Annotated in this window: 102 protein-coding genes, 6 pseudogenes and 1 riboswitch (1 of these 109 only partly in view); of the genes and pseudogenes, 35 read left to right on the top strand and 73 right to left on the bottom strand. The window is 70.6% G+C overall.

Annotated features, from left to right (window positions below; genetic code table 11):
• Positions 1-319: 319 nt before the first annotated feature.
• The gene (locus ABZ865_RS25615) at positions 320-1,333 is read left to right on the top strand and encodes a LacI family DNA-binding transcriptional regulator (protein WP_361234731.1); all 1,014 of its coding nucleotides are present in this window, start codon (positions 320-322) and stop codon (positions 1,331-1,333) included.
• Between the two features lie 205 nt (positions 1,334-1,538).
• Here the strand turns inward: ABZ865_RS25615 and ABZ865_RS25620 are convergent, their stop codons facing one another.
• The 4 genes from ABZ865_RS25620 to ABZ865_RS25635 all read right to left on the bottom strand — a co-directional run bounded on the left by ABZ865_RS25620 (position 1,539) and on the right by ABZ865_RS25635 (position 7,964).
• Positions 1,539-1,955, bottom strand: a complete 417-nt coding sequence (locus ABZ865_RS25620) for a hypothetical protein (protein WP_361234734.1) — start codon at positions 1,953-1,955, stop codon at positions 1,539-1,541.
• Positions 1,956-2,232: 277 nt separating this feature from the next.
• On the bottom strand, positions 2,233-3,678 hold the full coding sequence (locus ABZ865_RS25625) for an aldehyde dehydrogenase family protein (RefSeq protein WP_361234737.1): 1,446 nt from the start codon (positions 3,676-3,678) through the stop codon (positions 2,233-2,235).
• Positions 3,679-4,083: 405 nt separating this feature from the next.
• Positions 4,084-5,661, bottom strand: coding sequence for a PucR family transcriptional regulator (locus tag ABZ865_RS25630; protein ID WP_361234740.1), 1,578 nt, complete (start codon positions 5,659-5,661; stop codon positions 4,084-4,086).
• A gap of 176 nt (positions 5,662-5,837) precedes the next feature.
• Positions 5,838-7,964 carry an ATP-binding protein gene (locus ABZ865_RS25635; RefSeq protein WP_361234743.1) on the bottom strand — a complete coding sequence of 709 codons (2,127 nt, stop codon included), beginning with the start codon at positions 7,962-7,964 and terminating at the stop codon, positions 5,838-5,840.
• A 307-nt stretch (positions 7,965-8,271) separates the two neighbouring features.
• On the opposite strand from ABZ865_RS25635, the gene gabT reads away from it, so the two are divergent.
• Together gabT and ABZ865_RS25645 are read left to right on the top strand one after the other, a co-directional pair.
• Positions 8,272-9,606 carry a 4-aminobutyrate--2-oxoglutarate transaminase gene (gene gabT, locus ABZ865_RS25640; protein WP_361234746.1) on the top strand — a complete coding sequence of 445 codons (1,335 nt, stop codon included), beginning with the start codon at positions 8,272-8,274 and terminating at the stop codon, positions 9,604-9,606.
• Positions 9,607-9,991: 385 nt separating this feature from the next.
• Positions 9,992-10,666 (top strand): annotated as a pseudogene (locus ABZ865_RS25645) (phosphatase PAP2 family protein); the annotation flags it as partial.
• Here the strand turns inward: ABZ865_RS25645 and ABZ865_RS25650 are convergent.
• The 9 genes from ABZ865_RS25650 to ABZ865_RS25690 all read right to left on the bottom strand — a co-directional run bounded on the left by ABZ865_RS25650 (position 10,608) and on the right by ABZ865_RS25690 (position 21,272).
• Entirely contained in the window at positions 10,608-12,368 is a 1,761-nt protein-coding gene (locus ABZ865_RS25650) for a glycoside hydrolase family 18 protein (protein ID WP_361235436.1), read from the bottom strand. The pseudogene ABZ865_RS25645 and the gene ABZ865_RS25650 sit on opposite strands and share 59 nt — an antisense overlap.
• Before the next feature lie 111 nt (positions 12,369-12,479).
• Positions 12,480-12,947, bottom strand: coding sequence for a hypothetical protein (locus ABZ865_RS25655; RefSeq protein WP_361234749.1), 468 nt, complete (start codon positions 12,945-12,947; stop codon positions 12,480-12,482).
• Positions 12,948-13,144: 197 nt separating this feature from the next.
• Complete coding sequence (locus ABZ865_RS25660; protein ID WP_361234752.1) at positions 13,145-13,909, bottom strand: hypothetical protein; 765 nt, start codon at positions 13,907-13,909, stop codon at positions 13,145-13,147.
• Positions 13,910-14,073: 164 nt separating this feature from the next.
• Positions 14,074-15,507: an FAD-dependent oxidoreductase gene (locus tag ABZ865_RS25665; protein WP_361234754.1), complete on the bottom strand. Its 1,434-nt coding sequence runs from the start codon at positions 15,505-15,507 to the stop codon at positions 14,074-14,076.
• 36 nt (positions 15,508-15,543) lie between these two features.
• Positions 15,544-16,344: an ABC transporter permease gene (locus ABZ865_RS25670; protein ID WP_361234757.1), complete on the bottom strand. Its 801-nt coding sequence runs from the start codon at positions 16,342-16,344 to the stop codon at positions 15,544-15,546.
• The gene (locus ABZ865_RS25675; protein WP_361234760.1) at positions 16,345-17,274 is read right to left on the bottom strand and encodes an ABC transporter permease; all 930 of its coding nucleotides are present in this window, start codon (positions 17,272-17,274) and stop codon (positions 16,345-16,347) included.
• 2 nt (positions 17,275-17,276) lie between these two features.
• A complete protein-coding gene (locus tag ABZ865_RS25680) occupies positions 17,277-18,434 on the bottom strand; it encodes an ABC transporter ATP-binding protein (RefSeq protein WP_361234763.1) in 1,158 nt (385 codons plus the stop codon).
• Positions 18,435-18,436: 2 nt separating this feature from the next.
• A complete protein-coding gene (locus ABZ865_RS25685; RefSeq protein ID WP_361234766.1) occupies positions 18,437-19,684 on the bottom strand; it encodes a spermidine/putrescine ABC transporter substrate-binding protein in 1,248 nt (415 codons plus the stop codon).
• A 52-nt stretch (positions 19,685-19,736) separates the two neighbouring features.
• Positions 19,737-21,272, bottom strand: coding sequence for a gamma-aminobutyraldehyde dehydrogenase (locus tag ABZ865_RS25690; protein WP_361234769.1), 1,536 nt, complete (start codon positions 21,270-21,272; stop codon positions 19,737-19,739).
• 210 nt (positions 21,273-21,482) lie between these two features.
• On the opposite strand from ABZ865_RS25690, the gene ABZ865_RS25695 reads away from it, so the two are divergent.
• The gene (locus tag ABZ865_RS25695) at positions 21,483-22,040 is read left to right on the top strand and encodes an NADAR family protein (RefSeq protein WP_361234772.1); all 558 of its coding nucleotides are present in this window, start codon (positions 21,483-21,485) and stop codon (positions 22,038-22,040) included.
• A gap of 63 nt (positions 22,041-22,103) precedes the next feature.
• Here the strand turns inward: ABZ865_RS25695 and ABZ865_RS25700 are convergent, their stop codons facing one another.
• Positions 22,104-22,889 (bottom strand): DUF4190 domain-containing protein, encoded by a 786-nt coding sequence (locus ABZ865_RS25700; RefSeq protein ID WP_361234775.1) that lies wholly within the window; start codon positions 22,887-22,889, stop codon positions 22,104-22,106.
• A gap of 126 nt (positions 22,890-23,015) precedes the next feature.
• On the opposite strand from ABZ865_RS25700, the pseudogene ABZ865_RS25705 reads away from it, so the two are divergent.
• Both ABZ865_RS25705 and ABZ865_RS25710 read left to right on the top strand, forming a co-directional pair.
• A pseudogene (locus tag ABZ865_RS25705) lies at positions 23,016-24,216 on the top strand (adenosine deaminase).
• Between the two features lie 35 nt (positions 24,217-24,251).
• Positions 24,252-24,935 (top strand): glycerophosphodiester phosphodiesterase family protein, encoded by a 684-nt coding sequence (locus ABZ865_RS25710; RefSeq protein ID WP_361234778.1) that lies wholly within the window; start codon positions 24,252-24,254, stop codon positions 24,933-24,935.
• Here the strand turns inward: ABZ865_RS25710 and ABZ865_RS25715 are convergent.
• From ABZ865_RS25715 to ABZ865_RS25725, 3 genes and pseudogenes are all read right to left on the bottom strand, one after another.
• A complete protein-coding gene (locus ABZ865_RS25715; protein WP_361234781.1) occupies positions 24,932-25,141 on the bottom strand; it encodes a hypothetical protein in 210 nt (69 codons plus the stop codon). The genes ABZ865_RS25710 and ABZ865_RS25715 overlap by 4 nt on opposite strands.
• A 47-nt stretch (positions 25,142-25,188) precedes the next feature.
• On the bottom strand, positions 25,189-25,716 hold the full coding sequence (locus tag ABZ865_RS25720) for a hypothetical protein (protein WP_361234784.1): 528 nt from the start codon (positions 25,714-25,716) through the stop codon (positions 25,189-25,191).
• Between the two features lie 106 nt (positions 25,717-25,822).
• Positions 25,823-25,975 (bottom strand): annotated as a pseudogene (locus ABZ865_RS25725) (acetamidase/formamidase family protein); the annotation flags it as partial.
• A gap of 35 nt (positions 25,976-26,010) precedes the next feature.
• Here ABZ865_RS25725 and ABZ865_RS25730 point away from each other — a divergent pair.
• A complete protein-coding gene (locus ABZ865_RS25730; RefSeq protein WP_361234787.1) occupies positions 26,011-26,223 on the top strand; it encodes a hypothetical protein in 213 nt (70 codons plus the stop codon).
• A gap of 9 nt (positions 26,224-26,232) precedes the next feature.
• Here the strand turns inward: ABZ865_RS25730 and ABZ865_RS25735 are convergent, their stop codons facing one another.
• From ABZ865_RS25735 to ABZ865_RS25745, 3 genes are all read right to left on the bottom strand, one after another.
• Positions 26,233-26,448, bottom strand: coding sequence for a DUF397 domain-containing protein (locus ABZ865_RS25735; RefSeq protein WP_361234790.1), 216 nt, complete (start codon positions 26,446-26,448; stop codon positions 26,233-26,235).
• Entirely contained in the window at positions 26,420-27,259 is an 840-nt protein-coding gene (locus ABZ865_RS25740) for a helix-turn-helix transcriptional regulator (protein WP_361234793.1), read from the bottom strand. The genes ABZ865_RS25735 and ABZ865_RS25740 overlap by 29 nt, the downstream gene beginning before the upstream one ends.
• 322 nt (positions 27,260-27,581) lie before the next feature.
• Positions 27,582-28,166: a TetR/AcrR family transcriptional regulator gene (locus ABZ865_RS25745; RefSeq protein WP_361234796.1), complete on the bottom strand. Its 585-nt coding sequence runs from the start codon at positions 28,164-28,166 to the stop codon at positions 27,582-27,584.
• A gap of 152 nt (positions 28,167-28,318) precedes the next feature.
• Between ABZ865_RS25745 and ABZ865_RS25750 the strand changes: the two genes are divergently transcribed.
• On the top strand, positions 28,319-29,173 hold the full coding sequence (locus ABZ865_RS25750; protein ID WP_361234799.1) for a methyltransferase domain-containing protein: 855 nt from the start codon (positions 28,319-28,321) through the stop codon (positions 29,171-29,173).
• A gap of 260 nt (positions 29,174-29,433) precedes the next feature.
• Here ABZ865_RS25750 and ABZ865_RS25755 read toward each other — a convergent pair whose 3' ends face one another.
• The gene (locus tag ABZ865_RS25755) at positions 29,434-29,889 is read right to left on the bottom strand and encodes a carboxymuconolactone decarboxylase family protein (RefSeq protein WP_361234802.1); all 456 of its coding nucleotides are present in this window, start codon (positions 29,887-29,889) and stop codon (positions 29,434-29,436) included.
• A gap of 182 nt (positions 29,890-30,071) precedes the next feature.
• Between ABZ865_RS25755 and ABZ865_RS25760 the strand changes: the two genes are divergently transcribed.
• The 6 genes from ABZ865_RS25760 (at position 30,072) to ABZ865_RS25785 (ending at position 38,213) form a co-directional block, all read left to right on the top strand.
• Positions 30,072-32,588 carry a tetratricopeptide repeat protein gene (locus ABZ865_RS25760; protein WP_361234805.1) on the top strand — a complete coding sequence of 839 codons (2,517 nt, stop codon included), beginning with the start codon at positions 30,072-30,074 and terminating at the stop codon, positions 32,586-32,588.
• A gap of 102 nt (positions 32,589-32,690) precedes the next feature.
• On the top strand, positions 32,691-33,911 hold the full coding sequence (locus ABZ865_RS25765) for a DUF1343 domain-containing protein (RefSeq protein ID WP_361234808.1): 1,221 nt from the start codon (positions 32,691-32,693) through the stop codon (positions 33,909-33,911).
• Between the two features lie 48 nt (positions 33,912-33,959).
• Positions 33,960-34,952 carry a GNAT family N-acetyltransferase gene (locus tag ABZ865_RS25770; protein WP_361234811.1) on the top strand — a complete coding sequence of 331 codons (993 nt, stop codon included), beginning with the start codon at positions 33,960-33,962 and terminating at the stop codon, positions 34,950-34,952.
• Positions 34,949-36,385: an extracellular solute-binding protein gene (locus ABZ865_RS25775; protein ID WP_361234814.1), complete on the top strand. Its 1,437-nt coding sequence runs from the start codon at positions 34,949-34,951 to the stop codon at positions 36,383-36,385. Before ABZ865_RS25770 ends, ABZ865_RS25775 begins: the two co-directional genes overlap by 4 nt.
• A complete protein-coding gene (locus ABZ865_RS25780) occupies positions 36,379-37,338 on the top strand; it encodes a sugar ABC transporter permease (RefSeq protein ID WP_361234817.1) in 960 nt (319 codons plus the stop codon). Before ABZ865_RS25775 ends, ABZ865_RS25780 begins: the two co-directional genes overlap by 7 nt.
• Entirely contained in the window at positions 37,335-38,213 is an 879-nt protein-coding gene (locus tag ABZ865_RS25785) for a carbohydrate ABC transporter permease (protein ID WP_361234820.1), read from the top strand. The genes ABZ865_RS25780 and ABZ865_RS25785 overlap by 4 nt, the downstream gene beginning before the upstream one ends.
• Before the next feature lie 9 nt (positions 38,214-38,222).
• Here the strand turns inward: ABZ865_RS25785 and ABZ865_RS25790 are convergent, their stop codons facing one another.
• On the bottom strand, positions 38,223-39,431 hold the full coding sequence (locus ABZ865_RS25790) for an ABC transporter permease (protein WP_361234823.1): 1,209 nt from the start codon (positions 39,429-39,431) through the stop codon (positions 38,223-38,225).
• A gap of 155 nt (positions 39,432-39,586) precedes the next feature.
• Here ABZ865_RS25790 and ABZ865_RS25795 point away from each other — a divergent pair, with 155 nt between their 5' ends.
• Entirely contained in the window at positions 39,587-40,189 is a 603-nt protein-coding gene (locus tag ABZ865_RS25795; RefSeq protein WP_361234826.1) for a TetR/AcrR family transcriptional regulator, read from the top strand.
• Here ABZ865_RS25795 and ABZ865_RS25800 read toward each other — a convergent pair.
• The 4 genes from ABZ865_RS25800 to ABZ865_RS25815 form a co-directional block, all read right to left on the bottom strand.
• Positions 40,088-41,200 carry a YbhN family protein gene (locus tag ABZ865_RS25800; protein ID WP_361234829.1) on the bottom strand — a complete coding sequence of 371 codons (1,113 nt, stop codon included), beginning with the start codon at positions 41,198-41,200 and terminating at the stop codon, positions 40,088-40,090. The genes ABZ865_RS25795 and ABZ865_RS25800 overlap by 102 nt on opposite strands.
• A gap of 170 nt (positions 41,201-41,370) precedes the next feature.
• Complete coding sequence (locus ABZ865_RS25805; RefSeq protein ID WP_361234832.1) at positions 41,371-42,285, bottom strand: patatin-like phospholipase family protein; 915 nt, start codon at positions 42,283-42,285, stop codon at positions 41,371-41,373.
• Positions 42,286-42,579: 294 nt separating this feature from the next.
• On the bottom strand, positions 42,580-43,476 hold the full coding sequence (locus ABZ865_RS25810) for an RNA polymerase sigma-70 factor (RefSeq protein ID WP_361234834.1): 897 nt from the start codon (positions 43,474-43,476) through the stop codon (positions 42,580-42,582).
• Positions 43,477-43,583: 107 nt separating this feature from the next.
• A complete protein-coding gene (locus ABZ865_RS25815; protein WP_361235439.1) occupies positions 43,584-44,315 on the bottom strand; it encodes an NAD(P)H-binding protein in 732 nt (243 codons plus the stop codon).
• Positions 44,316-44,475: 160 nt separating this feature from the next.
• On the opposite strand from ABZ865_RS25815, the gene ABZ865_RS25820 reads away from it, so the two are divergent.
• Positions 44,476-45,141, top strand: coding sequence for a nitroreductase (locus tag ABZ865_RS25820; RefSeq protein WP_361235442.1), 666 nt, complete (start codon positions 44,476-44,478; stop codon positions 45,139-45,141).
• Between the two features lie 410 nt (positions 45,142-45,551).
• Positions 45,552-45,914: a hypothetical protein gene (locus ABZ865_RS25825; RefSeq protein WP_361234836.1), complete on the top strand. Its 363-nt coding sequence runs from the start codon at positions 45,552-45,554 to the stop codon at positions 45,912-45,914.
• 73 nt (positions 45,915-45,987) lie between these two features.
• On the opposite strand, the gene ABZ865_RS25830 is transcribed toward ABZ865_RS25825, so the two are convergent.
• Together ABZ865_RS25830 and ABZ865_RS25835 are read right to left on the bottom strand one after the other, a co-directional pair.
• On the bottom strand, positions 45,988-46,413 hold the full coding sequence (locus ABZ865_RS25830) for a hypothetical protein (protein ID WP_361234837.1): 426 nt from the start codon (positions 46,411-46,413) through the stop codon (positions 45,988-45,990).
• Positions 46,414-46,444: 31 nt separating this feature from the next.
• Positions 46,445-47,638: an extracellular solute-binding protein gene (locus ABZ865_RS25835; protein ID WP_361234839.1), complete on the bottom strand. Its 1,194-nt coding sequence runs from the start codon at positions 47,636-47,638 to the stop codon at positions 46,445-46,447.
• A 199-nt stretch (positions 47,639-47,837) separates the two neighbouring features.
• Between ABZ865_RS25835 and ABZ865_RS25840 the strand changes: the two genes are divergently transcribed.
• Positions 47,838-48,164 (top strand): hypothetical protein, encoded by a 327-nt coding sequence (locus ABZ865_RS25840; protein WP_361234842.1) that lies wholly within the window; start codon positions 47,838-47,840, stop codon positions 48,162-48,164.
• A gap of 100 nt (positions 48,165-48,264) precedes the next feature.
• Here the strand turns inward: ABZ865_RS25840 and ABZ865_RS25845 are convergent, their stop codons facing one another.
• The gene (locus ABZ865_RS25845) at positions 48,265-49,704 is read right to left on the bottom strand and encodes a gamma-aminobutyraldehyde dehydrogenase (protein WP_361234845.1); all 1,440 of its coding nucleotides are present in this window, start codon (positions 49,702-49,704) and stop codon (positions 48,265-48,267) included.
• A gap of 205 nt (positions 49,705-49,909) precedes the next feature.
• Here ABZ865_RS25845 and ABZ865_RS25850 point away from each other — a divergent pair, with 205 nt between their 5' ends.
• The 7 genes from ABZ865_RS25850 (at position 49,910) to ABZ865_RS25880 (ending at position 56,679) form a co-directional block, all read left to right on the top strand.
• Positions 49,910-50,428 carry an Lrp/AsnC family transcriptional regulator gene (locus ABZ865_RS25850; RefSeq protein WP_361234848.1) on the top strand — a complete coding sequence of 173 codons (519 nt, stop codon included), beginning with the start codon at positions 49,910-49,912 and terminating at the stop codon, positions 50,426-50,428.
• Positions 50,429-50,430: 2 nt separating this feature from the next.
• Positions 50,431-51,795 (top strand): aspartate aminotransferase family protein, encoded by a 1,365-nt coding sequence (locus ABZ865_RS25855; RefSeq protein ID WP_361234851.1) that lies wholly within the window; start codon positions 50,431-50,433, stop codon positions 51,793-51,795.
• A gap of 198 nt (positions 51,796-51,993) precedes the next feature.
• Positions 51,994-52,734 (top strand): ATP-binding cassette domain-containing protein, encoded by a 741-nt coding sequence (locus tag ABZ865_RS25860; RefSeq protein ID WP_361234853.1) that lies wholly within the window; start codon positions 51,994-51,996, stop codon positions 52,732-52,734.
• The gene (locus ABZ865_RS25865) at positions 52,716-54,119 is read left to right on the top strand and encodes a hypothetical protein (RefSeq protein ID WP_361234856.1); all 1,404 of its coding nucleotides are present in this window, start codon (positions 52,716-52,718) and stop codon (positions 54,117-54,119) included. Before ABZ865_RS25860 ends, ABZ865_RS25865 begins: the two co-directional genes overlap by 19 nt.
• A gap of 103 nt (positions 54,120-54,222) precedes the next feature.
• Complete coding sequence (locus tag ABZ865_RS25870) at positions 54,223-54,636, top strand: VOC family protein (RefSeq protein WP_361234859.1); 414 nt, start codon at positions 54,223-54,225, stop codon at positions 54,634-54,636.
• Between the two features lie 61 nt (positions 54,637-54,697).
• Positions 54,698-55,822: an LOG family protein gene (locus ABZ865_RS25875; protein WP_361234861.1), complete on the top strand. Its 1,125-nt coding sequence runs from the start codon at positions 54,698-54,700 to the stop codon at positions 55,820-55,822.
• Positions 55,823-55,992: 170 nt separating this feature from the next.
• Entirely contained in the window at positions 55,993-56,679 is a 687-nt protein-coding gene (locus ABZ865_RS25880) for an LAETG motif-containing sortase-dependent surface protein (protein WP_361234864.1), read from the top strand.
• 95 nt (positions 56,680-56,774) lie between these two features.
• Here ABZ865_RS25880 and ABZ865_RS25885 read toward each other — a convergent pair whose 3' ends face one another.
• The 6 genes from ABZ865_RS25885 to ABZ865_RS25910 form a co-directional block, all read right to left on the bottom strand.
• Positions 56,775-57,572, bottom strand: coding sequence for a maleylpyruvate isomerase family mycothiol-dependent enzyme (locus ABZ865_RS25885; protein ID WP_361234867.1), 798 nt, complete (start codon positions 57,570-57,572; stop codon positions 56,775-56,777).
• 24 nt (positions 57,573-57,596) lie between these two features.
• Positions 57,597-58,619, bottom strand: coding sequence for an ABC transporter ATP-binding protein (locus ABZ865_RS25890; protein WP_361234870.1), 1,023 nt, complete (start codon positions 58,617-58,619; stop codon positions 57,597-57,599).
• The gene (locus ABZ865_RS25895; RefSeq protein ID WP_361234873.1) at positions 58,619-60,220 is read right to left on the bottom strand and encodes an iron ABC transporter permease; all 1,602 of its coding nucleotides are present in this window, start codon (positions 60,218-60,220) and stop codon (positions 58,619-58,621) included. Before ABZ865_RS25895 ends, ABZ865_RS25890 begins: the two co-directional genes overlap by 1 nt.
• A gap of 38 nt (positions 60,221-60,258) precedes the next feature.
• On the bottom strand, positions 60,259-61,332 hold the full coding sequence (locus ABZ865_RS25900) for a thiamine ABC transporter substrate-binding protein (RefSeq protein ID WP_361234876.1): 1,074 nt from the start codon (positions 61,330-61,332) through the stop codon (positions 60,259-60,261).
• Between the two features lie 68 nt (positions 61,333-61,400).
• Positions 61,401-61,508, bottom strand: a riboswitch (TPP riboswitch).
• Between the two features lie 25 nt (positions 61,509-61,533).
• Positions 61,534-62,640 (bottom strand): 23S rRNA (adenine(2503)-C(2))-methyltransferase RlmN, encoded by a 1,107-nt coding sequence (rlmN, locus tag ABZ865_RS25905; protein WP_361234879.1) that lies wholly within the window; start codon positions 62,638-62,640, stop codon positions 61,534-61,536.
• 125 nt (positions 62,641-62,765) lie between these two features.
• Positions 62,766-63,083, bottom strand: a complete 318-nt coding sequence (locus tag ABZ865_RS25910) for a hypothetical protein (protein ID WP_361234882.1) — start codon at positions 63,081-63,083, stop codon at positions 62,766-62,768.
• 494 nt (positions 63,084-63,577) lie between these two features.
• Here ABZ865_RS25910 and ABZ865_RS25915 point away from each other — a divergent pair, with 494 nt between their 5' ends.
• Together ABZ865_RS25915 and ABZ865_RS25920 are read left to right on the top strand one after the other, a co-directional pair.
• Positions 63,578-64,216 (top strand): hypothetical protein, encoded by a 639-nt coding sequence (locus ABZ865_RS25915; protein ID WP_361234885.1) that lies wholly within the window; start codon positions 63,578-63,580, stop codon positions 64,214-64,216.
• Between the two features lie 149 nt (positions 64,217-64,365).
• Entirely contained in the window at positions 64,366-64,782 is a 417-nt protein-coding gene (locus ABZ865_RS25920) for a hypothetical protein (RefSeq protein ID WP_361234888.1), read from the top strand.
• Between the two features lie 16 nt (positions 64,783-64,798).
• On the opposite strand, the gene ABZ865_RS25925 is transcribed toward ABZ865_RS25920, so the two are convergent.
• Together ABZ865_RS25925 and ABZ865_RS25930 are read right to left on the bottom strand one after the other, a co-directional pair.
• Positions 64,799-64,960: a hypothetical protein gene (locus ABZ865_RS25925; protein ID WP_361234890.1), complete on the bottom strand. Its 162-nt coding sequence runs from the start codon at positions 64,958-64,960 to the stop codon at positions 64,799-64,801.
• Between the two features lie 78 nt (positions 64,961-65,038).
• A pseudogene (locus tag ABZ865_RS25930) lies at positions 65,039-65,149 on the bottom strand (NUDIX hydrolase); the annotation flags it as partial.
• Position 65,150: 1 nt separating this feature from the next.
• Here ABZ865_RS25930 and ABZ865_RS25935 point away from each other — a divergent pair.
• Both ABZ865_RS25935 and ABZ865_RS25940 read left to right on the top strand, forming a co-directional pair.
• Positions 65,151-65,446, top strand: a pseudogene (locus ABZ865_RS25935) (plasmid transfer protein); the annotation flags it as partial.
• A 34-nt stretch (positions 65,447-65,480) separates the two neighbouring features.
• Positions 65,481-66,248 (top strand): annotated as a pseudogene (locus ABZ865_RS25940) (site-specific integrase); the annotation flags it as partial.
• A gap of 447 nt (positions 66,249-66,695) precedes the next feature.
• Here the strand turns inward: ABZ865_RS25940 and ABZ865_RS25945 are convergent.
• From ABZ865_RS25945 to ABZ865_RS25960, 4 genes are all read right to left on the bottom strand, one after another.
• Entirely contained in the window at positions 66,696-68,327 is a 1,632-nt protein-coding gene (locus ABZ865_RS25945) for a hypothetical protein (protein WP_361234893.1), read from the bottom strand.
• A 595-nt stretch (positions 68,328-68,922) separates the two neighbouring features.
• Positions 68,923-69,378, bottom strand: coding sequence for a hypothetical protein (locus tag ABZ865_RS25950; protein ID WP_361234896.1), 456 nt, complete (start codon positions 69,376-69,378; stop codon positions 68,923-68,925).
• A 96-nt stretch (positions 69,379-69,474) separates the two neighbouring features.
• Positions 69,475-70,503: a transposase gene (locus ABZ865_RS25955; RefSeq protein ID WP_361234899.1), complete on the bottom strand. Its 1,029-nt coding sequence runs from the start codon at positions 70,501-70,503 to the stop codon at positions 69,475-69,477.
• Between the two features lie 29 nt (positions 70,504-70,532).
• Entirely contained in the window at positions 70,533-71,066 is a 534-nt protein-coding gene (locus ABZ865_RS25960) for a transposase family protein (protein WP_361234902.1), read from the bottom strand.
• 278 nt (positions 71,067-71,344) lie between these two features.
• On the opposite strand from ABZ865_RS25960, the gene ABZ865_RS25965 reads away from it, so the two are divergent.
• Positions 71,345-71,788: a hypothetical protein gene (locus tag ABZ865_RS25965; protein WP_361234905.1), complete on the top strand. Its 444-nt coding sequence runs from the start codon at positions 71,345-71,347 to the stop codon at positions 71,786-71,788.
• 375 nt (positions 71,789-72,163) lie between these two features.
• On the opposite strand, the gene ABZ865_RS25970 is transcribed toward ABZ865_RS25965, so the two are convergent.
• The 5 genes from ABZ865_RS25970 to rpsB all read right to left on the bottom strand — a co-directional run bounded on the left by ABZ865_RS25970 (position 72,164) and on the right by rpsB (position 77,044).
• Positions 72,164-73,309 carry a phosphatidate cytidylyltransferase gene (locus ABZ865_RS25970; protein WP_361234908.1) on the bottom strand — a complete coding sequence of 382 codons (1,146 nt, stop codon included), beginning with the start codon at positions 73,307-73,309 and terminating at the stop codon, positions 72,164-72,166.
• Between the two features lie 137 nt (positions 73,310-73,446).
• On the bottom strand, positions 73,447-74,004 hold the full coding sequence (gene frr, locus ABZ865_RS25975; protein ID WP_361234911.1) for a ribosome recycling factor: 558 nt from the start codon (positions 74,002-74,004) through the stop codon (positions 73,447-73,449).
• 184 nt (positions 74,005-74,188) lie between these two features.
• Positions 74,189-74,947, bottom strand: coding sequence for a UMP kinase (gene pyrH / locus ABZ865_RS25980; protein WP_361234914.1), 759 nt, complete (start codon positions 74,945-74,947; stop codon positions 74,189-74,191).
• A gap of 191 nt (positions 74,948-75,138) precedes the next feature.
• The gene (gene tsf, locus ABZ865_RS25985) at positions 75,139-75,975 is read right to left on the bottom strand and encodes a translation elongation factor Ts (protein WP_100828492.1); all 837 of its coding nucleotides are present in this window, start codon (positions 75,973-75,975) and stop codon (positions 75,139-75,141) included.
• Positions 75,976-76,150: 175 nt separating this feature from the next.
• A complete protein-coding gene (rpsB, locus tag ABZ865_RS25990) occupies positions 76,151-77,044 on the bottom strand; it encodes a 30S ribosomal protein S2 (RefSeq protein ID WP_361234918.1) in 894 nt (297 codons plus the stop codon).
• Between the two features lie 370 nt (positions 77,045-77,414).
• Between rpsB and ABZ865_RS25995 the strand changes: the two genes are divergently transcribed.
• Positions 77,415-77,960 carry a M23 family metallopeptidase gene (locus ABZ865_RS25995; protein ID WP_361235445.1) on the top strand — a complete coding sequence of 182 codons (546 nt, stop codon included), beginning with the start codon at positions 77,415-77,417 and terminating at the stop codon, positions 77,958-77,960.
• A 46-nt stretch (positions 77,961-78,006) separates the two neighbouring features.
• Here ABZ865_RS25995 and ABZ865_RS26000 read toward each other — a convergent pair whose 3' ends face one another.
• The 17 genes from ABZ865_RS26000 to ABZ865_RS26080 all read right to left on the bottom strand — a co-directional run bounded on the left by ABZ865_RS26000 (position 78,007) and on the right by ABZ865_RS26080 (position 91,156).
• A complete protein-coding gene (locus ABZ865_RS26000; protein ID WP_361235448.1) occupies positions 78,007-78,564 on the bottom strand; it encodes a helix-turn-helix domain-containing protein in 558 nt (185 codons plus the stop codon).
• Positions 78,565-78,628: 64 nt separating this feature from the next.
• A complete protein-coding gene (gene whiG, locus ABZ865_RS26005; RefSeq protein ID WP_361234921.1) occupies positions 78,629-79,471 on the bottom strand; it encodes an RNA polymerase sigma factor WhiG in 843 nt (280 codons plus the stop codon).
• A gap of 333 nt (positions 79,472-79,804) precedes the next feature.
• Positions 79,805-80,965, bottom strand: coding sequence for a DNA-processing protein DprA (dprA, locus tag ABZ865_RS26010; RefSeq protein ID WP_361234924.1), 1,161 nt, complete (start codon positions 80,963-80,965; stop codon positions 79,805-79,807).
• Positions 80,962-82,587 carry a YifB family Mg chelatase-like AAA ATPase gene (locus ABZ865_RS26015; RefSeq protein ID WP_361234927.1) on the bottom strand — a complete coding sequence of 542 codons (1,626 nt, stop codon included), beginning with the start codon at positions 82,585-82,587 and terminating at the stop codon, positions 80,962-80,964. The genes dprA and ABZ865_RS26015 overlap by 4 nt, the downstream gene beginning before the upstream one ends.
• Position 82,588: 1 nt before the next feature.
• On the bottom strand, positions 82,589-82,954 hold the full coding sequence (locus ABZ865_RS26020; RefSeq protein ID WP_361234930.1) for a YraN family protein: 366 nt from the start codon (positions 82,952-82,954) through the stop codon (positions 82,589-82,591).
• Positions 82,955-83,042: 88 nt separating this feature from the next.
• Positions 83,043-83,351 carry a DUF2469 domain-containing protein gene (locus ABZ865_RS26025; protein ID WP_003965949.1) on the bottom strand — a complete coding sequence of 103 codons (309 nt, stop codon included), beginning with the start codon at positions 83,349-83,351 and terminating at the stop codon, positions 83,043-83,045.
• Between the two features lie 56 nt (positions 83,352-83,407).
• Positions 83,408-83,899: an NUDIX hydrolase gene (locus ABZ865_RS26030; protein ID WP_361235451.1), complete on the bottom strand. Its 492-nt coding sequence runs from the start codon at positions 83,897-83,899 to the stop codon at positions 83,408-83,410.
• Positions 83,900-83,969: 70 nt separating this feature from the next.
• Positions 83,970-84,752 (bottom strand): signal peptidase I, encoded by a 783-nt coding sequence (gene lepB / locus ABZ865_RS26035; protein ID WP_361234933.1) that lies wholly within the window; start codon positions 84,750-84,752, stop codon positions 83,970-83,972.
• A 65-nt stretch (positions 84,753-84,817) separates the two neighbouring features.
• The gene (gene lepB, locus ABZ865_RS26040; RefSeq protein ID WP_361234936.1) at positions 84,818-85,804 is read right to left on the bottom strand and encodes a signal peptidase I; all 987 of its coding nucleotides are present in this window, start codon (positions 85,802-85,804) and stop codon (positions 84,818-84,820) included.
• Positions 85,686-86,792, bottom strand: coding sequence for a signal peptidase I (lepB, locus tag ABZ865_RS26045; RefSeq protein ID WP_361234938.1), 1,107 nt, complete (start codon positions 86,790-86,792; stop codon positions 85,686-85,688). Before lepB (ABZ865_RS26045) ends, lepB (ABZ865_RS26040) begins: the two co-directional genes overlap by 119 nt.
• The gene (gene lepB / locus ABZ865_RS26050) at positions 86,785-87,516 is read right to left on the bottom strand and encodes a signal peptidase I (RefSeq protein ID WP_361234941.1); all 732 of its coding nucleotides are present in this window, start codon (positions 87,514-87,516) and stop codon (positions 86,785-86,787) included. Before lepB (ABZ865_RS26050) ends, lepB (ABZ865_RS26045) begins: the two co-directional genes overlap by 8 nt.
• A gap of 45 nt (positions 87,517-87,561) precedes the next feature.
• A complete protein-coding gene (gene rplS, locus ABZ865_RS26055) occupies positions 87,562-87,912 on the bottom strand; it encodes a 50S ribosomal protein L19 (protein WP_361234944.1) in 351 nt (116 codons plus the stop codon).
• 135 nt (positions 87,913-88,047) lie between these two features.
• Positions 88,048-88,881, bottom strand: coding sequence for a tRNA (guanosine(37)-N1)-methyltransferase TrmD (gene trmD, locus ABZ865_RS26060; protein ID WP_361234947.1), 834 nt, complete (start codon positions 88,879-88,881; stop codon positions 88,048-88,050).
• Positions 88,881-89,465 carry a ribosome maturation factor RimM gene (rimM, locus tag ABZ865_RS26065; RefSeq protein ID WP_361234950.1) on the bottom strand — a complete coding sequence of 195 codons (585 nt, stop codon included), beginning with the start codon at positions 89,463-89,465 and terminating at the stop codon, positions 88,881-88,883. The genes trmD and rimM overlap by 1 nt, the downstream gene beginning before the upstream one ends.
• A gap of 103 nt (positions 89,466-89,568) precedes the next feature.
• Positions 89,569-89,808, bottom strand: coding sequence for an RNA-binding protein (locus ABZ865_RS26070; protein WP_003973401.1), 240 nt, complete (start codon positions 89,806-89,808; stop codon positions 89,569-89,571).
• Positions 89,809-89,813: 5 nt separating this feature from the next.
• Positions 89,814-90,233 (bottom strand): 30S ribosomal protein S16, encoded by a 420-nt coding sequence (gene rpsP, locus ABZ865_RS26075; RefSeq protein WP_361234953.1) that lies wholly within the window; start codon positions 90,231-90,233, stop codon positions 89,814-89,816.
• A 320-nt stretch (positions 90,234-90,553) separates the two neighbouring features.
• Positions 90,554-91,156 carry a hypothetical protein gene (locus tag ABZ865_RS26080; RefSeq protein WP_361234956.1) on the bottom strand — a complete coding sequence of 201 codons (603 nt, stop codon included), beginning with the start codon at positions 91,154-91,156 and terminating at the stop codon, positions 90,554-90,556.
• A 511-nt stretch (positions 91,157-91,667) separates the two neighbouring features.
• Between ABZ865_RS26080 and ABZ865_RS26085 the strand changes: the two genes are divergently transcribed.
• Entirely contained in the window at positions 91,668-92,528 is an 861-nt protein-coding gene (locus ABZ865_RS26085) for an SAM-dependent methyltransferase (protein ID WP_361234959.1), read from the top strand.
• A gap of 21 nt (positions 92,529-92,549) precedes the next feature.
• On the opposite strand, the gene ftsH is transcribed toward ABZ865_RS26085, so the two are convergent.
• The 6 genes from ftsH to ABZ865_RS26115 all read right to left on the bottom strand — a co-directional run bounded on the left by ftsH (position 92,550) and on the right by ABZ865_RS26115 (position 102,283).
• Positions 92,550-94,493 carry an ATP-dependent zinc metalloprotease FtsH gene (ftsH, locus tag ABZ865_RS26090; protein ID WP_361234962.1) on the bottom strand — a complete coding sequence of 648 codons (1,944 nt, stop codon included), beginning with the start codon at positions 94,491-94,493 and terminating at the stop codon, positions 92,550-92,552.
• Positions 94,494-94,619: 126 nt separating this feature from the next.
• A complete protein-coding gene (ffh, locus tag ABZ865_RS26095) occupies positions 94,620-96,170 on the bottom strand; it encodes a signal recognition particle protein (RefSeq protein WP_361234965.1) in 1,551 nt (516 codons plus the stop codon).
• Positions 96,171-96,253: 83 nt separating this feature from the next.
• Entirely contained in the window at positions 96,254-98,704 is a 2,451-nt protein-coding gene (locus tag ABZ865_RS26100; protein WP_361234968.1) for a [protein-PII] uridylyltransferase, read from the bottom strand.
• 74 nt (positions 98,705-98,778) lie between these two features.
• Positions 98,779-99,117, bottom strand: a complete 339-nt coding sequence (locus tag ABZ865_RS26105) for a P-II family nitrogen regulator (protein WP_100828472.1) — start codon at positions 99,115-99,117, stop codon at positions 98,779-98,781.
• Entirely contained in the window at positions 99,114-100,460 is a 1,347-nt protein-coding gene (locus ABZ865_RS26110; protein ID WP_361234971.1) for an ammonium transporter, read from the bottom strand. The genes ABZ865_RS26105 and ABZ865_RS26110 overlap by 4 nt, the downstream gene beginning before the upstream one ends.
• Positions 100,461-100,804: 344 nt before the next feature.
• Positions 100,805-102,283, bottom strand: coding sequence for a hypothetical protein (locus ABZ865_RS26115; protein WP_361234974.1), 1,479 nt, complete (start codon positions 102,281-102,283; stop codon positions 100,805-100,807).
• Between the two features lie 490 nt (positions 102,284-102,773).
• On the opposite strand from ABZ865_RS26115, the gene ABZ865_RS26120 reads away from it, so the two are divergent.
• Positions 102,774-103,439: a bifunctional DNA primase/polymerase gene (locus ABZ865_RS26120; RefSeq protein WP_361234977.1), complete on the top strand. Its 666-nt coding sequence runs from the start codon at positions 102,774-102,776 to the stop codon at positions 103,437-103,439.
• Positions 103,440-103,613: 174 nt separating this feature from the next.
• Here ABZ865_RS26120 and ftsY read toward each other — a convergent pair whose 3' ends face one another.
• Complete coding sequence (gene ftsY / locus ABZ865_RS26125; protein WP_361234980.1) at positions 103,614-104,822, bottom strand: signal recognition particle-docking protein FtsY; 1,209 nt, start codon at positions 104,820-104,822, stop codon at positions 103,614-103,616.
• A gap of 216 nt (positions 104,823-105,038) precedes the next feature.
• On the opposite strand from ftsY, the gene ABZ865_RS26130 reads away from it, so the two are divergent.
• Positions 105,039-106,502: a cytosine permease gene (locus tag ABZ865_RS26130; RefSeq protein WP_361234983.1), complete on the top strand. Its 1,464-nt coding sequence runs from the start codon at positions 105,039-105,041 to the stop codon at positions 106,500-106,502.
• Positions 106,503-106,556: 54 nt separating this feature from the next.
• Positions 106,557-107,528, top strand: coding sequence for an LLM class flavin-dependent oxidoreductase (locus tag ABZ865_RS26135; RefSeq protein ID WP_361234986.1), 972 nt, complete (start codon positions 106,557-106,559; stop codon positions 107,526-107,528).
• Here the strand turns inward: ABZ865_RS26135 and ABZ865_RS26140 are convergent.
• From ABZ865_RS26140 to smc, 3 genes are all read right to left on the bottom strand, one after another.
• Complete coding sequence (locus ABZ865_RS26140) at positions 107,485-109,659, bottom strand: HEAT repeat domain-containing protein (protein ID WP_361234989.1); 2,175 nt, start codon at positions 109,657-109,659, stop codon at positions 107,485-107,487. The two genes, ABZ865_RS26135 and ABZ865_RS26140, sit on opposite strands and share 44 nt — an antisense overlap.
• 163 nt (positions 109,660-109,822) lie before the next feature.
• A complete protein-coding gene (locus tag ABZ865_RS26145; protein ID WP_361234992.1) occupies positions 109,823-111,241 on the bottom strand; it encodes a sugar porter family MFS transporter in 1,419 nt (472 codons plus the stop codon).
• A gap of 213 nt (positions 111,242-111,454) precedes the next feature.
• A protein-coding gene (gene smc, locus ABZ865_RS26150; RefSeq protein ID WP_361234995.1) for a chromosome segregation protein SMC crosses the window boundary here: on the bottom strand, positions 111,455-112,883 show its final stretch. It continues 2,192 nt past the right edge of the window; only the last 1,429 of its 3,621 coding nucleotides appear in the window; the start codon falls outside the window, past its right edge — the gene reads right to left on this strand; the stop codon is at positions 111,455-111,457.

Consider the following 112,883-nt stretch of genomic DNA (forward strand, 5'->3'; position numbering starts at 1 on the left):
CGCACGATCGGTCGATGTCCGGCCGGTACGACGTCGATGTCCGGCCAGCACGACGGGGTGCCGACATGGTGGCGACGTGGCGCCGGCGGGCGCGGTCCGCGACGCCGCGGCGGGGGTCCATTCGGGTGACGCCGTGTCCGCCGCCGCCCTGCGGTCACCGCCTCCCCGACAGGTTCGGCGCTCTCGGCCAGGAAGTGTCGAAGCGCTTCGACACCTATGGACACTCACTCGCGCTGAAGGTATTGTCAAGGCACCCCACACTCGCCCCTGGTCGGCAATGCGCCAGTGTCGAAGCGCTTCACATAGCTTGGAGAGCCGGATGGTCACCCTCGCCGAGGTCGCCCAGCACGCCGGAGTCTCGGCGAGCACGGTGAGCTATGTCCTCAGCGGCAAGCGGTCCATCTCCGCCACCACCCGGCAGCGCGTCGAGCAGAGCATCCGGGAGCTCGGCTACCACCCGAACGCGGGCGCCCGCGCCCTGGCGAGCAGCCGGTCGAACATCATCGCGCTGATGATCCCGCTGCGCACCGACATGTACGTGCCGGTGATGATGGAGATCGCCATCGCGGTGGCCACCACGGCGCGCACGCACGGGTACGACGTCCTGCTGCTCACCGGCGAGGAGGGCCCCGACGCGGTGCGCCGGGTCACCGGAAGCGGTCTTGCCGACGCGATGATCCTGATGGACGTCGAGCTGGAGGACGAGCGGCTGCCGCTGCTGCGCAGCACCGACCAGCCGTCCGTACTGATCGGCCTGCCCTCGGATACCACCGGGCTGACCTGCGTCGACCTGGACTGGACCGCGACGGGCGCGCTGTGCGTGGAGCATCTCGCGGGGCTCGGTCACCGTGACATCGCCGTCATCGGCGAGGCCCCGGCCGTCTACGAACGGCACACCGGCTTCGCCGAGCGCACCCTCGACGGGCTCCGCTCCCGTACCCGCGCGACGGGCGTCAGGGTGCTGCACCGCCCGTGCGAGGGCGGGTACGACGCGATGGCCGTGACCCTGGCCCGGATCCTCGACGAGCGCCCCGGCACCACCGGGTTCGTGGTGCAGAACGAGTCGGCGGTGGAGCCGCTGCTCGCGCTGCTGCGCCAGCAGGGCCGGGCGGTGCCGGAGGACGTGTCCGTGGTCGCGATCTGCCCGGACCAGGTCGCCGTGCAGGCCTCGGTGCGGCTGACCTCGGTCGCCATCCCCGCGCAGGAGATGGGCCGGCACGCCGTGGAGCACCTGGTGGCCAAGCTGGACGGGCGGGGCCCCGACGAGGTCGTGCTGATCGCGCCCGAGCTGACGTTGCGGGCGAGTTCGGGACCGGCGCCCGCCGCGTCCTGACGTACCCCTTGCCTCGACCGTGCGGGATTGCCTCGTCCCTGCGGGGCACACCGCTGCCTGCCCCTCCACGACCTCCACCTCAGCCTGCACGGCCCCCTGCACCTCGCGCACCTCGGCTTCTCCGGCCGGGATCCTCACCCCGGTCCCTCATCGCCCCTGGCACAGCCGTGAACAGGAACGGCCGGAGCCCCGCACCCACTCCGAGTCAGGACCGCGTGGCACGCAGCGCCGTGTACTGCAGTGCCGCGAAACCGCCGACCGTGACGGCCTGCAGCGGGATCCACACCGCGCCCGCCACCGTCGGCGACAGCCAGGCGGCGAGTGCGATCAGGCTGACCGCGGCCCATGTCACGTTCGCCTCGATGACGGCACGGACCGGCAGTACCGGCGGGCTCTTGCGCGTGGCGAGGATTCCGACGCCCGCGCCATAGAGCGTCAGGAAGACGCCGAGTCCCAGCAGCAGCCCTTGGCCCATGCCGAGGAATCGGCCGAGTGGCCCGGAGGCGGCGAGATAGGCCAGTCCGTTCCCGGTGGTGGTGACCGCGTCGAGGGCGAGGAAGCGACGCAGCATGGTCTGCGGCTCGGAGGTGCGGGTCAGGGCGGCGAGCTGAGGAGCGGTCATGACGGATCGGCCTCCGTGGGCGTCGGGGTCCCGTGGGATGGTCTGCCAGAGCCTCGGGCCGGAGTGCGCCCGCCCGAGGCTCTGGCAAGGACCACTCTGCCCGGCGGGCTCTGGACGGTCGATTACGTCAGAGGTAATGCGCACGGGCCGCGGCTCGCACGCGCACGTCGTAGGCCACGATGAGGCTTTCTCTGCTGATCAGCGCCTTGGCAACGCGAACGGCCGGAGCCCCCGCACAGTAGGCTCCGGCCGTTCGGTCTGACCTGTCCGTGGCAGGTCAGAGCGCGAGGCCGGTCAGGACCAGCACGCGCTCGTATGTGTAGTCGTCCATCGCGAACTTGACGCCCTCGCGGCCCACACCGGACTGCTTGGCGCCGCCGTACGGCATCTGGTCGGCGCGGTAGGACGGAACGTCACCGATGACGACACCGCCGACCTCGAGGGCGCGGTGGGCGCGGAAGGCGACCTGGAGGTCGTGGGTGAACACGCCCGCCTGGAGGCCGTACTTCGAGTCGTTGACGGCGGCGAAGGCCTCGGCCTCGCCGTCCACCTTCTGCACGGTGAGGACGGGTCCGAAGACCTCCTCGCAGGCGAGGGTGGTGCCGGCCGGTACGTCGGTGAGGACGGTCGGCGCGTAGGAGGCGCCGTCGCGGTCACCGCCGGTGAGCAGGGTGGCGCCGGCCTCGACGGCCTCCTTCACCCAGGACTCGACGCGCTTGGCGGCGTCCTCGCTGACCAGCGGGCCGACGTCCGTCTTGTCGTCGCTCGGGTCGCCGGTGACCTGGGCCTCGACGGCGGCGACGATGCGCGGCAGCAGACGGTCGTGGATGGAGGCGTCCACGATCACGCGCTGCACGGAGATGCAGGACTGGCCGCCCTGGTAGTTGGAGAAGGTCGCGATGCGGGTCGCGGCCCAGTCCAGGTCGGCGTCGCTGGAGAAGTCGCCGAGGACGACGGCCGCGCCGTTGCCGCCCAGCTCCAGGGTGAGGTGCTTGCGCGGCACCGAGTCCATGATCGCGTAGCCGACCTTGTCGGAGCCGGTGAAGGAGATGACCGGCAGGCGCTCGTCCTGGACGAGGGCGGGCATGCGGTCGTTGGCGACCGGGAGGACGCTCCAGGAACCGGCGGGCAGGTCGGTCTCGGCGAGCAGCTCACCGAGGATGAGACCGGAGAGCGGGGTGGCCGGGGCGGGCTTCAGGATGATCGGCGCGCCGACGGCGATGGCCGGGGCGACCTTGTGGGCGCACAGGTTCAGCGGGAAGTTGAACGGCGCGATGCCGAGGACGACGCCCTTCGGGAAGCGGCGGGTCAGGGCGAGCCGGCCCTGGCCGCCGGCGTCGGTGTCGAGGCGCTGGGCCTCGCCGCCGTTGAAGCGGCGGGCTTCCTCGGCCGCGAACCGGAACACGGAGACGGCGCGGCCGACCTCGCCGCGGGCCCACTTGATCGGCTTGCCGTTCTCGGCGGAGATCAGCTGGGCGATCTCCTCGGTGCGCTCGACCAGGCGCTTGCTGACGTGGTCGAGGGCGGCGGCGCGTACGTGGGCCGGGGTGGCGGCGAAGTCCTCGCGGACGGCGTGGGCGGCGGCCACGGCCTCCTCGACCTGGGCGTCGGTCGGCACGCTGACCTTGCCGACGAGGCGGCCGTCCCACGGGGAGGTGACGTCGAAGGTGTCCTCGCCGGTGACCTGGCGGCCGGCGAGCCAGAAGGCGTGGGTGGAAGTCATGTGCGAGTCCCGGCCCTTCCGCGTTGGGGGTGTTCGTTCGGTTCGTGCTCCACGGTAGGGCGGGCGCGGGCCGAGGTCGCTTGTCCGTGTCGTACTGGTAGGGCTGGGTGATGTGCCGGTTTGGCGTGGTGGGGGGCCGGCCTGGCGGGAGGGGTCGGCGTGGTGGGGCTTGGCCCGGTGGGCGGGCTCGGCGTGGTGGGGGCTGAGGCCGCTCGTTTCTCGCCCCCGCCGCCCCTACCCGTCCCATCCCCAGGGGCTCCGCCCCTTCGACCCCGCCAGGGGGCTCCGCCCCCTGGACCCCCGTCGGCCTGAACGGCCTCGTCCTCGAACGCCGGACGGGCTGGGACACCTGGGCCCGCTTCTCAGCGCACCGAGTCGGGTGGGCGGGTGGGTCAGTTGGTGCGGTCAGTCCGGGGACGTGGCCTTCAGGGCGAGCCAGAGTTCCATGCGGACGTCGGGGTCGTCGAGGGAGCGGCCCAGGATCTCCTCCACGCGGCGCATCCGGTAGCGGAGCGTGTGGCGGTGGACGCCCAGGTCGGCTGCCGCGGCGTCCCACTGGCCGTGGCGGGAGAGCCAGGCGCGGAGGGAGGCGACCAGGTCGCCGCGGCCGGTCGCGTCGTGTTCGCGCAGGGCCCGGAGCAGACCGTCGGCGAACGCCTTCACCGCGTCGTCGGCGAGCAGCGGCAGCACCGAACCCGCCGCCATCTGCTCGTGCTCCACGAACACCCGCCCCCGGCGCCGCGCGACCGACAGCGCCTGTTCCGCCTGCTTGTAGGCCGCGGCAGCCGCGATGGGGCCGGCCGGGGCGGACAGGCCCACGACGAGTTCCGTCTCGTCCCCGGCCGTCTGTTCCGGCCGCGCCCGCGCCGCCTCCAGCGCTGCCGCGTGGGCGGCGCACGCGGCCACCGCCGCGCCCCCGTCCGCGGCCAGCACCACCAGCCGCTCCCCCTCGGGCACGATCAGCACGGCCTCGCCGGCCCGCGCGGCCGCCGACTCCACGGCCTCCGCGATCTCGCCGAGCCCCTCGCCGTCCGACCGCACGGGCGACTCGGCGACGATCATCCGGAACGGCGCGTCCAGCAGCCCGCCGTACAGGTCCCCGGCGACGGCCCGGGCGTGGTCCGGTTCGCCGGCGAGCAGCATGCGCAGCACGGCCGCGCCGATCCGCTGCTCGGCCTCGTGCAGGGAGCGGGAGCGTTCGGTGGTGAGGGTGAGCAGGGCGATCGCGGAGTGGACGGCGTACCGCTCGGCAGTGCCGAGGGCGGCGGCCGTGCCGACGGCGAGCGCGGCGCGCGGGCGCCGGCCCGTGCCGAGGGTGTGCAGTTCGACCCGGTCCTCGTGCTCCGGTCCGCCGACCACCGAGGAGGCGGGCGCGGGCCGCTCCCGCAGCCGTTCGACGTCCGCGGTGAGGCGGGCGGCCCGGCGGCCGGCCCACTCCGGCGCGGTGGCGACGACGGCACCCGCGGCGTCGTACAGCGCGGCCCAGCCGTCGACCTGGGCGGCGAGCGCGCCGAGCAGCCCCTCGGGGCCGGCGTTCAGGGCCTGCTTGGTCAGCTCGCGCTGGGCGGCGAAGCCTGCCGTCACCGCCCGGTACTGGTCGGCGGCGATGGCCGCGGACACGGCCTTGCTGATGGCGAGGAAGGGGGTGCGGCGGGGCACCTCCAGCAGCGGCAGCCCCTCCTGCTCGGCGGCGTCGACGAGGGCCTTGGGGATCTCCTCGTAGTTGACGCCGACCGCGAAGCCGAGCCCGACGACTCCCGCGCCGGCCAGCCGTTTCACGTACCGGCGCATCGCCTCGGGATCGCCCGCGTCCAGCTTGAGCGCGGTGATCAGCAGCAGCTCGCCGCCCTCCATGTAGGGGACGGGGTCGGCCAGCTCGCTCACGTGCGCCCAGCGGACCGGCACGTCCAGGCGGTCCTCGCCCGCGCGCACGGTCAGCTTGAGCGCGGAGTGGTGGACGAGCGAGGCGAGGGTGAGGGGCATGAGGCCTTCAGTCGGGAGCGGGAGAAGAGACGTGAGAGGAACCGGGAGAGGAACCGGGAGGAGATTCGGTGATCGTTCATTGCGATCTTTTGGCCGCTTCGTACGAACAGCCTATGCCGATTCTGCCGCACCGTAAGGTCCCAAGCCGACCCCGCTCCGACCCCGCTCGGCGGACCTCAGCCCCGCAGATCCACCAGCAGCGGCGGCGCGTGCTCGCCCCGTACCGTCGTCAGGGAGAGCACCGCGTGCCCCGGCGGCACCCCGTGCGCAAGTTCGGAGGCCGACCAGCGTTCGCGTTCCACCTGCCGGACGGTGACCGCCCGAGCCGTGGGCGCCTGGCCGGTGATGACACGGCGGACCATGTGCAGGGCCTTGCCGGCCGGGGTCTCGGCGATGATCTGCCGGTCGGTGACGTCCCGGGTCTCGGTCCACTCCTTGCCCCACACCTCGGCGAAGTCCTGCCCGTCCCAGGGGGTGAGCCCGGACAGCGCCATCCTGCAGCCCGTGGCGCCGAGCAGCGGGCCGCGCAGCGGCCGGGGTGCGTCGTCCAGGGTGCGCAGGGTCAGGACGGCGCCCGCGTTCGCGGACCGCAGCCGCTGGATGCCGCGCACGGCCTCCGGCGTGACGACCCCGCTCGCGTCGTCCAGCAGCAGGCAGGCGAAGAGCGACCGGTCCTCCCGCACCGTCACGCTCGCCGTGAACTGGGCCAGCACCAGCCGGGCCAGGATCCGGGAGGCGTCGGCGTGCCCGCGCTCGGGCAGGTCGATGCGGACGCGGACCGGGTGGTCGAGGGCCTTGAGGGAGAACGGCCGGGACCGGCCGGAGGTGTCGAAGAAGGCGGCGAAGGCGGGCCGGTCGAGCAGCGCGATCCGGTCGGCAAGCACGGTGCCGACATCGCCCGGGTGGGCCATCTGCCGTTCCCGTGCGTCGAGTTCGCGCAGCAGCGACTCCTGCCGGGTGTCGGTCAGCGCCTTGCGCAGCGCGGCCAGCGGGCCCGGGACGCCATCGAGGAGCCGGCGCAGTTCGGGCACGGACGGGAAGCGGCCGTGGACCGCGCGGAAGGGGCCGAGCAGCTGGGCGAGGACGGTGGTGGAGCGTCGGCTGTCGCCGCCGGGGTGCGGGTCGGCGAGGTCGCCGACGAGGGCCTCGGCGAGTATGGCGGCGGCCTCGTCGGGGTCGGTGGTGCCGCCGTAGAGGTCGAGGTCGTAGACGGAGTCGGGGTGTCCGATGCGGACGACGACGTCGTACGACTCGGTCGGGCCGAGTCCCGCGCCCGCCGCGCCGACGACGACGACGGCGGCGCGTCCGGCGAGGGCGTGCAGGCACAGCGACTCGGCGAGCGGCCGGACCAGGGTGCCGGTCTTGCCGGAGCCGGTCGGGCCGACGGCGAGCAGCGAGGTGCCGAGCAGGTCGGGGCCGAGGGCGAGTCCGGCGCCGCGGTAGTGGTAGGGGTTGCGCGGGTCGTCGGCGGTGGTGCCGAGCCGCACCTGCCCGGTGAGCAGGTCGTGGCGGGCGTGCCGGGCGGGCAGGTCGCGGTCGCCGGAGGGGTGCAGGCAGGCGGCGGAGCCGTCCTTGAGAACGGCGCCGGTGAAGCTCGCGAGGGGGTGGGTGCCGGAGCGCACGCCCTGCCAGGCTCGGCTGATCCGCGCGTGGTCGACGTCCCGCATGAGCCCGGCCTTCGCCTCGGCCGCCAGCCGGTCGGCGGCCTCGTGCGCGCCGGCGGCCCGCAGCTGGGGCCATTCGGCGGGGTCCTGCTCGGGCGCGGGCGCCGGTTCGGCCGCCGCACCGGCGGGCCGCCAGGCGGGCGGACCGAAGCGCCGCCAGACCTCGCCCCAGCGGCCGAGGCGGCCGACGACGAGCAGGATGACCAGGGCGATCAGCGTGTAGTACGAGTACCAGAGGACGGCGTTGCCGAGGCGGCCGTTGCCCGTGCGCCAGGAGTCGGGGGTGAACAGCTCCAGGGGCAGCACCCACCAACCGCCGAGGTAGCCGTTCCAGAGCAGCGACCACACCAGCCAGCCGACGAGGAACGCGATCAGCGCGCCGCTGAGCAGCTGCCGGGCCGGGATCAGCTCGGGCTCCTGCTCGGGCCGGGGCCGGTGGCCGAGGCGCCACACGCCGGGCGCGGCCTTGGGGCGGGGCGCGCGCAGCCAGGTCAGGAAGGCCGAGCCGTCCGGCCGGGGCGGCGCGCCGGGCGGCGTCGAAGGCATCGGCGGCACGGCGGAGCCCTCCACCGGCGCCGCCGGGCGCGGCACAGGATTCGCATGCGTACCGCGCGCGTCCCGCGTCCCGTCGCTGTCCATCGCCCTTGCCCCCTGACCAGCCGTTCCGTCCACCGTCAGCGAGCCAATCTAACGCCCCGGAAAGGGGAGTTCACCGTTTACGCGGCCGTGGGGCCGTTCGCGCCTCCGGACAGTCCTCTTTCGCAGCTGTGGACGGTCGTCTTTCACGGATGTGGACAGGTGCGCCGCCCTTCTATGTCCACCAAGGACAACCGGCCTCCCCGACAACGCCCACATGGAGCATGCCCACCCCCCGCACCCCGCCTTAGCCTGCGAGAAAAGAAGGAAAGCGTCCCTAAGACGTCCGTAATACCCCCAGGAGCCCCGCATGACCGCACTTCCGCAGGAGCGCCGCGTCGTCACCGCCATTCCCGGCCCGAAGTCGCAGGAGCTGCAGGCCCGCCGCACCGCCGCGGTCGCGCAGGGCGTGGGCTCCGTGCTGCCCGTCTTCACCACGCGCGCGGGCGGCGGCATCATCGAGGACGTCGACGGCAACCGCCTCATCGACTTCGGTTCCGGCATCGCCGTGACCTCCGTCGGCGCCTCCGCCGAGGCCGTCGTACGCCGCGCGAGCGCCCAGCTCGCCGACTTCACCCACACGTGTTTCATGGTCACCCCGTACGAGGGCTACGTGGCCGTCGCCGAGGCGCTGGCCGAGCTGACGCCGGGTGACCACGCCAAGAAGTCCGCGCTGTTCAACTCCGGCGCCGAGGCCGTCGAGAACGCGGTCAAGATCGCCCGCGCGTACACCAAGCGCCAGGCGGTCGTCGTGTTCGACCACGGCTACCACGGCCGTACGAACCTGACGATGGCGCTGACCGCGAAGAACATGCCGTACAAGCACGGCTTCGGTCCGTTCGCGCCCGAGGTGTACCGCGTGCCGGTCGCCTACGGCTACCGCTGGCCCACCGGCCCGGAGAACGCGGGCCCCGAGGCCGCGAAGATGGCCATCGACCAGATGTCCAAGCAGGTCGGCGCGGAGAACATCGCCGCGATCATCATCGAGCCGGTGCTCGGTGAGGGCGGCTTCATCGAGCCGGCCAAGGGCTTCCTGCCGGAGATCGTGAAGTTCGCCAACGAGAACGGCATCGTCTTCGTCGCCGACGAGATCCAGTCCGGCTTCTGCCGCACCGGCCAGTGGTTCGCGTGCGAGGACGAGGGCATCGTCCCGGACCTGATCACCACCGCCAAGGGCATCGCGGGCGGTCTGCCGCTCGCCGCCGTCACCGGCCGCGCCGAGATCATGGACGCCGCGCACGCGGGCGGCCTGGGCGGCACCTACGGCGGCAACCCGGTGGCCTGCGCCGGTGCGCTCGGCGCCATCGAGACCATGAAGGAGCAGGACCTCAACGCCAAGGCGAAGAACATCGAGGCGGTCATGAAGGCCCGCCTCGCCGCCATGGCCGAGAAGTTCGACATCATCGGTGACGTCCGCGGCCGCGGCGCCATGATCGCCATCGAGCTGGTGAAGGACCGCGCCACCAAGGAGCCGAACCCGGAGGCGGCCGGCGCGCTCGCCAAGGCCTGCCACCAGGAGGGCCTGCTGGTCCTGACCTGTGGCACCTACGGCAACGTGCTCCGTTTCCTGCCCCCGCTGGTCATCGGCGACGACCTTCTCAACGAGGGTCTGGACATCATCGAGCAGGCTTTCTCGCGCATCTGAGCGAGTGGCCGGCACCTCTGACGGGTGACTGCGGCAGGCCGTGTGAAGAAGGTGTGCGAGGTGGATGGCGGGACGCCGTTCCGACTGCCCAAGCGCCTCGGCCTGCCGTAGGTTCTACCCAGATGAGAGATACACCCCGCCCACAGGGGACTGTGGGCGATTTCAGGCCGGGGCCTCCCCAGCTTCGACCTGGTCGTGCCCTCGCGCACACAACCGGCGCCTGACGGCTCCGGGATCTCCTCACCGATCGGACGGTCGCCGCCCCAAACCCCCCGGGGCGAGCGACGTTCCGATCCGGACGGCCGCCTCGGAACCATCCCCCCCTGTTCCGGGGCGGCCGACCTCCTTCCTTCCCCGCACCACGCGACCTGCGAAGCTGGGCGTCGTGTCGACCCTCGTCCGCCGCGCCCTGCTCCTGGGTGTCCCGGCCGTGCTCCTCGCCCTGTTCACCTGGCAGGTCGTGGCGTACGGCCCGCTGCTGCGTCTGGACGCCCGCGCGAGCCGGGCGCTCGTGCATCCGGACCGGTTCTCCGAACTGCTCTCCGACCTCGGCGACATCCAGGTCGCCGTCCCGGTGCTCGCGGTCGCCCTCGGCCTCGCCCTGTGGCGTGGCCGTGCCGCCGGTGCGCGGCGCTGGTGGCTGCCGCCGCTCGCCGGGGCCCTGCTCATGGCGCTGGTCCCGGCGGTGGTCGTACCGCTCAAGGAGTGGACCGCGCGGCCGGGGACCCCCGTGGTGCCTCCGGGCACCGGCTACTTCCCGTCCGGTCATACGGCCACGGCGGCGATCGCGTACGGCTCCGCGACCCTGGTGCTGCTGCCCTGGCTCCGCTCGGCCGCAGCCCGCCGCCGGCTGGTGGCGGGCTGCGCTCTGCTGGTCCTCGGGGTGTCGTACGGCCTGGTCCGCCGCGGCTATCACTGGCCGCTGGACGTGGTGGCCAGCTGGTGTCTGTGCGCGGTGCTGCTGACCACCCTGTCCCTCGTGACCGGCCGAAGCGGCGTGCTCAGCCGAAGTACGCGTCGAAGTTCTTCTGGAACTCCCAGTTCGCGAAGCGGTCCCAGTTCACCGACCACGTCATCAGACCCCGCAGCGCGGGCCAGGTCCCGTGGGTCGCGTACGAGCCGCAGTTCGTCCTCTTCGTGAGGCAGTCCAGGGTCTTGGTGACCTCGGACGGCGCCACATAGCCGTTGCCCGCGTTGGTCGACGCCGGCATGCCGATCGCCACCTGGTCCGGGCGCAGCGGCGGGAAGACGTTGTTCGGGTCACCCGCGACCGGGAAGCCGGTGAGCAGCATGTCGGTCATGGCGATGTGGAAGTCGGCGCCGCCCATGGAGTGGTACTGGTTGTCCAGGCCCATGATCGGGCCGGAGTTGTAGTCCTGGACGTGCAGGAGCGTGAGGTCGTCCCGGAGGGCGTAGATGACCGGGAGGTAGGCCCCGCAGCGCGGGTCCTGGCCGCCCCACTTGCCGGTGCCGTAGAACTGGTAGCCCATCTGCACGAAGAACGTCTCCGGCGCCGTGCTCAGCACGAACTTCGAGCCGTACTTGGCCTTCAGGGTCTTCAGCGCCGAGATCAGGTTGACGATCACCGGGGTGGTGGGGTTCTTGAAGTCGGTGTCGTTCGCGTTCAGGGACAGGGAATGGCCCTCGAAGTCGATGTCGAGGCCGTCCAGGCCGTAGGTGTCGATGATGTTCGAGACCGACGAGACGAAGGTGTCGCGGGCCGCGGTCGTGGTCAGTTGCACCTGGCCGTTCTGGCCGCCGATCGAGATCAGCACCTTCTTGCCGGCCGCCTGCTTGGCCTTGATCGCCGCCTTGAAGTCGGCGTCGCTCTCGACGTTCGGACACTCGGTGACCGGGCAGCGGTTGAAGCGGATGTCACCGGAGGTGACCGAGGTGGGCTCGCCGAAGGCGAGGTCGATGACGTCCCAGCTGTCGGGTACGTCGGCCATGCGCGTGTAGCCGGAGCCGTTGGCGAAGGTGGCGTGGAGGTAGCCGACCAGGGCGTGGGCGGGCAGTCCGGGCGTGCCGCCGCCGGTGCCGGCGGTGGTCGTGGCGGTCACCGTGGCCGACTTGGCGGACTCGCCCGCGTCGTTGCTCGCGGTGACCTGGAAGCCGTACGCCGTCGAGGGCGTGAGGCCGGTGACGGTGGCCGAAGTGCCGGTCACCGTCTGGAACTTGGTCCCGTCGCGGTAGACGGAGTAGCTCGTCGCGCCGGTCACCGCAGACCAGGACAGGGCGACGGAGGAGGAGGTGACGGTACCGGTTCTGAGGCCGGTGGGCGCGGCGGGCGGCTGGCCGGTACTGGTGCCGCCCGGGCCGATGAGGGAGATGTCGTCGGCGTAGTAGGCGCCGGTGCCGTACCAGCCGTGGGTGTAGATGGTGACCTTGGTGGTGGCGGCGCCGGTAGTGAAGGTGGTGGTGAGCTTCTGCCAGTCGGGGGCGGACTGGGTCCAGGTGGAGACGTCGGTGGTGCCGGTGCCGGAAGCGCCGAGGTAGACGTAGGAGCCGCGGACGTAACCGGACAGCGTGTACTGGGAGTTCGGCTGGACGGTCACCGTCTGCGCGCACTGGGCGTTGTCGTTGCCGACCGGGGTCGCCTGCAGCGCGGAACTGCCGCCGTGCACAGGTGAGTTGACCGTCGTGCCGGCGGTGCAGGTCCAGCCGGACAGGCCGGACTCGAAGCCGCCGTTCGTCGCGATGTCCGCGTCGGCCGCACGGGCGGCCGACGAGAGCGCGGTGATGCCGGGTACGGCCAGGGCCATGACCGTGAGGAGTGCGACCAGGGGTCTGGAGCGTTCCACAAGTGCCTCCAGGCAGGGGAGTTGGAGGGGAAGCGTGAAGCGCACTCAACTTGGTCCAGACCAATCTTCTTGTCAAGGTGTCCGGTCGCCGCGGCCCTCTCCCCTGACCAGTCCCGCCGCCGCCTCGTGCATCGCCAACTCCAGCAGCGCCAGGTCGGTCAGCGTGCCGGAGCCGTCCGGCGCCACCATCCAGCGCACGCCCCGCGTCGCCCGGCCGGGATACGGCACGACGATCCAGGTGCCGGGTCCCGCCGCCCGGACGCCGGTGCCGAGCCAGCGGGCCGCGGTGCCGGGCGGCACGAAGAAGCCCACCCTGTTGTCGCCGAAGTCGACCAGCACCGGGCCGGGTTGGTTGAGCACGCGGGTGAGCACGTCCAGGGTGGGATGGCCGAGGTCACCCGGGAGAACGAGCACGTCCCAGGCTTTGCCGGCGGGCAGCAGGGCGACCCCGAGGGGGTTGCGCTCCCACTCCCGGCGGCACGCCTCGGGGTCCGGTGCGACGGATGCCAGCCATTCGAGCGCCGTCTTCGCCCCAGTCATCAGAAGACCTCCCTTGCTCGCGTGGACGCGGTCGCGTCTGCGGGAGAGAGGGAGGCCGAGGGGTGGGCATTACGCGGGTCGGCGGTCTTCTTTGGAGTGACCTGGCTCAAACCGCCAGGGGGTGGGCAGAGGGCACGCGGCACGTCGGCGGGGTGAGAGCCGCCATGACGACCCTCACCCCGCCGATCCAGGACCGCTCACTCACCAGCCGGAGCGGCGCCGACACCATCCCCGGCCGGCACCAGGTCACCCCCTGACTGCGCCGACTGCTCACCCTGCGGAGCCTCAGGCTGCGGGGCGTCCGGCTGCTGGGCCTCAGGCTGCTGGGCCTCGGGCTGCTGGGCGTCCGACTGCTGGACCGGATCCTCAGGGGCCACGTTCTCCTTCGGAGCCGGGTCCTTACCGGGGTCCTTGCCCGGGTCCTTGCCCGGGTCCTTGCCCGGGTCCTTGCCCGGATCCTTCCCCGGATCCTTGCCGGGATCCTTCCCCGGATCCTTGCCGGGATCCTTCCCGGGGTCCTGCTTGCCCGGCTTGTCCTTCCAGTGGTCCTTGTCGTGGACGTCCCAGTGGTGGTCGTGCTTGTGGTGCCAGAAGTAGTGGAAGTCGCGGTGGGAGTCCCAGAAGTAATACCGGTGATGCTCGACCACCACGTAGAAACAATGGTGATGGTCGTCCCAGTAGAACTTGCGCTTTTCGACCCAGCACGAGAACTTGTGGTGCTTCTTCCAGTGGGACTTGTGGTGCTTGTCCCAGCAGTAGAACTTGTGGTGCTTGCCGTGATGCTTCCCATGGTGCTGGACGGCCGTGCTCACCGTCGGGGCCTGCGGCATCGGCGCCGCCGTGGCGGTCGCGGCCGGGAGGATCACGCCCCCCGCGACGGCCGCGGCCGAGGCGATCGCCGTCGCGAGACCCAGCTTGCGCCTGGTTCGGACATCCTCGGGCTTGCGAATGCTCGGCATCATGATTCTCTCCTGCTCGAAGCAAGGGCGCTTTTTTCCGGAATTTCCGGTGCCGCCCGGACTTCAAGAAGACCGGAAACAACCGGCCGGGTCATGCTCCGTGAATTCGGGACTTGACGCAGGAGAGAACCACGCGTAAAAGCCGGATCGGCCGGGCTCGGCCCGGCTCAGCTGTCGAAGCCCAGCCCCAGCCGGTCCATGGCCCGCAGCCACAGATTGCGGCGCCCGCCGTGCGCGTCCGCGCGGGCCAGCGACCACTTGGTGAGCGCGATGCCGGTCCAGGCGAACGGTTCCGGCGGGAACGGCAGCGGCTTCTTGCGGACCATCTCCAGCCGCGTCCGCTCGGTGTCCGCGCCGTCCAGCAGGTCCAGCATCACGTCGGCCCCGAAGCGCGTGGCGCCCACGCCGAGGCCCGTGTAGCCCGCCGCGTACGCGACCCTGCCCTGGTGGCCGGTGCCGAAGAACGCCGAGAAGCGGGAGCAGGTGTCGATCGCGCCGCCCCAGGCGTGGCTGAAGCGGACGCCCTCCAACTGCGGGAAGCACCGGAAGAAGTGCCCGGCGAGCTTGGCGTACGTCTCCGGCCGGTTGTCGTACTCCGCCCGTACCCGGCCGCCGTAGTGGTGGATCGCGTCGTAGCCGCCCCACAGGATCCGGTTGTCGGCGGACAGCCGGAAGTAGTGGAACTGGTTCGCCGAGTCCCCGAGCCCCTGGCGGTTCTTCCAGCCGATCGACGCCAGCTGATCGGTGCTCAGCGGCTCGGTCATCAGCGCGTAGTCGTAGACCGGGACGGTGTACGAGCGCACGCGCCGCAGCAGGCTCGGGAAGATGTTCGTGCCGAGCGCGACCCGGCGGGCGCGGACGGAGCCGTACGGCGTGCGGACGGCCATGCCGCCCCCGTACCGCGTCAGGCTCAGGGCGGGCGTGTGCTCGTACACCCGCACGCCGAGCGCGACGCAGGCCTGCTTCAGGCCCCAGGCCAGCTTCGCGGGGTGCAGCATGGCCACGCCCCGGCGGTCCCACAGACCCGCCTCGAAGGTGGGCGAGTTCACCTGTTCGCGCACGGCGTCGGCGTCGAGGAACTCGATGCCGTCGGCGAGGCCCTTCTCCTCCAGTTCCCGGTGCCAGTCGCGCAGTTCCCAGGCCTGGTAGGTCTCGGTGGCGACGTCGATCTCGCCGCTGCGCTCGAAGTCGCAGTCGATGCCGTGCCGGGCGATCGCGGCCTCGATCTCGTCGAGGTTGCGCCGGCCCAGCTCCTCCAGCCTGCCGATCTCGTTCGGCCAGCGGGCGAGGCCGTTGGGCAGACCATGGGTGAGGGAGGCGGCGCAGAAGCCGCCGTTGCGGCCCGAGGCGGCCCAGCCCACCTCGCGGCCTTCCAGCAGAACCACGTCCCGCTGTGGGTCGCGCTCTTTCGCGTTGAGCGCGGTCCACAGTCCGCTGTAGCCGCCGCCGACGACCAGCAGGTCGCAGGTCTCGGTGCGGGTGAGGGCGGGTTCGGGGTGGGGCTTGCCGGGGTCTTCCAGCCAGTACGCGACCGGCCGGGCGTCGGAAAGAGAGGCGATCCAGTTGTTGTCTCTGCCACGACTCATGGCGCTTGGGGCCATGATTTCAACTCCCTACGGAAGACTGCTGAAAAGGGCTTATGCCTTTTGCTTGTTACGGCGATTGGTGATGACCATGGAGGTCAGGACGAACAGCACGGCGACGAGGAACATGGCCGTACCGATGACGTTGATCTGGACGGGCGTGCCGCGCTGCGCCGAACCCCACACGAACATGGGGAAGGTGACGGTCGAGCCCGCGTTGAAATTGGTGATGATGAAATCGTCGAAGGAGAGCGCGAAGGACAGCAGCGCGCCCGCGGCGATTCCGGGTGCCGCGATCGGCAGGGTGACCCGCAGGAAGGTCTGCACCGGGCCGGCGTAGAGGTCCCGGGCGGCCTCCTCCAGACGCGGGTCCATCGACATCACACGCGCCTTGACCGCGGTGACGACGAAGCTGAGGCAGAACATGATGTGCGCGATCAGGATCGTCCAGAATCCCAACTGAGCACCCATGTTGAGGAACAGGGTGAGCAGCGAGGCCGCCATGACGACCTCGGGCATCGCCATCGGCAGGAAGATCAGCGAGTTGACGGCGCCCCGCGCGCGGAAGCGGTAGCGGACCAGCGCGAAGGAGATCATCGTGCCGAGGACGGTGGCGCCGACGGTCGCCCAGACGGCGATCTGGAGGCTGATGGACAGCGAGCCGCACATGTCGGCGACGCCGCACGGGTCCTTCCAGGCGTCCGTCGAGAACTGCTGCCACTCGTAGTTGAAGCGTCCCTTCGGTTTGTTGAAGGAGAACACCGTGACGACGACGTTCGGCAGCAGGAGATAGCCGAGGGTCAGCAGTCCCGCGATGACGACGAGATGGCGCTTGAGCCAGGTGACGAAGGGCATTTAGACCAGATCCTCCGTCCCGGACCGGCGGATGTAGATCGTGACCATGGCCAGGATGGCGGCCATGAGGATGAAGGAGAGGGCCGCGGCCGTCGGGTAGTCCAGAATTCTCAGGAACTGTGTCTGGATCACGTTTCCGATCATGCGGGTGTCGGTCGAGCCGAGGAGTTCGGCGTTGACGTAGTCACCGGCCGCGGGGATGAAGGTCAGCAGCGTGCCGGAGACCACGCCCGGCATCGACAGCGGGAAGGTCACCTTGCGGAAGGTGGTCCACGGCTTGGCGTACAGGTCGCCGGCCGCCTCGTGCAGCCGTCCGTCGATCCGCTCCAGCGAGGTGTAGAGCGGCAGGATCATGAACGGCAGGAAGTTGTACGTCAGACCGCAGACCACGGCGAGTGGCGTGGCCAGGACGCGGTCGCCGGCCGTCCAGCCGAGGAAGTTGGTGAGGTCCAGGATGTGCAGCGAGTTGAGGGTGTGCACGACCGGGCCGTTGTCCGCGAGGATCGTCTTCCAGGCGAGCGTGCGGATCAGGAAGCTGGTGAAGAACGGCGCGATCACCAGGATCATGATCAGGTTCCGCCAGCGGCCCGCGCGGAAGGCGATGAGGTAGGCCAGCGGGTAGCCGAGCAGCAGGCACAACAGGGTCGCGGCGGCGGCGTAGAACACGGAGCGCAGGAACTGCGGCCAGTACTCCTGGAGCGCGTCCCAGTAGGTCGCGAAGTGCCAGGTGACCTTGTATCCCTCCTCCAGGGAGCCCGTCTGCACGGACGTGGAGGCCTGGTAGATCATCGGCAGCGCGAAGAAGACGATCAGCCACAGGATGCCGGGCAGCAGCAGCCAGTACGGCGTGAACCGGCCGCGCTTGCGCGGTGGCTTCTTCTCCGGCGCGGTGGGGGCGAGAGGCGGTGGCGCCTCGGTGAGCGTCGACATGGTCAGGCGGCCTCTTCCTCGACGGTCTCCACGCCGGCGTCGATGTCCTGGGCCGCGTCCAGGCCGAAGGTGTGGGCCGGGCTCCAGTGCAGGACGACGTCGGCACCGGGGACGAGCCGGCCGTCGCGCTCGACGTTCTGGACGTAGACCGCGAACTCGTCGCAGACCGGGGTGTCGATCACGTACTGCGTGGAGACGCCGATGAAGCTGGCGTCGGCGATCTTCCCGGTGAGGCGGTTGCGGCCCTCGGGGATGGAGCCGGCGTCGTCGGCGTGGGTGAGGGAGATCTTCTCCGGGCGGATGCCGACCAGCACCTTGCCGCCGGTCGTGGCCGGGGCGGAACAGCGCGCCTCGGGCAGCACCAGCTTGCCGCCGCCCGCCTTGAGGACGATGTCGTCGCCGTTCTTGGTGTCGACCTCGGCCTCGATCAGGTTGGAGGTGCCGAGGAAGTTCGCGACGAAGGTGGTCCGCGGGTTCTCGTACAGGTCGGTGGGCGCGCCGAGCTGCTCGACACGGCCGGCGTTCATCACGGCGACCGTGTCGGCCATGGTCATGGCCTCCTCCTGGTCGTGCGTGACGTGGATGAAGGTGATGCCGACCTCGGTCTGGATGCGCTTGAGCTCCAGCTGCATCTGGCGGCGCAGCTTGAGGTCGAGGGCGCCGAGGGGCTCGTCGAGGAGGAGCACCTTGGGGTGGTTGATCAGCGCGCGGGCCACGGCGACGCGCTGCTGCTGGCCGCCGGAGAGCTGGTGCGGCTTCTTGCGTGCCTGCTCGCCGAGCTGGACCAGCTCCAGCATCTCCTCGACCTGCTTCTTCACGCTCTTGATGCCGCGCCGGCGCAGGCCGAAGGCGACGTTCTCGAAGATGTCGAGGTGCGGGAAGAGGGCGTAGGACTGGAAGACCGTGTTGACCGGCCGTTTGTACGGCGGCAGGTGCGTGACGTCCTGGTCACCGAGGAAGACGGTGCCGCTGGTCGGCTCCTCCAGCCCCGCGATCATGCGCAGGGTGGTCGTCTTGCCGCAGCCCGAGGCGCCGAGCAGGGCGAAGAAGGAGCCCTGGGGCACGGTCAGGTCCAGCGGGTGTACGGCGGTGAAGGAGCCGTAGGTCTTGCCGATACCGGTGAGGCGGACGTCGCCGCTGCTGTCTGTCGTCGTCATCATCGTCACGCCCCTGTGAGCTTCGCGAACTTCGTTTCGTAGGCCGTCTCTTCCTTCTGGCTCAGGGAGCGGAAGGCATGGGACTTCGCCTGCATGGCCTTGTCGGGAACGATCAGCGGGTTGTTCGCCGCGTCCTTGTCGATCTTCGCAAGGTAGGGCTTCACGCCGTCGACCGGAGTCACGTAGTTGATGTAGGCGGCGAGCGCTGCGGCCTGCTCGGGCTCGTAGTAGAAGTCGATCAGCCGCTCGGCGTTCGTCTTGTGCCGTGCCCTGTTGGGAACGCACATGTTGTCGGTCGACGTCATGTAGCCGCTGTCGGGGATGATGAAGTCCACGTCGGGGCTGTCCGCCTTGAGCTGGACGACGTCACCGGCCCACGCGACACAGGCCGCGAAGTCGCCCTTGGTGAGGTCGGACGTGTAGTCGTTGCCGGTGAAGCGGCGGATCTGGCCCTTGTCGACGGCCTTCTGGAGGCGGGCGATCACCGCGTCGAAGTCGTCGTCGGTGAAGTTCGCCGGGTCCTTGCCCATGTCGAGCAGGGTCATGCCGATGCTGTCGCGCATCTCCGACAGGAAGCCGACGCGGCCCTTGAGCTTCGGGTTGTCGAGCAGGTCGGATATCGACTTCACCTCGATGCCGTCCAGCGCCTTCTTGTTGTAGGCGATGACCGTCGAGATGCCCTGCCAGGGGTACGAGTACGCCCGTCCCGGGTCCCAGTCGGGGTTGCGGAACTGGGACGACAGGTTGGTGTAGGCGTGCGGCAGGTTGGACGGGTCCAGTTTCTGGACCCACCCGAGGCGGATCAGCCGGGCGGCGAGCCAGTCGGTGAGGACGATGATGTCGCGGCCGGTGTCCTGGCCCGCGGCGAGCTGCGGCTTGATCTTGCCGAAGAACTCGTTGTTGTCGTTGATGTCCTCGGTGTACTTGACCGTGATGCCGGTCCGCCGGTGGAAGGTGTCGAGGGTCGGGTGGTTCTTGCCCTTGTCGTCGACGTCGATGTATTCGGTCCAGTTGGAGAAGTTGACGACCTTCTCCGCGGCCGAGTGGTCCTGGGCGGAGGTGCCGCCCTGTGTCTTGCCGGCCGCGGGGATGCCGCAGGCGCTCAGCGCCCCGAGTCCGCCGACCGTGAGCGCGCCGCCGGCGGAGGCTCGCAACAGCGACCGGCGGGTCATCGCCGCCCTGCCGTTGCGGAAGCTGCGCCGCATGGCGGCCACTTGGGCCGGGGTCAGGCGTTCGGGCTCGTACTGCTCCATGCGCGTGGTGCCCTTTCGGGTGGGTCGGCCTGGTCCTGGGCCTGGTCGGTCTCTAGCGGTCCCCGAAGACGGTGCGGTGCCAGTCCTTCCTGGCCACCGCGGTGTTGTCGAACATTACGTGCTTGACCTGCGTGTACTCCTCGAACGAGTACGCAGACATGTCCTTGCCGAAGCCGGACGCCTTGTAACCGCCGTGCGGCATCTCGCTGATGATCGGGATGTGGTCGTTGATCCACACACAGCCCGCCTTGATCTCCCGGGTGGCGCGGCCCGCCCGGTAGACGTTGCTGCTCCAGGCGGAGGCGGCGAGGCCGTACGGGGTGTCGTTGGCCAGCCGGATGCCCTCATCATCACTGTCGAACGGCAGTACGACCAGTACGGGACCGAAGATCTCGGACTGGACGATCTCGCTGTCCTGCGCGGCGTCCGCGATCAGCGTGGGCCGGTAGTAGGCGCCGTCCTTGAGATCGCCCTGGGGTGCCTCGCCGCCGGTCACCACGCGCGCGTAGGCGCGGGCCCGGTCCACGAAGCCGGCGACGCGGTCGCGCTGGACGTGCGAGATGAGCGGTCCGAGGTCGGTGCCGGGGGCGAACGGGTCACCCAGCCGTACCGTCTCCATCAGGGCGGCCGTCCGCTCGACGAAGGCCTCGTACAGCGGACGCTGCACGTACGCGCGCGTGGCGGCCGTGCAGTCCTGCCCGGTGTTGATGAGCGCGCCCGCGACGGCGCCGTTGACCGCGGCCTCCAGGTCGGCGTCGTCGAAGACGACGAACGGGGCCTTGCCGCCCAACTCCAGGTGGAGGCGCTTGACGGTGGAGGTGGCGACCTCGGCGACCCGCTTGCCGACGGCGGTGGATCCGGTGAAGGAGGTCATCGCCACGTCGGGGTGCCCGACCAGGTGCTCACCGGCCTCCTTGCCGGTCCCGGTGACGATGTTGACGACACCGTCCGGGATGCCCGCGTCGGTGGCGGCCTGGGCGAAGAGCAGGGAGGTCAGCGGGGTCAGCTCGGCCGGCTTCAGCACGATGGTGTTGCCCGCCGCGATCGCCGGGAGGATCTTCCAGGCGGCCATCTGGAGGGGGTAGTTCCAGGGCGCGATCGACCCGACGACACCGATGGGCTCGCGGCGGACGTACGACGTGTGGTCGCCCGAGTACTCGCCGGCGGACTGCCCCTGCAGATGCCGGGCGGCGCCCGCGAAGAAGGCGGTGTTGTCGATGGTGCCCGGCACGTCGAACTCGCGGGTGAGCTTCAGCGGCTTGCCGCACTGCAGGGACTCGGCGCGGGCGAAGTCCTCCGCGCGCTCCGCGAGCACGGCCGCGAACCGGTGCAGGGCGTCGGAGCGCTCGCCCGGCGTGGTGGAGGACCAGCCCGGGAAGGCCTCGCGCGCGGCGGCGACGGCCGCGTCGACGTCGTCCGCGCCGGCCAGTTCGTAGGTGTACACCTCCTCGCCGGTCGCGGGGTCGACCACGGCGTGGGTACGGCCCGAGGTGCCCTTCGTCAGCCGGCCCGCGATGAACTGCGCGCCGTCCGCGAAGCGGTCCTGTGCGGGGAATCGTTCCGGGGTGGCGGTGCCCGGGTTGTGCATGTCGCTCTCCTCCGCCGTTCGCCCCGTCCCGGGGAGTGGGTGGCGTAGCTCCAGCTCGATTTGAGTGCCGATCCTGACAGAGCAATGAGGCACCAACAAGTGATTCCGTTGTTGAATTTTGGTTACGCGACGGAATCTGTCGGCCGAGGTGTCGAGTCGGAGCGGAAAAGGGCGGACGGAGTGTCAGTGGTGCGTGCCACACTCGCGTGCATGGGAAAGATCGACGGTGTGGAGTCCCTGATCAGGGAGGTTCGGGCGGGGACCCGGATCAAGTACCTCCACTTCTGGGGGCACCGGCCGCGGCCGGACGGCCGGATCGGCGCGAGCTGTCTGAGCCAGTGGTGGCCGTCACCCTTCGTGGTGGACGGTGTGGAATACGCGACGGCCGAGCACTGGATGATGGCCGGCAAGGCGCGGCTGTTCGAGGACGCGGAGGCGGAGCGCCGGGTGCTGGACGCCGGGCATCCCGCCGAGGCCAAGAAGGCGGGGCGGCTGGTCCGGGGCTTCGACGAGGCGATATGGGAGCGGGAGCGCTTCGGCATCGTCGTCGAGGGCAGTGTGCACAAGTTCTCGTCGGACGACGGCCTGCGGGCGTTCCTGCTGGGCACCGGGGACCGGGTGCTGGTGGAGGCGAGCCCGGTGGACCGCGTGTGGGGTATCGGCCTCGCGGCGGACGACGAGGCGGCGTCGGATCCGGAGCGGTGGAAGGGGCCGAACCTGCTGGGCTTCGCGCTGATGGAGGCGCGGGCGCGGATACAGGGGGCGTAAGGGCGAGGCCCGCTCGCCTCGAGGGGACAGGCGGCGGGCCGGGATCAGCTGCTCAGCTCGGGGTCACTGGGGCAGGACCGGTGCCGACACGCTGGGGGCGGAGTTGTAGTAGGGGTCGGAGTCCGTGTCCGTGTCCTTGTCGCTGTTGATCGCGGCCACGATGATGACGACATAGAAGGCGATCATGGCGATGCCCACGACGATCCCGATGATGCCCGTGACGAAGCCCGCCTGGGCCTGGCCGTGATTCGTGGCCTCGCCGCGCTCGGCGCGCTTCTTCCCCTTGACTCCGAGGATCACGGCGATGACGCCGAGCACCAGGGAGACCACGCCGTAGAGGCAGAACAGGCAGATGGACAGGATGCCCAGCACCATCGCCGCGGTGCCCATGCCGTTCTGCGGGGCCATCGGCATACCGCCCCAGCCGTAGCCCTGGGGGTAGGCGGGGTAGCCGTAGCCGCCGGGTGCTCCCGGGCCGGGGGCGCCGGGGCCCGAGGGGGCGACCGGCGGGGGCGGCACGGCGGATCCGGCCCAGCCCTGCCCGGGGGGCGGGGGCGTGCCGGGCTGACCGAAGCCAGGGGTGCCCGGAGCGCCGGGGGCGCCGAAACCGGGAGTGCCGGGAGTGCCCGGGGCACCAGGGCCGCCGAAGCCGGCGCCCGGCATGGAGATCATGGTGGCCTGGTCGTGCACGGACGCCGGCCCCGGCGGGGGCACCTGGTCCTGCACCGGCGGCTGCTGTCCGGGCGCCTGAGGAGGCGTGTTCTTCTCCAGCGAGGGCTTGCTCTCCGGCGGCGCCCACGGGTTGAAGCCCGCTCCCTCGCCCGCTCCCGGCTGCGTCCCGTCCGTCACGTGCCCATTCCCCCTCGGTCGATCGTCAGGTCATCGTAGAGCCTCGCGTCGGCGGCCCCGCAGGCGCTCTCCCCCCTCATGCCCGCCCCCGCTCCGCCCCGACCTCTCGGCCTAGGATGAGCCCGCATCACCGATCAGCCGATCACCCGCGCCCGCCGCACGGACCGTGCCCGCCCCACCGGACCGTGCCCGAGCGGGCGCCGTTTCCGGGGAGGACCCCTTGACCGAGCGCAGCGCCGACCTCACTGCCGATCTCAGTGCCGACATCGGCTCCGTGCCCGCGGCCCGCGCGGGCGACCGCGATCTGCACGCCTTCATCGCCGGGCTGCCCAAGGCCGAGCTGCACGTCCACCACGTCGGCTCCGCCTCCCCCCGCATCGTCTCGGAGCTGGCCGCCCGGCACCCCGACTCCAAGGTGCCCACGGACCCCGAGGCCCTGGCCGACTACTTCACCTTCACCGACTTCGCGCACTTCATCGAGGTGTACCTGTCGGTGGTCGACCTCATCCGCACCCCGGAGGACGTCCGGCTGCTGACGTACGAGGTCGCCCGGGACATGGCCCGGCAGCAGGTGCGCTACGCCGAGCTGACCATCACCCCCTTCTCCTCGACCCGGCGCGGTATCGAGGAGAAGGCGTTCATGGACGCGATCGAGGACGCCCGCAAGGCGGCCGAGGCGGACTTCGGGACCGTGCTGCGCTGGTGCTTCGACATCCCCGGCGAGGCCGGTCTGCAGGCCGCCGAGGAGACGGCACGGCTGGCCACCGAGGACCGGATCCGCCCGGAGGGCCTGGTGTCGTTCGGGCTCGGCGGGCCCGAGATCGGGGTGCCCCGGCCGCAGTTCAAGCCGTACTTCGACCGGGCCATCGCGGCCGGTCTGCGCTCGGTCCCGCACGCCGGTGAGACGACCGGCCCGCAGACGGTGTGGGACGCGCTGACCGAGCTGCGCGCCGAGCGCATCGGGCACGGCACCAGCTCGGCCCAGGACCCCCGGCTGCTGGCCCACCTCGCCGAGCACCGCATCGCGCTGGAGGTCTGCCCGACCTCCAACATCGCCACCCGCGCGGTGCGCACCCTGGACGAGCACCCGATCAAGCGGTTCGCCGAGGCCGGCGTGCTGGTCACGATCAACTCGGACGACCCGCCGATGTTCGGCACCGACCTCAACAACGAGTACGCGGTGGCCGCCCGTCTGCTCGGCCTGGACGAGCGGGGCGTGGCGGACCTCGCGAAGAACGCGGTGGAGGCGTCCTTCCTGGACACGGCGGGCAAGGCGCGGATCACGGCCGAGATCGACACGTACACCGGCGCCTGGCTCGCCCCCTGAGCCCCGGCTGACCCGCCATGGTCACAATGGGGCCCATGCAGACCGTGACTGCCGTCGCCCACCGCGGCGACCCCTACCGCTTCCGCGAGAACACCCTCGGCTCGCTGCGTTCCGCGCTCGAACAGGGCGCGGACGCGGTCGAGATCGACGTACGGCTCACCCGCGACGGGGTCCCCGTGCTGCTGCACGACGAGACGCTGAAGCGGCTGTGGGCGGTCGACCGGCCGCTGTCGGCGCTGTCGGCCGAGGAGGTGCGCGGGCTGACGGACGGGGGCGTGCCGACGCTGGCGGAGGCACTGACGGCGACGGACGGCAGCCGGGTGATGCTGGACCTGTGCGGCCGGGTCGACCGCCGTGTCGCGCAGCGGGTGGTGGACGTCGTGCGGCAGGTGGGCGCCGAGGACCGCGTGTACTACTGCGCGGACGCCGAGGCCATGCTCGCCGTTCGGGCGACGGACCCGGCCGCCGAGATCGCCCTGACCCGGAAGACCCTGGCCCCGACCCGGGCGGCGGTGCTGGAGGTGCTGAAGCCGCGCTGGCTCAACTACCGCTTCTCGCTGGTCGACCGGGACCTGGCGGCCCGGGTCCACCACGACGGCTACCTGCTGTCGGTGTGGACCCCGGACACCCGCCGCTCCATGCGCCGCCTCCTCGACCTGGGCGTCGACTCCATCACCACCAACCGCATCGACACCCTGCACGCACTCAGGCAGGGTTAGCTGTCAGGGCCTGTCTTCCGGATCTTGCCGGGTTCCACGCTCCGGGTGTCGTCGGTCCGTTCGCCCTCCGCCTGGGACGGCTCGGTCCGGGGGACGTCCGGGTGCTGTTCCCGCACCGTGCGCTCGCTCGCCTCGTCGCGTTCGCCCTCGGCCTGCGAGGGCGTGTGCGAGTACCACGTGTCGTAATCCGAGGCTCCGGATGTCATGGCGGGCCTCCTTCGTCGCTCCCCTCCATGCTGCCTCTCCGGCGGCGTCAGGGCGAGACGGCTCCGGCCCGGGGGCTCGCCACCGTCAATGCCTCCAGCCGCTTGATCTTCTTCCGTACGACATACAGCGGGACGACTCCGAACACGCCGAAGGACATGTCGATCAGGCTCCACCAGAACGGGATTCCGCGCACCGGTCCGCAGATCAGCGCGAGCGGGACGATGCCGGCGCAGGCGATCATGCCGAACTCGACGACCCAGATGTTGCGGACCGGGTCGCGGTAGGGCCCGTAGAAGGCGACCGCGATGACGAGGTGCGCGAAGGCCAGCCAGTCCGTGCCGTAGAGCACGAAGGGGTAGTCGGCGTCGACGGTGTCCAGCCCCTGCCGCACCCGCACGATCCAGTCCATGAGCCCCGGCAGGTACTCACGCACCGACAGGGACCGCAACACGTCCTCCGTCCAGCGGAGTTCGTGCACCAGCGGGAACGCGGTGGCCCCGCTCAACACCAGGCACACGACGAAGAAGACCAACCAGACGCGAATGCCCTTGAGTTGGGCGGCTCTGTCGCTCATGACACGAGCGTACGCCTACAATTGAACACGTTCAAAATAGCGGCCGTGCGCGCCGGTCACGGCGCCGGTGGTCCGGCCCGTGACCGGCACAGAACTGGGTGCGCGGTCAGGCCGTGGAGACCGCGCACTTGCCGCGGTCGGCTTTCATGGGGCCGGAGGCGGTGGGCCGGACGTCGAAGTCGAAGATGCCGGTGGGGAGGTACAGCGAGCAGCAGGCGTTGGGGATGTCCACGATTCCGCTGATGCGTCCCTCGATGGGGCGCGTGCGCCTGCTGGAGGACGACGCGGTCGAAGATGCACGACCTGCACTCCACCGATCCCGAGCGGTTCGCCCGCTGCCGGGACGGCCACGAGCCGTGGCCCGGCGAGATCCCGGCGGGGTTCATTCCGCGCCACACCTGCAAGGACGAGTGCCTCTACCACGACCGCGGGGTCGTCGACGCCCTCATGCAGTGCACCTGCGGCCGGCCGCCGTGCCGCGCGTGCGAGATCGGCGGCAAGCTCTGACGGTCCGGTCTAGCCCTTCACAGAGTTGACGAAGGCCGACCAGACCGGGGCCGAGAAGACGACGGCCGGGCCGGCGGGGCTCTTGCTGTCGCGGACGGGGACGTGGCTGGGGGCGGTGGTGTCGTTGACTTCGAGGCAGGAGCCACCGCTGCCACCGCTGTAGCTGGACTTGCGCCAACCTGGCAGCACTGATGCGTCAGGGATGGTGTGCTCGCTGCGCTGCATGCTCGTAATCCTCCGCGACGGACCTCAGCAGGTCCAGGGATTTACGGTGCGACAAGGAGTCGCCCAGCGCAAGATCGTAAATCTCCTGGCACTCGCGCACCGAGGACGGCAGTTCAAGGATGCGCCCGTTGTTCACACCTTCCGCATACGCGATGGGCGGCATCTCCTCGAACCACATCAGCGAGAGGAACCCCTCCAGCAGAGTGTGCGCGCCCACGGAGAACGGGAGTACGTGCACGTGGATGCGGCGGCACTCCCCCAACTCCACGATGTGACGAAGCTGCTCGCACATCACAGCGGGCCCACCGATCACACGCCGCAGCACCGTCTCGTCGAGCAGCGCGCAGAACTCCGGTGAGTGGAAGTTGTCGAGGATGCGTGCCCGGTCCAGGCGAGTGGCCAGGAACTGTTCGCACTCTCCGTCACTCTTGCGCGGATAGCTGGAACTGAACACCTCGTACGCGTACTGCTGCGTCTGCAGGACGCCCGGGACCAGGCTGGGTGCGTACTCCTTGATCGCCGTAGCCTGCCCCTCGAACTCCAGGGCCCCCTTGAAGTGTTCAGCAACCTTGCGCCCATCCAGCGTCGGCAGGAACCGCTCGAAGAACCCGCCCGCCCCCAGCACCTGATCCAGCCGCCGCGCGTCCTCCACGTCCGGCCTTCGCCGCCCCGCCTCGATATGGGCGATGTGCGTGCGTGACATCACCGCACGCTGGCTCAGCTCCTCCTGCGTGAGCCCCGCCGCCTCGCGCCTCCGCTTCAGTTCCTGCCCGTACTGCTCCCGCGACCGCGGATTGTCCTCGATGGCCACCGGATCAACTCCCCCTGGTGCACACCTCATTGTCACGCTCAGTCATCTATCGACGGTACCCAATCCCGCCTCACTCTGTGCATACATCGATACGGAAAGTGAAAGGCGCGGGCATGCAGGACGAGGACGAGGGCTTCATCAGCGCGCATCTGACGCTGAGGGTCTCCCGGGACGGTGGCCGGACGTGGGGCCCCAGGGTGACGTACCGGCCGCCGAAGGACTCCGCGCCGCTGGACCTGTCGGGGCGGTTTCCGCCGTGTGCGTGTCCTCGGTGCCGGGAGAAGAGGTGGTCGTAGCGACAAGGGCGAGCAGGTGCGGTCGGCTAGCTGCCCACCAGCACGGTCACCAGGCGCGTGATCGCGGGCCGGGGGTCGGGCGTGCCCGGCCAGCCGGTCATCAGCAGGTGGTGGGCGGTGCCGACGATCGCAAGGGCCACGGTGCCCGGGTCGACGGTCTCCGCCACCCGGCCGAGCCGCTGTTCGGCCTCCACATAGCCGGTGATGGCCTCCTGGATCGCGGCGAAGCCGGGCGCACCGCCCTCCAGGGCCTCGCGGATGCGCAGCGCGGCGCCGGGCCGGGCCATGGCGAGCCCCGATATGGCCGGGCCGCCGGAGTCGAACAGCGCGAGGGCGACGGCCTTGATGTTTCCTGCCACCGTGTGCTGCCCGGCGCGGTCCGACAGCGACCGCGCCTTCGCGGCGGTCCGCGCGAACCGGTCGAGACAGAGCTCGGCCACGAACTCGTCCATCCCCGCGAAGTGGGCGTGCAGCAGCCCCTTGGCGCAGCCTGCCTCGGTGGTGACGGCCCGGCTGGTGAGGGCGCCGGGGCCCTGCCTCTCCACGACGCGCTCGGCGGCTGCGAACAGCTGCTCGCGCACGTCCGGCGTCGCCACTCCGCGCGGTGACATGGGCCTCTCTTCCGTTCCGTCTCCGTCGCCCGCAAAGCGCGCAACCTGGCGGATCATAGCGGTCGTTGCGACTTTGGGCAGATGCCCATACCGTTTGGGCGTACGCCCATTATCCGTCGTCCACTCTCCGTCATCCATCACAGGAGGCACCCGTGCCCGACGTCGTCAACACGGAGCAGGCACACGCATGGAACGGCCCCGAAGGAAGCCATTGGGCCGCCAATCAGGACCGCTGGAACGCCGTGAACGACGGCTTCAACGAGCCGTTGCTCGACGCCGCCGCGATCACCGCGGCCCATCGGGTCCTCGACCTCGGCTGCGGCTCCGGGCGGACCACGCGCCTCGCGGCAGTCCGGGCGCCCAAGGGGCACGCGACGGGTCTCGACCTGTCCGGCCCCATGCTGGCCGAGGCGCGGACCCGCGCCCAGCGGGAGGGCATCGCCAACGCCTCCTTCGTCCAAGGGGACGCGCAGGTCCACCCGTTCGAGGCGGGCGCTTTCGACGCGGCGATCAGCCGCTTCGGGGTGATGTTCTTCGCCGACCCCGTGGCCGCCTTCGCCAACGTCGGCCGGGCGCTGGTTCCCGGCGGCCGTCTGGCGTTCGTCTGCCCGGCGGACGCCCTGCTCAACGGCGGGGTGGCGGCGATGGCCTCGCTGCGCGACATTCTGCCGGTCGGCGACTTCGGGCGGACCGGACTGCCCGGCATGTTCTCCCTGGCCGCCTCCGACCGCATCCACGACGTCCTCACCGCGGCCGGTTTCACCGGCGTCACCGTCCGCCAGGTACAGGCGGACTGCGTATGGGGGCACGGCGCCGAGGACGCGGCGGAGTTCCTGCTCGGCACCGGCCCTGGCCGCCACCTGATGGACCAGGTCGACGTGCCCGCGCAGACCCGGGCCCGCCGCGCGCTGACGGACCGTCTGCGCGCCCACGCGGCGGCGGACGGCCTCGTCCGGCTGCCCAGCACCTCATGGCTCGTCACGGCGGACCGCCCGGCCGATTCGTAGAACAGGCCGCAGGCGCAGGCAACTCAAGCCGGGCAGAAGAAGGATGACGTCCAGTCAGTCACGCAGTCAGGGAGCCATGGGCCACGCGGGTGATTCGTACAGGCAAGCGAGTGGTTCGGCAGTGCCGCCGACTCCTCCCGACTCCGTGACCGGTGCGCGGCAGGGCCAGTGCGCGACCCTGTGATCACGAACTGAAGGGAGCGGGGGCGAGGAGGGCGCCGGGGTCGGCGCCCTCCTCCGCGTGCCGGTGATCGGCGCGCTCAGCCCCACGCGCCGGCGATCTGCCGGGTCGTGGCGTTGAGGCGGTTGAACAGGTTGGTGACGCCGATCATCAGGACGATCGCGGCCAGCTGCTTCTCGTCGAAGTAGGTGGCGGCCGTGTCCCAGGTGTCGTCGCTCACCGCGTCGGGACGGTCGGCCAGCCGCGTCGCGGCCTCGGCCAGCGCGAGCGCCGCCCGCTCCTCCTCGGTGAAGTACGGGGCCTCGCGCCAGGCGGCGACCGTGGCCAGCCGCTCGTCGCTCACGCCGGCCTTGCGGGCCGTCTTGGCGCCGCCGTCGACGCACGCGCTGCAGCCGTTGATCTGGCTGACCCGCAGGTGCACCAGCTCCAGCGTCTGTCCGTCCACCCCGCCGGAGTGCACGGCCTTGAAGAGCGCCTGGATGGGCTGCATCGCGTCGGACAGGACGACGGCGGGGTTCTGCATACGAGACTGCATCTCGGTTCTCTCCTCTGTCGGTTCGTGCCCCGTTCCCCCGGGGTGTGACTCCATGACAGCCCGGACGGCTTGCCAGGACGACGGCGGTGGGACACCGTGGGACAGCTGAAACGGCCTTGAGCAGCGGGGACTTGGCCCGGGAGATTACTTCCGGGGTGGGACGGAGACGCGGGGGAACAGTGGTGGAGCACGAGCGGGCGGTGCGGACGGAGCGGGCGGAGCAGGCGGGGCGGATGGCCAAGGCCGGCCCGGCGGAGGAGCTGGCCGCGCGGCTGCGCCTGCTCCAGGAGCTGTCGGGGCGTGGCGTACGGGCCCTGGCGCGGGACACGGGCCTCAGCTCGTCGTCGCTGTCGCGCTATCTCAATGGCCAGACCGCGCCGCCCTGGCCCGCGGTGGTGGCCCTGTGCCGGCTCGTCAAGCGCGACCCGCGCCCGCTGCGCCCCCTGTGGGAGCGTGCCTCCAGCCCCCTGCCGGCGCCGCCGAGGATGAGCCGCGAGTCCCCTCCGCCGTCGCCGCCCATCGGGACCCCGCGCCCGCCCCGCAACGATCTGCCGCGCGACGTCCCCGACTTCACCGGTCGAGAGGCCCAACTCGCCGCCGTGCTCGCGGCGGTGGAGAGCAGCCGGGTGGTCGCCGTGGACGGCATGGCGGGCGTCGGCAAGACCTGCCTGGCGGTGCACGCCGCGCACCGGCTCACCGCCGACTACCCGGACGCCCAGCTCTACCTCGACCTGCACGGGTTCACCGAGGGGCGGCGGCCGCTCGATCCCGACCCCGCGCTGCGGGCGCTGCTCGCCGCGCTCGACGTCCCCTCCGAAAAAGTGCCGCAGGAGGGCGGTGTCGAGCAGTTGGCGGCGTGCTGGCGCTCGGAGCTGGCCGGCCGGCGGGCCGTCGTGGTCCTGGACAACGCCGCCGACGCCGACCAGGTGCGCCCGCTGCTGCCCGGCGCGGGCTCCTCCGTCGCCCTGGTCACCAGCCGCAACCGGCTGCTCGGCCTGGACGAGGTGCCCCCGGTGTCGCTGGACGTGCTGACGCCGGAGGAGAGTGCCGAGCTGCTGGCGCGCGCCAGCGGCGACCCCAGCGGCCCGGACGGCCGGCTGGCCCGCGAGCCGGAGTCCGCGGCCGAGGTGCTGCGGCTGTGCGGCCGCCTGCCGCTGGCCCTGCGGCTGGCCGCGGCCCGGTTGCGGCACCGGCCGGGATGGACCGTGGGCATCCTCGTCGAGCGGATGGCGGAGGGCGCGGACGAGTTCGACACCGCGTTCGCCATGTCCGTACGACAGCTGGACCGCTCCCAGCGCCGGCTGTTCCGCCTGCTCGGCCTGCTGCCGGGCTCGTCCTTCGACGAGTACGTGGCGGCGGCGCTGGCCGACCTGCCGCTGCGTACCGTACGGGCGATGCTGGAGGACCTGCTGGACGCGCACCTCGTCCAGCAGCCGGCGGCGGGCCGCTACCGCCTCCACGACCTGGTGCACCAGCACGCCCGCCGGGCCACCACGGAACAGGACACCCCGGCGGAGCGCGAGCAGGCCCTCGGCCGGGTCCTCGACTTCTACGTCCACGCGGCGGCCGCCGCGGACGCGGCGATGCCGTTCCCGTCCGCCGGCCGGGCGCCCTCCGCGGGCCGTCCCCCGGCCGAGCTGCCGCGCTTCGCCGACAAGGGCGCGGCCCTCGTCTGGTTCGGCACCGAGTACGTCAACCTGATGGCCGCGTTCGAGGCGGCGGTGGAGGCCGGAGCCGACACGCACGTGTGCGAACTCCCCCGATTCATGCGGGCCTACTTCGCCCGCCGCTGCGGCACGACCCACCTCAACCTCCTCTTCGAACACTCTCTGGCCGCCGCCCACCGACTCGGCGACCCGCTCCAACTGGCCGAGGCCCACAGCGACCTGGGCTTCGCCCGCTACAACGCGGGCCGGCTCCCGGAGGCGGGCGCGGCGTACGAGGCCGCCGCACCGCTCGTGTCCCAGACCGGGGACGTCAGGTCGGAAGCCGAACTCACCATGCGCCGCGGCTACTTGAAGTGGGACGCGGGCCACGTCGAAGAACCCCTCGAACTCTTCCGCCTGGCCGGTAAGTTGTACGCGGACGCCGACTGCCCGATGGGCGCGGCCCACGCGACCGCCTACGAGGCCTGGGCCCTGCTGCAACTCGGCCATCGTGAGGAGGCCGCCCGCCTGGCCCGCGAGGCCCTGGCCGTCCCCCATGCCGACACCGCCTGGCCCCCGGCCCTGACGGCCCGCATCACCCTCGGCGTGGCCATCGCCCACGACTCCCCCAACGAGGCGACGACCCACCTCCACCAGGCCCTCGCCCAGGCCCGGGAGGACGGCCACCAGCACAACGAGGCCTGGTGCCTCAACTGCCTCGGCGTCGCCCTACGCCACATGGGCCGCTACGAAGAGGCCCTGCACAGCCACCGACAGGCCTTCGCCCTCCTGGACGCACTCTTCGAGGACCACTGGAAGATCCACTTCCTCGACGCCTACGCCGAGACCTGCCGCCTCGCCGGCCACCCCGAGGAAGCCCTCCGCCTCCACCGCCAAGCCCTCACCCTGGCCCCCGAACTCGGCTACCGCTCCGCGGAAGCCCTGGCCCACGAGGGCATCGCGACGATCCTCGCCGAAACCGACCCGCCCGCAGCCGACGAACACCGAGCGGCGGCCCGAACCATCCTGCGGGACCTCGATCCGGGGCACTGACGCCGTGAAGCACCGGCCCGCGAGCCTCGCCGCGGGCCCGTGCGACAAGGGGTACATTTCGGACGATCGTTTCGAGATGTCACCGGCAGACGGGGCATGAGGATGAGCACGGACGACCGGGGTGCGGTGACGACCGGGGTCGCGCGGTTGCACGCGGCGCCCGGGCTTGCCGGGCGCGGGCGGCTCGGGCTGGTGACCAATCACACCGGTGTCCTCCCCGACCTGCGCCCGGCCGCGCCCGCGCTGCTGGAGGCCGGTGCGCGGCTGGTCGCGCTGTTCGGTCCCGAGCACGGGTTGCACGGGACCGGCCAGGCCGGCGAGGGCGAGGCCGCCCGGGCGGACGTGGACCCCGTCACCGGTCTGCCGGTGTACGACACCTACCGGTGCGACGGCGAGGACCTCGACAAGCTGCTGATCGACAGCGGGGTCGACGCCCTGGTGTACGACCTGCAGGACATCGGGGCCAGGTTCTACACCTACGTGTGGACCATGTTCGACCTGATGATCTCGGCGGCCCGTACGGGCGTACGGTTCGTGGTCGCCGACCGGCCGAATCCCCTCGGTGGACTCGTCAGCGAGGGCCCGCTGCTCGACCCGGCGTGGGCCAGCTTCGTCGGGCGGGCCCCGCTGCCGGTCCGGCACGGGCTGACCTGCGGTGAACTCGCCCGGCATCTCAATGCCTCCGCCGTGCCTCACGTGGCAGGCGGCGCGGCCGAGTTGACGGTGATCGAGGCGGCCGGCTGGCGGCGAGCCATGCACGCGGACGCCACCGGCCTGCCGTGGATCGCGCCCTCGCCGAACATCCCGACGCCCGCGACGGCCGCCGTCTATCCCGGCACCTGCCTGTTCGAGGGGACGAACGTCTCGGAGGGCCGCGGTACGACCCAACCCTTCGAGATCGTCGGCGCCCCGTACATCGACGCGCGGTTCGCGCCCTCGCTCGCCGAACTCGCCCTGCCCGGAGTGCACTTCCGTGACCTGTGGTTCGTACCGACCTTCCACAAACACGCCGGACGGCCGCTGCGCGGGGTCCAGCTCCACGTCACCGACCGCGAGGCGTTCGCTCCCGTACGGACCGCCGTCGCGATGCTCGCCACGCTGCGGCGGCTGTACCCGGACGACTTCGCCTGGCGCACCACGGACGGCGGAGCCGAGGGTGGCGCGGAGGGGACCGGCCACGGCCACCGTCCCTTCATCGACCTGTTGTGGGGGTCCGACCGGCTGCGTCGCGCCGTCGACGCGGGCGACGACCCGCTGCCGCTGTGCGACCCGCCGGCGCCGCCCGCCCGGTGGGCCGGCGACGAGGTGCTGCTCTACCCCTGAGGCCTCCTGCTGCGCTGTGCCGCTCCGCCCGGAAGGACGATCCCGTCGATGACCGATCCCGCGACGACGACATCCCGGGCCACGACGGTGCGTGGCTTTCGCGCCGGCGACGGTCCGCGGCTGGTGGACGCCTGGCGCCGGAGTGCGCCGGCCGATCCGATCACCCCGGACCGGTTCCGCTCCCTGGTGCTGCTCGACGCCAACTTCGATCCGGAGGGGCTCCGGGTCGCCGTCGACGGCGAGCGCGTCGTCGGCGCGGCCTACGCGGTACGGCGGCTGACGCCGATGACCGGCACCGACCTGGAGCCGGAGCAGGGCTGGATCCCGTTCTTCTTCGTCGACCCGGCCGCCCGCGGGCACGGCCTCGGCCGCCGGCTGCTGACCGACGCCCTTGATTGGCTGGGCGCCCACGGCCGCACCCGGGTGGACTTCTCCTCGTACACCCCGAACTACGTCCTCCCCGGTCTGGACGCCGAGGCGTACCCGGAGGCTGCGCGGCTCCTGGCGTCCCTGGGCTTCCGCACGCTGTACGAGGCGGCGGCGATGGACCGCGGCCTGGTCGGCTACCGCTTCCCGGAGGAGGTCGCGCTGCGGCTGGACGAACTGACGGCAGAGGGTTACCGGTTCGCCACCCCGTCCGACGACGATCTGGTGGACCTGGTCGCGCTCGCCGAGGATCACTTCAACCCGGACTGGACGCGCGCGATCCGGGAGTGCGTGGCCAGGGGCGGCGGCACGGCGCTCGACCGGATCGTCGTCGTCCGGGAGCCTTCGGGCCGCCTGGTCGGGTGGGCGATGCACGGCGCGTACGAGTCGGCGGACGAGCGGTTCGGCCCGTTCGGCGTGCTGGAGGAGACGCGCGGCACCGGGCTCGGCAAGGTCCTGCTGCATCTGGTCCTGGAGCGGATGCGGGCGCGCGGGGCGCACTCCGCGTGGTTCCTGTGGACCGGCGAGCGGTCGCCGGCGGGCCACCTGTACCGCAAGGCCGGTTTCACCACGACCCGGGTGTTCCGCGTGCTGCGCCGGGAGGCCGCACGATGACGCCGTCGCCCCGCCCGACCGGCGCCCGGGCGCACCGCGGCCTGAGCCGCCGTCACTTCGCGCTCGCCCTCCCCTCCGCCCTGCTCGTCTCCGGCGTCTCCGGCATCTCCGGATGCGCCGCGCCGCACCAGGGCACCGGGCGGCCCGGGGATCCGATCGTCCTCACCGTGCTCTCCCACTACGCGAGCGGCGAGCTCAAGGAGGCCCTGCAGGGGCCGGTCGACGAGTGGAACGCCACGCACGACCGGGTCAAGGTGCGCACGAAGGCCGTCGAGTTCACGGACCTGCTGACCACCTTCATGGTCCGGCAGGCGGCGGGCCAGGGCGCCGACATCCTCCACCCGTACTGCCTGTGGAACGGCCAGCTCGTCCAGGCCGGCGTCCTGCGGCCCGTCCCGTCCGAGCACGCCGAGGAGATCCGACGCGGCTACAGCGCGGCCGCGGTCGGCGCCGCCTCGGTGGGCGGCACGGTCTACGGCTACCCCACCGAGCTGCAGACGTACGCCCTCTACTACAACAGGCGGCTGCTGCGCGAGGCCGGCATCGACGGCCCGCCGCGCACCTGGCGGGAGCTGGAGGACGCGGCGTACCGCACCGCCAAGCGGGACGGGTACGGCAACACGCTCGTCCAGGGGTTCGGTCTTTCGACCTACGACGACTCCACCACCGTCGGCCAGACGCTCGCCCTGCTCAACGCCGCCGGCGGACGGTTCGTCTCCGCGGACGGCAGGCGCACGGCCATCGACTCACCGGCCGGCCGGGCCGTGTTCGACCTGGAGCACCGCCTCGTCGCCAAGGGTGCGAGCGCCCCCGGCGTCAACGTCTACAAGGCGTTCGCGTCCGGGCAGGTGGCCATGGTGGTGAGCGCCGGCTGGTGGACCACGAACCTGAAGGACCTGATGGGCCCGGACTACCGCGATGTCGGTGTCGCGCCCGTGCCCGTCCCGGAGGCGGGCGACCGGCGCGCCACGCTCTCCACCGGTTTCATGCTGGGGGTCAACACGGCCAGTAGGTTCCCGCATGAGGCCTGGGAGTTCCTGCACTGGCTCAACACCGAGAAGGTGAGCGTGAAGGGCGCCGGGAAGGCGGGCGTGAAGGGGACCGGGAAGAGCACGGGGCAGGGTGCCGGAAAGGGCGCCGGGAAGGCCGTGACGGCGACTCGGATGAGCGCTCTGCAAGTGTCCGTCGGCTCCCTGACCGGCCGCGCCGACGACATGCGGACGCTTCTGGGCGAGGGCGGCGATCCGAACCTGCACCCGTTCCTGGACGCGCTGGCGTACGCGGTGCCGGAGCCGAACGTGCCGGGCGCCCAGCAGGCCAAGTCGCTGCTGCGCAAGAACATCGAGGCGTTGTGGACCGGTCAGCGGTCGGTCGACGAGGCGCTGCGCGTCACCCGCCGTCAGGTCGATCAGGAGGTGTCGCGCTCATGGTGAACGCCACCCTGGCACCGGAGACGCCCGAGCGGGCGGCGCCCGACAGACCCGCCGTCGGCGTCCGCGGCCGCCATCGGCACCGGCGCCGACAGGCCGTCGTCGCCTACCTCTTCCTGGCGCCGACGCTGCTGTTCTTCGCGGTCTTCCTGATCCTGCCGCTCGGCTTCGCGCTGCTGCTGTCGATGTCCCGCTGGGCCGGGTTCGACCTCGGCGACATCGATCCGGTCGGCCTGGACAACTTCGCCGGCCTCTTCGCGGACGGATCGACGTTCCTGGCGCCGGTCCTCACCAACACGCTGCTGTTCGCCCTGGGCACGGTGGCCCTCGCGCTCGCGGGCTCCGTGCTCGTCGCGACCTGCATCGACAAGCTGCGGTTCCAGGGGCTGTGGCGCACCCTGTACTTCCTGCCGATCGTCACGACCGTCGTCGCCGTCGGCAACGTGTGGAAGTACATGTACGAGCCGGGCGGCCTGGTCAACGGGGTCCTCAACGCCCTCGGGCTCGGCTCGGTGGCGTTCCTCCAGGACCCGGACACCGCGCTGCCGTCGGTCGTGGTCGTCCAGGCCTGGGCCTCGGTCGGCTCGGCGATCCTCATCCTGACCGCCGGGCTGAAGTCCATCCCCGAGTCGTACTACGAGGCCGCCGCGCTCGACGGCGCCGGGCCCGTCACCGTCTTCTGGAGGATCACGCTGCCGCTGCTGCGGCCGTCCCTGCTGTTCGTGTGCGTCACCCAGTTCCTCACCGGGCTGCAGTCGTTCGCGCTGATCATCGTGATGACCAAGGGCGGGCCGGGCGACGCGACCAATGTGGCCGCGCTGGAGATGTACCGGCAGGCCTTCTCGTACGGCGACTGGGGCACGGCGAGCGCCGCCGCCTTCGCGCTGTTCGTGGTGGTCCTCGTGGTCACCCTGGCGCAGTTGTGGATCTTCCGGCGCAAGGGGGAGGACGCATGAGCCGCATGAGCCGCCGCCGTTTCCCGTGGCTGTCGTATCTGCTGGTCGTGACCGGCGCCGTGCTCACGGTGGTGCCGTTCGCCGACATGGTGATGACGTCCTTCAAGGGGCCCGACGAGGCGGGCACGCTGCCGTACCGGTTCTTGCCGAAGGCGTTCGACCTGTCCAACTACCGGGCGGCGATCGACCAGTTGGACCTGCCGGTGCTGTTCCGCAACAGCGTCGTCGCCACCGCCGCGATCACCGGGTCGGTGCTGCTCACGTCGTCGCTCGCGGGCTACGCGCTCGCCAAACTCCGCTTCCCCGGCCGGGACTTCATCTTCCGTCTGGTGCTGTCGACGATGATGTTCCCGCCGTTCCTCTTCTTCATCCCGCACTTCCTGATCCTGGTGCACTGGCCGCTGGCGGGCGGCAACGACCTGTTCGGGCGCGGCGGCGCGGGCCTGACCGTCAGCATCGTGGCGCTCGCCATGCCGTTCCTCGTCAACGGCTTCGGAATCTTCCTGATGCGCCAGTTCATGGTCTCGATCCCCGACGAGGTCCTGGAGGCCGCGCGCATCGACGGGGCCGGCGAGTTCGCCGTGTGGTGGCGGATCGTCGTACCGCAGACCAAGCCGGTCCTGGTGACGCTCGGGCTGCTGACCTTCGTCGACGCCTGGAACGAATACATCTGGGCACTGCTCGTCTCGACCGCCAACCCGGACGTGATGACCCTGCCGGTCGGCATCCAGCTCCTGCAGGACTACGTCGACCCCACCCGCACGCTGCCCATCGTCATGGCCGGCCTCGTCCTGAGCGTCCTGCCGGTCCTGACCTTGTTCCTGATCCTGCAGAAGTACTACATCCGGGGCGTCATGCTCAGCGGCCTCAAATAGGACGACGGATCACGCGCCCGCGGCGTGCCGGGCGTGCGAGTGCGCGTGCATACCGATGCGTACAGGTGAGGACGCGGGTGAGGACTCCTCGGGGGACGGCGGCACATGGGGCGTCGCGACGTCGCTCGCCGGACCCTCCGGACCCTCCGCACCCACCGTCACGCTCTCGTTGACGACGGGGCCTTTCACGACGGGGCCTTTCACGACGGGGGACGCACGGTGGCCGAACAGGACGGCTGCCAGTCCCAGCACGCTCCACAGGGTGAGGACGGCGATGTGGCCCGCGCTGTCGTTGCCGTGGAAGTAGGCCGTACCGCGCACGAGGCTCGCGCCGGCGCCCGGCGGCAGCCACTGGCCGATGTCGTCGACCGCCTTGGGCAGCAGCTCCGGTGCGGATGTGCTGCCGGAGAACGGATTGCCGACGAAGACCATGAGCGCCGCGCTCAGCCCGAGCCCCGCCGAACCCACGAGCGCGACCACGCCGGCAGTGGTGGCGCTGATGGCGAGAATGGTGAGTGCCAAGGAAGCCCAGGTCGCCAGATGTTCGTGCGGCAGCGCACCGAGAAAGCCCTCGGCGACCGCGTAGACCCCGAGGGCTGCCGCTCCGCTCATCACGATCAGGGCCATGAGCCGTGCCACAGGTCGCAGCCTCAGTGACATCGTGACGACCAAGGCGATCATGATGCTGCACATCGTCAGCGGCAGCAGCGCCGAACTGAAGACCACGCCCCGGGGGTCGTCCGCCGAGATCCGGACGACATCCACGGTCCGCACGCGGATCTGCGCCGGCTTTTCGGCGCGGGCCTTGCCTGCCTTGCTCCCCTTGGAGCGAGCGGACGTGCCGTGGGCGGATGCGGCGGCACGCTCCGCGGCCGCCTCGGACGCATGGGCGGCCAATTGCCGGCCTGCCTCGCCCAGCAACTGGGCGACGGCCGGGCTCGCGGCAGTGGCCTCCAGCACGGTGAGACTGCCGGGGGTGACGACGAAGGCGCCGTAGACGTCCCGCTCCCTGACAGCGGACCGCGCCGACGCCTCGTCGGGGTAGAGACGGAAGTCGAAGCCGCCCGGCTTGCTGTGCGCCAGGCCCTCGACCGCGCCCTGGCTCGCCGTACTCGTGCCCACGATCCCCACGGGCAGGTCACGCGGCGCTATGCGCGCCGCGGGCCACGCGTAGGCCATCACTGCCAGTGAGATCACCAGCGGCAATGCCACTGCCATGATGGCCACACGACGCCATGACTGGTTTCCCGCCAACGGGGTCCTCACGGTCTTGCCTCCCAAAAACGAATGATCGTTCTCCAGGAAACCAGTCTGCTAGGCTCGCCATCAGAGAGTCAAGACGAACATTCGTTTTTCTTTGGAGAGGATGCCCCATGCCGAAGGTGTCCCAGGAGTACATGGACGCTCGCCGTACCCAGATCCTGGACGCGGCCCGACGCTGCTTCCTGCGCGACGGATTTCACTCGACGTCGATGCAGGACCTGTTCGCGGAGTCCGGGCTCTCGGCCGGCGCGGTCTACCGGCACTTCGCGAGCAAGGACGAGATGATCCTGGCCATCGCCGAAGAGAACATGCATGAGGTCCTGACGCTGGTCCACACCGTCGCCACGACTCGGCCCAGTGGTTCCGTGGGGGCGGTGCTCGCTGAGGTGCTCGACCTCGTGGCGGCCCGGGCCGCGGAACACGACGTCGCACGGCTGGCCGTGCTGGCCTGGTCCGAGGCCCTGCGAAACCCCACGCTGGCCGGGCAGTTCAGCACCCTGCTGACCCAGATGCGTTCCGACCTCGCGGAGGTCGTACGAGGACACCAGGAAAGCGGTGCCCTGCCCAGGGAGGTGACCGCCGAGTCGATCGCCGCCGCGCTGGTCTGCCTCCTACCCGGCTACATCCTCCAGGTGGCCATGCTCGACCCCACCCTCGTGGAGGGGATCGGCGACGCGGTACGGGCTATGTGGCCCGATCCGGCCACGTCCTGACCGGCTCCGCCGTCGGACGAGCAGGACCGACCACCCGGCGACACCGATCAGTCCCGGGTTGAGGGTCCGGTAGAGAAGATCGGCGGCCGTGGCGGCCGCCATCGGCATTCCGCCGTGATGCAGCGTCAGGACCAGAGCCGCGTCGAGCGGGCCGAGTCCCGCGGGCAACAGAGGGAGAGCCGACGCGGCCGTCATCGCGGCGACGTAGGCGAGCAGCACCTTGTCCGAGCCCGGGGCCGAGCCCACCGCATGGCACACAGCGAGCACGCACACGAGATCGCCGACCCAGTTGATCAGGGCGGCGCCGAGCCCCAGAACCCAGAAGCGAGCCGGCGGCCGCATGGCAGCCAACTCCTCCAGCAGACGATCGGCCGACGTCTGCCTGCCCTTGCCGCGCCGCAGTCTCCGCCACACGCGAAGCAGGGCGCTCACCGGCCGGCGCAGCACATGGGTGTGCCGGACGAGCGCGAGCGCGGCGACGGTGACGGCACAAGCCGCCGCAACCTGCAGGGCCGCCCCTGTGATCCGGGCTCTGTCCCCGGCCAGAGTCCCGCCGATGCCGGCCAGCATGACGAGTGAGACCGTGCCCAGAACACCGGTGACGGCATGGGTGAAGCCGATCAACGGCACACTGGCGCCCCAGCTGCGCATACGCCGTGTCCGGTAGGTGATCGACACCAGGCTGCCGCCGGGCAGAGTCGCGCTGAGCGCGTTCCCGGCGAACACGGCGGCAACCGCGGCGCGCAGTCGCACGCGCAGCCCGCCCGTACTCAGCGCCAGGCGCTGCAGCCGGGCGAAGGCCGCCATCGACACCATCTCCGCGGCGACGGCCAGCAGGAACCAGGCGGGTCGAGCCTGGGAGAGCTGGTCTGCCGCGCGACGCGCGTAGGGCGCGACGAACGCCAGCTCGACACACAGCAGCGTCACGAGGGCGCCCATGGTGAGCGCGACGCGTCGTCGCGAGCGGTCGTGTCCGCGCTCGCCCGGCTCGGTGTGGTGCGAGCCGCTCATCGCCGCACCGGCCACTGGGGAAGCGAGTGCGCCAGGCCCTTCGGGTGCACTTCCCGGGCGGTGCCCTGATCGCCGTCGTGGTTCCGGACCAGCCACAGCTCCCCGCCGGTCTCTGCCGGTTGGTGCCTCCGGCGGCGCAGGGAAGAGGCACAGGTGGCCATCGGCCGTCCTCATTCCCTGGTCGCGGTCTGCCCGGCCAGCCAGGCCGCGGTGAGTCCGTGACCGGCCTGGACCAGCCGCCGGGTGTCGCTGAAGTCGATGAGGCTGGCCACGGGAGTGGTGACGGCGGGCAGTCGGTGGACCGACCCGCGGACCGCCGCGATGTCCCGCCTTTCCCGTTCGTCCAAGATCTGGCCGAGGGCCCGGGAGGCGGCGACCAGGGCCGCGTGCGCCGGACGCCCCGCCTGTTTCGTGACCGCGGCGGGAAGCACGTACAGCGTGGTTGCGCCGAGCGCCTCCGCCTGGAGCACCGGCAGGTCCGCCGACACTCCCCCGTCGATGAGCAGGTGCTCTCCTATACGCACGGGGGCATACAGGCCCGGGAAGGCCGCCGAGGCGAGCAGGGCCGGGACGGCCTCCCCACGGGAGAGGACGACCGCCGCGCCCGTCTCGGCGTCGGTCGCCACGGCGTGCATCGCGACGGCGGCCTCCTCGAGCCGACCGACGGCAACGGCCAACCGCAGCACCTGCCGCAACGCCTCGCTCGAGACCGCCGCCTCGCTCCGGCCCAGCGCGGCCCTGGCCAGGGTCCGCAGTGAGAGCGGTGCCACGTGCCGACGCTTCAGGCGCGTCCAGAGCGCTTCCAGCCGGTCGATACCGTCGATGCTCGGGTCGGCGGCGAAGGCCGCGCCGTTCAGCGCGCCGGCCGAGGAACCGACCACGAGGTCCGGTCTGATTCCTGCCTGGGTCAGTGCCCGGAGCATGCCGACCTGGGGCGCACACAGGCTGCCGCCGCCTTGCAGCACGAAGGCCACGGTGTCGCGTGGCGCGGACTCGGCCGCCGCGGGCACCGCCGGCGTCCCGATGGGACTGTGTGGCCCCTGACGCGGGGACACCGCCAGTCTTCCGGCCTGCGCCGTGCTCATGCCACCACCCCCCTTCCCGGAATGATCGTTCTTTTTTCGTCCCCCATCCTGCAGGCTCCGGCAAGACCGGTCAAGACGAACATTCGTTTTTCTTGACCTTGACCCCCTCTTGTAAAAAATGATCGTTCGCTTTACTTTCAGAAGGCGGGCGTCAGGGGACAGCCGCCCGCGACCCGCCCCACCGAGCAACGGGGGCGGGCGGCCCCGTCCCTGCGAGAGGCTGGAGCGGACACCGCAGGGCGGGGCCCTTGCATGCCGGTGCGGCGCAGGCCTGGAGGCGCCGCGGAGTGATGCTCAGACGGTCATGGCGGCGAGTTTCGACGGGTTCATCATGACGAGCACCCGGTCGATGCCGTCCGGGGTGACGCTCACGGTGAGGACGGCGAACACGGTGCCGTCGCGGGACAGGCTCACCGCCGGCCTGCCGTTGGCCTCGGCCGGTTCCACCGTGACGCCGGGCCAGAAGCGGTCGGCGAACGCGTGGTAGTACCTCGCCACGCGGTGACGGCCCACGACGGGAAACTTGGACGCCCGCACGACCCCTCCGCCGTCGGCGTACGAGATGGCGTCTTCCGTGAGCAGTCTCTCCAGTACGGCCACGTCCCCGTCCTGGGCGGCCGTCACGAACGCCGTCAGGAACCGCTTGTGCTCGGCGGCCGCGACGCTTGCCCGTTTCTCCGCGGCCAGGCGCTTCCGCGCCCGGCTCACCAGTTGGCGGGCACTGGCGTTGGTCTGGCCGGTGATCTCCGCAATCTGCTCGTACGGGTAGTCGAACGCCTGCCGGAGCACGTACGCCGCCCGTTCCGTGGGGGTGAGCTTCTCCAGCAGCATCAGCACCGCGAGTTCCAGTGCTTCCGCGTTCACGGCGCCCAGCGCCGGGTCGCCGCTGGTGTCGACCGGCTCCGGAAGCCACGGGCCGACATAGGTCTGACGGCGGACCCTCGCCGACTGCAGCACATTGATCGCGAGCCTCGTCACCGTCGTCGTGAGAAACGCCCGTGGGTTCTCCACCTTGGACCGGTCGGAGGTCTGCCATCGGATCCAGGCCTCTTGGAGGATGTCCTCCGCTTCGCCGGCGCTGCCGAGCATCCGGTAGGCGATCCCGAACAGGTAGCCGCGGGCGTCCTGGAACGCCGCCTCCGCTTCCCGGAGGTCCTCGGCGTCACCCGCTGGACTGTTCTTCGACGGCATTGCGCACAATCCTTGCTGGTCGGCACGTTCGACGGTGTCCGTGACCCCACGCATGAGCGCGAGGACGAACCTCGGGGCTCGACGGACCGTCGGGGAGCGCGGCTGGTTCAGGACAGCCAGTCCGTGTAGTGGGTGGGGGCGATGCGGGCGTCGTGCCCGGCGGTGAGGACGTCACCGTGGACGGCGGCGTACATGCCGGCGGTGTCATCGGTGACGACGGTGCGCCCGTCGCCCTTGGCCGCGAGGGTCATCCGGCCGATCTCGTCGAGGGGGTAGACGTCGGGTCCGGCGATGTCGAGGACGCCGTGGAGCGGGGCCCCGGCGGCCACTTCGGCGACGATGCGGGAGACGTCCGCGGCGGCGATCGGCTGGAGCGGCGTACGCGGCAGCCGGATGGTCTCGCCGTCGGCGGTCCAGGACAGGATCGCGTCGATGAACTCCATGAACTGCGTGGCGCGGACGATGGAGTACGGAATCGGGCCGGCCTTGAGGATGTCCTCCTGAAGCACCTTGGCCCGGTAGTAGTCCAGCTCGGGCACCTGGTCCACGCCGACGATCGAGAGGATGACGAAGTGTCCGACGCCGCCCTTCACGCTCGCGGCGAGGAGGTTGTCCATCGACGTCCGGAAGAAGGCGGGCGAGGTCTCGCCGAAGGCCGGGGAGTTCGTCAGGTTGATGACGACATCGACGCCCGCCACGGCCTCCTCGACGCCCCGGCCGGTCACGACGTCCACGCCTGTCTCCGGGGAGTGCGGGACGGCCTGATGGCCGGCCGCGCCGAGGATCTCCACGACCTGCGACCCGATCAGCCCGGTCCCGCCGATGACCGCGAATTTCATGGTGTTGCCCATCTCTCGATGGATATGCACGGTATGTACCTTTATGCACCAAACCTACCCTCGCAAGGGGTCACTCATGAGGTGGCGGGCACCCTGTCACATTTTCCGGACCCAGACTGTCAATTGGCTAGAAGACGGACATAAGGGAAGGTTGATGATCTTGGACGTCTATGAGGCGGTCAGGAGCCGACGGGCGGTACGCGGATTCACCGACCGGCATGTCCCGAGGGAGGTGCTGGAGCGCGTGCTGTCCGCCGCGGCTTGGGCGCCGTCCGGATCGAACCTCCAGCCGTGGCACTCGTACGTGCTGACCGGCGGGCCGCTGGCGGAGCTCAAGAAGCTCGCCGGCGAGCGCGTGGCCGCGGGCGACCCCTGGGACGAGCGGGAGTACGAGATGTATCCGCCCACACTCAAGTCCCCCTACCGCGAGCGCCGAACGTCCTTCGCCGAGCAGCGCTACGGCGCACTCGGCATCTCACGCGAGGACGGGGAGGCGCGCCAGAGGGCCGCCGCCGCGAACTGGGACTGCTTCGGTGCGCCCGCCGCCCTGTTCTGCTACATCGACCGCGAAATGGGCCCGCCCCAATGGGCCGACGTCGGCATGTATCTGCAGACCGTCATGCTGCTGCTCCGCGCCGAAGGGCTGCACAGTTGCACGCAGATGGCGTGGTCGGTGTATCGCAAGACCGTCGCGGAGGTCCTGTCGCCCCCGGACGAGCTCATCCTCTACTGCGGCATGTCGATCGGGTTCGAGGACGGCACGGTGAGTTACGCCCGTACGGGCCGGGCACCGCTCGAGGAGACGGTCACCTTCGTCCAGGGTTAGCCAGTCGGTGGCCGGAGCACGGTCGCGGCGCTGTCACAGATCAGAAGACCATTCGGTCTATCACCCGAACGGCGCAAATCGTGCCAGACCAGTGCCTGAGACACGGCTGCTCCAGCTGTCCTGGCCGCCGCCCCTCCCCCACTCACCTGAGGACGAAGTTCGATGTCCAGCACTGCCCAGGCGACACTCGGCAAGCAGATGAACACCCGCGAGATATCCGACTCGGCGATCGCGATGCTCGACGAGCAGGGGACGATCTCGCGGCCTCGTTCTTCTGCCTCCAGGGCGCCGAAGGCCAAGCGCTGGGGGTGTGCGCCATCAGCGTCGATGTCACCGAGAGCCGGCGGGCGCGCGAGCGCCTCGCGATCCTCAGCGAGGCCAGTACGCGTCTTGGCAGCACCCTGGATGTGATGCGGACCAGCCAGGAACTGGCCGACCTCGCCGTGCCTCTGTTCGCCGACTACGCCGTCGTCGACCTGGAGCACTCGGTCCCGTTCGGCGAAGGGCCCCCGGTCCACATCGGCCCGCTGGGCGAGCGCCTCCCCGTCTTCCGGCGAGCCGGTCTGGCCTCGATCCGCCCAGGGGTCCCGGAATCCCCGTGGGTTCGCGGTGAGCCGGTCCCTGTGGTGCCCGGCTCACCCGTCACCGAGATTCTGCGGAGCTGGAGGCCCCATCTGGAGCCGGTCCTGGACACCGCTCCGGGCACCTGGATCGCCCGGGACCCGGTACGGGCGCGGGCACGGCGAGCGCCGCCGCCTTCGCGCTGTTCGTGAGCCGCATGAGCCGCCGCCGTATCCCGTGGCTGTCAAGTGACCTCGGCCCTCGCCCGGCGATCTCGGGTGGCGATCACCAGTCGTCGCCGATATCGAAGTTGGCGTCGATGGGCATGCCGTTCTCCGCGAAGACGATCACCAGGTAGTCGTCCAGGGCGGTGAGCCGGTCGTAGAGGCGCTCCGCCAGCTGCCAGGTCTCGACCGTGTCCGAGCGGGACCGGGCGGTCAGCATCGCCGGTACCTTCTCAAGGGGGCAGCCCGGGTCTCCGTCGTCGACATAGAGGGAGACGCTCATGTTGTCGTTCTCGAACCAGTAATTGTAGTAGCTGCCGCATTTTCCCGGCTCGATTCGGCTCCCGTCGAAAGACGTCTCCAGAATGTGTGCGACGTCCGACCAGAGCCGGTCACCGAACTGCCTGCAGTCCCAATCGCCCTCCGCGAGCCCGACGTTGAAGTCGAAGTCGCTCTTGGGGCCGCCGTGCACCTCGAATTTCCCCATTCGATATGGATACACCGCCACGGCTTGGCCCCTACAGCCCCACGATCTTGTTCCACCGTTGGGCGAACTCCACCCGTTCCGTGGACGTGATGTCCCGGGCGATGGCGAGGCGCTTCCGCATGGTGTCGTCCGGGAAGATCAGGGGGTTGTCGGCGAGGGCGGCCGTGTCCTTGTCCTTGGCGGCGGCCAGGACCTCCTTGGCCGCCGGGACGGGGCAGACGTAGTTGACCCAGGCGGCCAGCTCCGCGGCGACCTCGGGGTCGTAGTAGTAGTCGATCAGGCGCTCGGCGTTGCTCTTGTGGCGGGCGCGGTTGGGGATCATGAGGGAGTCCGACCACAGCTCGGCGCCCTCCTCGGGGACGACGAAGCGGATGTCGGGGTTGTCCGCCTGGAGTTGGATGACATCGCCGGAGTAGGCCTGGCAGGCGAGGACGTCGCCGCTGACCAGGTCCTTGGTGTAGTCGTTGCCGGTGAACCGGCGGATCTGGCCTCGGTGGACCTCCTTCTCCACCGTGTCGCACACGGCGTGGAAGTCGTCCGCCGTCCACTTCGTGATGTCCACGCCGTCGCCCTGCATCAGCAGCGCGAACGACTCGTCCAGGCCGGAGAGGAGCGTCACGCGGCCCTTGAGGTCGTTCGCCCACAGGTCCGAGACATGGCGTATCTCGCGGCCGAGCTTGCGGCGGTTGTACGCGATGCCGGTGATGCCCGACTGGTACGGCACGGTGTGCAGACGGCCCGGGTCGAAGGCGGGCGAACGGAGCAGCGGGTCCAGGTACTTCGCCACGTTGGGCTGGTGGGCGCGGTCCATCTTCTGGACCCAGCCCAGGCGCACGAACCGCGCGCACATCCAGTCGCTGATGACGATTAGGTCGCGGCCGGTCGACTGGTGGTTCATCAGCGCGGGGCTGATCTTGCCGAAGAACTCGTCGTTGTCGTTGATCTCCTCGACGTAGTCGACGGAGATGCCCGTGCGCTTCCGGAACGCGTCCAGCGTGGGCCGCTTGTTCGGGTCGTCGTCATCGGTGTCGATGTAGAGCGGCCAGTTCGCCCAGGTCAGCCTCTTGTCGGTGGCGGACTCGTCGGGTACGGCACGATCCCCGGGCTCGACGTAGGCCGCGGGCACCCCGCAGCCGGCCAGAGCGCCGAGCGCGGCGGTGCCGCCGAGGGCGCGCAGCAGGGAACGGCGGGGCAACGGGGGCTTGCGGGAAGAGGTTTCTGACACCCGCTCAGCATGCCGTCCCGCCCCGCCCGCGGACCATCGACGCTACGTCGAGCGGACACCCGGCGGCCCGACACCCTGTCGATCCGGGGGATCGCTCGCTCAGGCGGGGATGACCAGCGGGAGGTCGGCGGTGACGGTGGCACCCTGCGGCGTGGTGCGGATGGTGAGGGTGCCACCGATCTGCTCGACGCGTTCGTGCATGGACTGGATGCCCACGCCGGGCGTCCACGGCTCGGTGCAGCGGCCGGTGTCCGCGCCCTACCACGCCGGGGCGCGCTGGCGGGCGGTGGCCCTGGACTACGACCCGCCGAGCAGCCGGCGGCAGTACAGCACCGGCAACGTCGCACGGGACGTGGTCCTCCAGCCGTCCTCGGGCACGCTGGAGCTGGGCCGGTCGGCGACGGTGCACATCAGCGGCCGGTACGACAGCCGACTCAGCCCGGCCGACTTCTGGATCATCGTCCAGGCACCCGACCCGCAGTGGGGCGCACGAATCTCCCTCCACCTCCACTGCATCGGCCGCTGAGCCGTCGTACGGAGCACGCGAGCGCCCGGCCACCACCAGGGGGAACAGCGCGGCCCCGGACGGGGAGGTGAACCCGTCCGGGGCCGCGCGCTGGGGTGTGTCAGCTGTCCAGCGAGGTCATCACGTGCTTGATCCGCGTGTAGTCCTCGAAGCCGTACGCCGACAGGTCCTTGCCGTAGCCGGACTTCTTGAAGCCGCCGTGCGGCATCTCCGCCACCAGCGGGATGTGCGTGTTGATCCACACGCAGCCGAAGTCGAGCTTCTTGGACATGCGCATGGCGCGGCCGTGGTCCTTGGTCCACACCGAGGAGGCGAGGGCGTACTCGACGCCGTTGGCCCACTGGACGGCCTGGTCCTCGTCGGCGAAGGACTGGACCGTGATGACGGGGCCGAAGACCTCGTTCTGGATGATCTCGTCGTCCTGCTTGAGGCCGGAGACGACGGTCGGGGCGTAGAAGTAGCCCTTGTCGCCGACCTGGTGGCCGCCCGCCTCGACCTTGGCGTGCGCGGGGAGGCGCTCGATGAAGCCGGCGACCTGCTTGAGCTGGTTGGGGTTGTTCAGCGGGCCGAAGAGGACGTCCTCGTCGTCCGGCTGGCCGGTCTTCGTCTCGGACGCGGCCTTCGCCAGCGCGGCGACGAACTCGTCGTGGATGGACTCGTGGACCAGCACACGCGTGGCGGCCGTGCAGTCCTGGCCGGCGTTGAAGAAGCCGGCGACCGAGATGTCCTCGACGGCCTTGGCGATGTCCGTGTCCTCGAAGACGACGACCGGGGCCTTGCCGCCCAGCTCCAGGTGGACCCGCTTGACGTCCTTGGAGGCGGACTCGGCGACCGAGATGCCCGCGCGGACGGAACCGGTGATCGAGGCCATCGCCGGGGTCTGGTGCTCGACCATCATGCGGCCGGTCTCACGGTCGCCGCAGATGACGTTGAAGACGCCCTTGGGCAGGATCGAGCCGATGATGTCGGCGATCAGGACGGTGGAGGCAGGGGTCGTGTCCGAGGGCTTCAGGACGACCGTGTTGCCCGCGGCGATGGCCGGGGCGAACTTCCACACGGCCATCATCATCGGGTAGTTCCAGGGGGCGACCTGGGCACAGACGCCGACCGGCTCGCGGCGGATGATCGAGGTCATCCCGTCCATGTACTCGCCGGCGCTGCGCCCCTCCAGCATGCGGGCCGCGCCCGCGAAGAAGCGGATCTGGTCGATCATCGGCGGGATCTCCTCGTCCCGCGTGAGCCCGATCGGCTTGCCGGTGTTCTCGACCTCGGCGGCGATCAGGTCCTCGGCGCGCTCCTCGAACGCGTCGGCGATCTTCAGGAGGTACTTCTGCCGTTCGGAGGGGGTCGTGTCGCGCCAGGCCGGGAAGGCCGCGGCGGCGGCCGCCATCGCGGCGTCCACGTCAGCCTGCCCGGACAGCGGCGCGGTCGCGTACGCCTCACCCGTCGCGGGGTTGACCACATCGGTGGTCCGTCCGTCGGCGGCGTCCCGGAACTCACCGTCGATGTAGTTGCGCAGACGACGCAGCTCGGTGCTCACTGCCGGCCTCCTGATCTGGTTTCGAGGGTTCGAGCTGTTCAGCGTGCCAGCCGGTCCGGCTGTCCGATGCTGAGACACCCCAACCCTAGTCGGCCGAGCCACGTTTTCAACACCCCCACAGCCACCACATCTGCGAAATCCGCAAGCTTCAGAGTCGTAAACAACGAATTTCATCGGTCGGGCCTTGCAAAACTATCGAGACCTCGTGCACAGTGAGGTCGTGGCCAGTCGAAGCGCAGACCAGAGGGACTCGTCCCGCGAGTCCAGGAACGGCACCCCCCAGCTGGATGCCGTCTCCCTCGCCATCATTCAGCAGCTCCAGGAGGACGGCCGCCGGCCGTACGCCGCGATCGGCAAGGCAGTGGGCCTGTCCGAGGCGGCCGTGCGCCAGCGCGTCCAGAAGCTGCTGGACCAGGGCGTGATGCAGATCGTCGCCGTCACGGACCCGCTCACCGTGGGCTTCCGCAGGCAGGCGATGGTCGGGATCAACGTCGAGGGTGATGTCGAGTCGATCGCGGACGCGCTGACCGGCATGTCGGAAGTCGAGTACGTGGTGATGGCCGCGGGCTCGTTCGACATCCTCGCCGAGATCGTCTGCGAGGACGACGACCACCTGCTGGACGTCATCAACAAACGCATCCGGGCCCTGCCCGGCGTGCGCTCCACCGAGAGCTTCGTCTACCTCAAGCTCAAGAAGCAGACCTACATGTGGGGAACCCGATAACCGTGACCCAGAAGGACCTCAGCCGCACCGCGTACGACCACTTGTGGATGCACTTCACCCGCATGTCCTCGTACGAGAACTCCCCCGTCCCGACCATCGTCCGGGGCGAGGGCACCTACATCTACGACGACAAGGGCAAGCGCTACCTCGACGGTCTCGCGGGCCTGTTCGTGGTCCAGGCCGGTCACGGCCGCACGGAACTCGCCGAGACGGCCCTCAAGCAGGCCCAGGAGCTGGCCTTCTTCCCGGTGTGGTCGTACGCCCACCCGAAGGCCGTCGAGCTGGCCGAGCGCCTGGCCAACGAGGCCCCGGGCGACCTGAACAAGGTCTTCTTCACCACCGGCGGCGGCGAGGCCGTCGAGACCGCCTGGAAGCTGGCCAAGCAGTACTTCAAGCTCACCGGCAAGCCGACCAAGTACAAGGTCATCTCCCGCGCGGTCGCCTACCACGGCACCCCGCAGGGCGCCCTGTCCATCACCGGCCTGCCGGGCCTGAAGGCCCCCTTCGAGCCGCTGGTGCCGGGCGCGCACAAGGTCCCGAACACCAACATCTACCGCGCCCCGATCTTCGGCGACGACCCGGAGGCCTTCGGCCGCTGGGCCGCCGACCAGATCGAGCAGCAGATCCTCTTCGAGGGCCCCGACACCGTCGCCGCGGTCTTCCTGGAGCCCGTGCAGAACGCCGGCGGCTGCTTCCCGCCCCCGCCCGGCTACTTCCAGCGCGTGCGCGAGATCTGCGACCAGTACGACGTGCTGCTGGTCTCGGACGAGGTCATCTGCGCCTTCGGCCGCCTCGGTACGACGTTCGCCTGTGACAAGTTCGGCTACGTGCCGGACATGATCACCTGCGCCAAGGGCATGACCTCGGGCTACTCCCCGATCGGCGCCTGCATCGTCTCCGACCGCCTCGCCGAGCCGTTCTACAAGGGCGACAACACCTTCCTGCACGGCTACACCTTCGGTGGCCACCCGGTGTCCGCCGCGGTGGGTCTCGCCAACCTCGACCTGTTCGAGCGCGAGGGCCTCAACCAGCACGTGCTGGACAACGAGGGCGCGTTCCTCTCGACGCTGCAGAAGCTGCACGACCTGCCGATCGTCGGCGACGTCCGCGGCAACGGCTTCTTCTACGGCATCGAGCTGGTGAAGGACAAGCACACCAAGGAGTCCTTCAACGAGGAGGAGACCGAGCGCGTCCTGTACGGCTTCCTCTCCAAGGCGCTCTTCGACAACGGCCTGTACTGCCGTGCCGACGACCGTGGCGACCCGGTCATCCAGCTCGCCCCGCCGCTGATCTCCAACCAGGAGACCTTCGACGAGATCGAGCAGATCCTGCGCGCGACGCTGACGGAGGCGTGGACCAAGCTCTGAGCCTGATGCGTCCGATCAGCTGATCAACACCGGCCCCGGTGCCCTCCGTTCGAGTGAGAACGGCGGCCCGGGGCCGTGTGCTGTCCGGCCTCCGACCGGCTCCTGCCTAGCGTGCCAGTGACCGATCGGCCCAGCCTTCGTTCCCCCGTACGGGGGAACGAAGCACGGGAAAAACGGATCAGAACCGAGGTGTACGCCATGGAGGCCCCGCCGGAAAACGACGTGCTCTGGGCACACTCGCTGCACTACAGGCACCACGACGGCTCACCCGGAATCGCCGGGGTGTCACTCGGCGTGCGGCAGGGCGAGATCCTCGCCGTCAGCGGCCCGCGCGGCAGCGGCAAAACGACTCTGCTGCGCTGCCTGTCCGGCCTCGACCGGGCACAGCGCGGCGAGGTCTGGTTCAACAGCTCGCCGGTGCACACGTTGGGCCCGATGGCCCGCGAGCGGCTGCGCCGCGACCGGTTCGGCTGGATCGACCCGGCCCCCGCGCTCGTACCGGAGCTCAACGTCTGGGAGAACGCCGCGCTCCCTCTGATGCTGCGCGGCACCAGCCGCCGCCGGGCCAAGGTGGCCGCCCTGGAGTGGCTGGAGCGCCTCGACGTCGGCGACCGCTCCCGCAAGCGCCCGCACGAGCTGCAGCAGGCCGAACGCCAGCGCGTGTGCATCGCCCGTGCGCTCGCCACCGGGCCCACGGTCCTGTTCGCCGACGAGCCGACGGCCCCGCTGCACCGCGCCGACCGCGGCCATGTGCTGCGCACGCTCACCACGGCCGCTCGCTCGCACGGCATCACCGTCGTCCTCGCCACGCACGACGCCGACACCGCGGCCCTCGCCGACCGCACGATCCCCCTGCTGGACGGGCGGCGCGTGAAGACCGTGCATCTGCCGGAGGTCCCGGAGACGGAAGGCCGGGCCGCGTGCTCGCTCTCCGCCTGACCCGCACGGCCCGGCCCGCCGTCCAGCTGCGCCGCCTGCTGGTGGCCGCGGCCTCGGCGGGCACCGGCTTCCTCCTGCTCGGCGCCCTCGGCTACGCGATGGGCCACCCACGGACACCGGGCGCGGCGGTGCTGCGCCTGGCCTGGTGCGTGGTCCCGATCGCCGCCACGGTGTACCTCGCGCTCGCGGTGGCCCGCACGGACCCCGGCACCCGGCCCCGCCCCGGGCTCGCGGCCGTCGGCATCGGCCCCGGCCGCCTGATGGCGATCTCCTGCCTGACCACGGCGCTGTCCTGCGCCCTCGGCTCGACGCTGGCCCTGCTGGTCTTCCTGCATCTGCGCGGTGACCTGGACGGCATGCCCTTCGACGGGGCGGCCGCCCAGTTCCTTGCGTCCGACCGGCCCCTCCCGGTCCCGGCGGCCCTGACCCTGCTCGCCCTGGTCCCGGCGATCGCGTCGGCGACGGTGGCGCTCGCCCTGCGCCCCAGGGACCCGCGCCCGGCGGTCACGGGGCCGCGGGGATTCGGCCGCTTCGGGTCGTACGGCCGCACGGCGGGCCGGGAGACGTTCGGGGCGTACGGCAGGTTCGGGGCGCGCTGGTACACGGCCGTACGGCAGAAGTCGGCGGGCGCACGGCCGGCGGCGGCCGACGTCGCCGCCGGGCCGGAGCCCAGGGCCGAGCACGCCGGGGTCCAGGACAGCGACGCCGACGCCCATGCCGCGGCCACCCTCGCGCCGGCCGCCGGGCCTGCCGCCGACTGGTCCGGCGCCCTCCCCAGCCCCGCGCCGCCGCGCGAGGTGCCGGCCGGGCTCCCCTGGGGCATCGCCCTGCTGGCCGCCGGTCTCGCCGTGCAGGCCTACGCCGGCCGCTCCACCGCCACGCCGGCCCTCACCGCGCTGCCCGCCGAGGCGGTCGCGGTGCTGGCCGGCTGGATCGTCACCGCGCTCGGGCTGATCCTCGCCGCCCCGGGCCTCACCCACCTGTGCGGACGCCTGCTGCAGTCCGCCGCGCCCGGTGCGCTCAGGCTGCTGGCGGGCCGGGTGCTCATGGCGGAGGCCACCCGGATCGGCCCCCCGCTGGGCGTGGTCTGCGCGGTGGCCTCCGCCACCTTCGCCATGACCGCCCGGCACGACGGCTTCGCCCCCTCCTTCGGCCCGCTGACCACCCTCGGCCTGCTCGTGGTCTCCGGCTGCACGCTGGCGACCCTGCTGACCGCCGCCGTCGAGGCCCGCCAGTCCCGCGCCGACACCACCGCCGCGCTGCTGCGCCTCGGCGCCCCGGCCACCATGCTGCGCAGCGCCGCCGCCCTCCGTGCCGGGGCCCTGATCGCCCTGTTCGTCCCGCTCACGCTGGTGATCGCGAACCTGGCCGTGCTCGCCCGCTGAAGTTGTCCGAAAAAATTTCGCGGACCGCCGATGACTTCCGGGGCGGCCCGGCGTCTATCCCAGCGAACGACACCAAGCGCACGGACCACAGGGAGAAACCCCGATGTACCAGCAGATGATCTTCGTGAACCTGCTCACCAACGACGTGGCCGCCACGAAGAAGTTCTTCAGCGAGCTGGGCTACACGATCAACCCGCAGTTCAGCAACGACGACTGCGCCTGCGTCCAGATCAGCGACACCATCGTCGCGATGCTCATGACCAAGCAGCACTGGTCCCAGTTCACGAAGAAGGAGCTGGTCGACTCCACGAAGGCGAGCGAGGTGCTGCTCTGTCTGAGCGCCGAGAGCCGCGAGAAGGTGGACGAGTTGGTGGACAAGGCGCTCGCGGCCGGCGGCACCGCGCACGCCGAGCCCCAGGACCACGGCTTCATGTACGGCCGCTCCTTCGACGACCTCGACGGTCACACGTGGGAGGTCATGTGGATGGACCCGGCCGCGGTCCAGGCCCAGGGCTGAGCGTCCGCGCCCGAACAGCCGACGCCGGGGTGAACCACACGACACCCCCTAGCATGGGCGGGTGCATCCGATACCCGCCCAGCCCCACCGTGCCGCCCACGACCGGGAGATCGAGTCGCTCGCCGAGTTCGACGAGGTCGTCGCCGAGCACGGCACGCTCGCCCGGTACCGTGTGCAGGCCGTCGAACTGACGGGCCGTACACGCGCGTTGCTCACCCTCGACACGACGGGTGCCGTCTTCCTCGGCTGCCCGATGGAGCCCGAGGCGGCCGCCCATGTCCGGTCGACCGGAGCCCTGGTGTTCCCGCCGGTCCCGGGGCTCCCCTTCGACCCGTACCGCGGTTTCGCGTACACCCCCGACGAGTTGTTCGAGTCGCTGGACGAGGGGTACGAGGCGACGCCGGACGCCCGCGCGTACGCCTGGTTCCAGCGGACCAAGGCCGACGGCGACGTCTTCGCCTCGATGCTGCGCGCGGTCCACGACGACGCGGTCTCCGACGCGCTGGACGAACTCCTCGTCGGCGCACGGGTGGTGGGCGTCATGGGCGGCCACGCGATGGCCCGCGGCACCGCCGCGTACGCCGCTGCCGCCCGGCTCGGCCGCGAGCTGGCACGCGCCGGGTTCATGGTCGCCACCGGCGGCGGACCGGGCGCGATGGAGGCCGCGAACCTCGGCGCCTACGCGGCCCCCTTCGACGACGGCATGCTGGAGGAGGCACTCCGACTCCTCGCCAAGGCCCCCTCGTTCCGGCCGTCCGTCACCGAATGGGCGCGCGTCGCCTTCGAGATACGCGAACGCTGGCCGGACGGCGGGGAGTCGGTCGGCATCCCGACCTGGTTCTACGGCCACGAGCCGCCGAACGCCTTCGCCGCGCACATCGCCAAGTACTTCGCCAACGCCACCCGCGAGGACGGCCTGTTGGCCCGCTCCACCGCCGGCGTGGTGTTCCTGCCCGGCGCCGCGGGCACCGTACAGGAGATCTTCGACAACGCGACGCCGAACTACTACGAGTCTCGGGGCGAGCCGACGCCGATGGTGCTCGTCGACGAGGAGCACTGGACACGGGAGTTGCCGACCTGGCCACTGCTGCGGTCGCTGGCGCGGGGGCGCGCGATGGAGTCCCGTATCGCCCTTGTTGACCGGATCGAGCAGGCTTCGGAGTTGATCAAACGTCTCGGCGGTTAATAACCGAGTAAAGTCAACACCTGTTGGCGGCATATGCATTGACAGTTCTTACGGGGCGCTTATAAACCTGTGAGCCACTTGGTGGTGTTGGGACCTCGTCTCTCATCCGTCGTCCCAACTCCCCCACAACCCCCCGCAGTTATGCACTCTGTAAAGGACAAACGTTGTCCATGACTCGCCGTGGCGCACGCCGTTCCGTGCGCATTCTGGGTGTTGCATCCGCTACCGTCGCGCTCGCTCTGGGCGTCACCAATACGGCCCTGGCGTGCAACATCCGTGAGTTCTCCGCCGAAGCCACCTGCGTCGGCGACAAGGGCCAGATAGTCGTCACCGACAAGGACGCCTCCGGCACCCCGGCCACCATCACCGTGTTCTCCAAGACCCCGGCCGGCGTCGAGAAGCAGGTGGGCGAGCCGCAGGTGGTCAAGGGCTCGCGCGAAGGCACCACCGTCACCTTCGACGAGAACTGGAAGCCGGACGCGACGTACCGGATCCACGTCAAGACCGAACGGTTCAATGTCGACAACGACATCCAGCCGGACCTGACCACCCCGTCCACGGCCTGCAAGAAGGAGGAGTCCCAGTCTCCGACCCCGCCGGCCTCCCCCTCGGCGTCGCCGTCGCCGTCGACGAGCACCTCGGCCCCGGCCCCGTCGGCGTCCGAGAGCACCCCCGCCCCCGCGGACACGCCCGGCGACAACGCGCCGTCCCCGGCGACCGGTGACTCGAACCTCGCCGAGACCGGTGCGAACTCCAACACCGGTCTGATCGCCGGTGTCGCGGGCGCGCTGGTCGTCGTCGGCGGTGGCGCGGTCTTCTTCGGCATGCGCCGTCGTGGGGCGAAGAACGGCGGCTGACGCCGCACTTCGTCACACCGCTGAGTAAAACACTGCAGAACGCTGCGGCCCGTCCCCGTATCCCCGGGGGACGGGCCGCGGTCGTGTTCCGGTCGTCAGCCGAAGGTGGCGCGGTCCAGCCAGAACTCCAACACCTCGCGCTCGCCCAGCACCTCCAGGCCGGGGGTGTCCAGCGGCAGCCGCCGGTAGAAGGCGAGCAGCACCGAGGTGAGCGGGCCGCGCAGGGCGACGGTGGCCTTCTCGTGGCCGCGGCGCCAGCTGACGCCCTCCTCCCCCAGCTCCACGAGCCACTCGGCGTTCAGGTCCGGGTCGGCGTCGGTGGCGTGCAGGTGGATGCTGCGCCCGGGGCCGCGCAGCTCCTTCGCCTGCGGCAGGGCCCCGGTGCGCTGGACCCACTCCACGAGCTGGAGCCATTCGTCCACCGCGTCGGCGGCGACCTCGGGCGCGACCTCGTAGGGCAGGCCGGCCGTGAGCGCGGCGTCGGCGCGGTGGACGGTGATCTCGTGGGTCATACGACGGGCCCAGAACCCGGTGTTCTGGAGCCCCGCCCACGTCCATACCTCGACGTCGGGTCCGGCCTCGCGCAGCGCGGCGACGACCAGGTCGCCGGTCTCCGCCAACCACGCGTCCAGGGCCCCCGCGTCGCCCTGCTCCTCCGGCCCCGCCCCGTACGGCACCTTCTCGCGCGGGATGTTCTCCCGCGCCCGGTCGCGCACCAGCGCGTCCACCCAGCGCAGTGCGCCGCCCATGTGGCGTACGAGCCTTTCGAAGGTCCAGTCCGGGCAGGTCGGCACGGTGGCGGAGAGATCCGTCCCGGAGGTCACGATGGCCCTCAACCGGCCGACTTGATGGGCGATTTCATCGCAGTAACGGTCATGTGCGAGCAAAGTCATGCCCTCACCCTAGGGGCACGATGATCAACCGAGCATGACGGTTTCGGCCACGTCGAACGCGACACCCACCTCGGCCCCGACCTCCGGCGCCTCCCGGAGCGCGCAGGCCGCCTCCAGGCGGGGGCCGCCGTCCCGGGGCCGGAGACCGACGGCGACATGGGTGCCCTTGAAGGTGCGGGCGGTCACCGTGCAGGGCAAACCCTCGTCGGCTGCCACGAGCCGTACCCCGGCGGGCCGGACCAGCAGCGGCCGGCTGCCCCGGGGTGAGCCGTCGGGGACGGGCAGCTTGCCCCAGGGGGTGTCCGCCACCGCGTCGGCGACGGTCGCCGGGACCACATTCTCGAAGCCCAGGAAGCGGGCCACGAACTCGTCCGCGGGCCGCTGCCAGACCTCCAGCGGCGTCCCGGACTGGGCGATCCGGCCGTCCCGCATCACCACCACCCGGTCGGCCAGCGCGAAGGCCTCGCCCTGGTCGTGGGTCACGGCGAGCACGGTCGTCCCCAACCGGCCGAAGAGTTCCCGGAGTTCGACCACAAGTCGCTCCCGCAGCGAGCGGTCCAGCTGGCCGAGGGGTTCGTCCAGCATGAGCAGCCGGGGCCGGGGCGCGAGCGCCCGGGCGAGGGCCACCCGCTGCTGCTCACCGCCGGACAGCGCGGCCACGGCCCGCCGGGCGGCACCGGGCAGCCCGACCAGGTCCAGCAACTTCCCGATCTCCGCGTCCCGTTCGCCCTTGGGCACCCCGTGCATGCGCAGCCCGAAGGCCACGTTGCCGCCGACGTCCCGCTGCGGGAAGAGCTGGTGGTCCTGGAACATCAGCCCGACGCTCCGCCGGTGCGCGGGCACGCCCGTCTGGTCCCGGCCGCCGAGCAGCACCCGCCCGGAGTCCAGCGGCTGGAGGCCCGCCACCGCCCTGAGCAGCGTGGACTTCCCGCTGCCGCTCGGCCCGAGCACGCACACCACCTCGTGCTCGGCGACAGCGAGGTCGACCGCGTCGAGCACGGGCCGCCCGCCGAAGCGCACGGTCGCGGCATTCAGGCTCAGCAGCATCAGAACTCCCCCGTCCGGTCGGTACGCAGCCGCTCCAGGAGCAGCAGAGCCGCCGCGCACACCACCATCAGAATGGTCGAAAGGGCCATCGCCTGGCCGTAGTTGAGATCTCCGGGGCGGCTCAGCAGCCGGGCCACGGCGACCGGGAGGGTCGGGTTGTCGGGCCGGGCGATGAACACGGTCGCCCCGAACTCCCCGAGCGAGACGGCGAACGCGAACCCGGCCGCGATCAGAAACGCCCGCCCCACCAGCGGCAGATCGACCTCCCGCCACACCCGCCACGGCGAGGCCCCGAGCACGGCGGCCGCCTCCCGCAGCCGCTCGTCCACCGCGCGCAGCACGGGCAGCATGGTCCGTACGACGAAGGGGGCGCCGACCAGCGCCTGGGCGAGCGGGACCAGGATCCAGGACTGCCGCAGGTCCAGCGGCGGCTCGTCCAGGGCGATCAGGAAGCCGAAGCCGACGGTCACCGCGGACACGCCGAGCGGCAGCATCAGCAGCGCGTCGAAGCCGCGCACCAGCCGTCCCGCGTCCCGGCGAGCCAGCGCGGCGGCGGCGAGACCACCGACCGTCACGGCGATGGCGGTGGCGGCGACGGCGTACTCGAGGGAGGTCCACACGGAGTGCAGCGGCGCCACCAGGAAGGTGCCGCCATCGGCGTCGGTCAGCGCCCGGTAGTAGCCGAGGCCGGGCGCGTCGAGGGAGCGCCGTACGAGCACGGCGAGCGGCAGGACCAGCAGCAGCGCGATGGTGACGAGGACCCCGGCGAGCAGCGCCCACTGCCCGGCGCCGCGCGGCCGACGGGCGGTCACCTTCGGGTCGACGAGCCGCAGGGCGCTCTCCCGGCGCCGCACCGTCCAGGCGTGCACGGCGAGGATCGCGCCGACCGCCACGAACTGGACCAGGGTGAGCACCGCGGCCGTGGAGAGGTCGAAGACCTCGGAGGTCTGCCGGTAGATCTCCACTTCGACGGTGGAGAAGGTGGGCCCGCCGAGGATCTGGACGACGCCGAAGGAGGTGAAGGTGAACAGGAACACCATCAGCGCGGCGGCGGCCACGGCGGGCGCGAGGGCCGGCAGGGTGACCTTCCGCCAGGCCCGCAGCGGGGACGCGCCGAGCATCCGCGCGGCCTGCTCCTGCCGGGGGTCGAGCTGGGCCCACAGCCCGCCGACCGTGCGGACGACCACCGCGTAGTTGAAGAAGACGTGCGCCAGCAGGATCGCCCACACCGTGGTGTCCAGCCGTACGCCCCACAGCTCGTCCAGCAGCCCGTTGTGTCCGACCAGGGCCAGGAAGGCGGTGCCGACGACCACGGTCGGCAGCACGAACGGCACGGTGACGACGGCCCGCAGCAGTTGCTTGCCCGGGAAGTCGAACCGGGCGAAGACATGGGCGGCGGGCAGCGCGAGCAGCAGGGTGAGCGCGGTGGAGGCGAGCGCCTGCCAGGTGGTGAACCACAGCACGTGCCGGATGTCCGGCTGCGTGACGACGCCTGCCATCCGCCCCCATTGCCAGGCGCCGTCCACCTTCAGCCCGCGCGCCACGATCGCGGCGACGGGCCAGGCGAAGAAGACGGCGAAGAACGCGACGGGCAGGGCCATCAGCCCGAGCCGCGCCGCGTTCCCCCGCCGGCGTTCGGCTACTTCAGTACGAGCGAGGTCCACGACTTGACCCACTGGTCACGGTTGGCGGCGATCGTGCCGGGGGCCATGGTCGCGGGGTTCTTGGCGGCAGGCCCGTACTCGGTGAACTCCGCGGGCACCTTCGCGCCGTCGACCACCGGGTACACGAACATGTTCAGCGGCATGTCCTGCTGGAACTCCTTGGTGAGCAGGAAGTCGATGAACGCCTTGCCGCCCTTGGTGTTCTTCGCGTTGCTGAGCAGCCCGGCAAACTCGATCTGCCGGAAGCAGGTGCCGTTCGACACCCCGGTCGGGGCGGTGCTGGGCCGCTTCTTGGCGTAGATCACCTCGGCGGGCGGCGAGGACGCGTACGACACCACGAGCGGCCGGTCGCCGCCCGCCTTCTTGCCCTCGGAGGAACCGGAGAACTCCTGGTAGTAGGCCGTCTCCCAGCCGTCGACGACCTTGACGCCGTTGGCCTTGAGCTTCTTCCAGTAGGCCTGCCAGCCGTTGTCGCCGAACTGGGCGGCGCTGCCGAGCAGGAAGCCGAGGCCGGGCGAGGAGGTGGCGGCGTTCTCGGTGACGAGGAGGTTCTTGTACTGCGGCTTGGCGAGGTCGGCGTAGGACTGCGGCGGGGTCAGCTTGTGCTCGCTGAAGTAGGCCTTGTCGTAATTGACGCAGATGTCTCCGCTGTCGACGGGCGTGACGCGGTGCTTGTCCTTGTCGAGCTGGTAGGCGGCGCCGACCGTGTCCAGGCCCTTCGCCGCGTACGGCTGGAAGAGCCCGTTGTCGAGGGCGCGGGAGAGCAGGGTGTTGTCGACGCCGAAGAAGACGTCGCCCTGGGGGTTGTCCTTGGTCAGGATGGCCTTGTTGACGGCCTGTCCGGCGTCGCCGTCCTTCAGGACCCTCACCTTGTACCCGGACTGCTTCTCGAAGTCCTTGACCACGTTCGTGGAGACCGCCCACGAGTCGTGGCTGACGAGGGTGACGGTCTTGGAGTCCGCGGACGACGTGGCGTCCGTCGACCCGCACGCGGACAGCGTGACGAGGCCGAGCCCGACGGCCAGGGCCACGAAGGTCTTGTTGTGCACTGGATGTCCTCCTGGGGTTGGCCAGGAAGAACGCGGCCCCGCCCGGACCCCGGGCAGGGCACGACAGCTTGAGGTGATGACCGAACTTCCTACCCAGAATGACCTGGGCGAGGTTCAGAGGGTCTGCGGCCTGGTTGCCGCACTCTCAGCGCTGTGGCGCTCCCCTGTCGGAATATGAAGATATGAATGACGGGGGTCAGATTACCGCTCGGTGGCCGCGAGCTGACCACAGGCCCCGTCGATCTCCTGGCCCCGGGTGTCCCGGATGGTCACCGGCACCCCATGGGCGGCGATGGCCTCCACGAACGCCTTCTCGTCCTCGGGGCGCGAGGCGGTCCACTTGGAGCCCGGAGTCGGGTTCAGCGGGATGAGGTTGACGTGCACGGGCTTGCCCTTGAGCAGCCGCCCGAGCCGGTCACCGCGCCAGGCTTGGTCGTTGATGTCGCGGATGAGCGCGTACTCGATGGAGAGCCGGCGCCCGGACTTCTCGACGTACTCGAAGCCGGCGTCCAGCACCTCGCGCACCTTCCACCGCGTGTTCACGGGGACGAGGGTGTCGCGCAGCTCGTCGTCGGGCGCGTGCAGGGAGATCGCGAGCCGGCACTTGAAGCCCTCATCGGCGAACCGGTGGATGGCGGGCACCAGGCCGACGGTCGACACGGTGATCCCCCGCTGGGACAGCCCGAGCCCGTCCGGTGCGGGATCGGTGAGCGCCCGGATGGCCCCCACGACCCGCTTGTAGTTGGCGAGCGGCTCGCCCATCCCCATGAAGACGATGTTGGACAGCCGCGCCGGCCCACCCGGCACCTCGCCGTCCCGCAGCGCCCGCATGCCGTCCACGATCTGGTGGACGATCTCGGCGGTCGACAGATTCCGGTCCAGCCCCGCCTGCCCGGTCGCGCAGAACGGGCAGTTCATCCCGCACCCGGCCTGCGAGCTGATGCACATGGTGACCCGGTCCGGGTACCGCATGAGCACCGACTCCACCAGGGTCCCGTCGAACAGCCGCCACAGCGTCTTGCGGGTCGTCCCCTCGTCGGTCGACAGATGCCGTACGACCGTCATCAGCTCGGGGAACAGCGCCTCGCGCAGCTTCTCCCGCGAACCGGCCGGGATGTCGGTCCACTGCTCGGGGTCGTGTGCGTACCGCGCGAAGTAGTGCTGCGAGAGCTGCTTGGCACGGAACGGCTTCTCCCCGACCTCGGCCACCGCGTCCTTGCGCTCGGCGGGCGAGAGATCGGCGAGATGCCGCGGCGGCTTCTTGGCTCCGCGCGGCGCGACAAAAGTGAGTTCTCCGGGCTTAGGCATGGCTGTACCAGTGTCGCAGATCCAATTGGGTGACCTGGGGCTGTGGCTCGCTACGACTGTCGTTAGTAGGTGTCACCGGTCGTCACTGAGCGCCGTCGGACGGCCCAGGGACGGCCCAGCGGCGATCACTCGTCGGCTGCCAGCCACTCATCGAGCCGGACTCTGACCTGGTGGTTGTGCGCGTGCCAGAAGACCTCACCGCTGACGGAGGTCCCGAGGGCCGGGAGGTCCATCCCCTGCGGCATGGACGTGATCTCCGCGAGCGCTATGGCGTTCGGCACGCCGTCTATACGTATGAAGATCCCGAAGGGCTGGCGACCGAAGACCTCGCCGGTGATCCGGGTCCCTACAGGCAGGGCCGCGACGGTCGCCGCCCAGCTCGACCGGACCGCGTCAGCGGCCGGCGCTTCAGGGCCCGCCGTGGGCCAGGCGTACTCATCCATCGGTAGATCATGACGCCTCGGTCACCCCACAGCTCTCCGTTACCCCTGCGACGAGCTGCCTCGGGCCGTCGTCGTCCGCGGGTGTTGCCGTCGGCGCCTCCCTGTAGCGGACCACCGCTTTAGGAGTTCGATCTCCCCTCGGAATGGCTGGGGGCCGCCTCGTGCATCGGTGCCACACGTGGCTGCTGACTGTCGCCGCTGTCCGTGGTCGTTGATGTCAGCGTTGGATGTCAGCGAAACAGCTCCGGCACCGGGCAGGTCTCCCAAGGCTCATCCGGCCGGTCGGCCCAGCGCCACCAGACATGCCGACCGGCACACCTCCACAGCGTCCGGCAGGTTCGCCGGCCATGCTGCCGACAACGGGGTCACCGTAGGTTGACGAGACGGTGGGGGCGGCCAGCGCACGCTCATCCTGCAATGACTTCTCGGCAGGCTTCCTTAAGCCTGGAGCGAACAGCCAGACAACCGAGAGCAACTCTCGGTAACCATTTCACATGCCCAACCGAAATGCGCCGCTGCGCCGCGAGATTAGGATGCAAATTCCCCGCCCCAGATCTCACGCCAGGCGAAGTCAGGATACGAATCACCAAGTTGACCGTCCATCGAAGTCTGAGCGCCGCTATTCGCTGATAAATACCGTTTCCACGGCTGGCGCTACGCTGATGTCCGTCGCCGCGCTCGTCGTCTCTCTCGCCGCTTACTACGATCAGTGGTCTGGCGAGCAAGAGAACACACTTAAGGATGCGGCGCACGTGAACTGGTACTTCCTCTACACGGATAGCCAAGCTCCAAGCCATCTGGTCGTAGAAAATCGATCGTTCCAGCCCGCCTACAACGCCGTCGTGAACATCGAAGACAGCAGGGGGAAGAACTTACAGAACTTCCAGATCGGAGTCCTGACCCCTTGCAGCAAGGTCACTCTTGAGCTGGGCAAGCACGGAAAAGACGTGCGCATTGATCAGAAAATTGAGATGTTCTACCGAGACCCTGTCGGCCGCGAATGGAGGGAAGGATACCTCGGAATTCCTGTCGAGACATCAAGGAAGGTTTACTTCGCCCCGGAATCCGCGCGAGACGTTGTTTTCCAGTGGGGACTGGAACAAGATTGGAAAGATCTCGATGCTTGTGGATGAACCCCGCTGGCCGGGGGTTGAAGGGAAAGGTCGGCGGAGTCTTAATGACTCAGTCAAGCGTCGTCGCCCACGTCGTCGAGGGGCACCACCTGGTCCAGAGTTGACCGACGCCGATGGTCCGCCGAGGTCGGCTCGACTACCCTGCGCGTGTGCGTGCTGAAGAGATCTCCCCCTGGATCGCGGATCACGATGCTTCGATCAGCACGATCGAGCTTGCTTCAGCGTTCGATGCTTACCTCTGCACCCTCCCGTGGGCGGGCAATGGCATTGACTGGCGAGACTTGCCGTGTGGGTCCCTCGGGCTTCATGGCGTCTCAGATGATGAGGCAGTGGAGTGGGCAAGAGTGACTCCTATGGGCGCCCACGATCACGTCCTGTTGATCGACTCCGCGTCCGAGCCGGGCGTCATCTGCGCTTTCGACGATGCGCTGCGCGACTTCGAGCTGCTGTCGAATCGTCCAGAGCTCTACATGTGCGGAGTGGACCTCGTGGGCGGGCAGCCCGAACCGACCTTTGGACACTTCATCGAGCGGCGCGCGTTCATGACCCTCAACGCGCGACTGTGAGGCGCAGCTGGCGAGCTCAGCCTTCCATGGAGGCGACCGCCCTTGCCGGTGGTGTGATTGTGAAGGGCCGGTTGTCGCGGAGCAGGGCCCACAGGACATCGACCAGGCACCCCTGGTGCGCCTGAATCTCGGTGAGCAGGTCCCGCAGGATCCCAGGGGTGTTGTCGAGATCAGTCACGATGCCGACCGTATGTCTACGCGGTGCTCGCCCTCAAGGTCATCGGTTAAGCATCTCCCGACGCCAACCCGTCAACCATCAGCTGAGACTGACAGTGATGAGCCGCCGTCCGTCATGGCTTCGTACGTGTGGGCCGTTGCCCTCCAAGGCGTCCAAGACTCTGACCGCGAAGACCTCGGACATGAGCTCCCGCGTCAACGACGAAACGTCGGCGAACATGGCCTTCGGCGACATCTCCCCGGACGCCGTCCTGGCCGCCTCCAGATCCCCGCCGAGATGCGCGGGGTCGCCATCGTCGGTGACTCGACCGGCGGTTGGCACCGCATCCGCGCCCCGCACACCTCGATCCGCCAGGCGGTCAACGTCTGCAACCGGCACGCCGACCGCACCCCGGAACTGCCCGAACTGGCACCGTTCCGGCCCGCAGTGTCCGGCCCGCCTCAGGCCCCGGTGCCGCTGTCCAAGACAGCTCCGGCCACCGCCTGACCTTCCCGCTTCCCGGTCGGCGCGACCGCTTCGCGCCAGGAACATCTACGGCGACGTACGGGCCGTACTCAGTGTGGCGGTTGATGACGGACTGTTGCCTCGAAATCCGTGCTCCGCGAAGTCAGTCCACCCGCCGACCACCGAGCAACGCCGTGCTGTGTCGTGGCTCCCTGCCCAGGTTCGCGCGGTCCGTGCAGCACTCCCCCAGCGCTACCGCCCCATGGTGGACGTGGGCGCCGGGTGCGGGCTCCGTCAGGGGGAGATCGTGGGACTGGCTGAGGATGCGCTCGACTTCGACGGCGGCATCATTCGGGTGATTCGGCAGGTGAAGCTGATTCGAGGCAAGGCCGTGTTCGCGCCGCCGAAGTGCAACAAGGAGCGGGACGTACCGCTGCCGCCCTCGGTGGCTGAGGCCCTGCGGGCCCACATGGACGCCTTCAAGCCGGTTGAGATCACCTTGCCGTGGCGCAAGCCGGACGGCCCGAAGGTGTCAGCCCGCCTCCTGTTCACGAACACCGCAAGCGGGCTCGTGTGGCGAAGCAACTTCAACATCCAGGAGTGGAAGCCCGCCCTGGTGACGGCTGGCCTGATTGCGGATGCCGGTGAAGACGGCAAGTACGAGTCGGCTCGCGAACATGGGATGCATGCCCTGAGGCACTTCTACGCCTCGGTGCTGCTGGACGCCGGCGAGAGCATCAAGGCCGTGAGTGAGTACCTGGGGCACTCCGACCCCGGCTTGACGCTGCGGGTATACGCGCACCTGATGCCGTCGAGCCAGGAGCGTACGAGGAAGGCCGTGGACAACGTTCTGTCAGATCTCGGGCTCTGTTCGCGACTTGTGGGTTCTGGCACAGATCTTGGGGAGCGGTCTCGGAGTGTTACCTCGATGTTCGATTGCGCCGACGTCGGCCCGTCGTCCCCGACCGGGCGGCCGAGCTGGGCTGGGTCCTCGGCTACAGCGCACCCGCGGCCGCGGGTGCGCTGCCGCACGCCGACACCCAGGCCGAACGCGCCCTCGCCGCCGGGTCACCCGCCGTCGTCCACACCACCGACCCGCTCACCCTGCACGCGCTCGTCGCTCCGGCCGACGCCCGCGAACTCGCCCGCACCCGCTTCGCCCCCTGGACCGAGCCGGCCCGCAGGGTGCCGCGGTCCTCCTCGACACCCTGCGGACCTGGCTCACCCTGCACGGGCAGCCCCGCATGGAACTCTGGTTCGCCCTGCAATGGCTCCCGGACGGGAGAAGCGGTCAGCGTACGTCGACGTAGTCGCCGGCGGACGTGCTGTTCAGGTACGCGCTGGTCGCCGTGTACGCGGCGCTCCAGGTGCCATCCTGCTTCGCGGTGAAGGTGAGGGTGAACCTGCCGTCCTTGCCCGTGGTCACGGTCGCCATGCCGGTGCTGGTCTTGGCTCCGGCGACGCGGAAGCGGATGGTCACGTGCTGGCCGGACACGCCCGTCCACGTGGAGCCGTTCTGGCGCTGCAGGGTCCCCGTCACGGTCAGGGTCCGGCCCTTGCGCACCGGCTCCGGCGAGGCGTTGAAGCCGGTGATGCGGGTGACCGCACGGGTCAGGTGCACGACGCCGGTCGTGGTGGCGGTGGCGTCCGCGTTGCCGGGGTAGTACAGGCGCAGGTAGCCGGTGGGCTTGTGCAGCGTCTGCCAGGCGTCGAAGGCGCCCGTCGCGTCGGGGGTCACCGTCGCCACCGTCGTCCAGCCGGTACGGCCGTCCGCCGACTGCTGGAGCTGGACGCGCCCGGTGGGCAGCGGGCCCGCCGAGGCGCTGAGGCGGCCCTTGACCCGGACCGCCCCCGCGCCGGTGAAGGTGTGGTCGGACCAGGCGAGGGTGGAGTGCGAGAGGGCGTGCAGGGTGGCCTGCGCGTTGCCGCCTTGGAGGAAGGCGAAGCCTCCGACGCCCGCCGTCCAGCTGGTGTCACCGGTCACCGTGGCGAGCGTCTCGCTGAACCGGCCTCCGGTGCCGAGCTCGTAGGCGTGGGCGCCGTTCGGGCCGGTCAGGAGCACCTCGGTGTCGTGGTCGGCGGCCGGCAGCGGCGTCCAGGTGTCCGTCGTCGGGCTCAGGTACTGCGCGGTGCCGCCGACCGTGTAGGAGCGGCCGTACACGGCGGTGTCCGCCGCCTTGTCGAAGACGACCCGGGTCGGGCTGGTCGTCCTGGACACCTGTACGGGGTCCGTGCCGACCGTCTGGTCGTCCTGCTGCACCGCGTAGACGTACACGGAGTTACGCACGGGGGCGGTGACCTGGTAGCTGCCGTCGGCCTGGACGGCGGCCCCGATCTCGTAGGGACTCGATCCCGCCGACCGTGTCCCGGTGAGGTAGACCTCGCTCCCGGTCCAGCCGGGGGTGGTGACTCCGGTGGCCGGGTCGAACGTCGACACCTTCCCGGTGGCGGTCACCGTCTGGTGCTCGAAGTCCACCGTGGTCCGGTCCAGGGCGGTGTCGGTGAAGACGGGCACGTCCTCGTAGCGGACGACGCCCCGGCCGACGTAGGTCGGGTGGTCACCGTCCGCGTCGGCGAGGTCGACGGTGGTGTCGTAGACGCCGTGGGTGCCCAGGGCCATCCGGTCGGAGCTGCGCCACGTGCCGTCCTCCGCGGTACCGGAGACGAGGGTGAACCCGGTGACGGTCGTCACCGGCCGGTCGCCGGAGACGCGCAGGGTGAGCTGCGCGGTGATGGAGCCGGCGTCGATCGCGGTGTCGGACGTCGCGTGGAACTCCAGATAGCCGGCGTCGTCCGGGTCACCTCCGACCGAGGAGACGACGGGCAGCACGGTGTCGGCGGTGTCGGCGAACGCGGGGCCGGCTGCCGGGATGCTCACCAGGGCGGCGATGAGCGAGAGCGGTGCGATGAGAGGCCGACGCACAGGGGGCTCCAGAGGAATCGTCGAGACTCGAAACGTACAGGTCAACGGACAAGGCAACGAACAAGCCAAAAAACAAGCCAACGAACAGGTGGCCGATCATCGCACGGGCCCGGCAGGCTCTCGCGGGGGGCCCAGGTCGTCGGGACGGCCGTCGGCACGGCGACACTGGGGACCCTCGCCAAGCAGCACATGAAAACCCAGGTCGCCGACCGCGGCCACACCCTCACCTGGAAGCAGGAGCCCCGCCCCACCCTCAACCACGCCCTGGCCTTCGAGGGCACCTGCCGCAACTGCGGTGCCACCGTCACCGGCCTTGGGGACGTCCACCGGCCGCCCCGGCATCGGCAAGTCCAGGCTCGCCGATGCCGTTTGCGGCTGGTGACGCAGTTCTTACCGGCACCCCCCGTCCGTGCGCCGCCGTCGCCGCCGGCCTCCCCCCGTGCCGCATGGTTCCCCGATAAGCAGCAGTTATCCGGAATCCACTCGCACCGCTCGAGTTCGTTCGGCGTCACGGGCTGGCTGCGTAGGTTTCAAGCAGGTTCTGGCACAGATCTTGAGGAGCGATCGCGGAGGGTGACGGTGGCGTTCGATTCGCTCAGAGCGCGATCGGCCGGTACTTCAGAGCCTCGTCGACAATCTGCTCCGCAGACGGGTCCTGAAGGATGCCCGAGGGATGGAAGACCAGGTCACTCACCCGGGGATGCGACACGTTCGCTTCCAGGAGCCGCAGATAGTAGCCGCTCTCCGCAGAGGCAGTCAGGAGTCTGCGAACGATCTCAACGAGCTCGTCCCGGGTGATGTCCGCAACCACGGGGCGAGCCGGCCGGGCCGCCTCCCTCGCGAACTCCTCCAGGCTCCTGCTTCCGTCGTACTCAGCGAAGTCGAGTGCCACGTAGTCGTGACCGGTCATCGCGTTGAACGCCTCGATCGCCTCGCCCGCCGCCTCTGGGCGGGCGACCAGCAGCTCAGCGATCTGCTCAACCTCCGCGCACAGCTCGTCCAGCCGCTGCTGACTCACGGGCGGGGGCAACAGCTCCGGTCTCAGGTCCACAGCCGCATTATGTCCGTCGGTGCCGACACACCCCAGCCAAGCTCTCTGGGTGCGGTCAGTCCTCGGCCTTGGCGCAGGGTTCGGAGGCTTGGAGTGCTACTGGAGCAGGATCATCTTGCGGAGTAGTTCGAATCCGGCTCGGCCGTAGAGCTGCCGCTTGATCTTCTTGATGCGGTTGACGGCACCCTCGATGCTGCCGGAGCTCCAGCTGAGAGTGAGCCCGGCTGTCACAGCGTCGAGGTCTCGGAGCAGGTGGAGTGCGAAGCCGGTGAGGCCAGGTAGCTGGCTCGCGTCGACTGCGTCGATCCAGGTGGGCAGTGTGGAGCCGAGGCGGTCGGTAAGGATCTCGCCGAAGTCGCGGACGTGTTCGGCTGCCTGTTCCAGTTCGGGGCAGCGGGTCAGGACCTCCTTCAGACCGGCCCGGTCTTCCTCGGTAAAAGTCGCGGGGTGCCGGGTGAACCAGCCGGTCACTTGCCGCACGGTCGGCGGCCGCGGCGGCGTTCCAGCCGGTGCCCCGCGAAGGTCGGCAATGTGGCTGCGGACCATCTGGTAGGTGACGGGCGCGTTGTCGGCAATGAGTTCACGATGTAGGTGGGTGACGCTGGTGCATCCCTCGGCGAAGCGTCGCTCCAGGTAGGGCTTGTAGGGGTCCAGCCTGCTCGGTCGGGGCCGGTTCTCGCGGAAGGTGTCCTGCCAGCGTGCGGCGTTCGCGTACCGGAGCACAGTGTTGAGACCCCAGCCCAGATGCCGGGCGATCGCCCGGCGTGAGTGACCCTGGGCCAGGAGCTCGTGGACCAGGGCGTGTGCTGCCTTCTTTCGCTCGGCTCGTCGGCCGACGGGATCCGAGTCGTCCTGTGGTCGACCGGAAACCAGTCCGGTGTCCTCCGGCAGCATGCCGGTGGGCGATGGGTTGCGCAGGCAGTCGCGATGGGCGGCGACGCAGGTTTCCACGGCTCGTCCGAGGCCCTGCCAAAGATGGAACCGGTCGGCGACCTGCAGAGCACCGGGGGCACCGCGCCGGGCACCCTCAGCGTAGGCGCCGGCCCGGTCCCGACAGATGATCTCCACGCCGGGGTGGCGGATCAGCCAGGAGGCCAGTGGCCCGGCTTCACGGGAAGGGAGCACATCGACGACCCTATGGTCTTCGACGCTGGTCAAGACGGTGGAGTAGGTCTGGCCGCGACGATCGCGAAGTCGTCCACGCCCAGCACACGCGGAGTACTGAACCGTGGATCGGGCAATGCCATAACCCTGCGCAACAAGGTCATCCTTCCCGTGGCGAAGCCCGGCTGTGCCGCCAGCCGAGCGCCGGCTCGCCCGGCCAGCGCGAGCCCCACTCGCTCCAAGGCGCGGTTGAGACGAGTCGTGAATCTTGCGTGTGGGGCGGCCAGCCGGGAGAACGGCTCGGCAAACGTCCGGCGGGGGCAGCCCGCCGCTCCGCAGATGAAGCGCCGGACCGTCAGCCGGATCACGAAGCCCTGTTCAGCGAGCGGAAGGTCCTTCAGTCTGCGCTGGTATCGGTCGTGGACTCGGTCCGAGAAGCAGCCGCAGTCCGGACATGCAGCCCCGGCCGCACGGCCTCTCGCGACCACCTCGACCGTGCCGAACGCGGCCGTCACCGTCTCGACATCCACATCGTCAATCCCGTCGAAAACCAGCGACTCCCAGAACGGTGCATCGGTCTGCATGACCAGCACCATCACCGTCCGCAGCCGACCACAGCAGCGGTCGGCAGATACCTGAGGGAGCGTCACTTCCGGCTGCCGGACGGCAAGGCGTACGCCGCCTCACACGAGCCAGCCTCCTCGCAATCGAACATCGAGGTAACACTCCGCGATCGCTCCCCAAGATCTGTGCCAGAACCCGTAACTCGTGAACAAAGCCAGATCTCGCTGATCCCCCAACCAACTAGTGCTGCCGCCACCTGCGGCATGCAGTGGGCACCAGCACGGGAACAATGCCGACTATGGACTGGGGGACGTTACTCGCAACGGTCGTCGGTGCGGCCATCGCGCTACTGGGACAACACCTCGCGAAGCGCGCTGAAGACAGGTCGCGCCTCTCGGAGCTGCTCTTGGAACAGTGCGCCTTGGTCGCTGCCTCTGAGGCAGACTTCGAGAGTCGTATCTGGGAGGAACGGGTCCTCGGCATGGACGACCGCGTCAGTGGCTTTGACCTCGCCGCTCACAGACTGGCGTCCGTTCGGCTCCAAATCCTCTCTCGGAACCGCGCCCTGCTCACGGCGCTTGAGGAGCTGAACGAGGCCGGCAAGAGCTTGGGGAGCTACTGGAGGCGGGGCGAAGTGGACGACGAAGAGTTCACGGAGCTTTGGAACCGGCACCACGCCGCCATCGCCGAGTTTCTTGTTGTGAGCAGCAAGGTGCTCCGCCGCCGCCTCGCGGTGACCTAGCTCAGCACCCGTCGCACGGCCCAGGCACGGCCCAGCAGATGGAAACAGGCCCCCTAACCGCACGAACGCGCAGGTAGGGGGCCTGTTCATGTCTTGTGCCTGCCAGTTCTCCGGGCTTAGGCATGGCTGTACCAGTGTCGCAGATCGTTTGGGCGGCCCAGACGCGCGTAGCGGCTCACGCGCGCATACGGCGACGGGCCCCGTCCTGGGGCAGGACGGGGCCCGGAAGCCGTGGCGTGCGGGGTGTGGGGTCAGCCACTGCCGACGAAGAGCACCAGAAGGAGCCAGACCACCGGGGCGGTCGGCAGCAGGGAGTCCAGGCGGTCCATGCTCTGCCGATGTGCCGCTACCGCGGCGTGGCGCCGTGGCCTCCCATCAGCCACTGCCGACGAAGAGCACCAGGAGGAGCCAGACCACCGGGGCGGTCGGCAGCAGGGAGTCCAGGCGGTCCATGATGCCGCCGTGGCCGGGGAGCAAGGTGCCCATGTCCTTGATGCCCAGGTCCCGCTTGATCATGGACTCGCCGAGGTCGCCGAGCGTGGCGCTGGCCGCGACCGCGAGGCCGAGCAGGAGGCCCTGCCACCAGGAGCCGTCGTCGATCAGGAACTGCATGCACAGCGCGCCCGCGACCATCGCGAACAGCACGGCGCCCAGCAGGCCCTCGCGGGTCTTGCCGGGGCTGATGCGCGGGGCGAGCTTCTTCTTGCCGAAGCGCCAGCCGACGGCGTAGGCGCCGGTGTCGCTGACGACCGTCAGGAGCAGGAAGGTCAGGACCCGCCAGGGGCCGTCGTGGGCGGTGAGCATCATCGCGACGAAGGTGGCGAGGAACGGCACGTAGAACGCCGCGAAGACACCGGCCGTGACGTCCTTGAGGTAGCCCTCCGGCGGTTCCGTCATGCGCCAGACCAGCACCGCGAGTGCCGTCAGCGCCATGGCCACCCACGCGCCCTCGGCGCCGCGCACGTACCCGGCGACGACCATCGCCGCTCCGCCCAGCGCGAGCGGCACGAGCGGTGCCTTGATGCCCTTGCGCTCCTGCAGCCGGTTGGTCAGCTCCCACAGGCCGACGACCACGGCCACCGCCACCACGCCGACGAACACGGCCTTGACGACGAACAGCGACGCGACGATCACCGCGCCGAGCCCGACACCGACGCCTATGGCCGCGCTCAGGTCACGGCCCGCGCTCTTCTTCTGCGGCGCGGGCGCCGGCTGCGGGGCGTCGGGCATGGGCTCCGGATTCTGCGGCTCGTAGTGCGACTGCTGGGGGTGGTGCTGCGGCTGCTGCGGGTCGTCATACCCGTGCTGGGGGTGGTGCTGCGGCTGCTGGGGGTCGTAGTGCCCGTGTCGGGGGTGGTGCTGCCGCTGGTGGGGGTCCTGATGTGCCTGCTGGGGCTCGTACGCCGTCTGGTGCGGTTCGTACTGCGTCTCATCTCGGAACAAGGGGCCGTTCAGCCGAGCGGCCCCCCGGTCCTCGTCCTGGCCGCCGCCGTACGCGGGTCCCTCGGGCACGATCGGCATGGGGCGAGTCTGCTGCGCCTCAGGCGCATCGTATGCGGGACCCGCCGGGGCAGCCCCCTGGAGGGGCCCACCCACGGTGGGCCCCCAGTGTCCGGCCTGCCCCGCCGGCGGCGGTGCCCCCCAGGAAGAGTCGCTCATCAGACTTCGAGCAGCTCCGCTTCCTTGTGCTTCAGGAGCTCGTCCACCTGGGCGACGTACTTCGCGGTGGTGTCGTCGAGCTCCTTCTCCGCACGACGCCCCTCGTCCTCGCCGACCTCGCCGTCCTTGATCAGCTTGTCGATCGCGTCCTTGGCCTTGCGGCGGACGGAGCGGATCGAGACCTTCGCGTCCTCGCCCTTGCCCTTGGCGACCTTGATGTACTCGCGGCGGCGCTCCTCGGTCAGCTCGGGGAACACCACTCGGATGATGTTGCCGTCGTTGCTGGGGTTGACGCCCAGGTCGGAGTCGCGGATCGCCTGCTCGATGTTGCGCAGCGCGCTCTTGTCGAACGGGGTCACGACCGCCATGCGCGGCTCCGGCACGGAGAACGAAGCCAGCTGGTTGATCGGCGTCGGCGCACCGTAGTAGTCGGCCACGATCTTGTTGAACATCGCCGGGTGCGCACGGCCGGTGCGGATCGCGGCGAAGTCATCCTTGGCGACCAGGACGGCCTTCTCCATCTTCTCCTCGGCCTCGAGGAGGGTCTCTTCGATCACCACTTGCTCCTGCGTGTCTTGAGTAAGGCCCGGCTGCGGTTCCTCGATCGGGCGGCGGCCGGCTGCGTCGCGTCTTCTTCCTGCACGGTTCCCGACCGGCAGGACATTGTCCATCCCCCGGCCTGGCTGCGTCCCGTCCGTCCCCCGGACAGGTGGCGCACCCCGGGCGAAGGGGGTATGCCGGTCAGACCCGGCTGCCCTGATCACCCACCAGAGTGCCGATCTTCTCACCCTTGACGGCCCGCGCGATATTGCCCTCCGCCAGCAGCTCGAACACGAGGATCGGGAGCTTGTTGTCGCGGCACAGCGTGATGGCGGTGGCGTCGGCGACCTTGAGGTCGCGGGTGATGACCTCGCCGTAGCCGAGGGCGTCGAACTTGACGGCGTCGGGGTTGGTCTTGGGGTCCGAGTCGTAGACCCCGTCCACGCCGTTCTTACCCATGAGCAGCGCCTCGGCGTCGATCTCCAGGGCGCGCTGGGCGGCGGTGGTGTCGGTGGAGAAGTACGGCATGCCCATACCGGCGCCGAAGATCACCACGCGGCCCTTCTCCAGGTGGCGCACGGCGCGCAGCGGAATGTAGGGCTCGGCGACCTGCCCCATGGTGATGGCGGTCTGCACCCGGCTGTCGATGCCCTCCTTCTCCAGGAAGTCCTGGAGGGCGAGGCAGTTCATCACGGTGCCGAGCATGCCCATGTAGTCGGAGCGGGCGCGGTCCATGCCGCGCTGCTGCAGCTCGGCGCCGCGGAAGAAGTTGCCGCCGCCGATGACGACCGCGACCTGCGCGCCGTCGCGCACGACGGCCGCGATCTCGCGGGCGATCTTGTGCACCACGTCCGGGTCCACGCCGAGGCCCCCGCCACCGGAGAACGCCTCTCCGGACAGCTTCAGCAGAAACCGGCCGCGTACTTTGCCGTCGTCGCTCTTCTGGGCCTTGGTGGTCATGGGGATCCCGCCTCTTTCACGTGTTGCACATACGAAGAAGACCATTGCCGGTGGGGTCGCTTTTCGCTCCCATGCGCGGCAATGGCCTCCTCGTCAGATCTGCTGCCGTCCGCCACGTGCCTGGGTGTGGCGGTGTGCGCGGACGACTGCTGTCGACCCTATCCGGGTCGCGCGTCGATCGCGGTACGGACTCAGATGCCGACCTTGATGCGCGCGAAGCGCTTCAGGGTGACACCGGCCTCGTCCAGAACCTTCTGGACCGACTTCTTGTTGTCCAGCGCGTACGGCTGGCCGAGCAGCGTGGCGTCCTTGAAGAAGCCGTTCACGCGACCCTCGACGATCTTGGCGATCGCGGCCTCGGGCTTGCCCTCGGCGCGGGTGGTCTCCTCGGCGATGCGGCGCTCGGACTCGACGACCTCGGCCGGGACGTCCTCCTGGGAGAGGTACTTCGGCGCGAAGGCGGCGATGTGCTGGGCGACGCCCTTGGCGACCTCGGCGTTCGGCTTGTCGAGCTCGACGAGGACACCGATCTGCGGGGGCAGGTCGGGCATCGTGCGGTGCATGTAGGCGAGCACGAAGCCGTCGGCGAACTGCGCGAAGCGGTCCAGGACGATCTTCTCGCCGAGGTTGGCGTTGGCCTCGTCCACGAACGCCTGGACGGTCTTGCCGGGCTCGATCTCGGAGGCGAGCAGGGCCTCGATGTCGGCCGGGGAGGTCTTGGCGACGTGCTCGGCGATGGCCTTGGCGACGGCCTGGAACTTCTCGCCCTTGGCGACGAAGTCGGTCTCGCACTTCAGCTCGACGATGACGCCGGAGGAGTTGTCGTCGGCGATGATGGAGACCACGGCGCCGTTCTCGGCGGAGCGGCCCTCGCGCTTGGCGACGCCCTTCTGGCCCTTGATGCGCAGCGCCTCGACGGCCTTGTCGACGTTGCCCTCGGCCTCGTCCAGAGCCTTCTTGCAGTCCATCATGCCGGCGCCGGTGAGCTCACGGAGCTTCTTGACGTCGGCGGCGGTGTAGTTCGCCATGAGTCTGTGAGTCTTTCTCGAAGTCTTGGGAGATCGGAGATCGGAACGGTCTGCGGTCCACATGTGAACGCGGATCGCGGGCTGCGTGCCGAACTACGGGTGAACAGCGGGGGCGGACTTCACCGCGCCGGAGGCGCCGTGGGTTCTGGTACCGCCCCCGCCGTCAACGCTGACGTCAGGCCTGCTCGCCCTCGGCGGCCGGAGCCTCGGCAGCCGGAGCCTCGGCAGCCGGAGCCTCGGCAGCCGGAGCCTCGGCAGCGGGAGCCTCGGCAGCGGCCGGGGCCTCGTCGGCCTTCTTCTCACCCTCGAGCAGGTCGCGCTCCCACTCGGCGAGCGGCTCGCCCGCGGCCTTCTCGCCCTTCTCACCGGCGGCCACGCCGGAACGGGCGATGAGGCCCTCGGCGACGGCGTCGGCGATCACACGGGTGAGCAGGGTGACGGAGCGGATCGCGTCGTCGTTGCCCGGGATCTTGTAGTCGACCTCGTCGGGGTCGCAGTTGGTGTCGAGGATGGCGACGACCGGGATGTTGAGCTTCCGGGCCTCGCCGACCGCGATGTGCTCCTTCTTGGTGTCCACGATCCAGACGGCGCTGGGCACCTTCTGCATCTCGCGGATACCGCCGAGGGTCTTCTCCAGCTTGGCCTTCTCGCGGGAGAGGACCAGGAGCTCCTTCTTGGTCAGACCGGAGGACGCGACGTCCTCGAAGTCGATCTGCTCCAGCTCCTTGAGGCGCTGCAGACGCTTGTAGACGGTCGAGAAGTTGGTGAGCATGCCGCCCAGCCAGCGCTGGTTGACGTAGGGCATGCCGACGCGGGTGGCCTGCTCGGCGATGGCCTCCTGCGCCTGCTTCTTCGTGCCGACGAACATGACCGTGCCGCCGTGGGCGACGGTCTCCTTGACGAACTCGTAGGCGCGGTCGATGTACGACAGCGACTGGAGCAGGTCGATGATGTAGATGCCGTTGCGCTCGGTGAAGATGAAGCGCTTCATCTTCGGGTTCCAGCGACGGGTCTGGTGACCGAAGTGGACGCCGCTCTCCAGCAGCTCCCGCATCGTGACGACGGCCATGGCCGTATCTCCTTGAAGTTCTCGGTTGTGCCGCGGATGCCGGACGGCTTCCGCGCCTGACGCCCGAGTGCGCCTTGCCACGAGGGACCGAGAGGCGCTGACACCGGTTTGTGATCACCAGGTGTCGGGGCGTGCGAAGTCGACCCGGTGACCCGGATCGCCAGAAGAAGTGTACGGGACCGGCAGGGCACCGGGTGACGCGGCTGTCCACAACCGGGGAGTCGTCCACAGATCCCGGCCAAGATCGGCGGCTCACGGGAGGCTTTCTCGTATGCGACGAGTGAGGCGAATGGCGAGGCGACTGGCGATGCGGCGTGCGGGTGCGAGGACGGGAGCGCGGGCGGGAGCTCGGGCGGGTGTGTGGGCGGGGTTGCTGGTGGGGCTGGCGGCCGTCGTGCTCACGCCTCTGGCTTGGGCAGACTCCCCGGGCCCCTTACCCGCGCCGGCCCCACGACCTCCGGTCCCGGCCGTCGCCCGCGCCTGGCCGGTGGGCGTCCGGCCCGTGGTGCTTCGCGGCTGGGAGCCGCCGGCCACGGTGTACGGCCCCGGCCACCGGGGCGTGGACCTGGGCGCACCACCCGGCGCCCCGGTCCGGTCGGTGGCCCCCGGCCGGGTGTCCTTCGCGGGCCGGGTCGCGGGGCGGGGCGTGGTCTCGGTCGAACTGACGGGAACGGATCTGCGGACGACGTACGAACCGGTGAGCCCGTCGGTGCGGAAGGGGGATCAGGTGGGGGCGGGCGAGGTGGTGGGCACGGTGGAACCGACGGGCTCCCACTGCGGAACGGCTACGTGCGTGCACTGGGGCCTGCGGAGGGGTGAGACCTACCTCGACCCCTTGTCGCTGCTCCCACCATGGCTCCTGCACAGGAGCCCGTCGAGACTGCTGCCGGTACTGGGAGTGCCGCTCCCTGCGTAGCGGTGTGGCTACGGGGCTACGGGGCTACGGGCAGCCGCAGCGCACGTCAGCCCTGGACGCCCCGTAGTGCCATGGTGACCGCGGCGTTCGTGATCACCGCAGGATCCTCCGCCGCGCCGAGCTCGATGCGCCGTACGGCCGCGTCCACGACTCCCTGCAGCAGCATCGCCGCCAGCCGGGGCTGCTCGTGCCCCATCTCTCCCAGCGCCTCGACGACCATCGCGACCAGCCCGCCGTGCGCGGCGCGGATCTTCTCCCGCGCCCCCGCGTCCAGCTCGCTCGCGGAGATCGCCACGACGGCCCGGTGCCGCCGGTCCCCCACCAGCGCCAGCTGCTGCCGCACATACGCCTCGACCTTGCCCTCGGCCGAGTCCGCCCGCTCCATCGCCGCCGCGACCTCCGCGGCCCACACCGGGAAGTCGACCTCGCACAGCTCTTCGACCACGGCGGCCCGTGACCGGAAGTACTCGTAGACGGACGACCGCGCCAGCCCCGTGCGCTCGGCCAGCGCGGGAAAGGTCAGCGCCTCCGTCCCGCCCTCGGACAGCAACGACCGAGCCGCGTCCAACAGGGCGGCTCGCTGCATCGACCGGTGCTCGGCCACGGAGGCCGCTCGAATCCTTGGCACGTCAACCACTTTACGGACAGCCCACCCCGGAGGGGAGGACTCAGCGCCCGAAGCTCGCCAGCTTCGCCCGCAGCTGCAGCACCGACTTGGTGTGGATCTGGCTGACCCGGCTCTCGGTGACCCCGAGGACGTTGCCGATCTCGGCCAGGGTGAGCCCCTCGTAGTAGTACAGCGTGACCACGGTCTTCTCCCGCTCGGGCAGCGTGTTGATCGCCCGCGCCAGGAACCGCCGCAGCTCCCGGTCCTCGGCCACCTCCACCGGATTGTCGGCGGCGGTGTCCTCCAGTGTGTCCATGAGGCTGAGCCGGTCCCCGCCCTCGCCGCCGACGTGCAGCAGCTCCTCCAGGGCGACCACGTTGGCCAGCGACAGCTGGCTGAACACGGCGTGCAGCTCGTCGACCTCCATGCCCAGCTCGCCGGCGACCTCCACCTCCGTCGGGGTGCGCCGCAGCCGCGCCTCCAGCGTGGCGTAGGCCCGCTCGACGTTCCGCGCCTTCTGCCGCACCGACCGCGGGATCCAGTCCAGCGCCCGCAGCTCGTCGATCATCGCGCCCCGGATCCGGGTGATCGCGTACGTCTCGAACTTGATCTCCCGGTCGATGTCGAACTTCTCGATCGCGTCGATCAGCCCGAACACCCCGGAGGACACGAAGTCGGCCTGCTCCACATTGGGGGGCAGACCGACGCTCACCCGGCCGGCCACGTATTTGACCAGCGGCGAGTAGTGCAGGATCAGCTGCTCCCGCAGCCGGTCGTCCCCCGTCGCCTTGTACGACCGCCACAGCTCGTCGAGCGTCGAGGGAGCGGGCGGCCGCACGCTGCCACCGTCGCGGGCGGCTGGGGGGATCGCCGCCCGGTCGGACCCGGAGGTGTGCTGGGGCATTCGTCGCCTTGTGCCGTTCTGCCGTGAAGTGCCGTGAAGTGCTCTGAAGTGCTGCGGAGCGAGAGGGGCTGGGAGGTCGTGGGGGGAAGTGGGCCACCTGGGTGAGCTGTCGGTCTGATGTCGAGTTGGCGCGGTCTGCGCCCGAACTTTCGTGAGCGTAGCGTGACTGAGGAGTCGCGGTGCGCGAACAGTGAGGCTCCACCCCCGCGCGGGGCGCGTCCACCGGGCGCATCACCGCACCGCACGCCTCGCTCTGTGTGACCGCACGGGGGCGCCAACTCCGGGAAAACCCAAGGGCGTAGGGGATTCCCCCGGACGGCCGAACACGCTCGGTCAGCACGGGCCGGGGCGCTGCCGGACCGAGATCATCGCCTGGCGTGTCAACTTCCAGCCATCGCCGTGTCGTTCGACGTAGCCAAGCGCTCGAAGTTCGTACAGTCTCGCGATCGCCTCGTCCCGTGTGGTCCGCGCGTCGGCGGCGATGTCCTCGGCGGGGGCCGCGCGGTCGCCGGGGAGGGCGGCGAGGACGGTCCGGGCCGCCGGTTCCAGCAGGTCCCGGGGGAGGACGGGGCCGCGCCGGGGCGGTGCCAGGTCGCCCATGTCACCCACGAGCTCGACGACCTCCGCGGCGTCGGTGACGAGGACGGCCTCGCCGCGCAGCAGTTCGTGCACGCCGGCGGAGAGTGCGCTGGTGACGGGCCCGGGCACGCCCATGGTGAACCGTCCCAGGCGCTGGGCGGCCCGCGCGGTGACCAGGGAACCGCTGCGGCAGGCGGCCTCCACGACGACGGTGCCCGTCGTGAGCGCCGCGATCACTCTGTTCCGCAGGATGAACCGGCTCGGAGTCGGATGATCGCCCGGCGGCAACTCGCCGACCACCAGCCCCTGTTCCGCGATCCTGTTGATCAGCGCGGTGTGGCCGCGCGGGTAGGGGCGGTCGACGCCGCAGGCCAGCACGGCGACGGTGGCTCCGCCGACGGCGAGGGCGCCGCGGTGGGCGGCACCGTCGATCCCGTACGCGCCGCCGGACACGACGACCCAGCCCCGCTCGGCCAGCCCCGAGGCGAGGGAGGCTGCCGCGTGGGCGCCGTACTCCGTGCAGGCGCGCGCTCCCACGACGGCCACGGACCGCAGCGCCCACATCCGCAGACTGGGCATCCCGCGCACCCACAACCCAGTAGGCCGTCCGTCCCCCAGATCATCCAACTGCCCCGGCCACTCCGCGTCCCCCGGACATACGAACCGTATGCCGACAGCCCGCGCGACCTCCAGATCCCGCTCCGGCTCGGCCCGCCCGGCCCGCGCCACGAGCCCGCCCCACCGTTTCCCGCTCACCCCCGGCAGGGCCGGACCGCCGTCCCGCAACCGACGCACCACCTCCCCCACCCCGAACTGCCGCAACCACCGCCCCCCGGCCTCATCCCCCGGCTCCAACACCCGAGCCAGAAACACCCTCCCGAGCAGCCCGCCGTCCGGGTCGGCTCCGGCGCTCACGCCATGGCCCCGATGGCCATGGGCACGCCTCGCGGAACTCCGGTGCGCAGTTGCAGTGCGAGGCAGACGTCGCCGGCGTCCGGACGGTCGTGGCCGACGAGGTCCGCCACCGTCCAGGCGACACGGAGCACCCGGTCGATCCCGCGCGCCGTGAGCACGCCCCGCTCCAGATTGCGTTCGGCCTCGTCCATCGCGCCGGCGGCGGCGTGGAAGCGGCTGCGCAGTTCCCGGCCGGGCACCTCGCTGTTGGTGCGCCAGGGGGTTCCGGCCAAACGGGCTGCTGCCCGTTCCCGGGCCGCCCGCACCCGATCGGCCACTTTCGCGGTGGACTCGCCCCGGGCGCCGGGGTCGGTGAGCTGGGCGCGGGTGACCGGGTCGACCTCGACGCGGAGGTCGACCCGGTCCAGCAGCGGACCGGACAGCCGGGCCTGGTAGCGGCGGATCGCCGACGGCGGACAGTCGCACAGGGAGTCGCGCTGTGAGAAGCGTCCGCAGGGGCAGGGGTTGGCCGCCAGCACCATCAGGAACCTCGCCGGGAACCGGACCACGCCCGCGCTGCGCGCGATCACGACGTGTCCCGACTCCAGGGGCTGGCGCAGGGCGTCCAGCGTCTGGCCATGGAACTCGGGGGCCTCGTCGAGGAACAGCACACCCCGGTGGGCCAGCGACACCGCTCCGGGCCGCGCGATGCCCGGCCCGCCGCCCACGAGGGACTGCATCGTCGCCGAGTGGTGCGGGGCGCAGTAGGGCGCGACGTCGATGAGGGGCTTGCCCGGGGGCAGCAGCCCCGCCACCGAGTGCACGGCGGTGACTTCCAGTGACTCCTCTCGGGTGAGCCGAGGCAGCACGGCGGGCAGCCGCTCCGCGAGCATGGTCTTGCCCGCGCCCGGCGGTCCCTCCAGGAACAGGTGATGCCCACCCGCGGCGGACACCTCCACCGCCGTACGCGCCGAGGTCTGGCCCACCACGTCGGCCAGGTCGTGGTCCTGCTCGTGCTGCGCGGCACCGACGCTGTGCATGCCGGTGGCCGCGCCCGTGCCGGGTACGCGCAGACCGGCCAGGAGGGGGTCCGGGCGTCCCTGATCGTCCGGCTCCTCCTCGGGTACGGGTTCTTCGGCCAGGATCGCGATCAATTGCCGCAGGCTGCGGATGCCGAGCACGGACACCCCGGGGACCAGGGCGGCCTCGGCGGCGGCGCACTCCGGCACGACCACCTGTTCGTATCCGGCATCGGCGGCGGCCAGCACCGCGGGCAGGATGCCCCGGACCGGTCGCACCCTGCCGTCCAGGCCGAGTTCCCCGATCATGACGATGTCGGCGAGGACCCTGGGGTCGATCCGTTCCGCGGCACCGAGGACCGCGCAGGCCACAGCCAGGTCGAAACCGGAGCCGGCCTTGGGCACGGAGGCCGGGCTGAGTCCGACGGTGAGCTTCTTCTGGGGCCACTCGCCGCCCGAGTTCACCACCGCCGCCCGGACTCGGTCGCGGCTTTCTGTCAGGCTTTTGTCCGGGAGACCGACCAGGGTGAAGGCGGCGACTCCGGGTTCGAGGTCGGCCTGGACCTCGACGACCACGCCCTCGACGCCGACGAGGGCCACGGAGCATGTGCGGGCGAATGCCATGTCAGGCCACCCCCCGCACGTGCTCGACGGCGGGGGCGCCGCGGTGGGGCAGGAGGACGCCGACGAGGTCGATGCGGACGCCGCCGGGCGGAGCTCCTCCGTGGGTGTGGATCCAGCGTTCGGCGAGGCCCCGCAGGCGGGCCGCCTTCTCGGGCCTGACCGCGGCCATCGGATGCTCGAAGGAGCCGCTCCTGCGGGTCTTCACCTCGCACACGACCAGGACGTCACCGTCCCGGGCCACGATGTCGATCTCACCGGTCCTGCCGGAGCGCCAGTTGCGCTCCAGGACCGTCATCCCGGCTTCGGTCAGCCGCCGCGCGGCCAGGTCCTCGCCGTACCTGCCGAGTGCACTGCGTGCGTTGCTCATGTCGGCACCACCTCCGGTGCCAACCGTCACGCAGCGCGCCCCAAGATGTTGATCTTGGTGGACGGTTCAGCGGTTGTGGATAACCCCGTCACCCGCCCGGGAGTTCCAGATCGCTCTTGTTCAGCTCCTCAATGTTCACGTCCTTGAACGTGAGGACGCGGACCTGCTTGACGAAGCGAGCCGGTCGGTACATGTCCCAGACCCAGGCGTCCGCCATGGACACCTCGAAGAACACCTCACCCTGGACCGAGTGCACCTGCATCTCGTAGTCGTTGGTGAGGTAGAAGCGCCGTTCGGTCTCGATCACGTATTTGAACAGACCGACGACGTCTCGGTACTCCCGGTAGAGCTTCAGCTCCATCTCGGTCTCGTACTTCTCGAGGTCCTCGGCGCTCATGGCATGTTCCCCTTCAGCCGTGCGATCCCACCATTGTGCGCCAGTCCGACGAACCCTCAGACGATTTCCGTGTCAAGGGTCACAGGCCTGGCCGGGGGACCTTCGTCGAGCAGCGTACGCAGCAGCTCGGCGAGTCTGGTCGGATACACCGTCTCATGTGCACGGGTCAGTTCCTGACACGTCCACCAGCGCGCTCCGGCGACACTGCGCCGCTCCAGCTCCGTCAGGCCCAGGGCCGCGGTGGCCGTCTGGGTCGTACGGGCCAGGTAGTACCACTCGTCCTGGTCCCAGCGGCGTCCCGCGAACGGGAAGGAGCACCGCCGGCGCCACAGCACGGGACCGAGTGCCACATCGGTGATCCCGGTCTCCTCGGCCAGTTCCCGCAGCGCGGCCTCCTCGCGGGTCTCGGAGCCCTCCAGACCGCCTCCGGGTGTGAACCACCAGTCGTCGGCCGGGTCGCCCGGCTCGTGGCCGTGGAGCAGGAGGATGCGGTCCTGGGGATCGAGCAGGACCACCCGGGCCACCTTGCGCAGGCCGCCCTCGTACACGTCCTCGTCGGTGCCCTCGCCCGTCCCCGCGGCCCCTGCGGTGGTCCCGGCCGGGGCCCCGGCGGGCGTCTCAGCGGGCACCGGCGGACTCCGGGCGGGTCCGGTTGCGGGAGCGGCCCAGGCGTGCCGCGATCGGGCCGTACGCGCCCCCGGCGAGGACCAGGACGGCGCCGACGACGATCATCAGCTCGATGGTCTCGACCGGGCCCGGCTGGGAGAGGGCGCCGAGCGTCTCGAAGCCGGTGGGGCGCTTGAGCAGGCCCTTCATGGGCCAGATGACGGAGTCGACGCGCGCGGAGACGGCGTCGCGGGAGACCGTGCCGCCGGCGGCGTCGGTGAGGTGGGCGGTGGAGTCCAGGGAGCCCTGGCGCTCGTCACCGAGCAGGAAGAGCCGGCCCTTCGGGACGGTCACGGTCGGGAAGTTCTTGATCTCGGCCAGGGAGCCCTCGGGCAGGTACGGCTCGTCGATCTGCTTGCCGTTGACGGTGAGCTTGCCGTCGGTGCAGCAGGAGACGGTGTCGCCGCCGACCGCGACGACCCGCTTGACCACGCTGGCGTTGGTGACCCAGCTCTTGTCCTCGAAGACGACCACGTCACCGCGCCGGACCTCGCTGCCGTCGACGCGCTGGGCCAGGACCCGGTCACCGGCGTCGATCGTGGGGGTCATCGAGCTGGTGGGCACGGTGTACGGCCGGTAGACCAGCGCTCCCCAGACGAAACCTCCGAGGAACAGCAGCAGACCCACTGCGACGGCCACCCCGGACAGCCGCTGCCCGAGCCGGCCGCCGCCCGCCTGTGCCGTGCCTGTGCCCGCGCTGCGCGGGGCCGTACGCGTCGTGCTCTCGCCACCCATGGACCCGCACCCTACCCGGCGGTACCGAGCAGGGGCAGCCCCTCTTGCGCGGCCCGGGCCGTCGCTTACCGCTTCTTGGCCTCCGGGCGGCCGGCCCGCCGGAACCGCCACACCGCCACCGGCAGCACCGCCGCCACCGCGATGCCCTCGGGTGCCGCCGCGAGGGACCGCGCCGCGGAGGACTGCTGACCGAGACCGGGCTGGTCGAAGGTGTCCGGGACGGGCAGGGTGCCCCAGCGGTTGACCGGCCAGGCCTTGACGATCGCGCGGCCGACGACCTTGTCCACGGGAACCATGCCGTGGTACTTGTCGCCCTGGTTGTAGCGGGAGTCGCGGGAGTTCTGGCGGTGGTCGCCCATCACCCAGATGAAGCCCTTGGGCACCTTCACCTTGAACTGACCGCCCGAGTCGTCCTGGCTGCACGGGGTGTTGCCGGGGTACACGTACGGCTCGTTCAACGCGTGGCCGTTGACCAGCAGCGGGCCGGTGTTCTTGCACTCGACCGTGTCGCCGCCGACCCCGATGACCCGCTTGATCAGGTCCTTCTCCTCGGCGGACGGCATCAGACCGATCCAGCTGAGGACCTTCTGCAGGGCGTTCGGGTTGGGCGCGGGCTCGCCCGCCAGCCAGTTGCCCGGGTCGTGGAAGACGACGACCTCGCCGCGCTCCGGCTCGGATCCGAACCACGGGGTGAGCTTGTCGACCAGGACGCGGTCACCCCGCTGGAGGGTGTTCTGCATCGAGTCCGACGGGATCGAGAACGCCTGCACCAGGAACGTCTTGATCAGCAGCGCCAGGACCAGCGCGATGCCGATCAGGATCGGCAGCTCCTTCCAGAAGGAGCGCGGCTTCTTCGGCTGGTGCGCGGTCTCGTCCGTGCCCTCGCCCTCGGCGCTCCCGGTCCGGGGCCGCCGGTCCTCCGGCGTGCCGTCGTCAGCCACCGCGAAGCCGTTCCCGGAGTTCACGGCCTCGTCCGCGGCGGGGACGTTCGCCTCCACGGGGTGCCCGCGGTACTCCTCGCCGTCGTGTCCCGACCGTGCGCCAACCGCCACATCCCCCACGCCAACTCCTTACTCTGTGCCGCCGCCTGCCCCATAGCCGGTGCAGGCCCACCACTCCCATAACGAGCGGGAGTTCCGCAGGGGTCGGGAGCCGGTTCAATGCGTTCGGATCGTCGGGGGCAACCCTATGCGACAGCCGAGGGCCCGCCGTCGCCCCCGACACGGAGTCGGCGACGCTTGCGAAGGTTTTAGGTTCCTCCAGACGGGTCCAGTGCCCGATGGGCCAGCCGATGACCATGGCCCGGCCGACCACCGAGTCCTCGGAGACGGTTCCCCTGTACGGGGTGTCCTGGTGGTAGCGGGAGTCCGCGGAGTCGCCCCGGTGGTCGCCCATCACCCACAGGCGCCCCTTCGGGACGGTGATGTCGAAGGGGGTGGCCGAGGGCTGGTCCCCCGGATAGATGTAGTCGCCCTCGGTCAGCGGCACGCCGTTGACGGTGACCCGGCCCTGCGCGTCGCAGCACTTGACGTGGTCGCCGCCGACCGCGATGACCCGTTTGATCAGGTCCTTCTCGTTGTCGGAGGGCAGCAGGCCGATGAAGGTGAGGCCTTCCTTGACCTGCTTGACGACGACGGGGTCGTTCTTCTTGGTGGTCTGCTCGTCCTTGAGCCAGCCGCCCGGGTCGTGGAAGACGACGACGTCCCCGCGCTGCGGCTCGGAGCCGAACCACGGGGTGAACTTGTCGACCAGGACGCGGTCGCCGATCTGGATCGTCTGCTCCATGGAGCCGGACGGGATCACGAACGCCTGGACGAGGAAGGTCTTCAGGACCAGCGCTATGAGGACGGCGACACCGACCAGAAGAGGGATCTCCCGAACGGCTGAACGCCTGCGCTTGCGCTTGACCTTGCGCTGGAGCTTGCGCCGCTCCGCGCGCGTACGGCCACCGCCCGGCGTGGAGGTACGACGGGAGCCGGTGGGCAGCAGATCGTCGGCGGGCGAGCTGGGCACCCCGCGCGGCTTGCCGCGGTTACCCATGCGCACCCGCCCCGGCGGCATGCGCACCCGCGCCGGCGGCTTCGCCGGCGTCCGGTACGCGCGCGTAGGCGGAGGGCCGCGTCAGGTGCGTCCAGTGGCCGGAGGGCCAGGCGATCCAGTCGGCGCGGCCGATGACGTCGCCGACGGGGATCATGCCGCCGCCGGGCGAGCCGAGATGGTCGCGGGAGTCACTGGAGTCGCTGCGGTGGTCGCCGAGCAGGAAAAGGCGCCCCGCGGGTACGACGACGTCGAAGGGCACGGTGGACGGGGGGTTCCCGGGATACAGGAACGCCGTCTCGTCGACCGACCGGCCGTTCACCTCGAGCCTCCCCTTCTTGTCACAGCAGACCACGTGGTCGCCCCCCACTCCGACAACGCGTTTGACGTAGTCGGCGTCCCCGAAATACCCGGTCCCGTCGAAGACAACCACGTCACCGCGGCTCGGCTGGGCACCGAAACGGTACGCCAACTTATTTACGAGCACGCGGTCCCCGATCCTCAATCCCTGCTCCATCGATCCGCTGGGGATCTGGAACGGCTGCACCACGAACGTGTTGAGGAGCAGAAGGAGAACCAGGCAGACGAAGAGGGTGAGGGTGATCCGGCCGCCCGGCAGCCAGTCGGCGATCCGCGACACCAACGCGAAACGCGACCGGCCCTCCGGCCCCGGTGTCCCGGGACGGGAGGAACGGTCGCGTTCCGTCGGCTGTGCTTCGGTGTCCATCGGAGCCAGATGTTATCCGGCCTTCCCATGAACCCCGGCGAGCGCTCAGCTCTCGCGCTTCTCCTTGATCTTCGCGGCCTTGCCGCGCAGGTCACGGAGGTAGTACAGCTTGGCGCGACGCACGTCACCGCGGGTGACGAGCTCGATCTTCTCGACGATCGGGGTGTGCACCGGGAAGGTGCGCTCGACGCCGACGGAGAACGAGACCTTGCGGACCGTGAAGGTCTCGCGGACACCGGAGCCCTGGCGGCGGATCACAACGCCCTTGAACTGCTGCACACGGGAGCGGTTGCCCTCGATGACGCGCACGTGGACGTTGACGGTGTCACCCGGGCGGAAGGCCGGGATGTCGCTGCGCAGCGACGCGGCGTCGACGGTGTCGAGCAGGTGAGACATTTCGTCTGCTTTCTTCGCTGATGCCACAGGTCATCAACGGGAGCTAGGTGTTTGCATGAAGCCGTGTGCGGGTCGGGACGGGCGTCGTGTCCCCCTGTGGCAGGGGCGCACGCCGGACGGACGCACAGCAGCGGTCTATTCTTCCACGGCCTCGGTCCTGCGCCAAAATCGGCCGTACGGCTCGCCCTCCGGGTCCGGGGACCAGCCCAGGATGGAGAGCATCTCGCGGTCCTTCTTGTCGAAGGCCTTGGGGTCGCAGCGTTCGATCAGGTCGGGCCGGTGGGCCGTCGTACGCCGCAGGGCCTCGTCGCGGCGCCAGCGGGCGATCTTGCCGTGGTGGCCGCTGAGCAGCACCTCGGGGATGTCCCGGCCGCGCCAGACGGGCGGCTTGGTGTAGACGGGGCCTTCCAGGAGGCTCGCCATCGCGCCGGGCGCGAAGGAGTCGTCCCGGTGGGACTCGGCGTTGCCGAGGACGCCAGGCAGCAGCCGGGCGACGGCCTCGGTGATGACGAGGACGGCCGCCTCGCCGCCGGCGAGGACGTAGTCGCCGATGGAGACCTCGTAGACCGGCATCCGGGTCGCGTACTCGTCCATCACGCGCCGGTCGATGCCCTCGTAGCGGGCCGGGGTGAAGATCAGCCAGGGGCGTTCGGACAGCTCGACGGCCAGCTCCTGGGTGAACGGGCGGCCGCTGGGGGTGGGGACGATCAGGGCGGGCGCGTAGGAGCCCGTCTCGTAGCCGTCGGCGAGGACCGAGTCCAGGGCGTCTCCCCACGACTCGGTCTTCATGACCATGCCGGGGCCGCCGCCGTACGGCGTGTCGTCGACCGTGTGGTGCCGGTCGTACGTCCAGGACCGCAGGTCGTGCACATGGACGTTCAGCTGCCCGCGCGCGCGTGCCTTGCCGACCAGGGAGACGTTCAGGGGCTCCAGGTACTCGGGGAAGATCGTGACGACGTCGAGGCGCATCAGGACTCTTCCTCCGCCGAGTCCGCCGAGTCCGCCGAGTCCTCCGCCGCGTCCCGGGTCGAGTCGATCACCGCGCGGTCGTCGATCAGGCCCGGCGGGGGCGTGATGACCGCCTTCTGCTCCGCCAGGTCGATGTCGGTGACGATCTCCTCCACGAACGGGATCATCACCTCGCTGCCGTCCGGGCGCTCGACGATGAAGAGGTCCTGGGAGGGCAGGTGCGAGATCTCGGTGATCCGGCCGACCTCCGTGCCGTCCTCGGTGACCACGTCGAGGTCGATGAGCTGGTGGTCGTAGTACTCGTCCTCGCCCTCGGGGAGTTCCTCGGGGTCGATCTCGGCGATCAGCAGGGTGTTGCGCAGGGCCTCGGCGCCGTTGCGGTCGCTGACGCCCTCGAAGCGCAGGAGCAGGCGGCCGCTGTGCACGCGGCCGGTGGCGATGGTGAGCGGCCCGGCGGAGGGCGGGTCGGTGGCCAGGACGGCGCCCGGGGCGAGCCGCAGCTCCGGCTCGTCGGTACGTACCTCGACGGTGACCTCGCCCTTGATGCCATGGGCACGGCCGATCCGTGCGACTACCAGCTGCACGAGTCCAATTCTCCTGTCATCTCCTGCCCGGTGTCCTGCTCATACGACTCGGGCCGGGGACGGCCAGTGGCCCTCCCCGGCCCGAGCCGGTTGCGATGAAGCGTCAGCGGACGTGGTCCACGTCGACGAGGTCGACGCGGACACCGCGGCCGCCGATGGCGCCCACGACGGTACGCAGGGCACGCGCGGTGCGGCCGTTGCGGCCGATCACCTTGCCGAGGTCGTCGGGGTGGACCCGGACCTCCAGCACGCGCCCGCGGCGCAGGTTGCGCGAGGCGACCTGCACATCGTCAGGGTTGTCGACGATGCCCTTCACGAGGTGCTCAAGCGCCTCTTCGAGCATGCTGCTCAGGCCTCGGTCGACTCGGACTCGGCAGCCGCCTCGTCCTTCTTCTCAGCCTTCTTCTTCTGGGTGATCGCCTCACCCTTGCCCTCGTCGTCACCGCCGAGAGCCTCGAACGACGGACGCGTGGCCTTGGGCTCCGCGACGAGCAGCGGCGCGGGGGCCGGCTCGCCCTTGAACTTCTGCCAGTCGCCGGTCTTCTTCAGGATGGCGAGGACGGGCTCGGTCGGCTGCGCGCCGACACCCAGCCAGTACGCCACGCGCTCGGCGTCCACCTCCATGACCGACGGGTTGTAGGTCGGGTGGTACTTGCCGATCTCCTCGATCGCACGGCCGTCACGGCGGGTGCGGGAGTCGGCGACGACGATGCGGTAGTGAGGCGAACGGATCTTGCCCAGACGCTTCAGCTTGATCTTGACTGCCACGGGAGTGGGTTCTCCTGGATTTGACGTGGTTGGGCACGGCGAGATTGCCGCGTGGGGTTGCGGTACCCGAGTGCCCGATGGACGCGTCAGCCGGAGGAGAGAGGGGTCCTGTGCGGCTGTCGAGTACAGCTAGCCATTGTGCCATACCCCGCGGGTCGCTTCCGGCCGAGGGTGGCTGAGGGTGGTCGAGGGGGGCTGAGCCGCGGCTGGGCATGCCGGGGAGGCACCCGGCGCGGAGGTGAGGGACGTCGGGTGCGCTGCCCGGTGCTGTGCAGTTGCCGCCGAGCCGGGCGGTACGGCTGCCACGAGCAGCCGTACCGCTAGCTTGCCGCCGCCACCACGACCTCGGGGATGCGGAAGGGCTTGCCGCAGCCGCCGCAGACGATGGGCGCCTGGGCGAGGACCGACGGAACCACCCGGACGTTGCGGCCGCAGTCGCAGACCGCCTTGACGCGGACGCCGCCACCGGAGGAGCCGTGACGGGCGGCCGGGCCCCGGAAGGTGCGGCTCGTGTCGGCGGAGGTGGCCACCGTGTGGGCCTTCAGCGCGCGCTGGAGGCGCTCGATGGTCGGGCGGTAACGCCGCTTCGCCTCGGGGTTGAGCGTGACCAGCGAGAAACCGCTGCTGGGGTGCGGTTCCTCGGGGTGGTCCAGGCCCAGTTCCTCCGCGATGGCGAGGAAGCGGCGGTTGTGGTACCGGCCGGCGCGGGAGGTGTCACGGACCCCTCGGGCGGCGGCGATGCCATGGACTGCCTCATGGAGCAGTCGCTCGAAGGAGAGTTCGTGACCGCACGCGGACGACGACTCCCCGATCAGGGACTCTGGCGCGGCAAGGTCCGGCAGTTCGGGGTGGTACCGCTGAATGTCGGCCCACGCCTGTGCCAGCTCTGCGGCGAGAACAGGTGGTGTCTGTGTCGTGCTCACGTAATGACAACGAGCGGAGGTGCCGCTGTGTTCCTATTCCGGGGCATCCCAAATAATTTGCACTTACCCGTCAGTTGTCGCTGATGCGTCCTGACGAGGGCGGGTGCGCTGATCTGCGGAGAAGCCGCACAGCTCGTACCAAGCCGGTGCGTAGTCTGACGTACGACCCCGCGCTCCGCCCTGGTCCAGGCACCGGCACGGCCGTGGTCGACGGATGCGCAAGAGCTGTTTCGGCCGCTCTCGCGGACCGGGCCGCTGTCTCACTCAGCGCCGCGAACGCCTGCGACGTTACCCGGTGCCTGCTCGGGCCCCGGCACCGGCCCGTCCCCCGGATTGCCGGGATGTGAAATCTCGCCACACCGGGCCCCAGCCTGGAAGCAGGGCCCCACGACCCCTGGACGACTCCGCGAGCCGGGAGTTACCTGACATACGTGGGGAGTGCGAGCGCACGGCACGGGGGCCACGCAATCGGGCACTGCGGCGAACTGTCGGCGGATTGGGGCGCTTACCTATGACACCTACGCTCGTGCGGGAGCACGTGCCTCACGCGGGTTCCGTACCACCCCGCGAGGACCTGTGCGCACGCGCGCGTGACTGGTCCGAGATCCAGGAACGGATGCTGGTCCCGCTCTACGAGGCCGTGTACGACCGGCTCGAAGTGGGCCCGGCCACCCGGCTGCTGGGCCTGCGCTGCGGCACCGGGCTCGCCCTGCTGATGGCCGCCTCCAGAGGGGCCGCGGTCACCGGTGTCGACACCTCACCCGAACGGCTCGCCCTCGCGCGCGAGCGCCTGCTGCCGGACACGCCACCCGGCACGCGCGCGCGTACAGGCACAAGAATCCTCGACGGCTCCCCCGCGGACACGGCCGGCGCACAGCCGCCCGCGTACACCCTGGTGACCGTCTTCGAGCCGGTCGGCTGCCTCGCCGGGGACTCCGACGGCCTCGGCGAACTGCTCGCCTGCACGCTGCCCCTGGCGGAACGCGGGGCGGCCGTCGTGCTGGCCGGCTGGGGCCCGCCGGAGCGATGCGCCACCTCCTCGGTGCTGCGGGTGGCCACCAAGCTGGCGGACCCGCTGCGCAGCGCGCGCAGCTGGCGGCCGGCCCGCCGCGACGACCTGGAGGAGGTCGCCCAGCGCGCCGGACTGAGGCCCGACGGCTCCGGCCGGGTCGCCTGCCCGTTCGGGTACGCCGACCTCGACAGCGCCGTACGCGGGCTGCTGTCGACGGGGCTGTTCGACGCGGCGATCACGGCGACCGACCGCAAGCAGGTGGACAAGGAACTGACGGAGGCACTGCACCCGCACCGACGCCCGGACGGCACGGTGTGGATGCCCAACGTGTTCCGCTACCTGATCGCCCGCAAGCCGTAGCCGGCCGGGACTCGGAGTCGGTCAGGGCTCGGAGTCGGTGTCCTTGGTCAGGCGGGGGATGCCGGCGATGCGGTACGCGTCCGCCTCCTCCAGGGTCTCGTTCTCCAGCAGCGCCTGCGCCAGCGCGTCCAGCTGGTCGCGGTGGTCACGGAGTTTGCGGCACGCCTCCTCGTAGCACTCGTCGACGATCCTGCGCATCTCGTCGTCGATCACGTCGAGGGTCCCCGGCGCGGCGGCGAGCCCGTAGGCCTGCTGGGCGTCGTTGGGGAGCGCGGAGAGGCGGCCGACCTCCTCGCTCATGCCCCAGCGGGAGACCATTCCGCGCGCGATGTTGGTGACCTGTTCCAGATCGCTCTCGGAGCCGGTGGTGATCACGTCGTAGACGACGTGCTCGGCCGCCATGCCGCCGAGCGCGCCGATGATCCGGCCGCGCAGGTACTCCTCGGTGTACGCGTACCGGTCCGCCTCCGGAGTGGACAGCGTGACGCCGAGGGCCCGGCCCCGCGGCACGATGGTGATCTTGCGGACCGGGTCGGCGCCGGGCTGGAGCATGCCGAGCAGGGCGTGTCCGCTCTCGTGGTAGGCGGTGCGTCGGCGCTCCTCCTCGGGCATCACCAGCGGCCGTTCCGCGCCGAGCTGGACCTTCTCCAGGGCCTCGGACATGTCGGACTGGGTCACCGCGTGCTGTTTGCGCTTGACCGCCAGCAGCGCGGCCTCGTTGGCGAGGTTGGCCAGTTCGGCGCCGGTCATGCCCGGGGTCGTCCGGGCGACCTGGGCGAGGTCGACGTCCTGGGCGAGGGGGATGTCGCGGGTGTGGATCTCCAGGATGGCCTCGCGGCCGCCCCGGTCCGGGGGCGAGACCTGGACCACCCGGTCGAAGCGGCCGGGCCGGGTGAGCGCCGGGTCGAGGATGTCGGCGCGGTTGGTGGCGGCGAGGACGATGACGCCCTCGGAGCCCGAGAAGCCGTCCATCTCGGTGAGGATCTGGTTCAGGGTCTGCTCGCGCTCGTCGTGACCGCCCACGCCGGAGCCGCCGGCACGGGCCCGGCCGATGGTGTCGATCTCGTCGATGAAGATGATCGACGGGGCGACCTTGCGGGCCTCCGCGAACAGCTCCCGCACCCGGGAGGCGCCGACGCCCACGATCATCTCGATGAACTCGGAGGCGGAGGCGGAGAAGAACGGCACGCCGGCCTCTCCCGCGACGGCCCGCGCGAGCAAGGTCTTGCCGGTGCCGGGCGGACCCGCGAGCAGCACACCGCGGGGCATCTTGGCGCCCATGCGGCGATAGGCGTCGGGGTTCTTCAGGAAGTCCACGACATCGCTCAGCTCGCCCTCGACCTCGTCGATGCCGGCCACGTCGTCGAAGGTGGTGCGCTTCTCCCCCGGCACCAGCTCCACCGGCTTCGGCGGCGCCCTGCGGCCGAGCATGCCGCCCGGCCCGCCGAGCCCCGCCCTCATCCGCCGCGCGATGAACACCCACACGGCGACCAGCAGCAGCATCGGCGCGAGCGAGAGCAGCAGATTGGCGAGAAAGCTGCGGTGCTGGACGACGGGCTGGGCCGTGACGGTGACGTCGTGCTTGGTCAGGTTGGCCCAGAGGTCGTCGTTCGCGAAGGACGGACGTTCCGTCTTGAACTTCGTGTAATCGCCGCCGCCACCCGGCTTGGCCTGCTTCTTCCTGAGCTGCCCCTGGATCGAGTCGCCCTTGGCGTAGATCTTGGCGACATTGCCGTCGCCCACCTGTCTGCTGAACTCGGTGTAGGAGATCGTCGGCTCGTTGGCCTGATCGACGTACGACAGCACCAGGTTGGCGATCAGGTACACCACCAGCGCGGTGACGATCAGACGCCACCAGCCCCCGCGCAGTCTCCCCCCACCCGGCTGCTTCGACGGCTCCTCGGGAGCGCCCTCGGTACGCCAGGGCTGTTCGGGGGACTTGCGCGGCGGCGCAGGGTTGGTCATATCGGGACGTTACGACACGCTTCGGCGCCCGGCACCTGCAGGAACGCCCGAGGGCGCCCTTCCGGAGAAGGGCGCCCTCGGGGACGTACGACGGGGCCGGTCAGGCCCGGAACGACCGGTGGCCGCTCAGCCCATGAACTTCTTGAACTCGTCCGGAAGCTCGAACTCCTGACCGCCCTGCTGCGGCAGACCGAAGGCATTGCCGCCCTGCGCGGCCGCCTCGCGGCGCTGGGCCTCCTCCAGCTCCTGCTGCCGACGCTTCATCGGGTTGCCGGAACGCTGCTTGCCCTTGGCCTTCTTCGGCTGCTTCTTGGTCCGGCCGGGGCCGCCGCCCATGCCCGGGATGCCCGGCATACCCGGCATGCCGCCGCCCTGCGCCATGCGGGACATCATCTTGCGGGCCTCGAAGAACCGCTCGACCAGGTTCTTCACCGCGCCGACCTCGACGCCGGAACCCTTGGCGATACGGGCGCGGCGGGAGCCGTTGATGATCGTCGGGTCTTGGCGCTCGCCCGGGGTCATCGACTTGATGATCGCGGCGGTGCGGTCGACGTCCCGCTCGTCGATGTTCTGGATCTGGTCCTTGATCTGGCCCATGCCCGGAAGCATGCCGAGCAGCTTGGAGATGGAACCCATCTTCCTGACCTGCTCCATCTGGGCCAGGAAGTCGTCCAGGGTGAAGTCCTGGCCCTTCTTGGACGCCAGCTTCGAGGCCATCTTGGCGGCCTCTTCCTGGCTGAAGGTCTTCTCCGCCTGCTCGATCAGGGTGAGCAGGTCACCCATGTCGAGGATGCGGGAGGCCATCCGGTCCGGGTGGAACGCGTCGAAGTCGTCCAGCTTCTCGCCGTTCGACGCGAACATGATCGGCTTGCCGGTGATCTGGCGGATCGACAGGGCCGCACCACCGCGGGCGTCACCGTCGAGCTTGGAGAGCACCACGCCGTCGAAGCCGACGCCGTCGCGGAAGGCCTCGGCGGTGTTGACGGCGTCCTGACCGATCATCGCGTCGACGACGAAAAGGATCTCGTCGGGGCCGATCGCGTCCCGGATGTCCGCGGCCTGCTGCATCATCTCCTGGTCGATGCCCAGGCGGCCGGCGGTGTCCACGATCACGATGTCGTGGACCTTGGACTTCGCGTGGTCGATGGAGTCCTTGGCGACCTTGACCGGGTCGCCGACGCCGTTGCCCGGCTCGGGCGCGTAGACCGCGACGCCGGCGCGCTCGGCGACGACGGCCAGCTGGTTGACGGCGTTCGGGCGCTGGAGGTCGGCGGCGACCAGCAGCGGCGAGTGGCCCTGCTCCTTCAGCCACCGGCCGAGCTTGCCCGCGAGGGTGGTCTTACCGGCACCCTGCAGACCCGCCAGCATGATCACGGTGGGGGGCTGCTTGGAGAACCGCAGGCGCCGGGTCTCGCCGCCCAGGATGGTCACCAGCTCGTCGTTGACGATCTTGAGGACCTGCTGGGCGGGGTTCAGCGCCTTGGAGACCTCGGCGCCGAGGGCGCGCTCCTTGACGTTCTTGATGAACGTGCGGACGACCGGCAGGGCCACATCGGCTTCGAGGAGCGCGATGCGGATCTCGCGCGCGGTGGCGTCGATGTCCGCCTCGGAGAGCCGTCCCTTGCCGCGCAGGTTCTTGAAAGTCGCTGACAGGCGATCGGAGAGAGTGTCGAACACGGCGCTCGCGGTCCTCGGGGTCGGTGATGGCTTCAGGGAATCGCCCTCCAGGGTATCCCGGCGTCGAAGTCACCGGGGAAGGGTCATCCCCGCAGAGTCTCCTCCAGCACCCGCGCCAGCGACCCCGCGTCCTCTCCTGGCAGCGGCGTGCCCGCGCCGGTAGTGACATAAAACGCATCCACCGCGTTGGACCCCAAGGTCGACACATGCATGCTCCGCACCCGCACTCCCGCCTTCTCCAGGGCCATGCCGATGCGGTGCAGGAGGCCGGGGGCGTCCTGGGCGCGGACCTCGATGACGGTGGCGTGGTGGGAGGCCGCCGAGGCCACGGTGACCCGGGGCGGCGGCGCCACCCAGCCACGGCGCCTCGGATAGGCCGCGTCGCGTTCGGCGAGGCGGCCGGAGATGTCGAGGGAGCCGTCGAGGGCGCGGACGAGGTCGGCGCGCAGCCGGGCGGCCTGGGGCAGGGAGCCGTACTCGGCGGCGACCCGCCAGTTCAGGAGCAGTACGGAGTCGTCGTCGACGTCGTCGGGCAGGCGCAGGGTGCGCAGTTCGGCCGTGCGGACGGTCAGGCGGTGCACGGCGAGGACGCCGGCGACCGCGGGCAGCACGGCCGGCTGGTCCGGTACGGCGATGACCAGTTCGACGCCGAGCGGTTCGGGCTCCCCGGTGGGTTCGTCCTCGGACGGCGGTTCCGGCTGGGCACGCAGGGCGAGGACCGGGCCGTCGGTGCGGTAGGCCTCGATGGCGAGGCGCTCCTGCTCGGCGGTGGGCGCGGCGGGCTCGGGTTCGTCGGGGGCGTCCCCGGCGAGGACGGCGGCCACGCGCCGTACCAGGTCGGTGACGAGGGAGCCGCGCCAGGACGACCAGGCGGCGGGGCCGGTGGCGAGGGCGTCCGCCTCGGTGAGGGCGTGCAGGAGTTCCAGAGTGCTCTGGGTGCCGACGGCCTCGGCGACCGAGCGGACGGTGGCGGGGTCCTCCAGGTCGCGGCGGGTGGCGGTCTCGATGAGCAGCAGGTGGTGCCGTACGAGTGTGGAGAGCACGCTCGCGTCCGCGCGGTCGAAGCCGATGCGGGCGGCGACGTCCCGGGCGATGATCTCGCCGGCCACGGAGTGGTCGCCGGGCCAGCCCTTGCCGATGTCGTGCAGCAGGGCGGCGACGAGGAGCAGGTCGGGCCGGCTGACCCGGCGGGTCAGTTCGGAGGCGCGGACGGCGGTCTCGATCAGGTGCCGGTCGACGGTCCAGAGGTGGACCGCGTTGCGCTGGGGGCGGCAGCGGACCCGCTCCCAGTCGGGCAGGAGGCGGCTGATCAGGCCCTCGGCCTCCAGGGCTTCCCAGACGTCGACGGTGGGGCGGCCGGAGCCGAGCAGGGTCACCAGCTGTTCGCGGGCCTCGGCGGGCCAGGGGGTGGGCAGGGGGCGCGCGGTGCCGGCCATGCGCCGGACGGCGTGCAGGGAGAGCGGGAGTCCGGCCTGCGCGGCGGCGGCCGCTGCGCGCAGCGGGAGCACGGGGTCTCGTTCGGGGCGCGCGGTACGGGCGAGCACCACCTCACCGTCCTGCTCCACCACACCCTCGGCCAGCGGGGAACGCTCGGCGGGCGGCCGTGTGCCGCCCAGCATGGCGCGCAGGCGCGGGCGGACGGCGCGCGAGCGCAAAACGCGCCCCACCTCGCGCCAGGTGACATCACTGGCGTACGAGATCACGCGCGCCGCCTCGTACACCTGCCGCAGCAGGGTGTCGGCGTCCAGCAGGCCCAGCTCGGCCGCGACCTGGTCCTGTTCCTGGAGGGCGAGCCGGTCGGTGGCGCGGCCGGTGGCCAGGTGCAGGGCGTCGCGGACGTCGAGCAGGCGCCGGCGGGCGTCGGCGAGGCCCTCGCGGGGGGCGTCGGCGAGCCAGGAGGCGGCCACGGCGCGCAGGGCGGTGGCGTCCCGGAGGCCGCCGCGGGCCTCCTTGAGGTCAGGTTCCAGGAGGTACTGCAGCTCGCCCTGGCGTTCGGCGCGTCCGGCGCAGAGTTCCTGGAGTTCGGGGAGGCGTTTGGGCGCCTGGTTGCGCCAGTCGGCCAGGACGGCCGTGCGCAGTCCGGCGGTGAGGCCGAGGTCGCCGACGAGGTGGCGGGCGTCCAGGAGGCCGAGGTGGACTTTCAGGTCCTCTCCGGCGGTCTTGCGGGCCTCGGCCGGGGTGCGGACGGAGTGGTCGAGGGCGAGGCCGAGGTCCCAGACGGGGTACCAGAGGCGGTCGGCCAGGGCGGCGACCGCGCCGGGGTCGTCTCCGTCGTGCAGCAGCAGGAGGTCGAGGTCGCTGCGCGGGGACAGTTCGCCGCGGCCGTAGCCGCCGACGGCGACGAGCGAGACGCCCTTGAGCCCGTCGGCCGCCTCGGTGAACAGCCCCGAGAGCCAGTCGTCGGTCAGTTCCGCGAGGGCCGCACGGCGCGGCGGCCCGGACCGCGCCCCCTCGGTGAGGAGGCGCAGCCGGGCCGCCGCGTAGCCGCTGGGCTGCGAGTCGTCCGCTTCTTTCCGCACATCCGTACGCGCCACCCAGCGACTCCCGTCACTCTGTCCTGCTGTCTTGCCGTCCTGCTGTTGTGCTGTCCTGCTGTACTGCCGTCGCGTCAGAGCGCGTCCGGGCCGCGCTCGCCGGTGCGGACCCGTACGGCCGTCTCGACCGGCAGGGACCAGACCTTGCCGTCACCGATCTTGCCGGTGCGGGCCGCCTTGACGATGACCTCGACCAGCTGCTCGGCGTCGTCGTCCTCGGCCAGGACCTCGATGCGGATCTTGGGGACCAGGTCGACGGTGTACTCGGCACCGCGGTAGACCTCGGTGTGGCCCCTCTGCCGACCGTAACCGCTGGCCTCGGTGACCGTCAGTCCGTGGACGCCGAAGGCCTGAAGGGCCTCCTTGATCTCGTCGAGCCGGTGCGGCTTCACGACGGCGGTGATGAGCTTCATGCGTCCACCTTCTTGGTCTGCGCGGCGGCCTGGGACGGGGCGGCGGCTGCGACGGAGCCGATGACACCGCCGCCCGCACCGCTGAAGTCGTATGCGGTCTCGGCGTGCTCCGCCTGGTCGATGCCGGAGATCTCCTCGTCCTCGGAGACCCGCATTCCGATCGTCTTGTCGATCAGGAAGGCGAGGACCGCGGAGGCGACCAGGGAGTAGGCGAGGACCGCACCGACGCCCGCGCACTGCTTCCACAGCTGGGTCCAGGTGTGGTCGCCGTAGAGGACACCGGTCGCGGTGGACTGGCCCTTGCCGGTGGCGAAGAAGCCGATGAGCAGGGAGCCGATGATGCCGCCGACCATGTGGACGCCGACGACGTCGAGCGAGTCGTCGTAGCCGAACTTGAACTTCAGGCCGACGGCCGCGGCGCAGGCGACACCGGCGATGGCGCCGACGGCGATCGCGCCGAGCGGGGAGACCGCGCCGCCGGAGGGGGTGATCGCGACCAGACCGGCGACCGCGCCGGAGGCGGCGCCGAGGGTGGTGAACGCGCCGTGCCGGATCTTCTCGTAGGCGAGCCAGGCCAGCATGGCGGCGGCGGTCGCGACCTGCGTGTTGACGAACATCAGCGCGCCGACGCCGTCGTCGTTGCCGAGCCAGGAGCCGGCGTTGAAGCCGAACCAGCCGAACCACAGCAGACCGGCGCCGAGCATGACGAGCGGGAGGCTGTGCGGGCGCATCGGGTCCTTCTTGAAGCCGACGCGCTTGCCGATGACGAGGATCACGCCGAGGGCGCCGGCACCCGCGTTGATGTGGACCGCCGTGCCGCCCGCGAAGTCGATCACGCCGAGCTTGTAGGCCCAGCCGTCGGCGCCCCAGACCCAGTGGGCGACGGGCACGTAGACGACCGTGGCCCACAGGGCGACGAAGAGCGCCCATGCCGAGAACTTGACGCGGTCCGCGAGGGCGCCGCTTATCAGGGCCGGCGTGATGATCGCGAACATCAGCTGGAAGACCATGAACACGAAGATCGGGATGGTGTAGCCGTCCCACAGCTCCGTCAGCCCGATGTTGCTGAGGCCGAACCAGTCGGAGTTCCAGCCGATGAGGCTGTTGTTCGTGCCGAAGGCGAGGGAGAAGCCGTAGAGCACCCACAGAATGGTGACGATGCCGATGCTGATGAAGCTCATCATCAGCATGTTGAGGGTGCTCTTGACGCGGACCATGCCTCCGTAGAAGAAGGCCAGGCCCGGGGTCATGAGCAGCACCAGGGCGGAACAGATCAGCATGAAGCCTGTGTTCGCGGAGGACAACTTGGGTGCCTCCGCGGCAAGCGTGATGGCTGGTGCCATCGGCGTCTCCTCGTCGGTTGTACGGGCCCCGTGCGGGCGGTGCCTGAGCGGTCCGGCGGGTGTGGGGATGGGCCGGTTATGCGCCACGAGACTGACGCAGCGCGGTTTCGGTGGAAGCCCCTCGTTGTTTCGCCGGGGTGACGAAGGCGCCTTGCTTGTTACGCCTAGATGAATCGCCGGATTCCGGGCGCGTCGATCGTTATCGTGGCGCAACCTTCTCCGGAGGATCCCTTCGGGGAAAAGGGCCGGCCGCGGCGCGGCCTCTCGATGACCTGGCATGGGGGAGCCGAGTCGGGCTGTTCGGGAGGACCGGCCGCGGCCGGGGTGTGCGGGTCCTGCGGGATTCAGACGGCCTCGGCGGTCTCCGGCAGGTCCACGGCGAGCTGGTCGGTGAGGTCGACGACGACGGCGAGATCGCCGAAGTCGCGTGCGGCGGTGTCGACCGTCTTTCGAATACGAGTGTTCACACGCTCGGAGCGGACCTTCTTGGCGATCTCCATGGCCCGCGAGGCGTACTCCGTGCTGTGCTCGGGCTCGCGCTGGAGCAGGTGCACGGTGGCCATGCCGATGAGGTTCAGCGCATAGGACCGCTGGTGCTCACTGTCCTTCGCGAACAGCTCCACCGCCCGCTGCATCAGCGGCTCGGCCAGGGAGGCGTAGGTGGGGCTGCGTCCGGCGACGTAGGCGAGGTCGCGGAAGGAGTGGGAGTTCTCGCCGTACAGCTCGGCCTCGGAGAAGAAGCGGATCCAGTCGGGATCCGGCTCGTCCCACTCGTCGACCTCGGCGAAGGTGTCCTCGGCCATGCGGACCGCGCGCTTGGTCTTGCCGGGCTGGCCCATGTTGGCGTAGGCGCGGGCCTCCATCGCATACAGCATCGACTGGGTGCGGGGGCTCGCGCAGTCGCGGCTGCCGTACTGGGCGAGGTGGATCAGCTCCAGGGCGTCGTCGGGCCGGCCGAGGTGGATCATCTGGCGGCTCATGCTGGAGAGGATGTACGAGCCGAGCGGCTTGTCGCCGGCCTCCTTGGCGGCGTGCAGGGCGAGGACGAAGTACTTCTGCGCGGTGGGCTGGAGGCCCACGTCGTACGACATCCAGCCCGCGAGTTCGGCGAGTTCGGCGGCGACCTTGAAGAGCTTGCGGGTGGTGGCCTCGGGCTGGGGCTCCTGGAGGAGGTCGGTGACCTCGTGCAGCTGGCCGACGACCGCCTTGCGGCGCAGGCCGCCGCCGCACTGGGCGTCCCACTGGCGGAACATCCGTGTGGTGGACTCCAGGAGGTCCAGCTCGGGCTTGGACAGGCGGCCCGGCCTGCGGGACTCCAGCAGGGGGTCGGCCTCGGGCGGGGCCGGCGAGGCCGGGGTCGGCACCAGCCAGCGCTGCATGGGCTCGATGAGGGACGGACCCGCGGACAGGGCCAGCGAGGTCCCGAGGAAGCCGCGCCGCGCCAGCATCAGGTCGCTGCGCGAGAACTCGCTGAGCAGGGACACCGTCTGCGGGCCCGTCCAGGGCAGGTCGACGCCGGTCGCGGAGGGTGACTGGCGGGCGGTCCGCAGGCCGAGGTCCTCGATGGAGACGACGCAGCCGAAGCGCTCGGAGAACAGCTCGGAGAGGATCCGCGGGATCGGCTCGCGCGGGTTCTCCCCGTCCAGCCAGCGACGCACCCGTGAGGTGTCCGTGGAGATGTGGTTGGCACCCAGCTGGCGTGCCCTGCGGTTCACCTGGCGTGCCAGCTCGCCCTTGGACCAGCCACTGCGCACGAACCACGAGCCGAGCAGCTCGTTGGGGCGCTTGTCAGCGTTCGTCCCGCCTCCGCCGTTGCCGCCCACTGGAACGCCCCCATCCCTGAGACCACTTGTCACCGCTGCGACCTCGGTCGCCCCGGGGGGCAGACCGCCACGCGCCAAGCCCTATCAGAATGCCCGGGAAGACGGCCTCTCGTCCGGCGGTTCTCACCCTTCGAACGAGACGACGGCTTGCCTCCGGCATACCCATGAGTGCATGTGCCCTCAGGCCTCGCGCACTCACAGTAATCCTACGATCACCGGTCCAGCCATGGCGATCCCTGAAACGCCACCATTCGCCACCCCTTCGAATGAACTCACCGTCGCCTCCACGCGATTCACTTGACATAGGACGGCCGGAAGTGGGCGGAGTGATGCACACAGGGGCGCACAGACCCCGGTGCACCACCCGAAGTGCCGCAAGGCGCCGCCGTGACCGCACGGAACCGGGGGAAGTCGGAGCCGTAGCGTCACGTTCCGCTTCCATCTCGCTCCGTGTCGTAACCACCGGCGCGCTGGACCCGTTGGAGGGGGCATGGGCTTCACGATCGGCGGCATTCGGGAGATCCGCTCCGGCACACGCCGGCGCGGCCGTTCGTCGGAGTGCACCGCTGTCGCCGAGTTCACGGGGCTGTGGGGCTGGGACGTGGTGCCGGGCGCACGGGCCGCGGCGGGCTCCTGCTCCTGCGGGAACGCCGGCTGCCGGACGCCGGGCGCGCACCCCCTCGACTTCGCACCCCAGGTGCCCGCCGGGGCCACGCTCGACGAGGTGATCAAGGCCTGGGCCGAGTGCCCCGGCGCCGCCGTGATGCTGCCCGTCGGCCGCGCGTTCGACGTCATCGAGGTCGCCGAGCCGGCCGGGCGCCGCGCCCTGGTCCGGCTGGAGCGCATGGGCCTCCCCCTCGGTCCGGTCGCCGCGACCCCGGACGGCCGCGCCCACTTCTTCGTCGCCCCCGGCGCCGCCGCCGAGCTTCCCCGGCTGCTCTACCGCATGGGCTGGGACGACCCGTCCGCCCTGGACCTGCGCGGCCTCGGACCGGGTACGTACATCACCGCCCCGCCCTCCGACCGGGGCGGCCTCGGCCCGGTGCGCTGGCTGCGCCCGCCGGCCCTGGACTCGGCCACCCGGCCCCCGGCCGCGCGGCTGCTGCTGGGGACGCTGGCGTATGCCGCGCATCGGTCGCGCACATCGAGCACATAGCGCACGTGATTCCGCACCCCACCACAGCAACCATCGATCGAGCCACCACGACGGCGAGCAACCACCTCCGCGAAAGCGGCGCCGGCTCAGGCGCAGAAAAGGGCGAAGCGCCCGTCCCCAACTGCAGCTTGGGGCGGGCGCTTCTCGCACACTCTGGGTTAGTCGGCCGGTCGCTCAGTCACCGATGAGCGCGTCCACGAACGCCTCCGGGTCGAACGGCGCCAGGTCGTCCGCGCCCTCGCCGAGACCGATCAGCTTGACCGGCACGCCCAGCTCGCGCTGGACCGCGACCACGATGCCGCCCTTCGCCGTGCCGTCGAGCTTGGTCAGCACGATGCCGGTGATGTCCACCACCTCGGCGAACACACGGGCCTGCACCAGGCCGTTCTGGCCGGTGGTGGCGTCCAGGACCAGCAGCACCTCGTCCAGCGGGGCGTGCTTCTCCACGACCCGCTTGACCTTGCCCAGCTCGTCCATGAGGCCGGTCTTCGTGTGGAGCCGGCCGGCGGTGTCGATGAGCACCACGTCGACGCCGATCTCCTTGCCCTCCTTCACCGCGTCGAAGGCGACGGAGGCGGGGTCGCCGGCCTCCGGTCCGCGCACGGTGTGGGCGCCCACGCGCTCGCCCCAGGTCTGCAGCTGGTCGGCGGCGGCGGCGCGGAAGGTGTCGGCGGCGCCGAGGACGACCGTGCGGCCGTCGGCGACCAGGACGCGGGCGAGCTTGCCGGTGGTGGTGGTCTTGCCGGTGCCGTTGACGCCGACGACCATCACGATGCCGGGCTTGCGGTCCTCGGGCTCGGTCTTGACCGTGCGGTCGACATCGGTGCCGATCAGCTTGAGCAGTTCCTCGCGGAGCAGGCCGCGCAGCTCCGCGGGGGTGCGGGTGCCGAGCACCTTGACGCGCTCGCGCAGCCGCTCGACCAGCTCCTGGGTGGGCTGCACACCGACGTCGGCGGTGAGCAGCGTGTCCTCGATCTCCTCCCAGGTCTCGTCGTCGAGGTGCTCGCGCGAGAGCAGCGTGAGCAGCCCCTTGCCGAGGGCGGTCTGGGAGCGGGAGAGGCGGGCACGCAGGCGGACGAGCCGGCCCTCGGTGGGCTCCGGGATCTCGATCTCGATCTCGGGAGCCTCGACGACGGGGGGTTCCTCCACGGCGACCGCTGCGGGGCCGCCGGGGAGATCCACCTCCTCGATCGTCCGGCGTGGTTCGTCGCGGGGCGTCTCGGCCTCGTCGCCGACGTGGGGTTCGGCCGGGGGTGCGGTGATGTCGGGCGCGGCGGGCGGTGGCGGGGGCAGCGACTTCCGGCGCCGGCTGCCGATGATGAGCCCGCCGAGCGCGCCGAGCACGACCACGGCGATGACTACAGCAAGGATGACGGTTTCCATAACGGGTCCAGTATCAGTCATGGGGTCGGGCGGAACCCCGGTTGCGCGCGGGTGCGGCTCGTCCCACTTGTGACTTCTGACAAAGGGACAAATGACTCTGGTGTACAGAAGTCGGATTAAAGTACGATGACTCGGGCTCTCGTGCCGCGCAGGCTCCCGTTCCGCGCCCGGAGTCCCGGTGTCCCCGTCCCCCCACCTTGTAGGTCACCCTCCTTGATGAGTAAGACAGCCCAGGCCGAAGGCGCTCTCGAGACCCGAGGTATCGAGCAGGTACCGGACCACGAGCGCACCGCCAGGACCCGCGAACTGTTCCCGACCTGGGTGGGCGCCAACATCAGCGTGCTGCTCCTGACGATGGGCGCGAGCCTCGTCGTGGCGTACCACCTGAACATCTGGCAGGCGCTCGTCGTCGCCGGCGTGGCGCCCCTCGTGTCGTACGGCCTGGTCGGCCTGATCGGCATCGCGGGCAAGCGCGGTGGAGCGCCCGGCATGGCGCTGTCGCGGGCGGTGTTCGGGCAGCGCGGCAATCTGCTGCCCGGTTCGCTGATCTGGGTCGCGCGCTGGGGCTGGGAGACGATCAACGCGGTCACCGGTGCCTACGCGATGCTCACCATCCTGGACATCGTGCTCGGCATCAGGGCCAACGGCGTGCTGGACATGGTCATGCTGCTGGTCTTCGTCGTCGCGACCTTCGCGATCTCCGGGCTCGGCATCAACGCCGTGCAGAAGTGCAACAAGTACGCGACCTATCTCTTCGGCGTCTTCTCGGTTCTGGTCCTGGGGTACCTGGCCGTGCACACCGACTGGTCCAAGGTGATGGACCACAGCGCCGGTCCCACGGCCGCGGTGATCACCGGTATCGGCATGATCGCGGCGGGCGGCGTGAGCTGGATCCCCTCTGCACCCGACTTCACCCGCTACCTGCCGCGCACCGCCTCCTCGAAGGCGATCGTCGGCACGACGCTGGGCGGCGCCGGGATCGTCGTGCTGCCCATGGTGCTGATGGGCGCGGTGATGGCGGTCGGCACGCCGGACCTGGCCTCGGCCACCGACCCGGTCTCCTTCCTCGGCCAGATCCTGCCGACCTGGATCGCGGTGCCGTACCTGCTGATCGCGCTGATCGGCATGCTGCTGATCAACGCGATGTCGATGTACTCGGCGGGCTTCACCGCGCAGACGCTCGGCTTCAAGGTGCCGCGCCACTGGGCGGTCTCGGTCAACGCCGTGATCTCGCTGGTCTTCGGCGGGGTGCTGATGCTGGTGGCGACCAGCTTCCTGGGTTCCTTCATCGCCTTCCTGTCGCTGCTCGCGGTCGCCTTCTCCGCCTGGGTGGGTGTCTTCGGCGCGGACATGCTGCGCCGTACGGAGTACGACGGCCGGGCCATGACCGACACCACGCGCACCAGCGCCTACTGGTACCGGGGCGGCTTCTCCCCCGCCGCGGTGGCCTCCTGGGCGATCGGCCTGGCCGCGGGCCTGATGTTCACGACCTCGGACTGGTTCACCGGCCCGCTGGCGAAGAACAACCTCATCGGCGAGTACGGGCTCGGCTGGGTCGCGACGATCGTGGTCTCGGGCGTGCTGTACGTCGTCCTGCCGAAGCCCGCGGTGGTCGCGCCGCAGACGGCGGACGAGGTCGAGGAGCCCGAGACGGAGCCCGAGCCGGCTCTGGCCGTCTGACGCTCCGTCAGCTACTGTCCCCCTCCACCGAGCCGCACCGGAGGGGGACTCTCCATGCCCGTCACGGTCGTACGTTTCAACCTGGTCGAGCCCGGCGCCACCCGTGCCTCCCTCGCCGCCCGCTACCGGGCCGCCCTGGAGATGGCCGCGTACGCCGACGAGCACGGCGTCACCACCATGCAGACCGAGGAGCACCACGGCGTCGGGAACAACTGGCTGCCGTCGCCGTTCGCCTTCGCGGGGGCGGTGTTCGGCGCGACCCGCCGGATCGCGGTGACGGTGTCGGCGGTGATCGGCCCGCTGCACGACCCGCTGCGGCTGGCCGAGGAGATCGCGGTGCTGGACCTGCTCAGCGGCGGCCGGCTGGTGACGGTGGCCGGGATCGGCTACCGCCCCGAGGAGTACGAGCTGTTCGACGTCGACTGGAAGCGGCGCGGCCGGCTCCAGGACGAGCTGCTGGAGACCCTGCTGAAGGCGTGGACCGGCGAGGAGTTCACGTACCGGGGCCGGACGGTACGGCTCACCCCGCGTCCGTACACCGATCCGCACCCGCTGCTGTTGGTCGGCGGTTCCTCGCGGGCCGCCGCCCGCCGGGCCGCCCGGCTGGGCCTGCCGTTCTTCCCGAGCGCGCATCTGCCGGAGCTGGAGGCGTACTACAAGGAGCAGCTCACGGCGTACGGAACCGAGGGCTGGACGATGATGCCGGCCGCCGAGACCCCGCTCCTCCACCTCGCCGAGGACCCGGACCGGGCCTGGGCCGAGCACGGCGAGCACTTCCTGCACGAGGCCCGGACGTACGCCTCCTGGCAGTCCGGCGAGATCCGCTCGGCGGTGCGGTCGGCGGCGACGACGGTCGCCGAGCTGCGCGCGGAGGGCGTGTACCGGATCGTCACGCCCGAGCAGTGCCTGGAGCTGGGCCTGGACAGTCTCGTCCTGCATCCGCTGGCGGGCGGGATGCCGGTGGAGGAGGGGTGGCGGAGCCTCAGACTGTTCGCGGAGCGGGTGCTTCCGGCGCTGGGGGACTGAGTCGCGCCAGGAGCCGGCGGCCGGTCCGCCGCAGTTCCTCGTCGTTGTCGATCGAGTTGAACCGCCCGCCGCGCCGGGGCAGGGCCAGCTCCGCCCGGAGCTGGGGAAGGGCCGGGGCCGCGAGGGCACCCATCCGGTCCAGGCACGCCACGACGTCGTTGGCCGTCGCGGAGTTCTGCGCCCAGGCCTGGAGCAGGGTGTCCAGGACGGCCGGCGCCTCGGGCGGGCCGCCGATCTCCCAGAGGGCGGCGGCGCAGCGGACCCGGACCCACTCGTAGCTGTGCGTCAGCAGCGCGCGGAGGCGGGGCAGCGCGGCCTCGGCGGGCGGGCCGATCCGGCCGAGCACCTGGGCGGCGTCGGATATCCGGAAGGTGACGCTGTCGTCCAGCAGCTCCAGCAGGTGCGGCACGACCTGCGGCAGGACCTCCGCCGGGTCGCCGCCCACGGACCACAGCGCGGCGATGGCGGCGCCTCGTACATCCGCGTCGCCGGCCTCGGTCAGCGGCCGGATCGCGGGGAGCGCGGGTGCCGCCGCGGGTCCGAACGCCGCCAGGGCCTTCAGGGCGGCGGAGGCGAGCCTCGTCCGCTCGTGGCGCACCGCGGCCGCGACGGTGTCGGTGAGCGCGGGCAGCGCCGCCGGATCGCCGAGTGCGGCCAGCGCGGACAGCAGCGCGTGGACGCTCATCTCCGTCCAGCCCTGGGCGAGGTCGGCCCGGCGCAGGTGGGCGCAGAGCCTCGGCGTCAGCTGGTCCGCCGCCCGGGGCAGGTGCCCCGCGACCTGCACCGCTCGCCAGGCGTCGGTTCCGCTGTCCAGCGCCGTCAGCAGAGCGGGTACGGCCCGGGCGTCACCGAGGCGGGCCAGCGCCCGGACGGCCTCCTGGTGGGCGCGGCGGAGCCGGGGGTCCGGTGCGGCCCACACGTCGGGGCCGTGTGCCGTGCGGTGCGCCGCGACCTGTGCGGCGAGGGCCTCCCGAGCCGGCTCGGCGATGAGGTGGCAGGCCTCCAGGACGGCTGCGGCCTCCGCGGCGATCTCGTGGTCGTCCGGGGTGAGCGCGCCGGCGACCAGCAGGACGAGCGCCGCGTGATCACCGCGCCAGGAGCGCATCAGCTCCCCGCTCATGCGGATCGCGTCCAGCCGGGCACCGGGAGCGGGGCTGCGCAGCTGCTCTTCGAGCAGCGCGGTCCGCTCTGGCACCCGGGCCGCCAGCACCTCGTGGAACGTCCGCAGCAGCCTGGTGGTCGGCGCGTGCGCCCGCCCCTGCCGATCGAGTTCCTCGAAGGCGGCGACGACCTGGGGCGGGACTCCGTCGGTGGGGGTGGCGGGGGCGGACGGCACGGCGGGGGCGGCGGGGGTGGACGACATGGCCGTGACGGTGGGGGCGGTCGGGGCTTTCGGGGCCGTGCGAGCCATCTGCCGCAGCAGGTCGACGGCTGTCGGAACGGCCTCCGCGTCGATCCGTTCCGGGGTGCACCGGGCGCGGTGGACCACGGCGGCGAGCCTGGTCGGCGGGTCCATGGCCGCGTCGGCGGCGAGTCCGCCGAGCCACTGCGCCGCCTCGTCCGCCGCGGCCGGCAGGCGCTGGGCCAGCGTCGCCATCGCCTCCACGACCAGGAGCCGCGCCGGCATCGCCGACTCGGCGGACAGCCGGTCGCGCAGGAGCGCGGCGGCCCGGCTCGGGTCGTCGAGGAAGAGGGCGAGCCCCGGTATCGCGGCCCGGCGCACGCCCGGGTCGGCGTCCGCGGCCAGCGAGACGAACAGCTCCGCGCGCTCGCGCAGGGCGGCCAGCGCCTGGGCGTAGCCCACCGGGCCGACGTACTCGATCTCGACGCCGTCCTGGTCCACGGCTCGGTCGAGGGCTTCCTGGCCGATGCTGACCAGCAGCGTCACGATGGCGGCCCGGCCGGGCGCGGCGGCGTCACCGGCCAGCTCGGCCAGGAACGGCACGCTCGCCGCCGTACACAGGTACACATCGCCCTGGTGGTGGACCGCGCTGTAGAAGCGGTCGAGCGCCTTGCCGCGTTCCTCCGCGTCCGGGGAGCGCAGCGCCCTCAGCAGCGCCGGGATCTCCTCGGCCGTTCCGTACGCATGGTGCATCGACGCCCAGTCGATGTCGTGCAGTCCGCTGAACATGTGGATCACTATGCCGGGCGGCACTGACAACGCGGGTGCCGTCGGGCGAGGGGTCGTACGACACCGCCGCCCCCGGTCCGGGCAGTGGCCGGGCCGGGGGCGACGGACGGTACGAGGAGAGGGGCAGCGGGGACTTGGCCCTTCTCCTCGGGCTCGGGGCTGCTCAGCCCATCTCCTCCAGGGACTTGCCCTTCGTCTCCTTGACGAACCTGAGGACGAACGGGATGGAGAGCGCGGCGAACACGGTGTAGATCACGTACGTGCCGGACAGGTTCCAGTCGGCCAGCGACGGGAAGCTCGCGGTGATGGCCCAGTTGGCGATCCACTGCGCGGCGGCGGCCACGCCCAGGGCGGCGGCGCGGATCTTGTTCGGGAACATCTCGCCGAGCATGACCCAGACGACCACGCCCCAGGACAGGGCGAAGAAGAGAACGAACACGTGGGCGGCGATCAGGGCGATCCAGCCCTGGGTGGCGGGCAGCTTGCCGTCGACCAGGTGGTGGCTGAACGCCCAGGCCTCCAGGGCCAGGCCGACGGCCATGCCCACCGAGCCGATGAGGGCGAGCGGCTTGCGGCCGACGCGGTCCACGAAGATCATCGCGATCACGGTGCCGACGATGTTGATGATCGACGTCGTGAAGGAGTAGAAGAACGAGTCCGTCGGGTCCACGCCGACCGACTGCCACAGCGTCGAGGAGTAGTAGAACGCGACGTTGATGCCGACGAACTGCTGGAAGACGGACAGGCCGATGCCGATCCAGACGATCGGCTTGAAGAAGAAGCCGCCGCCGAGCAGGTCCTTGAAGGTGGAGCGGTGCTCGCTGCGCATCGCCTGCTCGATCTCGGTGACGCGGGCGTCCAGGTCGGTGCTGCCGCCCTCGACCTCGGCGAGGATCTCCTTGGCCCGGTCACGCTTGCCGACGGAGATCAGGAAGCGCGGGGACTCGGGGATCGCGAGGGAGAGCAGGCCGTACAGGACGGCCGGGACGACCATCACGCCGAGCATGACCTGCCAGGCCTCCAGGCCCATCAGCTTGCCGCGCTGGTCGCCGTCTGCGGCGTTGAGCAGGCCCCAGTTGACCAGCTGCGAGATGGCGATGCCGATGACGATCGCGGCCTGCTGGAAGGAGCCGAGGCGGCCGCGGTACGCCGGCGGGGCGACCTCGGCTATGTAGGCGGGGCCGATGACCGAGGCCATGCCGATGGCGAAGCCGCCGACGACGCGCCAGAGGGCGAAGTCCCACAGCGAGAAGGGCAGCGCCGAGCCGATGGCACTGACCGTGAACAGCACGGCGGCGATCTGCATGACGCGGATGCGGCCGATCCGGTCGGCGATGCGGCCGGCCGTGGCGGCGCCGATGGCACAGCCGATCAGGGCGATCGCGATGACCTGGGCCAGCGCGGCGGAGCCGATGTCGTAGCGGTCCCGGATGGCCTCGACGGCGCCGTTGATCACGGAGCTGTCGTAACCGAAGAGGAAACCGCCCATCGCGGCCGCCGCCGCGATGAAGATGACGTGCCCGAGATGCTCGGGTGGGGCCGTCCTGGCTCCTGACGTGGGTGCCTGCGCTGTGCTGGTCACGGAAAAACTCCTCGGGCCACGGCAACGCTGCCGGGTGGGGTGAGCCCTCTCAGGTGGTGACACCTGAAGGTAAAAACAACGTTGCAGAGACTATGCCTTCAAGTTTCGAAGTCAATAGTTCGGTAGCTGTGAGTTTTGAGATGTGATGAGTCTCCTCACGTTCAAGAAGTGAACGTGAGGTAGTTGGATCTTGAGTGTGGACCGGCGGTGCGGCTAGCGCAGCCGCTGGGAGATGACCTTCGACACACCGTCACCCTGCATGGACACGCCGTAGAGCGCGTCGGCGACCTCCATCGTGCGCTTCTGGTGCGTGATCACGATCAGCTGCGAGGACTCCTGCAGCTCCTGCATGATCCGGATCAGCCGCTGGAGGTTGGTGTCGTCGAGCGCGGCCTCGACCTCGTCCATGACGTAGAAGGGGCTCGGCCGGGCCTTGAAGATCGACACCAGCATCGCGACGGCGGTCAGCGACCGCTCGCCGCCGGACAGCAGGGAGAGCCGCTTGACCTTCTTGCCCGGCGGCCGGGCCTCGACGTCCACGCCCGTGGTGAGCATGTTGTCGGGATCGGTGAGGACCAGCCGGCCCTCACCCCCCGGGAACAGCCGGCTGAAGACGCCCTCGAACTCGCGGGCCGTGTCCCGGTACGCCTCGGTGAAGACCTGCTCGACGCGCTCGTCGACCTCCTTCACCACCTGAAGCAGGTCGGCGCGGGTCTTCTTCAGGTCCTCCAGCTGCTCGCTGAGGAACTTGTGCCGCTCCTCCAGCGCCGCGAACTCCTCCAGGGCGAGCGGGTTGACCTTGCCCAGCTGCTGGTACGCCCGCTCGGCGGCCTTGAGCCGCTTCTCCTGTTCGGCCCGCACGAAGGGGCGGGGCTGGTTGCGCGGGTGCTCGGGGTCCTCGGGCAGGATCTCGCCCTCGGCCGGCGGCGAGGGCGGCACGAGCTGGTGCGGACCGTACTCCGTCACCAGACCCGCCGGCTCGACGCCCAGCTCCTCCAGCGCCTTGGTCTCCAGCTGCTCTATCCGCAGCCGCTTCTCGGCGCCGAGCACCTCGCCCCGGTGCACCGAGTCCGTCAACTTGTCGAGCTCGGCCTTGAGATCGCGTCCGGCGGTGCGCGCGGCGGTCAGCTCCCGCTCGCGCAGCGCCTTGGCGGCCTCGGCGGCGGACCGCTCCCGCTCGGCGCGGCCGAGGGACACCTCGATGTGCGCGAGCAGCTGGCGGGCACCGGAGGCGACGGCGCCCGCGACGGCGGCCTCGTGCCGCAGCCGGGCCCGGCGCTGCTCGGCACGCGCGCGTGCCTCGCGTTCCGCGCGGGCGGCGCGGTCGAGCGAGTCGGCGCGTCCGGCGAGCCCCTTGACGCGTTCCTCGTGGGTACGGACCTGGAGCCGGGCCTCCATCTCGGTCTGCCGGGCGTTGGCGCCGTCGGCGGCCAGCCGGTCGCGCACCGAGGTGTCCGGCTCCTCCTCGACCGGCATCTCCTCGGCGACCGCCAGCCGCTCGGCCAGCTCCTCGGCCTCCAGTACGGCCTTCTCCAGCGCCTCCTGGGCGCGTGCGGCGGCCGCGGCCGACCGTTCGGCCTCTCCGGCGGCGCCGCGGGCCTGCCCGGCGAGCCGTCCGAGCTGCTGGGCGACGGCCGACTTC

Origin of the sequence: Streptomyces sp. NPDC047085 (genome assembly GCF_040643735.1) — a bacterium.
Classification (GTDB): domain Bacteria; phylum Actinomycetota; class Actinomycetes; order Streptomycetales; family Streptomycetaceae; genus Streptomyces.

Excerpts from the sequence above, each read along its gene's own strand:
- pyrH (WP_361234914.1), bottom strand. The coding sequence starts at position 74,947 with ATGACCACCAAGGCCCAGAAGAGCGACGACGGCAAAGTACGCGGCCGG.
- ABZ865_RS25825 (WP_361234836.1), top strand. The coding sequence starts at position 45,552 with ATGCGGACCAGCCAGGAACTGGCCGACCTCGCCGTGCCTCTGTTCGCC.
- ABZ865_RS25635 (WP_361234743.1), bottom strand. The coding sequence starts at position 7,964 with ATGGACAGCGACGGGACGCGGGACGCGCGCGGTACGCATGCGAATCCT.
- ABZ865_RS25960 (WP_361234902.1), bottom strand. The coding sequence starts at position 71,066 with ATGCAGACCGATGCACCGTTCTGGGAGTCGCTGGTTTTCGACGGGATT.
- ABZ865_RS25765 (WP_361234808.1), top strand. The coding sequence starts at position 32,691 with ATGAGCACGGACGACCGGGGTGCGGTGACGACCGGGGTCGCGCGGTTG.
- ABZ865_RS25615 (WP_361234731.1), top strand. The coding sequence starts at position 320 with ATGGTCACCCTCGCCGAGGTCGCCCAGCACGCCGGAGTCTCGGCGAGC.
- ABZ865_RS25720 (WP_361234784.1), bottom strand. The coding sequence starts at position 25,716 with ATGAGCGACAGAGCCGCCCAACTCAAGGGCATTCGCGTCTGGTTGGTC.
- ABZ865_RS26135 (WP_361234986.1), top strand. The coding sequence starts at position 106,557 with ATGCCCGTCACGGTCGTACGTTTCAACCTGGTCGAGCCCGGCGCCACC.
- ABZ865_RS25890 (WP_361234870.1), bottom strand. The coding sequence starts at position 58,619 with ATGCTGCTGAGCCTGAATGCCGCGACCGTGCGCTTCGGCGGGCGGCCC.
- ABZ865_RS25755 (WP_361234802.1), bottom strand. The coding sequence starts at position 29,889 with ATGCAGTCTCGTATGCAGAACCCCGCCGTCGTCCTGTCCGACGCGATG.
- ABZ865_RS25745 (WP_361234796.1), bottom strand. The coding sequence starts at position 28,166 with ATGTCACCGCGCGGAGTGGCGACGCCGGACGTGCGCGAGCAGCTGTTC.
- ABZ865_RS25790 (WP_361234823.1), bottom strand. The coding sequence starts at position 39,431 with ATGGCAGTGGCATTGCCGCTGGTGATCTCACTGGCAGTGATGGCCTAC.
- gabT (WP_361234746.1), top strand. The coding sequence starts at position 8,272 with ATGACCGCACTTCCGCAGGAGCGCCGCGTCGTCACCGCCATTCCCGGC.
- ABZ865_RS26140 (WP_361234989.1), bottom strand. The coding sequence starts at position 109,659 with ATGTTCAGCGGACTGCACGACATCGACTGGGCGTCGATGCACCATGCG.
- ABZ865_RS25880 (WP_361234864.1), top strand. The coding sequence starts at position 55,993 with ATGACTCGCCGTGGCGCACGCCGTTCCGTGCGCATTCTGGGTGTTGCA.
- rlmN (WP_361234879.1), bottom strand. The coding sequence starts at position 62,640 with ATGCCTAAGCCCGGAGAACTCACTTTTGTCGCGCCGCGCGGAGCCAAG.
- lepB (WP_361234941.1), bottom strand. The coding sequence starts at position 87,516 with ATGGACACCGAAGCACAGCCGACGGAACGCGACCGTTCCTCCCGTCCC.
- ABZ865_RS25885 (WP_361234867.1), bottom strand. The coding sequence starts at position 57,572 with ATGACTTTGCTCGCACATGACCGTTACTGCGATGAAATCGCCCATCAA.
- ABZ865_RS25965 (WP_361234905.1), top strand. The coding sequence starts at position 71,345 with ATGGACTGGGGGACGTTACTCGCAACGGTCGTCGGTGCGGCCATCGCG.
- ABZ865_RS25630 (WP_361234740.1), bottom strand. The coding sequence starts at position 5,661 with ATGCCCCTCACCCTCGCCTCGCTCGTCCACCACTCCGCGCTCAAGCTG.
- ABZ865_RS25895 (WP_361234873.1), bottom strand. The coding sequence starts at position 60,220 with ATGGCCCTGCCCGTCGCGTTCTTCGCCGTCTTCTTCGCCTGGCCCGTC.
- ABZ865_RS25625 (WP_361234737.1), bottom strand. The coding sequence starts at position 3,678 with ATGACTTCCACCCACGCCTTCTGGCTCGCCGGCCGCCAGGTCACCGGC.
- rplS (WP_361234944.1), bottom strand. The coding sequence starts at position 87,912 with ATGTCTCACCTGCTCGACACCGTCGACGCCGCGTCGCTGCGCAGCGAC.
- ABZ865_RS25655 (WP_361234749.1), bottom strand. The coding sequence starts at position 12,947 with ATGACTGGGGCGAAGACGGCGCTCGAATGGCTGGCATCCGTCGCACCG.
- ABZ865_RS25910 (WP_361234882.1), bottom strand. The coding sequence starts at position 63,083 with ATGGATGAGTACGCCTGGCCCACGGCGGGCCCTGAAGCGCCGGCCGCT.
- ABZ865_RS25810 (WP_361234834.1), bottom strand. The coding sequence starts at position 43,476 with ATGCCGTCGAAGAACAGTCCAGCGGGTGACGCCGAGGACCTCCGGGAA.
- ABZ865_RS25795 (WP_361234826.1), top strand. The coding sequence starts at position 39,587 with ATGCCGAAGGTGTCCCAGGAGTACATGGACGCTCGCCGTACCCAGATC.
- ABZ865_RS25690 (WP_361234769.1), bottom strand. The coding sequence starts at position 21,272 with ATGCACAACCCGGGCACCGCCACCCCGGAACGATTCCCCGCACAGGAC.
- lepB (WP_361234933.1), bottom strand. The coding sequence starts at position 84,752 with ATGGGTGGCGAGAGCACGACGCGTACGGCCCCGCGCAGCGCGGGCACA.
- ftsH (WP_361234962.1), bottom strand. The coding sequence starts at position 94,493 with ATGACCAACCCTGCGCCGCCGCGCAAGTCCCCCGAACAGCCCTGGCGT.
- ABZ865_RS25970 (WP_361234908.1), bottom strand. The coding sequence starts at position 73,309 with ATGCCGATCGTGCCCGAGGGACCCGCGTACGGCGGCGGCCAGGACGAG.
- ABZ865_RS25685 (WP_361234766.1), bottom strand. The coding sequence starts at position 19,684 with ATGGAGCAGTACGAGCCCGAACGCCTGACCCCGGCCCAAGTGGCCGCC.
- ABZ865_RS25695 (WP_361234772.1), top strand. The coding sequence starts at position 21,483 with ATGGGAAAGATCGACGGTGTGGAGTCCCTGATCAGGGAGGTTCGGGCG.
- ABZ865_RS25785 (WP_361234820.1), top strand. The coding sequence starts at position 37,335 with ATGAGCCGCATGAGCCGCCGCCGTTTCCCGTGGCTGTCGTATCTGCTG.
- ABZ865_RS25680 (WP_361234763.1), bottom strand. The coding sequence starts at position 18,434 with ATGATGACGACGACAGACAGCAGCGGCGACGTCCGCCTCACCGGTATC.
- ABZ865_RS25805 (WP_361234832.1), bottom strand. The coding sequence starts at position 42,285 with ATGAGCACGGCGCAGGCCGGAAGACTGGCGGTGTCCCCGCGTCAGGGG.
- ABZ865_RS25730 (WP_361234787.1), top strand. The coding sequence starts at position 26,011 with ATGCACGACCTGCACTCCACCGATCCCGAGCGGTTCGCCCGCTGCCGG.
- ABZ865_RS26015 (WP_361234927.1), bottom strand. The coding sequence starts at position 82,587 with ATGGCATTCGCCCGCACATGCTCCGTGGCCCTCGTCGGCGTCGAGGGC.
- ABZ865_RS25665 (WP_361234754.1), bottom strand. The coding sequence starts at position 15,507 with ATGGCCCCAAGCGCCATGAGTCGTGGCAGAGACAACAACTGGATCGCC.
- ABZ865_RS25780 (WP_361234817.1), top strand. The coding sequence starts at position 36,379 with ATGGTGAACGCCACCCTGGCACCGGAGACGCCCGAGCGGGCGGCGCCC.
- ABZ865_RS25815 (WP_361235439.1), bottom strand. The coding sequence starts at position 44,315 with ATGAAATTCGCGGTCATCGGCGGGACCGGGCTGATCGGGTCGCAGGTC.
- ABZ865_RS26085 (WP_361234959.1), top strand. The coding sequence starts at position 91,668 with ATGACACCTACGCTCGTGCGGGAGCACGTGCCTCACGCGGGTTCCGTA.
- ABZ865_RS25775 (WP_361234814.1), top strand. The coding sequence starts at position 34,949 with ATGACGCCGTCGCCCCGCCCGACCGGCGCCCGGGCGCACCGCGGCCTG.
- ABZ865_RS26130 (WP_361234983.1), top strand. The coding sequence starts at position 105,039 with ATGAGTAAGACAGCCCAGGCCGAAGGCGCTCTCGAGACCCGAGGTATC.
- ABZ865_RS26020 (WP_361234930.1), bottom strand. The coding sequence starts at position 82,954 with ATGAGCAACGCACGCAGTGCACTCGGCAGGTACGGCGAGGACCTGGCC.
- ABZ865_RS26105 (WP_100828472.1), bottom strand. The coding sequence starts at position 99,117 with ATGAAGCTCATCACCGCCGTCGTGAAGCCGCACCGGCTCGACGAGATC.
- ABZ865_RS25650 (WP_361235436.1), bottom strand. The coding sequence starts at position 12,368 with ATGGCCCTGGCCGTACCCGGCATCACCGCGCTCTCGTCGGCCGCCCGT.
- ABZ865_RS26070 (WP_003973401.1), bottom strand. The coding sequence starts at position 89,808 with ATGCTCGAAGAGGCGCTTGAGCACCTCGTGAAGGGCATCGTCGACAAC.
- ABZ865_RS25915 (WP_361234885.1), top strand. The coding sequence starts at position 63,578 with ATGCCCAACCGAAATGCGCCGCTGCGCCGCGAGATTAGGATGCAAATT.
- ABZ865_RS25840 (WP_361234842.1), top strand. The coding sequence starts at position 47,838 with ATGGACTGGATGCCCACGCCGGGCGTCCACGGCTCGGTGCAGCGGCCG.
- tsf (WP_100828492.1), bottom strand. The coding sequence starts at position 75,975 with ATGGCGAACTACACCGCCGCCGACGTCAAGAAGCTCCGTGAGCTCACC.
- ABZ865_RS25800 (WP_361234829.1), bottom strand. The coding sequence starts at position 41,200 with ATGAGCGGCTCGCACCACACCGAGCCGGGCGAGCGCGGACACGACCGC.
- ftsY (WP_361234980.1), bottom strand. The coding sequence starts at position 104,822 with ATGGAAACCGTCATCCTTGCTGTAGTCATCGCCGTGGTCGTGCTCGGC.
- ABZ865_RS25735 (WP_361234790.1), bottom strand. The coding sequence starts at position 26,448 with ATGCAGCGCAGCGAGCACACCATCCCTGACGCATCAGTGCTGCCAGGT.
- rpsB (WP_361234918.1), bottom strand. The coding sequence starts at position 77,044 with ATGGCCGTCGTCACGATGCGGGAGCTGCTGGAGAGCGGCGTCCACTTC.
- ABZ865_RS25830 (WP_361234837.1), bottom strand. The coding sequence starts at position 46,413 with ATGGGGAAATTCGAGGTGCACGGCGGCCCCAAGAGCGACTTCGACTTC.
- ABZ865_RS26120 (WP_361234977.1), top strand. The coding sequence starts at position 102,774 with ATGGGCTTCACGATCGGCGGCATTCGGGAGATCCGCTCCGGCACACGC.
- ABZ865_RS26110 (WP_361234971.1), bottom strand. The coding sequence starts at position 100,460 with ATGGCACCAGCCATCACGCTTGCCGCGGAGGCACCCAAGTTGTCCTCC.
- ABZ865_RS26025 (WP_003965949.1), bottom strand. The coding sequence starts at position 83,351 with ATGAGCGCCGAGGACCTCGAGAAGTACGAGACCGAGATGGAGCTGAAG.
- ABZ865_RS25660 (WP_361234752.1), bottom strand. The coding sequence starts at position 13,909 with ATGATGCCGAGCATTCGCAAGCCCGAGGATGTCCGAACCAGGCGCAAG.
- ABZ865_RS25710 (WP_361234778.1), top strand. The coding sequence starts at position 24,252 with ATGCAGACCGTGACTGCCGTCGCCCACCGCGGCGACCCCTACCGCTTC.
- ABZ865_RS25670 (WP_361234757.1), bottom strand. The coding sequence starts at position 16,344 with ATGCCCTTCGTCACCTGGCTCAAGCGCCATCTCGTCGTCATCGCGGGA.
- ABZ865_RS25620 (WP_361234734.1), bottom strand. The coding sequence starts at position 1,955 with ATGACCGCTCCTCAGCTCGCCGCCCTGACCCGCACCTCCGAGCCGCAG.
- ABZ865_RS25675 (WP_361234760.1), bottom strand. The coding sequence starts at position 17,274 with ATGTCGACGCTCACCGAGGCGCCACCGCCTCTCGCCCCCACCGCGCCG.
- lepB (WP_361234938.1), bottom strand. The coding sequence starts at position 86,792 with ATGGGTAACCGCGGCAAGCCGCGCGGGGTGCCCAGCTCGCCCGCCGAC.
- trmD (WP_361234947.1), bottom strand. The coding sequence starts at position 88,881 with ATGCGCCTCGACGTCGTCACGATCTTCCCCGAGTACCTGGAGCCCCTG.
- ABZ865_RS25860 (WP_361234853.1), top strand. The coding sequence starts at position 51,994 with ATGGAGGCCCCGCCGGAAAACGACGTGCTCTGGGCACACTCGCTGCAC.
- ABZ865_RS25770 (WP_361234811.1), top strand. The coding sequence starts at position 33,960 with ATGACCGATCCCGCGACGACGACATCCCGGGCCACGACGGTGCGTGGC.
- whiG (WP_361234921.1), bottom strand. The coding sequence starts at position 79,471 with ATGCCCCAGCACACCTCCGGGTCCGACCGGGCGGCGATCCCCCCAGCC.
- ABZ865_RS25715 (WP_361234781.1), bottom strand. The coding sequence starts at position 25,141 with ATGACATCCGGAGCCTCGGATTACGACACGTGGTACTCGCACACGCCC.
- ABZ865_RS25870 (WP_361234859.1), top strand. The coding sequence starts at position 54,223 with ATGTACCAGCAGATGATCTTCGTGAACCTGCTCACCAACGACGTGGCC.